Source organism: Nostoc sp. DedQUE08 (genome assembly GCF_034530895.1).
Lineage (GTDB): Bacteria > Cyanobacteriota > Cyanobacteriia > Cyanobacteriales > Nostocaceae > Nostoc.
The window spans coordinates 1-115,343 of record NZ_JAVRCD010000004.1; the positions used below are offsets into that span (position 1 = coordinate 1).

84 protein-coding genes and 2 tRNA genes (1 of these 86 running past the window's edge) are annotated in these 115,343 nt (G+C 41.8%); 29 read left to right on the forward strand and 57 right to left on the reverse strand.

Annotated features, from left to right (window positions below; translation table 11 throughout):
• Window positions 1–18: 18 nt before the first annotated feature.
• The 6 genes from RMY64_RS03755 to RMY64_RS03780 form a co-directional block, all read right to left on the reverse strand.
• Entirely contained in the window at window positions 19–4,047 is a 4,029-nt protein-coding gene (locus tag RMY64_RS03755; protein WP_322699342.1) for an NB-ARC domain-containing protein, read from the reverse strand.
• Between the two features lie 32 nt (window positions 4,048–4,079).
• A complete protein-coding gene (locus tag RMY64_RS03760; RefSeq protein WP_322699343.1) occupies window positions 4,080–4,529 on the reverse strand; it encodes a hypothetical protein in 450 nt (149 codons plus the stop codon).
• 620 nt (window positions 4,530–5,149) lie between these two features.
• Complete coding sequence (locus RMY64_RS03765; RefSeq protein ID WP_322699344.1) at window positions 5,150–5,821, reverse strand: SnoaL-like polyketide cyclase; 672 nt, start codon at window positions 5,819–5,821, stop codon at window positions 5,150–5,152.
• 248 nt (window positions 5,822–6,069) lie between these two features.
• A complete protein-coding gene (locus RMY64_RS03770; protein ID WP_322699345.1) occupies window positions 6,070–6,576 on the reverse strand; it encodes a GNAT family N-acetyltransferase in 507 nt (168 codons plus the stop codon).
• Between the two features lie 233 nt (window positions 6,577–6,809).
• The gene (locus tag RMY64_RS03775; protein ID WP_322699346.1) at window positions 6,810–8,414 is read right to left on the reverse strand and encodes a 2-isopropylmalate synthase; all 1,605 of its coding nucleotides are present in this window, start codon (window positions 8,412–8,414) and stop codon (window positions 6,810–6,812) included.
• Between the two features lie 102 nt (window positions 8,415–8,516).
• The gene (locus tag RMY64_RS03780) at window positions 8,517–9,038 is read right to left on the reverse strand and encodes an NYN domain-containing protein (RefSeq protein WP_041565194.1); all 522 of its coding nucleotides are present in this window, start codon (window positions 9,036–9,038) and stop codon (window positions 8,517–8,519) included.
• A 736-nt stretch (window positions 9,039–9,774) separates the two neighbouring features.
• Here RMY64_RS03780 and RMY64_RS03785 point away from each other — a divergent pair.
• Entirely contained in the window at window positions 9,775–12,147 is a 2,373-nt protein-coding gene (locus RMY64_RS03785) for a CHASE2 domain-containing serine/threonine-protein kinase (RefSeq protein WP_322699347.1), read from the forward strand.
• 297 nt (window positions 12,148–12,444) lie between these two features.
• Here the strand turns inward: RMY64_RS03785 and gorA are convergent, their stop codons facing one another.
• Complete coding sequence (gene gorA / locus RMY64_RS03790) at window positions 12,445–13,791, reverse strand: glutathione-disulfide reductase (RefSeq protein WP_322699348.1); 1,347 nt, start codon at window positions 13,789–13,791, stop codon at window positions 12,445–12,447.
• A 329-nt stretch (window positions 13,792–14,120) separates the two neighbouring features.
• Window positions 14,121–16,418: an NB-ARC domain-containing protein gene (locus RMY64_RS03795; RefSeq protein ID WP_322689757.1), complete on the reverse strand. Its 2,298-nt coding sequence runs from the start codon at window positions 16,416–16,418 to the stop codon at window positions 14,121–14,123.
• 256 nt (window positions 16,419–16,674) lie between these two features.
• Here RMY64_RS03795 and RMY64_RS03800 point away from each other — a divergent pair, with 256 nt between their 5' ends.
• The gene (locus RMY64_RS03800) at window positions 16,675–17,523 is read left to right on the forward strand and encodes a peptidoglycan-binding protein (protein WP_322683163.1); all 849 of its coding nucleotides are present in this window, start codon (window positions 16,675–16,677) and stop codon (window positions 17,521–17,523) included.
• A 102-nt stretch (window positions 17,524–17,625) separates the two neighbouring features.
• On the opposite strand, the gene RMY64_RS03805 is transcribed toward RMY64_RS03800, so the two are convergent.
• The 4 genes from RMY64_RS03805 to RMY64_RS03820 form a co-directional block, all read right to left on the reverse strand.
• The gene (locus RMY64_RS03805) at window positions 17,626–17,841 is read right to left on the reverse strand and encodes a hypothetical protein (protein WP_322699349.1); all 216 of its coding nucleotides are present in this window, start codon (window positions 17,839–17,841) and stop codon (window positions 17,626–17,628) included.
• A 20-nt stretch (window positions 17,842–17,861) separates the two neighbouring features.
• On the reverse strand, window positions 17,862–19,463 hold the full coding sequence (locus tag RMY64_RS03810; RefSeq protein ID WP_322699350.1) for a TROVE domain-containing protein: 1,602 nt from the start codon (window positions 19,461–19,463) through the stop codon (window positions 17,862–17,864).
• Between the two features lie 37 nt (window positions 19,464–19,500).
• A tRNA-OTHER gene (locus tag RMY64_RS03815) sits at window positions 19,501–19,624 on the reverse strand.
• 50 nt (window positions 19,625–19,674) lie between these two features.
• Window positions 19,675–19,804: transfer RNA gene (locus tag RMY64_RS03820), tRNA-OTHER, on the reverse strand.
• A gap of 553 nt (window positions 19,805–20,357) precedes the next feature.
• Between RMY64_RS03820 and RMY64_RS03825 the strand changes: the two genes are divergently transcribed.
• Window positions 20,358–21,083 (forward strand): hypothetical protein, encoded by a 726-nt coding sequence (locus RMY64_RS03825; protein ID WP_322699351.1) that lies wholly within the window; start codon window positions 20,358–20,360, stop codon window positions 21,081–21,083.
• 33 nt (window positions 21,084–21,116) lie between these two features.
• Here RMY64_RS03825 and RMY64_RS03830 read toward each other — a convergent pair whose 3' ends face one another.
• Both RMY64_RS03830 and RMY64_RS03835 read right to left on the reverse strand, forming a co-directional pair.
• The gene (locus RMY64_RS03830; protein WP_322699352.1) at window positions 21,117–22,250 is read right to left on the reverse strand and encodes a quinone-dependent dihydroorotate dehydrogenase; all 1,134 of its coding nucleotides are present in this window, start codon (window positions 22,248–22,250) and stop codon (window positions 21,117–21,119) included.
• A gap of 13 nt (window positions 22,251–22,263) precedes the next feature.
• A complete protein-coding gene (locus RMY64_RS03835) occupies window positions 22,264–22,638 on the reverse strand; it encodes a hypothetical protein (protein WP_322683159.1) in 375 nt (124 codons plus the stop codon).
• A 133-nt stretch (window positions 22,639–22,771) separates the two neighbouring features.
• On the opposite strand from RMY64_RS03835, the gene RMY64_RS03840 reads away from it, so the two are divergent.
• From RMY64_RS03840 to RMY64_RS03860, 5 genes are all read left to right on the forward strand, one after another.
• Complete coding sequence (locus tag RMY64_RS03840; RefSeq protein WP_322672551.1) at window positions 22,772–25,696, forward strand: GAF domain-containing protein; 2,925 nt, start codon at window positions 22,772–22,774, stop codon at window positions 25,694–25,696.
• Between the two features lie 811 nt (window positions 25,697–26,507).
• Window positions 26,508–28,340: a vWA domain-containing protein gene (locus tag RMY64_RS03845; protein ID WP_322672552.1), complete on the forward strand. Its 1,833-nt coding sequence runs from the start codon at window positions 26,508–26,510 to the stop codon at window positions 28,338–28,340.
• 20 nt (window positions 28,341–28,360) lie between these two features.
• A complete protein-coding gene (locus RMY64_RS03850) occupies window positions 28,361–31,108 on the forward strand; it encodes a tubulin-like doman-containing protein (protein WP_322672553.1) in 2,748 nt (915 codons plus the stop codon).
• 30 nt (window positions 31,109–31,138) lie between these two features.
• The gene (locus RMY64_RS03855; RefSeq protein WP_322699353.1) at window positions 31,139–34,195 is read left to right on the forward strand and encodes a hypothetical protein; all 3,057 of its coding nucleotides are present in this window, start codon (window positions 31,139–31,141) and stop codon (window positions 34,193–34,195) included.
• A 791-nt stretch (window positions 34,196–34,986) separates the two neighbouring features.
• Window positions 34,987–35,832: a PEP-CTERM sorting domain-containing protein gene (locus RMY64_RS03860; protein ID WP_322672555.1), complete on the forward strand. Its 846-nt coding sequence runs from the start codon at window positions 34,987–34,989 to the stop codon at window positions 35,830–35,832.
• Between the two features lie 187 nt (window positions 35,833–36,019).
• Here RMY64_RS03860 and RMY64_RS03865 read toward each other — a convergent pair whose 3' ends face one another.
• Genes RMY64_RS03865 through RMY64_RS03880 form a run of 4 tightly spaced genes read right to left on the reverse strand, consistent with a single transcriptional unit; the run spans window position 36,020 to window position 38,036 of the window.
• Window positions 36,020–36,931 (reverse strand): metallophosphoesterase family protein, encoded by a 912-nt coding sequence (locus RMY64_RS03865; RefSeq protein WP_322672556.1) that lies wholly within the window; start codon window positions 36,929–36,931, stop codon window positions 36,020–36,022.
• 14 nt (window positions 36,932–36,945) lie between these two features.
• Entirely contained in the window at window positions 36,946–37,365 is a 420-nt protein-coding gene (locus tag RMY64_RS03870; RefSeq protein WP_322672557.1) for a cupredoxin family copper-binding protein, read from the reverse strand.
• The gene (locus RMY64_RS03875) at window positions 37,365–37,655 is read right to left on the reverse strand and encodes a peptidase (protein ID WP_322699354.1); all 291 of its coding nucleotides are present in this window, start codon (window positions 37,653–37,655) and stop codon (window positions 37,365–37,367) included. The genes RMY64_RS03870 and RMY64_RS03875 overlap by 1 nt, the downstream gene beginning before the upstream one ends.
• A gap of 24 nt (window positions 37,656–37,679) precedes the next feature.
• Window positions 37,680–38,036 carry a hypothetical protein gene (locus RMY64_RS03880; RefSeq protein ID WP_322699355.1) on the reverse strand — a complete coding sequence of 119 codons (357 nt, stop codon included), beginning with the start codon at window positions 38,034–38,036 and terminating at the stop codon, window positions 37,680–37,682.
• A 480-nt stretch (window positions 38,037–38,516) separates the two neighbouring features.
• Here RMY64_RS03880 and RMY64_RS03885 point away from each other — a divergent pair, with 480 nt between their 5' ends.
• Together RMY64_RS03885 and RMY64_RS03890 are read left to right on the forward strand one after the other, a co-directional pair.
• Window positions 38,517–39,191, forward strand: coding sequence for a sigma-70 family RNA polymerase sigma factor (locus RMY64_RS03885; RefSeq protein WP_322699356.1), 675 nt, complete (start codon window positions 38,517–38,519; stop codon window positions 39,189–39,191).
• Between the two features lie 4 nt (window positions 39,192–39,195).
• Window positions 39,196–39,930, forward strand: coding sequence for an anti-sigma factor (locus RMY64_RS03890; RefSeq protein WP_322699357.1), 735 nt, complete (start codon window positions 39,196–39,198; stop codon window positions 39,928–39,930).
• Window positions 39,931–40,075: 145 nt separating this feature from the next.
• On the opposite strand, the gene RMY64_RS03895 is transcribed toward RMY64_RS03890, so the two are convergent.
• The 4 genes from RMY64_RS03895 to RMY64_RS03910 form a co-directional block, all read right to left on the reverse strand.
• Window positions 40,076–40,519 (reverse strand): hypothetical protein, encoded by a 444-nt coding sequence (locus RMY64_RS03895; RefSeq protein ID WP_322689769.1) that lies wholly within the window; start codon window positions 40,517–40,519, stop codon window positions 40,076–40,078.
• A 284-nt stretch (window positions 40,520–40,803) separates the two neighbouring features.
• Window positions 40,804–41,550: an ABC transporter permease gene (locus tag RMY64_RS03900; protein ID WP_322699358.1), complete on the reverse strand. Its 747-nt coding sequence runs from the start codon at window positions 41,548–41,550 to the stop codon at window positions 40,804–40,806.
• Between the two features lie 142 nt (window positions 41,551–41,692).
• Entirely contained in the window at window positions 41,693–42,511 is an 819-nt protein-coding gene (locus tag RMY64_RS03905) for an ABC transporter permease (protein ID WP_322699359.1), read from the reverse strand.
• Entirely contained in the window at window positions 42,508–43,500 is a 993-nt protein-coding gene (locus tag RMY64_RS03910) for an ABC transporter ATP-binding protein (protein ID WP_322699360.1), read from the reverse strand. The genes RMY64_RS03905 and RMY64_RS03910 overlap by 4 nt, the downstream gene beginning before the upstream one ends.
• Before the next feature lie 363 nt (window positions 43,501–43,863).
• Between RMY64_RS03910 and RMY64_RS03915 the strand changes: the two genes are divergently transcribed.
• On the forward strand, window positions 43,864–44,604 hold the full coding sequence (locus tag RMY64_RS03915) for an RNA methyltransferase (RefSeq protein WP_322683145.1): 741 nt from the start codon (window positions 43,864–43,866) through the stop codon (window positions 44,602–44,604).
• A 174-nt stretch (window positions 44,605–44,778) separates the two neighbouring features.
• Window positions 44,779–46,350, forward strand: a complete 1,572-nt coding sequence (locus RMY64_RS03920; protein WP_322699361.1) for a serine hydrolase — start codon at window positions 44,779–44,781, stop codon at window positions 46,348–46,350.
• Window positions 46,351–46,501: 151 nt separating this feature from the next.
• Here RMY64_RS03920 and RMY64_RS03925 read toward each other — a convergent pair whose 3' ends face one another.
• The gene (locus RMY64_RS03925; protein WP_322672569.1) at window positions 46,502–47,038 is read right to left on the reverse strand and encodes a peroxiredoxin; all 537 of its coding nucleotides are present in this window, start codon (window positions 47,036–47,038) and stop codon (window positions 46,502–46,504) included.
• Between the two features lie 157 nt (window positions 47,039–47,195).
• A complete protein-coding gene (locus RMY64_RS03930; RefSeq protein ID WP_322687605.1) occupies window positions 47,196–47,807 on the reverse strand; it encodes a peroxiredoxin in 612 nt (203 codons plus the stop codon).
• 131 nt (window positions 47,808–47,938) lie between these two features.
• Here RMY64_RS03930 and RMY64_RS03935 point away from each other — a divergent pair, with 131 nt between their 5' ends.
• The 3 genes from RMY64_RS03935 (at window position 47,939) to RMY64_RS03945 (ending at window position 53,171) form a co-directional block, all read left to right on the forward strand.
• The gene (locus RMY64_RS03935) at window positions 47,939–50,224 is read left to right on the forward strand and encodes an amylo-alpha-1,6-glucosidase (protein ID WP_322699362.1); all 2,286 of its coding nucleotides are present in this window, start codon (window positions 47,939–47,941) and stop codon (window positions 50,222–50,224) included.
• 465 nt (window positions 50,225–50,689) lie between these two features.
• Window positions 50,690–52,174, forward strand: a complete 1,485-nt coding sequence (locus tag RMY64_RS03940) for a galactose oxidase-like domain-containing protein (protein ID WP_322672571.1) — start codon at window positions 50,690–50,692, stop codon at window positions 52,172–52,174.
• Window positions 52,175–52,235: 61 nt separating this feature from the next.
• Window positions 52,236–53,171 carry a hypothetical protein gene (locus RMY64_RS03945; RefSeq protein ID WP_322672572.1) on the forward strand — a complete coding sequence of 312 codons (936 nt, stop codon included), beginning with the start codon at window positions 52,236–52,238 and terminating at the stop codon, window positions 53,169–53,171.
• 358 nt (window positions 53,172–53,529) lie between these two features.
• Here the strand turns inward: RMY64_RS03945 and rpsU are convergent, their stop codons facing one another.
• A complete protein-coding gene (gene rpsU, locus RMY64_RS03950; protein ID WP_322672573.1) occupies window positions 53,530–53,721 on the reverse strand; it encodes a 30S ribosomal protein S21 in 192 nt (63 codons plus the stop codon).
• A gap of 120 nt (window positions 53,722–53,841) precedes the next feature.
• Window positions 53,842–54,159, reverse strand: a complete 318-nt coding sequence (locus RMY64_RS03955; protein ID WP_322672574.1) for an RNA-binding protein — start codon at window positions 54,157–54,159, stop codon at window positions 53,842–53,844.
• Between the two features lie 360 nt (window positions 54,160–54,519).
• On the opposite strand from RMY64_RS03955, the gene RMY64_RS03960 reads away from it, so the two are divergent.
• The 4 genes from RMY64_RS03960 to RMY64_RS03975 all read left to right on the forward strand — a co-directional run bounded on the left by RMY64_RS03960 (window position 54,520) and on the right by RMY64_RS03975 (window position 60,275).
• On the forward strand, window positions 54,520–55,914 hold the full coding sequence (locus RMY64_RS03960) for a TldD/PmbA family protein (RefSeq protein ID WP_322699363.1): 1,395 nt from the start codon (window positions 54,520–54,522) through the stop codon (window positions 55,912–55,914).
• An 878-nt stretch (window positions 55,915–56,792) separates the two neighbouring features.
• Complete coding sequence (locus tag RMY64_RS03965) at window positions 56,793–57,329, forward strand: pentapeptide repeat-containing protein (RefSeq protein ID WP_322672576.1); 537 nt, start codon at window positions 56,793–56,795, stop codon at window positions 57,327–57,329.
• 406 nt (window positions 57,330–57,735) lie between these two features.
• On the forward strand, window positions 57,736–59,328 hold the full coding sequence (locus RMY64_RS03970) for a DUF1565 domain-containing protein (protein WP_322699364.1): 1,593 nt from the start codon (window positions 57,736–57,738) through the stop codon (window positions 59,326–59,328).
• 119 nt (window positions 59,329–59,447) lie between these two features.
• A complete protein-coding gene (locus tag RMY64_RS03975) occupies window positions 59,448–60,275 on the forward strand; it encodes a hypothetical protein (protein ID WP_322699365.1) in 828 nt (275 codons plus the stop codon).
• A 39-nt stretch (window positions 60,276–60,314) separates the two neighbouring features.
• On the opposite strand, the gene RMY64_RS03980 is transcribed toward RMY64_RS03975, so the two are convergent.
• Window positions 60,315–62,384: a tetratricopeptide repeat protein gene (locus tag RMY64_RS03980; protein ID WP_322699366.1), complete on the reverse strand. Its 2,070-nt coding sequence runs from the start codon at window positions 62,382–62,384 to the stop codon at window positions 60,315–60,317.
• A gap of 483 nt (window positions 62,385–62,867) precedes the next feature.
• Here RMY64_RS03980 and RMY64_RS03985 point away from each other — a divergent pair, with 483 nt between their 5' ends.
• Window positions 62,868–63,128: a hypothetical protein gene (locus RMY64_RS03985; RefSeq protein WP_322672580.1), complete on the forward strand. Its 261-nt coding sequence runs from the start codon at window positions 62,868–62,870 to the stop codon at window positions 63,126–63,128.
• Between the two features lie 478 nt (window positions 63,129–63,606).
• On the opposite strand, the gene RMY64_RS03990 is transcribed toward RMY64_RS03985, so the two are convergent.
• Entirely contained in the window at window positions 63,607–65,946 is a 2,340-nt protein-coding gene (locus RMY64_RS03990; RefSeq protein ID WP_322699367.1) for a PhoX family phosphatase, read from the reverse strand.
• Window positions 65,947–66,212: 266 nt separating this feature from the next.
• Between RMY64_RS03990 and RMY64_RS03995 the strand changes: the two genes are divergently transcribed.
• Window positions 66,213–67,166: a glycosyltransferase family 2 protein gene (locus RMY64_RS03995; protein WP_322699368.1), complete on the forward strand. Its 954-nt coding sequence runs from the start codon at window positions 66,213–66,215 to the stop codon at window positions 67,164–67,166.
• A gap of 436 nt (window positions 67,167–67,602) precedes the next feature.
• Here RMY64_RS03995 and recG read toward each other — a convergent pair whose 3' ends face one another.
• The 7 genes from recG to RMY64_RS04030 all read right to left on the reverse strand — a co-directional run bounded on the left by recG (window position 67,603) and on the right by RMY64_RS04030 (window position 75,622).
• A complete protein-coding gene (recG, locus tag RMY64_RS04000; protein WP_322699369.1) occupies window positions 67,603–70,098 on the reverse strand; it encodes an ATP-dependent DNA helicase RecG in 2,496 nt (831 codons plus the stop codon).
• A 98-nt stretch (window positions 70,099–70,196) separates the two neighbouring features.
• Complete coding sequence (locus RMY64_RS04005; protein WP_322687596.1) at window positions 70,197–71,057, reverse strand: hypothetical protein; 861 nt, start codon at window positions 71,055–71,057, stop codon at window positions 70,197–70,199.
• A 234-nt stretch (window positions 71,058–71,291) separates the two neighbouring features.
• Window positions 71,292–72,236 (reverse strand): translation elongation factor Ts, encoded by a 945-nt coding sequence (tsf, locus tag RMY64_RS04010; protein WP_322699370.1) that lies wholly within the window; start codon window positions 72,234–72,236, stop codon window positions 71,292–71,294.
• Window positions 72,237–72,474: 238 nt separating this feature from the next.
• Window positions 72,475–73,269, reverse strand: coding sequence for a 30S ribosomal protein S2 (rpsB, locus tag RMY64_RS04015; RefSeq protein ID WP_190913288.1), 795 nt, complete (start codon window positions 73,267–73,269; stop codon window positions 72,475–72,477).
• Window positions 73,270–73,484: 215 nt separating this feature from the next.
• On the reverse strand, window positions 73,485–73,652 hold the full coding sequence (locus RMY64_RS04020) for a hypothetical protein (protein WP_322699371.1): 168 nt from the start codon (window positions 73,650–73,652) through the stop codon (window positions 73,485–73,487).
• A gap of 360 nt (window positions 73,653–74,012) precedes the next feature.
• Window positions 74,013–74,774: a Uma2 family endonuclease gene (locus RMY64_RS04025; RefSeq protein WP_322699372.1), complete on the reverse strand. Its 762-nt coding sequence runs from the start codon at window positions 74,772–74,774 to the stop codon at window positions 74,013–74,015.
• Window positions 74,775–74,824: 50 nt separating this feature from the next.
• The gene (locus RMY64_RS04030) at window positions 74,825–75,622 is read right to left on the reverse strand and encodes an HAD family hydrolase (protein WP_322699373.1); all 798 of its coding nucleotides are present in this window, start codon (window positions 75,620–75,622) and stop codon (window positions 74,825–74,827) included.
• Window positions 75,623–75,726: 104 nt separating this feature from the next.
• Here RMY64_RS04030 and RMY64_RS04035 point away from each other — a divergent pair, with 104 nt between their 5' ends.
• On the forward strand, window positions 75,727–76,551 hold the full coding sequence (locus RMY64_RS04035; RefSeq protein WP_322699374.1) for a hypothetical protein: 825 nt from the start codon (window positions 75,727–75,729) through the stop codon (window positions 76,549–76,551).
• 73 nt (window positions 76,552–76,624) lie between these two features.
• Here RMY64_RS04035 and RMY64_RS04040 read toward each other — a convergent pair whose 3' ends face one another.
• From RMY64_RS04040 to RMY64_RS04055, 4 genes are all read right to left on the reverse strand, one after another.
• Window positions 76,625–77,332, reverse strand: a complete 708-nt coding sequence (locus RMY64_RS04040) for a DevA family ABC transporter ATP-binding protein (protein ID WP_322660100.1) — start codon at window positions 77,330–77,332, stop codon at window positions 76,625–76,627.
• A 128-nt stretch (window positions 77,333–77,460) separates the two neighbouring features.
• Window positions 77,461–78,615 carry an ABC transporter permease DevC gene (gene devC, locus RMY64_RS04045; protein WP_322699434.1) on the reverse strand — a complete coding sequence of 385 codons (1,155 nt, stop codon included), beginning with the start codon at window positions 78,613–78,615 and terminating at the stop codon, window positions 77,461–77,463.
• A 123-nt stretch (window positions 78,616–78,738) separates the two neighbouring features.
• Window positions 78,739–80,163: an HlyD family efflux transporter periplasmic adaptor subunit gene (locus RMY64_RS04050; protein WP_322673509.1), complete on the reverse strand. Its 1,425-nt coding sequence runs from the start codon at window positions 80,161–80,163 to the stop codon at window positions 78,739–78,741.
• 840 nt (window positions 80,164–81,003) lie between these two features.
• Window positions 81,004–81,741 carry a phycocyanobilin:ferredoxin oxidoreductase gene (locus RMY64_RS04055; protein ID WP_322673510.1) on the reverse strand — a complete coding sequence of 246 codons (738 nt, stop codon included), beginning with the start codon at window positions 81,739–81,741 and terminating at the stop codon, window positions 81,004–81,006.
• A gap of 201 nt (window positions 81,742–81,942) precedes the next feature.
• Between RMY64_RS04055 and RMY64_RS04060 the strand changes: the two genes are divergently transcribed.
• Window positions 81,943–82,170 carry a hypothetical protein gene (locus RMY64_RS04060; protein WP_322699375.1) on the forward strand — a complete coding sequence of 76 codons (228 nt, stop codon included), beginning with the start codon at window positions 81,943–81,945 and terminating at the stop codon, window positions 82,168–82,170.
• Window positions 82,171–82,268: 98 nt separating this feature from the next.
• Here RMY64_RS04060 and RMY64_RS04065 read toward each other — a convergent pair whose 3' ends face one another.
• The 5 genes from RMY64_RS04065 to RMY64_RS04085 all read right to left on the reverse strand — a co-directional run bounded on the left by RMY64_RS04065 (window position 82,269) and on the right by RMY64_RS04085 (window position 86,398).
• Window positions 82,269–82,865 (reverse strand): nucleoside triphosphate pyrophosphatase, encoded by a 597-nt coding sequence (locus tag RMY64_RS04065; protein WP_322699376.1) that lies wholly within the window; start codon window positions 82,863–82,865, stop codon window positions 82,269–82,271.
• A 108-nt stretch (window positions 82,866–82,973) separates the two neighbouring features.
• On the reverse strand, window positions 82,974–83,519 hold the full coding sequence (gene psbP / locus RMY64_RS04070; protein ID WP_322673513.1) for a photosystem II reaction center PsbP: 546 nt from the start codon (window positions 83,517–83,519) through the stop codon (window positions 82,974–82,976).
• Window positions 83,520–83,924: 405 nt separating this feature from the next.
• On the reverse strand, window positions 83,925–84,254 hold the full coding sequence (locus RMY64_RS04075; RefSeq protein WP_069072884.1) for a ribulose bisphosphate carboxylase small subunit: 330 nt from the start codon (window positions 84,252–84,254) through the stop codon (window positions 83,925–83,927).
• 45 nt (window positions 84,255–84,299) lie between these two features.
• A complete protein-coding gene (gene rcbX, locus RMY64_RS04080) occupies window positions 84,300–84,707 on the reverse strand; it encodes a RuBisCO chaperone RbcX (protein ID WP_322673514.1) in 408 nt (135 codons plus the stop codon).
• A gap of 260 nt (window positions 84,708–84,967) precedes the next feature.
• The gene (locus tag RMY64_RS04085) at window positions 84,968–86,398 is read right to left on the reverse strand and encodes a form I ribulose bisphosphate carboxylase large subunit (RefSeq protein ID WP_322673515.1); all 1,431 of its coding nucleotides are present in this window, start codon (window positions 86,396–86,398) and stop codon (window positions 84,968–84,970) included.
• Window positions 86,399–87,267: 869 nt separating this feature from the next.
• On the opposite strand from RMY64_RS04085, the gene RMY64_RS04090 reads away from it, so the two are divergent.
• The 5 genes from RMY64_RS04090 to RMY64_RS04110 all read left to right on the forward strand — a co-directional run bounded on the left by RMY64_RS04090 (window position 87,268) and on the right by RMY64_RS04110 (window position 92,007).
• Window positions 87,268–88,374 carry a ligand-binding sensor domain-containing protein gene (locus tag RMY64_RS04090; RefSeq protein ID WP_322673516.1) on the forward strand — a complete coding sequence of 369 codons (1,107 nt, stop codon included), beginning with the start codon at window positions 87,268–87,270 and terminating at the stop codon, window positions 88,372–88,374.
• Between the two features lie 94 nt (window positions 88,375–88,468).
• A complete protein-coding gene (gene panB / locus RMY64_RS04095) occupies window positions 88,469–89,239 on the forward strand; it encodes a 3-methyl-2-oxobutanoate hydroxymethyltransferase (protein ID WP_322673517.1) in 771 nt (256 codons plus the stop codon).
• Window positions 89,236–89,871, forward strand: coding sequence for a hypothetical protein (locus RMY64_RS04100; RefSeq protein ID WP_322673518.1), 636 nt, complete (start codon window positions 89,236–89,238; stop codon window positions 89,869–89,871). Before panB ends, RMY64_RS04100 begins: the two co-directional genes overlap by 4 nt.
• Before the next feature lie 580 nt (window positions 89,872–90,451).
• Window positions 90,452–91,288, forward strand: a complete 837-nt coding sequence (gene dapB / locus RMY64_RS04105) for a 4-hydroxy-tetrahydrodipicolinate reductase (RefSeq protein WP_322673519.1) — start codon at window positions 90,452–90,454, stop codon at window positions 91,286–91,288.
• Between the two features lie 32 nt (window positions 91,289–91,320).
• Window positions 91,321–92,007, forward strand: coding sequence for a phosphate ABC transporter permease (locus RMY64_RS04110; RefSeq protein WP_322673520.1), 687 nt, complete (start codon window positions 91,321–91,323; stop codon window positions 92,005–92,007).
• A 184-nt stretch (window positions 92,008–92,191) separates the two neighbouring features.
• Here RMY64_RS04110 and RMY64_RS04115 read toward each other — a convergent pair whose 3' ends face one another.
• The 6 genes from RMY64_RS04115 to RMY64_RS04140 all read right to left on the reverse strand — a co-directional run bounded on the left by RMY64_RS04115 (window position 92,192) and on the right by RMY64_RS04140 (window position 97,171).
• A complete protein-coding gene (locus RMY64_RS04115) occupies window positions 92,192–93,607 on the reverse strand; it encodes a right-handed parallel beta-helix repeat-containing protein (protein ID WP_322673521.1) in 1,416 nt (471 codons plus the stop codon).
• Between the two features lie 104 nt (window positions 93,608–93,711).
• Window positions 93,712–94,341 (reverse strand): precorrin-8X methylmutase, encoded by a 630-nt coding sequence (locus RMY64_RS04120; protein WP_322673522.1) that lies wholly within the window; start codon window positions 94,339–94,341, stop codon window positions 93,712–93,714.
• Between the two features lie 109 nt (window positions 94,342–94,450).
• Window positions 94,451–95,260 carry a TPM domain-containing protein gene (locus tag RMY64_RS04125; protein ID WP_322673523.1) on the reverse strand — a complete coding sequence of 270 codons (810 nt, stop codon included), beginning with the start codon at window positions 95,258–95,260 and terminating at the stop codon, window positions 94,451–94,453.
• Between the two features lie 349 nt (window positions 95,261–95,609).
• Entirely contained in the window at window positions 95,610–96,149 is a 540-nt protein-coding gene (locus RMY64_RS04130) for a DUF948 domain-containing protein (RefSeq protein WP_322673524.1), read from the reverse strand.
• 11 nt (window positions 96,150–96,160) lie between these two features.
• A complete protein-coding gene (locus RMY64_RS04135; RefSeq protein ID WP_099101749.1) occupies window positions 96,161–96,511 on the reverse strand; it encodes a YtxH domain-containing protein in 351 nt (116 codons plus the stop codon).
• Between the two features lie 324 nt (window positions 96,512–96,835).
• Window positions 96,836–97,171, reverse strand: a complete 336-nt coding sequence (locus RMY64_RS04140) for a hypothetical protein (RefSeq protein ID WP_322673525.1) — start codon at window positions 97,169–97,171, stop codon at window positions 96,836–96,838.
• A 772-nt stretch (window positions 97,172–97,943) separates the two neighbouring features.
• On the opposite strand from RMY64_RS04140, the gene RMY64_RS04145 reads away from it, so the two are divergent.
• Window positions 97,944–98,936, forward strand: coding sequence for a metal ABC transporter solute-binding protein, Zn/Mn family (locus RMY64_RS04145; protein WP_322673526.1), 993 nt, complete (start codon window positions 97,944–97,946; stop codon window positions 98,934–98,936).
• Between the two features lie 162 nt (window positions 98,937–99,098).
• On the opposite strand, the gene RMY64_RS04150 is transcribed toward RMY64_RS04145, so the two are convergent.
• From RMY64_RS04150 to RMY64_RS04180, 7 genes are all read right to left on the reverse strand, one after another.
• The gene (locus tag RMY64_RS04150) at window positions 99,099–99,596 is read right to left on the reverse strand and encodes a DUF427 domain-containing protein (RefSeq protein WP_322673553.1); all 498 of its coding nucleotides are present in this window, start codon (window positions 99,594–99,596) and stop codon (window positions 99,099–99,101) included.
• Between the two features lie 109 nt (window positions 99,597–99,705).
• Window positions 99,706–101,289, reverse strand: a complete 1,584-nt coding sequence (locus tag RMY64_RS04155) for an HlyD family efflux transporter periplasmic adaptor subunit (RefSeq protein WP_322673527.1) — start codon at window positions 101,287–101,289, stop codon at window positions 99,706–99,708.
• 87 nt (window positions 101,290–101,376) lie between these two features.
• Window positions 101,377–104,388: a peptidase domain-containing ABC transporter gene (locus RMY64_RS04160; protein WP_322699377.1), complete on the reverse strand. Its 3,012-nt coding sequence runs from the start codon at window positions 104,386–104,388 to the stop codon at window positions 101,377–101,379.
• A gap of 809 nt (window positions 104,389–105,197) precedes the next feature.
• The gene (locus RMY64_RS04165; RefSeq protein ID WP_322699378.1) at window positions 105,198–107,663 is read right to left on the reverse strand and encodes a putative Ig domain-containing protein; all 2,466 of its coding nucleotides are present in this window, start codon (window positions 107,661–107,663) and stop codon (window positions 105,198–105,200) included.
• A 542-nt stretch (window positions 107,664–108,205) separates the two neighbouring features.
• Entirely contained in the window at window positions 108,206–110,644 is a 2,439-nt protein-coding gene (locus RMY64_RS04170) for a beta-propeller fold lactonase family protein (RefSeq protein WP_322699379.1), read from the reverse strand.
• A gap of 268 nt (window positions 110,645–110,912) precedes the next feature.
• Complete coding sequence (locus tag RMY64_RS04175) at window positions 110,913–115,208, reverse strand: amino acid adenylation domain-containing protein (RefSeq protein ID WP_322673531.1); 4,296 nt, start codon at window positions 115,206–115,208, stop codon at window positions 110,913–110,915.
• On the reverse strand, window positions 115,205–115,343 hold the 3' end of the coding sequence (locus RMY64_RS04180; protein WP_322673532.1) for an amino acid adenylation domain-containing protein. 3,128 nt of this gene lie beyond the right edge of the window; only the last 139 of its 3,267 coding nucleotides appear in the window; its start codon lies off the right edge, out of view — the gene reads right to left on this strand; its stop codon occupies window positions 115,205–115,207. The genes RMY64_RS04175 and RMY64_RS04180 overlap by 4 nt, the downstream gene beginning before the upstream one ends.

Genomic DNA, 115,343 nt, shown 5'->3' on the forward strand with positions numbered 1-115,343 from the left:
GATAATTTCAGTTATTTACTACTTGCTTATGTCGGAAAGTGACAGAAGAGGGATATCTTGTAGCAAGTCAGGGCGAGCGCGAAGAGAGAGTTGATGAAGTGTATCTTGCCAGAGAGGGAAAAGTTTAGCAGATGGCATTTGTGACAAACCGAAAGCTAAGGCACTTAAAGCATTAGCGCGATCGCTATCATGCTGAATTGACCTGGCAACAACGAGGGCTTCTTGCAATAACTCTAGTGGTAGTTTATCCGCTAAGGCACTCAAAGCATTGGCGCGATCGCTATCATCCTGAATTGACCTGGCAGCAGCAAGGGCTTCTGGCAATAACTCTGGTAGTTCTTCAGCTAACGCATTCAAGGCATAAGCGCGCTCGCTCTCATGCTGAATCGACCTAGCAACAGCGAGGGCTTCTGGCAATAACCCTAGTAGTTTTTTAGCTAAAGCACTTAAAGCATTGGCGCGATACCTCTCATCCTTAATTTCCCTGACAGCAGCAAGGGCTTCTGACAATAACTCTGGTGGTAATTTCTCTACTAAGGCACTCAAAGCATTGGCGCGATTGCTCTCAAACTGAATTGACCTGGCAGTAGCGAGGGCTTCTGGCAATAACTCTGGCAGTTTTTCAGCTAAGGCACTCAAAGCATTGGCGCGATACTCCTCATCTTCAATTGACCTGGCAACAGCGAGGGCTTCTGGCAATAATTCTGGCGGCAGTTTCTTAGCTAAGGCACTCAAGGCATTGGCGCAATACTCCTCATCTTCGATTGACCTGACAGCAGCAAGAGCTTCTGGGAATAACTCTGGTGTCAGTTTCTCAGCTAAGGCACTCCAAGCATTGGCGCAAGTATCCTCATAGAACTGAATTGACCTGGTAGCAGCAAGGGCTTCTGGCAATAACTCTGGCAGTTTTTCAGCTAACGCACTCAAAGCATTGGCGCGATTGCTCTCAAACTGAATCGACCTGGCAGCAGCGAGGGCTTCTGGCAATAACTCTGGCAGTTTTTCAGCTAAGGCACTCAAAGCATTGGCGCGATACTCCTTATCCTGAATTGACCTGGTAGCAGCAAGGGCTTCTGGCAATAACTCTGGCGGCAGTTTTTCAGCTAAGGCACTCAAAGCAGGGGCACGATACCTCTCATCCTGAATTGCTCTAGCAGCAGCGAGGGCTTCTGGCAACAACTCTGGCAGTTTTTCAGCTAAGGCACTCAAAGTATTGGCGCGATTGCTCTCATCCTGAATTGACCTGGCAGCAGCGAGAGCTTCTGGCAATAACTCTGGCGGCAGTTTCTCAGCTAAGGCACTCAAGGCAGGGGCACGATACCTCTTATCCTGAATAGACCTGGTAGCAGCAAGGGCTTCTGGCAATAACTCTGGCAGTTTTTCAGCTAAGGCACTCAAAGCATTGGCGCGATCGCTCTTAAACTGAATTGACCTGGCAGCAGCAAGGGCTTCTGGCAATAACTCTGGCATTTTTTCAGCTAAGGCACTCAAAGCATTGGCGCGATTGCTCTCATCCTGAATTGACCTGGCAGCAGCGAGGGCTTCTGGGAATAATTCTGGTGGCAGTTTCTCAGCTAAGGCACTCCAAGCATTGGCGCTATAATCCTTATCGCCATACTCTCCATATTTAATTGACCTGGCAGCAGCAAGTGCTTCTGGCAACAACTCTGGCAGTTTCTCAGCTAAGGCACTCAAAAGCATGGCACGAGAATACTCATGCTGAATCAACCTGGCAGCAGCAAGGGCTTCTGGCAACAACTCTGGCAGTTTTTCAGCTAAGGCATTCAAGGCATTGGCACGATACTCCCCATTTGGCATCGACCTTGCAACAGCAAGGGCTTCTGGCAATAACTCTGGCAGCTTTTTAGCTAAGGCACTCAAAGCATTGACGCGATGCTCTTCATACTGAATTGACCTGGCAGCAGTGAGAGCTTCTGGGAATAATTCTGGTGTCAGTTTCTCAGCTAAAACACTCAAAGCATTGGCGCGAGAATACTCAGACTGAATTGACCTGGCAGCAGCAAGGGCTTCTGGTAATAACTCTGGCAGTTTCTCAGCTAAGACACTCAAGGCATTGGCGCGATCGCTCTCATCTTGAATTTCCCTGGCAGCAGCTAACGCTTTTTGCAGTGCTAGTTCTTTGAGATTTGATGGCAAATAGTTGACTAGTTCTTTCAGGGAGTTGACTTTCTGCTGTGGATTTGGGTTTTGCAAGGCGTAAGCTAATCCTTGTTCAGGAGTCCAGAAATTATTTTTGATCAATGCAACCAGCAGTTTTACTGGTAAATTACCTGCCAAACTATTCAGGGATGCAGTAATCAAAGCATAGCGACACTGCAAACCTACAACTTGGGGCAAAGTTGATTCAGTCCAATTGGCTTCTGCTAATTCCCAGGCACGAAAAAAATCTGTTATGTAATCCTCAGCTTGTCCTAATTTTTCTCGCGCTTCAAACCAGCCATTGCTTGATGTCTGCGACTCTTCCCGCAATAAGGAGTGAATTTCTTCAACTCGTTCAGCCTTCTCTAAATGCCAAACTAAATTTTGATGAATGTAACCATCATTAGGCAGGATATGCCAAAGATTTTTTTCAGTCTTTAGCCGATATCGTTCTAGCAGTTGGCTGTGAGCATTGAGTAAATTAAAACCCATTCCTGTAGGCGGAGATTTAATTAATCGACTACGAGCTACATCATGCAATAAGTCATGTATCTTGTAGCCTTTCCACTCAACACCACCAACAAATACAGGCGAATCAGACTGAAGTAAGGCATCATTCCAAAGTAGCTCTAAACACTCATTAGCTTCATCCTGGGATTCTATATCCCATAATGTAACTGCCATTGGTACGGCTATTGTTACATCCTCTGGCAAAATTCCCAACCAAATAAAATTTTCCCAAGCTTGTTCGTTAAAGTCCCTCAAAGCTTTCAGGCTTAAATTAAAGGTTGCTTCTAAAAAGTTTTCTTGACGCGGCCCGTATAATATTTTTAAGTTTGCAACCTCTTGTTTCAAAGCCGTTTCCAGCTTCACCCATGCAACTCCCCGTTTAACTCTTGCTGCTACCAAATTCAGTGCGATGGGTAGGTATCCCACAGCCTTGGCTACTCTCAAAGCCTCTTGTTTCTCTACTTCTTCTATTTCTCGTTCTAAAGACTTAGAAATTAATTCCAGAGATTCTTCTGGCGTCATCAAATTCAATTGTTGCAAATAAGCACTCACGGCATCAGCCACATCAGCCCGCCGCGAAGTGATTAATAGTTGGGATTGGGAACTTGCTACCAGAAAGGGTTTAACTTTATCTGGTTCCCAAGCATCATCAACTATCAGTAAAACTGCTTTATCATGTAGTAAACTTCGCAAATGGGCTTTAGCAGTCTCTATGTTAGTTGCGCTAATCTTATAGTCTCCTTCTAGAGCTTGTACCCACTTACTCAACTCAGAGAGAATATCTGGTTCCTGTCCCAAAGTTGCCCAAAGCACACCACCAGAAAAACGTTTTTGGATATCTTCATCATGGGCAAGGGCAGTAACTAAAGTTGTCTTGCCAATGCCACCTAAACCGTGAATAGCACTGATGAGCAAAGCACCAGCATTAGATGTATTTGCCAGTAGACGAGCTTTAATTTCTACAGTAACTTGTGGGCGATCGACAAAATGGGCAGGTAAACTCGGTGCTTGAAAAGGTCTGTCAGTTGGGCGATGATAATTAATAGTGAGGCTGCCTTCTACCTGACCTACAATAATGTTGTTGTCACCCTCAACGTTTTGACCAACATTTTTATTACCTGAAATTGTTTGTTTAAACTGAGATTTAATATCAGGATTTAAACTGGTTACAGAAGTTTCATTGTTTTCTACGTTACCTAAAATTGGTTTTTCAGCCTGAGACGGAATTTGTCTATCTAAATGAGTTTGAGCAACTTCATCTCTAAGTGGATGTCGCCGACGCTTTAATCTCCGACGATTCCCTCTCAAGAAGCCAGCTAAGTTAGATAAAAAAAGTATTATCTGCTTCCATAACCTTCTCAGGCTTCTTTTCTGCACAGTTTTAACTTCCTATTATTCTAGTTTTCTGACTAATTGATAGTTGCATCACCTCCCACTGTGCCAATCGCCTTATTACCATCACCCGCAATGTTTTGCACTACGTTGTCATCACCAGATATTGTTTGATTAAAACTATTAACAACTTTAGAGATTGCCTCTGAATCTTCTTGCATCAAACGGGCAATCTCAGCATATAAATTTTTATCTTCATCCAGAAATTTTTTGAGTTGCTTCTGGAGTGTTTCTTTGGCATCTGCATCATTAGGAGAATTAGCCAATTCTTCTGCTGCACCTTTTGCCATTGGCTTTGCCTCTACCTTTGGTTGCAACTTAGTCCACAAAGCCTTAGCTTTTTCCCAGGCATTAGCACCAAACCCTTCACCCAATTTCTTACCAGCTTCTTCAGCTGCTTTCTCTCCTGCCTTCAGTAAGTACGGTAAAAAAGGAGTCAAGAAAGTAGTTAAAGTTACTATATCCATTTGCTTACTCTAATTTTGTATTAACACCTGATAATAAGCGGTCAAATAAGCGGTCAAACTCAGGGTAATCACTTAATGTAATAATTTTTATAGAGATAATATATTTTAACTTTATACAAGCTTCAGTTTATTCACGATCGCTTTCATGTTGATGACTAATATTATAATGTTGGTGACTAATATTGTAATGTTTGATGACTAATGCGGTAATATTACTCACTAATATCGTAATGTTGGTGACTAATATTGTAATATTCGTCACTAATATCGTAATGTTTGATGACTAATGTGGTAAAATTACTCACTAATATCGTAATGTTGGTGACTAATATCGTAATGTTTTGGCAGTTGCTTAAGTCAGGTTGACAGTAATAGTCATCTGCCTTGGTAATTAATTCCTAATGTTCTTGAGGATAACACTGGATGGGTGGGCGATCGCTGCGATCGTGAGTTAGGCAAATCAGATTGCTGCAACGCACTGTCAACAATTCAAGGTGCGTTCTTGAATTATGATACAAATACGTTGGTAGGGGCACAACATGTTATACCCCTACGCGAAATCTATATGTATCAGGGTTATAGTGAAATGGTGTTAGCCTACGGCGTAACGCACACTATATCTACTGATTTTGGGAATGGAAAGGGCAACCACCTGCCGTTAATTTCTGAAGAAAGACATTATTATCAAAATAATGCTCTAGAGACTCAATCTTCAAATCATCAGTGACGCGAGCAATACTAACTCCTACAATTTCTATTGTTTCACCTGTGGGTACATAGTCCTTATAGGAACCATTAAATGTTCCCCAATGTCGCCACTTAAAGGTAACATTAGGCGGCCCCGAAAGAACTTCTGTTAATTCCCAAAGGAAGCCATTGGGAAAGGCTGTATGAAAAACTTGAAATGAAGATTCAAAGGTTTCTGTTTCAGAGTCATATTGCTCAGTTTTACCCAAAAAGAGGTTATAAGTACCTTCATCTGCAACATCCTGAGCAGTGAATTGTTGTCCGCCATTGGTACTCATTTTAAACTTATCGGTAACAATCGAAAGCCACTGTTGAGGATTAGATTTATTAGAAGCTTCCATCTCAAAAGTGCGGACTAAGTTTTGAGCGATCGCTTCTATTGAACCTTCTGGATGCTGAAATTTACTCTCTTGATGAAGAAATTCATTGGTGTATGAATAATCCGGGCGTTTTCCTTCTCGCCACTGTACTTCTTCATCACGAGCAATGACTATATCTCTATCTTGTACCCAGAGTGGCAATTCTGTTGTCTTTTCGCTACTCATACAAGCTGACTAATTATAAACATCGTTTCTCAGAATAAAGTTTTATGCATATAAGTAAATCTCAAAATCGAAAAAAGTAAAAAATATTCATAATTAACTCAATAAACTTGACTTATAGTAGAAATCAGAATAATAAATACATACATCTGAACACTTACAGTTATCCTATTTAACGTAAGTTTGACAAATATCTTCTTACATCAATTTAAGTTGATCGATCATCACTACAACGCAACAAATTGCTGTCCTTAAATCAAATCTAATTGCATTAAATTTCCTTCAGAAAAACCGAGACTGGAGTAAACTGGTTTACCTGATGGTGAGGCATTAAGAAGCACTCGCGTGCAAGCGATCGCTTTGAAATATTCAATTGCTCTATTAGTTAAAGATTTGGCAATTCCTTGTCTGCGGTAAGATTGTTCGACATAAACGCCCCAAATATATCCAAATTTGCGGTATTCATCTTTGAAAACATTCGGGTATAAACCTGCAAAAAGTTGACAACTTACAGAACCCACAACTGTATTATCAACCTCTGCAATAAAAGCCTTGTAAAACAAATCTCGATGCGCATCTTCTAGAAATTGGAGGGTAATATTCTGCCACTCCACAAGTAGATTACTCTCATCAACACCAATATCTAGCCACATTTGATAAAAGTGTTGTGCAATCACTGAATCTTCTTTGCTGGTGGCTTCTCTGATAGTTATATGTTTTTCTGTCAGCATAATTTCCAACAATTTTTTAGAAATCACAAATAACTCCTCCCCAAAGTTGGCTACCGTGTACACAGAAGTCGAATTACCCCCCTTGGCAAGGGGGGAAACAAGAAAATCTATCTAGTTCCCTCCCCTTTGCAAGGGGAGGATTAGGGTGGGGTAAAACCCTGATTAATCAGCTATTTCAGACTTGTGTGTACACCGTAGCTAAAGTTGGAGAAGAGTTTGTTAGCATCAGCTAAAAACTGGCAGTTTCACAGATTCCGATCTTAGACTTTCTGTGCAGTTACTTCCTCTGGCTTTTCTTGAGTTTGCAAAGATGCATACAACCTATTCAACGCATTTACATAAGCTTGCGCGGATGCCACGATGATATCTGTATTGGCTGCATGACCAGAAAACACTTTAGACTCATAACGTAAACGAATCGTCACTTCTCCAAGGGCATCAATACCACCTGTTACTGACTGCACGGAAAACTCAATCAACTGGTTGGGTACATTCACCACACGGTTGATAGCTTTGTAAACTGCATCCACTGGCCCAGTACCGATCGCAGCATCGGTTAATTCTTCACCTTCTGGGGTGCGCAGAGTAACTGTAGCGGTGGGACGGGCGTTGCTACCACAGGAAACTTGCACCAACTCTACCCGGAACAAATCGGGTGCTTGTTGGATTTCATCGTTAACGATCGCTTCCAAATCCCAATCAGAAATTTCTTTCTTTTTATCTGCTACGTCTTTGAATCTGACGAATGCTTTATTTAATTCAGTATCCGCCAGTTCAAAGCCCAATTCTTTTAACCGCGTGCGGAAAGCATTTCTACCTGAATGTTTGCCCAAAACTATTTGATTGTCTGTCAAACCAATCAATTGGGCATCCATAATTTCGTAGGTAAGTCTGTTTTTTAACACACCATCTTGGTGAATCCCAGACTCATGGGCAAAGGCATTCGCACCCACGATCGCTTTATTTGCTTGTACCAACATTCCCGTCAAATTAGAAACTAAGCGTGAGGTTTTGTAAATTTGTCGGGTGTCGATATTTGTCAGCGATTCTTGAGAATCTTCTGGTCTGCCGAGATAAGGGTTAAAATATTGCCGCCGCACGTGCAACGCCATTACCAATTCTTCGAGTGATGCATTTCCGGCGCGTTCGCCAATGCCATTGATCGTACATTCTAGTTGCCGTGCGCCATTTTTTACGGCTTCTAAAAAGTTAGCAACTGCCAAGCCTAAATCATTATGACCGTGAACGGAAATAATCGCTTGGTCGATGTTGGGGACATTTTCGATAATGCCTTTAATTATGGCTCCAAATTCGCTAGGGGTTGTGTAACCTACGGTATCGGGAATGTTAACTGTTGTTGCACCAGCTGCGATCGTTCGCTCTAACACTTGGTACAAAAATTCTGGATCGGAACGAGCCGCATCCATTGGCGAAAATTCCACATCTGTCATGAAAGATTTGGCATAAGCGACCATTTCTTCGGCGATCGCTAACACTTCTGCCCGTGACTTTCGCAATTGATACTCTAAATGAATATCAGAAGTCGAAATAAATGTGTGAATTCTGGCATTAACTGCTGGTTTTAATGCTTCCGCAGCCGCTTCAATATCAGCTTTAATCGCTCTTGCCAAACTACAAATGACCGGCCCATTTTCTGTCCCGACAATTTGAGCAATTTTCTTGACTGCTTCAAAATCTCCGGGACTCGCAAAGGCAAAGCCTGCTTCAATTACATCTACACCTAGACGCGCTAATTGCTTGGCAATAACTAGCTTTTCGTCTATATTCAAAGTCGCTCCCGGACACTGCTCTCCATCTCGCAATGTTGTATCAAAAATGATGATTCGATCTGTTTTGTTTCTCATTTGCCGTTTGTTGTTTAGTGTTTAGTGTTTACTTGTGGCTTAATATATCTTCAACCCTAGTTTTTCTTTTACTCTTATTTTTGTAAATAATTGTTAAAGCTACTAACCTTCAGTTTTTTCTATTTGATCTCTGATATCATTTAAATCTATATATCTATCTGTAGCATTGCGTAGTTCTCTAGCAATCATTCCTTCTGTTGATACTACCGTAATATGTGTATTTTTTGAGCGTAATAGTTCGATTGCTCTTTCAAAATCTCCATCACCACTGAATAATACTACTCGGTCATACTGGTCTACTGTATTAAACATATCTACAACAATTTCAATATCTAAATTCGCTTTTTGCGAGTAACGACCTGACGTATCATCATAATATTCTTTCAGAATTTTAGTTCGTACTGTATATCCTAGACTAATTAGAGCGTCTCTGAAACCTCGCTGGTCTTGTGGATCTTTTAAGCCAGTGTACCAGAAGGCATTAATTAATGTTGTTTCTGATTGCTCATGTTTGAAGTATTCTAAGACTCGTCGCGGGTCAAAAAACCAGCCATTTTTTTGTTGAGCATAGAACATATTGTTTCCATCTACAAAAATAGATAGACGATTCATTGGAGAACCCATACAAATTTACACCTAATAATATATATGAATTTAGATGGAACAATAGATTATAGCAATTTTCAAATGCCTTGTTTGCTAATATCTATAACGTAGTTCTTTATCTATAGCTTTTATCCTACCTCTTTCAAGACATAAAAACGCTTGCAATATTGGAGTTGAGATCCAGGATGTTAACCTGATTCACCCAGCACAGCAAGAGCCACGCGGCGATCAAAATCCACCCAGAAAATTGACCTAATAACAGCATTCATCGCTGCATAACCCTAAAGTTTACTCCTAAAGAGGTATCACATCGGCTTAAGGTAAGATATAAATTAAACCCTATATTTCGCTAAAGCTGTCAGTATCAGGACACGCTTTGTGGAGATTACCAACATTGCGCCAGAGACAGAAGACAGCCTTGGACTGCTTATGGTAAGGCACCCAGTTAGTAACGTACTTGTTGGTTAGGTTAGGGTAAAATCTTGCCAGAACCAAATGCACTGGTAGAGTATATCCGACTCCGATCTATGAGACAATCACTACTTGTAACTCATTCACCAGAAAAAGAATAAATTAAGTAGTGGTTGAGTAAGAATTTTTTGGGGGCTGGCTCTGCCAATAAAATTTTGTTGATGAATAGAAGATACTTTACAAATGTATAAGATTATCATTTAAGTCTTATTTCAATGTGCTTACACTAAAACGCGGTCTGAATAAATAAAAGTGTTGGACTAAAATCAATCAGTAACACGATATGGCAGAAGAACCTACATCTACCTTAACTAAAAACTATGTCTCTACTGCCAATAGACTGTCAAGTAAACCAACAAAAGTGACTTCAACAGCATCTGCTCGCCACTCTCGCTGGATGGTTCGCTTAGGTCATCTACTGGCAGGTACTTGGGCAATTGGGGGCGCACTATTGAGCGCTTCTGGTGGGGAATCGGTTCAATTGATGGAAAATCAGGTGCTTTCTGGCTTTTTTCAACTGCGCGGCCCGATCGCGCCTCCAGAAGACATCGTAATTTTAGCAATAGACGACCAGTCAATATCGGTTCCCGAACAGTACTATAAAACAGATCCGAAACAGTATGCCTACTTAGAAACACTGAAATCTTATCCTTATAAACGGGCTGCATACTCCCAGGTAATTACAAAATTAATCGAAGCAGGTGCCCGCGCTGTAGCATTAGATGTAGTTTTTGATACAGCAAGCAGCTATGGAGTTGCAGACGATCGCCAATTTCAGGCAGTACTGCAAAAATATGGCAATAAAGTTACCTTAGCAGCCGTTTACGAAAACTCCCAGACGCACCAAGGGTCTTTTACGCAACTGACAGACCCACAACAAATGTTTCGTACAAAGTTAGTATCCATTGGTTCAGTTAATTTTCCTTTAGAAGTAGATGGAAAAGTTCATCGATTAGCGAGTGAGTATCCCAAATTATTAGGTGAAGATAATTTATTTACCAAAAAGCGACTCTCTTTTGATGAAGCCGCGCTGAAGGCAGCGCAAATAAATTATCCCCGACCAAAAGGCGATCGCATTTATTTTTGGGGGCCTGCGGGTACATTTGAGCAAAAACCTTTTTGGCACGTACTCGATCCGCAAAACTGGAACAGCTATTTGCAGCAAGGAAAGGTGTTCAAAGACAAAATCGTGCTGATTGGTGCAACAGATCGGTTACATAATGATTATTATCCAGTTGCTGGTAGTAATAGTACTGACCCGATGTCGGGCGTAGAAATTCACGCCAATGCGATCGCAACTTTGATGACAGGAAAAGCGATCGCCCCAGGAATTAAGAGTCCACCATTGCAGGGTTTGTTTGTGCTGATGCTAGTTGGCAGTTCAGCCTTGATGATTAGCAGACGCAAACGTAGCATCCATAGATTTTTCTATAGCCTCGCTTTGTCTGGCGCTTGGGGAGGAATTAGCTATGGGTTATTTGTCTATGGTCAGTTAATTTTTCCCACTAGCGTACCAGCGATCGCGATCGCCATGACCGGAATTTCCTATTTGGCAACCTCAGTCATCAGAGAAAGCATCAGAAAACGCCAATTAGTAGACATTTTTCAGAAGTATAAAACTTCACCCGTTGTCCAAGAGATTATCAGCCAACAAGATGATTTCCAACACCTAATCCAACAACGAGATTTAGCCTTATCAGGGAAAGTCTTGGCGAGACGCTACAAAATTGTCAAAGTTCTCGGTTCCGGTGGATTTAGTGAAACCTACATTGCCGAAGATACCCAACGTCCTGGAAATCCGCGATGTGTTGTCAAACAACTAAAACCAGCCAACACCAAACCAGAAGGATTGCAACTTGCCAGACGTTTATTTCACTCAGAAGCACAAACACTAGAAAAATTGGGAAGGCACGCTCAAATTCCTCAACTTTTGGCCTATTTTGAAGAAGATGAAGAATTTTATTTAGTCCAAGAACAGATAATTGGTCATCCTTTAAATCAAGAACTTCCAGCAGGTAGAGCAATTGATGAAATTGCCGCGATCAAAATTATCAGGGACTTATTGCAAACATTAACATTTGTCCATGAAAACCACGTGATTCATCGGGATATTAAACCCAGCAATATCATCCGGCGACACTCAGACGGAAAACTGGTGTTGATTGACTTTGGAGCCGTTAAGGAAGTCGGCATCAAACAGCTCGATCCTCAAGAGTCCACCCCTTTCACCATTGGTATTGGTACTCAGGGTTACGCACCAAGCGAACAATGTTTTGGGCGTCCACAGTACAGTAGTGATATCTATGCAGTTGGCATGGTTGGGATTAAAGCCTTGACTGGTGTAGCACCCCGTGAGCTAGATAGAGACGCTAAGGGGGAAATCAAATGGAGAGATGCCTACGGCGATAAACTACGCACTCAGGTCAGCCACTCCCTAGCTCAGATTCTCAGTAAAATGGTGGTGGCTGACTTCAAAGAGCGATATCAGTCTGCATCAGAGGCTCTTAAGGATCTTGAAGCTATTAAAGCTCTTGATGATTTGGTAAATTTCCAACAGAGAGACTATATTCCAGAAAATGACTTATTAATGAATACTTTAGACGATTTAGACATACCCACAAAATCTTACTCAGAAGGACAAGAAACTTCCAAATAAAAAAATCTCCAATTACTCTGGAAGCTGTTCTTAAGTAGGCAAAGCCAAATCTGATAGTTGTATTGGATACAAAAATTTGAATATTTTATACCAGTTTGAAAAAATAATGCGACAAATAGACTACTTGTAGAGACGCGATGAATCGCGTCTTTACTCAAAGATGTGTTGCAATAATTAATTGAACTGGTATTAATTTTTGGAGTTGTCAAAGTATAATCGGGCACAAAAATATGGAGATGAGAAGAAGGATTTCCCCCTTCTCATTTGTGGCTTTTTCACTCAGTCCTGCACATGATTTTAATTTAACGACAGAAATTCTTCTCCTGTCGTGGGATGAATGCCTATTGTTTCATCCAAATCTTCCTTGGTAATGCCCTTGCGAATTGCCACACCTAAACTTTGAATGATATCTGCTGCATGTTCGCCCACCATGTGAGCGCCCAAAACTTGCCCAGAATCACTATTTAGCACTAACTTTATAGTGGTTGGCTCATCCTGTTCGATCATCTGATACAACAGTGGTTGGAACTCGGTGCAGTAGCATTCTACAGATTCACCAAATTTTTCTCGTGCTTTCGCCTCCGTCATCCCCACACTAGCCGCTTCTGGACGGCAAAAAACAGCAGTGGGCACATAATCATAATTTAGTTTTTGCGCCTTGTTCCCAAAAACTGTATCGGCAAAGACAATACCTTCTGCCTTAGCCACTGGAGTCAATTGCACGCGGCTGGTGCAGTCACCCACAGCAAAAATGTTTTCTTGACTGGTGCGACTGTATTCATCTACTTTGATTGCACCATCTTCGCCAAGTTCAACATGGGCATTTTCCAAACCAAGATTCTTGGTATTTGGAGCGTAACCTGTGGCAACTAAGATGGTATCTGCTGTAATTATTTCTTGGCTCTCACCAGTAATAGTTAACAACAAACCCTCTTCTGAGTATTTGATTTCTTGAACAGTGCTATTGGTGAAAAACTTAATTCCGCGTTTAATCAACCCTTGTTGTACAGCAGAGCAAATGCGATCGTCAAACCCCGATAAAATCATCTCGTCTTTTTCAATCACCGTCACCTCACAACCGAAAGCGTGCATCATACTGCAAAATTCCACACCAATGTAGCCGCCGCCAATAATTGCTAAACGTTTTGGCAGATAGGGTAGCTGAAACATCTCGCGGGATGTAATGGCGTATTCTATACCTGGGATTTTGGGCTTAAGGGGTTGTCCTCCCACAGCAATTAAAATTTTGTCGGCTGTAACTTTGCGTTCATCAATATCGATCGTATGGGTATCGATGAAAGTGACACGTTGAGAAATTAATTCAATTCCAGCTTTTTGCAATTGCTGAAAATAGGATTGGTTAACGCTGTCAATATGCTGATGTACTGACTTAATAAATAATGTCCAGTCAAAGTATGTTTGACAGTCACTCCACCCATAACTTTGTGCGATTTGATTTTTGAGGGCGAAGTCAGCAGCGTAGACAATCAGCTTTTTTGGAACGCAGCCGCGATTTACACAGGTGCCACCAATAGCTTCTTGTTCGGCAATGGCGACACGTACACCATAACTAGCGGCTTTTTTAGCTGCTGCCAATCCCCCAGGCCCAGCACCAATGACAAACAAATCGTAATCAAATGTCATAAAAATCTGTTCCTTTTTCACTTTTTGGAATGCAGAGCTATTTCATACCTTATAGTTATTCACACAAAACTTCATCTACTGTCTTTGGGTGGACAATTTGGGATGAAACCAGGCTAATATTTAGCAGATTGCCGCATTAATAGTATTAAATCGAAAAGAATAGCGATCGCCCAATGATTACTAAGTTATATTACACTTTATTGACAAATAAAGTATTTTATCATGAGCAAAACTTAGAAGTGCGATCGCTGGCGACAACGTGTAACCCATTGCCTAATTTGGGCAGCAGCCATGCTAGAAAAAACTGGAAATACCTTGTTTGCAGATAATTATGGACAATCTAGTAAAATTTGCATCTCCTGTGCATCCCTTGTCATTCCCAATTGCTCAAAACTATTAATAGCCTGAGTAGATAATTGGCAAGCTTTCTGGGCACTTCCCCACCTTCTCTCCCAACGCGCAAGAGAACGTTGATAACGAGCCAGACGCCGCTTATTATTGCTACTTTCGGCGACAGTTAAGCCTTTAATTAATAGCTTTTGAGCTTCATCGCGATCGCCTTGGTCGATGGCAATATCAGCAAGCCAATTTTGAGCAGAATTAATCACCCGATGCCAATTTATTTTTTCTGCACTTTTCATCACATCTTGAAATAGCTTCTTGGTTGAAAAATATTCCCCTTCTGAATAAAAGATTTCAGCCCGATGATAAAGAACCGGAATAAAATAGCGGATGTGCTGTCGCCCGTCTAGATTCGCCTCGATCGCTAATTTTTCTTCTACCGTTAGCCAGTGGCGTGCATCTATATAATTATTCTGTCTGATTCGCAGTCTAGCCATACTTTCGGCTAAGTCAGCTTGAACGCATGAATCTGCATGGTCGCGTAAAACCCATGCCCGCTGCAATATTTCGTCTGCTTGTGTGAGACTTTGAGGCGAACACTCCCGAATTAACAGCCAGGTTTTGCGGATCATGAACTTCACCAAAGATGACCATTCACCACGTAGTTCTGATTGTTCTATCAGCCATTGCAACCAATCAAGGCGATCGTCCCAATAAGCATAGAGATTGGCGTAGTGGTTCAAGAGCAACCACAAATCCCTAACTTCTGCATAATGGTCTTGGTTTTTACACCAATAAAGTACTGCCCGTAGATTTCCTTCCTCTTCCTTTAACCTGTCGTAATGTATCCAGTTCTCCCAATCTTCTCCGCCGTATCTGTAAGCAAAATTTAGATACCATTTCACCCACCGTTTCCGTGCTTCTTTCTCAAAATCTGGGTAAGCAGCTAATTGTGCTAAGGCATACTCACGAGTCAGAGACAGCATTTCGTATCGTTTAGTCTCTGAGTTCAGATTCACTAATGAGAGTTGCTGCAAACGTACCAGGCCATTATTGACAGAATCAGGAGCAGATGTCAGTCCAGCTACTTCAGCCACAGCTGCTTGGATGGGAGAGTCAGGAAAAATCGCCAATGACATTAGTAACTTGTGGGGTGGCTGTCCCTTGATATTTTGCACTGATTCATCAAAGCAAAAACGAGCCACATCGCCTGTAGCGGAGGCTAACTGCTCCAATACGAAGTTCAAAGAGTAGCCACTGGAGACTTGACCGAGTGCGTAGACAATAGCGAGGGGGATTCCTCCAGTGCGATCGTAGAGCAAGCTAGAGTCTGCATCTTGGATAGTTATACCTTTCTCTTCAGCTTGTTGCTGAATCAACTGCAAACCATCATTCAGAGGCAAGTTTCGCAGACTGATTGGTAGCAGGGCAATTCGTTCGCGGGTAGTAATTACTACTTTGACGCAAATGGGTAAATTATATAGGAATTCTATAACCTCATCCCTGTCTTCTATAGTCTCCATATTGTCAACAATTAGAAGCGTTCGTTGTTTACAAAGACATTGACGTACACGCTCAAATTGGTCATTGGGAGGAGATTGAATAATTGTAGAGTCGTTTAAGGCATTGGCAATTACCCGAAAAATCTCGCGTAGGTTACGCTGTCCTTGCTGCCGCTGCAAAATCATATCGGGAATCAGTTCTTGTTGTTTGGCTGAAGTGAAAATAATCGCATCAAATTTAGGTGCATCAGAACTATTTTCGTTACTAGCTTCTAAGCACAGGTAAGCAGCTGCTAACACCAGCGCCGTTTTCCCTACGCCACCAATGCCATGCACTGTAATCATGTGAGCGCCATGCTCTGGCGAAAGGCGTTCCAGTAGCTTTTTCATATCTGCCTCGCGCCCAATAAATTCTGTGTATGTTGGTGATGGCAGATTGTGGGGGACAGCAACACCTCTGCGATATCCATGTCTCTCTAGAATGCAAATAAGGTTGCTTGACCTAACGCTGTTGTCTGGTTCTCCTGTCAAAGTTTCAATATCTCGATAGATATTGCTCAATACCACTCTCACACTAGCGTTTTCTCTACATAAGTCTTTACTTATCTTTGTCAAGCTATACCCACACAGCAACCCAAGTAACAGGTCTTTCTTAGTATTTTGTCTGTATCGCTTTTGAATTCTAGACTCCAAGTCAGTCAATAAACGATCTATATCCCAGTCCTGTAAAACCTTTTGATACCAGGTTTCAGACAGATTCCCACCCTCTGGCTCATCTGACATAAATATCGCCCTATTAGTCTTTGATTAAATGTTGTATTACGAACATTTTAACGGACAAAATTTTCAGATATCGTATCAATCTATTTAACATTACAAAGCATTAACACGTTGTTAACTTTGCAACTGGCTATTAATAGTAAATCTTCCTATATTAGTATCTAAATTGATTTTTGTCTTTAGGTAGGTAGGGAGTTACTCCAGATAATGCCTGCTTCTAATCTTTAAAACTTCTCCAAACTGTTTACTCAACAAAACTATGAAAAATACAACACTTAGGTTCTTAAGTATCTTATTTGAACTAAAACGATCTCGGCGTTATTTCCCAGAAGAAAGACAAGTCTGTGTATTCAATAAACGTCCCATATTATACCGAGACTTTTCGCCAAACTCTGCACAGGAATCAATTGATGAACTACAAGAGCGATTACAAGCTCAGGGTTTTCTTTCAACTATTAGTGGTAAATTTGACATAGAAACAGAAGAGGCTGTAATAAATTTTCAGAAAGCCAATAATCTTCAGGTGGATGGAATCGTTGGCCCACTGAGTTGGGCTTGCCTTTTCTACCCAAAGCTTTATCGCAATCAAAAAAGTATGTCGCCAAAATTACAGGATGCTATTAAGGAACTGCAAACTATCCTTAATGAAGAAGGATTTTTCAAAAAAGAACCCGACGGGTATTTTAGTAGGGAAACTGAAAGAGGTGTTAAACGCTTTCAAAGAACTTATGGACTGAAAGATGATGGCGTAGTTGGGGCTGCGACTTGGGCTGTATTAATGGGAATGCGACAAAAAATAGATAACAAAAGCTTTCTCCAGTTAGTTTATTTTCTATCGCCCCAATCCTGGTTTTTTTGTAAGCAGTTTTTAATGATCTCTTTCATTCTACTGGGTATTTATTGTAGCCCCATACCAGCAGATGAACTGAAATGGAATATAGCCTTAGCAACTGCCTATGGACTCACTTGTATAGTGCCTTTTCTCTTAGAGTGTTTACCGCTGAAGCCCTCGAAGCACTCAAGTTTACCGCTTTTAGAATATGCTCCTTATGTGTTAACTGGTATCTTTTGGAAACCAATTATCGGTTTTTTGGGGACATTGATTTAATTAACATTGAGTCGGTGAATAGATGATAAGCGATCGTTGTGCTTCTAAAAATAGCGATGTCTACGACGGGCTGCGCCTACGCACATCGAAGACACCCTACTCTTACCCATCGCTGAAATAGAAAAACGACCATTCAAAAATTAAATCGCCTTCTTCTTTGCGTAAGGTAAAAATCAAACAAAGGCGGGTGCGGGGATTGAACCCGCTAATCCCCACAATGGTGGAGACGTAACCGATAACCCTAAATTCTTCGGCCCCGAAAGGCAAGTTGCGAACAAGGGTAACCCGCCATGAAGCATGAAGGATAAAGTGTTTCATCCTTTACCCTTCTGCAATATCTACAATTCACCCGTAGCTAGCATCTGAACGATCCGAGGTGTACCTGGGTCGAACCCTGCCAAATCCCAAGACAGCGAATCTTCAGGATCTACTAAAGTAATTTGGTACGGTGTCAAGGTGACATACACCGCCTTGACGTTGGGATTTATCTTTTTGCGGTACTCCTTCAGCGCTTGACTTGGATGCTTATACCCAGCCCAGCTTTCCGAGTCAGTCCAAAAGCAAACTACATCTGCTTTGAACTTATTCTTAATCATCCAGTCGTAAGCTACAGATGCATCCGTTCCACCAAAGTTTTGATTGCTAGCTTTGCGAACCGCAGAACTAAAACTATCTTTAGCGGTAATATCTAATTCACGGAATTCGGTAGCAAAGCCGCGAATCATGTAGTTTTTCTCTGCTTTTGCTGTCACCAGTGCCATTGTGGTGGCAATTTCACAACAAGTTAGTCCCATATCTGCAACCATGCTACCCATAGAACCAGAAACGTCTACGGCGTGCATGAAAACTTTACCTGTGGGTTGCACAACATCAAAAGACAGTTCAACCGCCTTCTCTAATATGTCTACAATCCGAGGAACTGGATTCCAAGTTTTCTTACTGCGTCCTAATGTCCCAGCAGATTGATATGTTTTGAGTGCTTTCAAAACATCAATTGGATGGATGCGACCTTTACGCAGATGTTCTTTGTTGTTAAGAACTGCTTCCACTCGCAGCAAGTTGGCGCTTTCATCAGCTTGTAACACACCTAGTTCAGTTAAAGAACCCAGGTTACGCAACATTGCACCTATTGGCATTTCCTGAAATAGCAGTTGCCAAGCAAGCTTATCCATTTTGCCCACAGGTGCAGCCATTTCGTGGGTTAAGCGTCCTTGGGAAATAGCTTCATGGGTTTGGGTAGGATTCCGCTTCAGCCACTCATACCACCAAATCTGCGCTAACGCTTCTGAGGGGATATCTGCTGGCAATTCTTCCCAGCCTCTAACTACCCACTCAAATAGTTGACGGTGATTTTCTGTAGGCGGTTTGACATGGAACAACCGCAACGCATCCCGGTGGGAGAAGCCTTGACGCTGTTGATATTTCAATAATTGATAAGCTAAACCCTTGACATCTTCCCTTGAGAGCCAAGTTTTACCAGCTTCCCGCACTACTTTGCCAAATCCCCGCAGAGATTTGGTGTAGTTCAGCCATTCGTAGAAGTGGCTGCCAGTGCGGACAACTTGCGGGAAAATTTCACCAAACGCCTGTTTTGCTGCTGGTGCTTCACCCATCGATAGCAACACTAAAGCCAAGATAGGCGCGCTGTTATTGATGGCGCGTCCATCGCTAGCATACAAAATTTCTTCTGCTACACGACCAGGATTTTCGGCAACAGCAAGTCTTACAACTGTCACAAAATCCTCAGTTAATTCCTGTTTACCAGCGTAATAAGTGCTTTTTGCTGTGCCAACTAAAAGACAACGGCGCAGCATTTTCCAAATACCAGCATCAAACATCCAGCCGCCGGAACGTCCCTGAACCATTTCTGCTTCTCGTCCGGGGATAGGTTGATTTTGGGGTGTAGTTGTCTTCTTTTTAGTGAAAAAATTGTAATTCATCGCTTCATCTCCCGCCCCTTGCGGGCAAAAATGAAAGGTGGCAGAGCAGGATTTGAACCTGCGACCTCTCGAACCCTAATCGATAACCCTAATTCGTCGGCCTTTGCAGGCAAGGGGTGAACAAGGATGTTTAGCGCTCTACCAAACTGAGCTACCCGCCACATAAAAATTCAAAATTCAAAATTCAAAATTCAAAATTCAGGACTAGATTTGGTGTAGTGGAGCGGGATTTGAACCCGCGACCTCCCGCTTGGCAGGCGATAACCCTCAATTCTTCGGCCTTTTCAGGCAAGGGGTGAATAAGGATATTTAGGCGCTCTATCCACTGAGCTACCCACCACATGAAAATTCAAAATTCAAAATTCAAAATTCAAAATTCAGCACTAAATTTGCTGTAGCGAAGTAGGATTTTTACCTACACCTCCAGAAGTTTGATCGAGGGTGTTTTAGTTATATGCGATAACCCTCGATACGTCGGCCCTTCCGGGCAAGGTGAGCGCTCTGCCATTTGAGCTATTCGCTACTCGTGAAAGCTAACTCCCTCATGAAAGTTGACTTGTATTATTACTGTAGTATATGTATTATCTGTTGTCAAGTGCTTTGTAAAGAAAAGTCTGAGGAGTATAAGCAAGCCATTGCTCAGAATTTCGGGAGCAGATTATCCGAGATGTATGGCGCTTGTTTTCTCTGGTAAAAAGTTTTGCGCGTAGTTTACCGCCGTAGGCATCGCAGACCAATCTTATATGAGCAAAAAGTTAATAAGCCTATAACACTTACTGAATAAAGCTTTTGCCGAAAATTTTGCCACGACTTTGCCAAACGATACAAAAAAGTGTCTCAATTTTTGCCAATATAATAATATTATTTCCCAAAATTCACTTGGCAAAAATCGGCATGAGTGAGAAACCTATAGAAGGTAACGGCAAGGCTTTTCTCGTTCTACTTTTGCCCATCTCGTTTTTGATTATTTTCCTAGTTACTACCTGGAGAATTTTACTGGCGGTAATTGTGCTAGTAATTGCCTTCAAGCTTTGGCAGGAATATCAATGGCAACAGTGGACTTATCGAGTTAACCCAATTTTTCATCAATTGGTTCGTGAAAATCAGGGCAGACTGACGCCAATGGACTTGGCAATCAGGGGCAATTTTCCTGGAACAACGGCAAAACGCTACTTGGATAGTAAAGCCTCGGAATTTGGAGCTAGTATAGTCAACTCTGAAGATGCAGGGCAGTCTTATTACTTTATAACTGCCAGCATTCTCGGCAATATTCTTGACAGTAGTGAGCCTGTTAAAGAATTTCCGGCTCAACCAGTTACTAAAACAGCGCGATCGCTATTAGCACCACCACCAACCCCGCAGGAGGAAGAACCAGAAACCGAATCACTTCCACAACAAACACATGAAGAAACTAAACGATCGCTGGAAAAACAGTTAATTTTTGGCTCTCTAATTCAATCTGAACTTGCGAAACGGCTCAATGTCTATTCCAGCACGGTTTATAAACGGCGAAACGATCCAGAGTTTCCTGAATGGAGCCGCAGCAAAGACCCTGATGGTATTGCCTGGTCATTCTCGGAAAAAACTAAAGAGTTTTTCCCAGTGGAGGAAGAAGGGTAAAACAATTCGTAATTCGTAATTCGTAATTCGTAATTAGAATTTTGGAATTTTTGTTTGTAAACCCACAGCTTCGTTGATGGAATTTAATCCGCTTTGTTCTAGCTTGGAAAGTAAACCAGCTAGAATTCGGCGTACCATCATTGGCCCTTCGTAAATCCAGCCTGTATAAACCTGAATCAAGCTAGCACCAGCAGTAATTTTTTCCCAAGCATCTTCAGCAGAAAAAATACCACCAACACCAATAATTGGGATTTGTCCTTGAGTTTGCTGCCAAATAAAACGAATTACCTCAGTGGAGCGATCGCGCAATGGTTCACCGCTAATTCCGCCTGCTTCATCCTGGGGTGATTTGCCTGTTTGGTCAATCGCCTGGGTTTTGAGTCGATCGCGGCTGATGGTTGTATTAGTGGCGATAATTCCCGCCAGTTGGTAAGTTTTAGCAAGAGTTATGATGTCAGCGATCGCAACCCAATCTAAATCTGGCGCTATCTTGACAAAAATTGGTTTATGTGCCCTATTTTCTTGTTGTAATAAATCTAAAATGGCACTGAGCATAGAAGCATCTTGGAGCGATCGTAACCCTGGTGTATTGGGAGAAGAGACATTAACAACAAAATAGTCTCCCAAATTCTTGAGTAAACGAAAACTATCGAGATAATCCTGTGCAGCTGCTTCTAGGGGAGTTATCTTAGATTTACCCAAATTTATCCCTATGGGTATCGATCGGGTAAGCTCATGCTTTTCTTGTGCCAAACGTGCCGCCATTGCTACTGCACCACTGTTATTAAAGCCCATCCGATTGAGAGCAGCTTTATCCAACGGTAGGCGAAACAAACGGGGACGCGGATTTCCTGGCTGTGCGTGAAAGGTTACAGTTCCTACTTCTGCAAAGCCAAAACCCAAGTTAGACCAAATGCCCGCAGCGACTCCATCCTTATCGAAGCCAGCCGCTAACCCTACGGGATTTGGGAAGTTTAGCCCAAACAAATTTTGTTCTAGACGCGAATCGTACAAACATAAAGATTTTTGTAAGCGTTGGTTTGCCCAACTAGCAGGGGTTTTTGATAGCCAGCTAAAACTGCGAATTGTCTGCTGGTGTAACCACTCCGAATCGGTTTTTACCACATTGAACAAAAGCGGACGAATAGCAAGTTGATAAATATCCATTTCAATCTTTACACTACGCGAATTCGATAGACTGCTGCGCTTCCTCTCTAGCTTGTCGGAGTTCCTCTCTAGCTTGCTGGAGTTCTTCTCTAGCTTGTCGGAGTTCCTCTTTATACTGCCGCGCTTCCTCTTTACTTTGTCGGAGTTCTTCTTTAGATCGCCGCATTTTTTCAGCAGTTTTCCTGACTTCTTCAGCAAGGGATCGGGTTTCTTCAGCAGAATTTCTCATTTCTTCAGCAAGCTGTCGCTGCTCCTCTTGTGATAACCTGACATCTTCAGCAGACTCTCGCTCCTTCTCTTGCAAGAGCCTGCTATCTTCAGCAGACTCTCGTTTTTCCTCTGAGACTTGTCGCTGCTCTTCTTGAGCATCGGACGCAGATTCACCCATTTCCTTCGCACTCCATAATGTAACTTTCAGCTACCTGTTAGCTATAACTTTCAGCAAACACCTGTGGCGATATTAGTCAAGGTGCTTTTCTGGGCATCTTATATATTACAAGTTATGTTAACCAAGAAATCAGATGGGGCAGCCACAAAAACCTATAGCCGCCGAACAGCAAATCCTCTCTTTGGGGCGCGTCCTCCAGAGTCTCAGAGAAGAAGATGATGTTGACGTTCTGATTGAAACTACTATTTCTTATCTCAAGGAAGAGTTTGACTACAAACTGATTTGGATTGCTCTTTACGATCGCCTGAATCACATATTATTTGGCAAAGGAGGCATCACACCCGATCGCGACATGAGCTTTTTACGCCAAAGAGTTGTTCTCAGTCCTGGGGATTTATTAGAGCAAGTAGTAATTGAACAGCATCCTTTAGGCGTAGCTGATTTGCAAACTGAAATCCGCGCCGCCGAATGGCGAAAAGTTGCCGAAAAATTCCACATCCAGGGAACGATTATTTTACCGGTTCGCTACAAAGACCGTTGCTTGGGCTTGGTATTACTGGGTTCAGAACGCTGGGGCTACCTACTGACAGCAGAAACAAAAGCACGTTTGATGATGGTTTTAGGTGAACTGGGGGCAGTGCTTTATCAAAATGAGATGCATAAGCACCAAAAGCAAACCAGGCGAACTGACGAGCCATTATTAGAATTGCTAGAAAATTTACGCACCCTCAGTAACCTGAATCAAAGACTTGAAACAGCGGTGCAAGCAACTCATAAATTTGTCTCCCCCAGCCGGACAAATGTTTACTGGTTTGAGCGCGAAGGGCGCTACTTTTGGTGTCGAATGAGCAATCAGCTGGTCAAAATGGATCGCAATTCTAGCAGTCAGCAAGCAGCGGGAATGACTGTACAGGACTTGAGCGATTTTTATTATGCTTTGGCAGTTAACCAAATAGTCTCCATTGGTGATGCCCGCAGTTCTTTAAAAAGCCATTTTACAGCAAAATTGTTGCAACGCTTGCAGGTGCGATCGCTTTTGGCAGCTCCGATTTTCTGGCAAAAGAACTTAGTCGGTTTTCTGGCGGTGGAAAGCAACGAACCTCGTATCTGGACAGACACAGACAAAAATTTTGTCCAGGGTGTTGCTGGTTTAATTTCTCTAGTTGTACCTACCGAAAGCATGGAAGGTACAATTAAACAGATTCAAGAAGATGCTCAACTGACTAGCCAAGTTGCTCAAGGTATCTATAGCGAACATGACCTTCAGGTAACTTTACACAGTTGTGCTAAAAGAGTTTTAGCTCGATTAGGTGCTACCCGCTTTTTGCTGTTGCAGTACGACGCCGAGCAGAAGAATTATCAATTTACTTACCAAAGTCAGCCCCAAAATCGTCGACCGTTGACATTTACTCTTCATACTCTCAAAGAATTAGATGGGCAGCTTTTGCAAGGTTTAACACAGGCGGTGGAAATTGAGAACTTAGATGAAGATTTACGCTTTTTTAACTGGCGACCCTTGTTATTAGAGAATAATGTGCGATCGCTGCTTGTTTGTAAATGTACTCACGAGCATATACCAGCAGCACTTTTGGTAATTACTCATGAAAGCCATCGTTCTTGGACAACTCTAGAAAAAGAATTGCTGTGGGCTGTCAGTCAACAGATTGGTGTAATTGTTCGTCAGTGGCAATTACATAACCGCACTACCCAGCAGCAAAAAACTTCCCAGGCTTTTGAGCAATGCTTACGCATCCTGACACAATCCCAGAACAGCATTGAGGTCGAAAAAAAGCATTTAGAACGTACAGCACTCGAACAAATAGCCTCAATTTTGGGCTGTCCCCTAGCGCTAATGCTATCTTGGGCACCTGGTGAAAGTCGCGCAGAAATTATTCCTGGAGTGATTGACAATAGCCAATTTGGGATTTTTTCTGATGTATCTATTTCTATCCAGGCTGAAGCCTTAATTCAGTGGGCACTTGTTACGGAGAATTATCTGACTTTGAAGGTGGATAATTTACCTCCAGAAACCCGGAAATGGTTGAATGTTCCAGAAAAAAGTCAAATTTTGGTAATGGCATTACGTACAACTGCTGATTATGAAACTACAGGTGTAGTATTGCTAGTAGACTATCAAGAGCGTCGCTGGTCAGAACAAAACCTCAGTGCAACAGCAACTCTGATTTATCAATTAGCTTGGTGGCGTCGTGAAAAGCAAATTACCCGACTTTTAGAATCCACAACCGAAGAATTACGACAACTCAACTGGTACAAACATCGTCGTCTAGAGGAAATTCAAAGAATAACGGCCCATTCCCTGAAACAAATACACGATTTGGGCATTCCTGCTAATGAGTTGACTCAGATGCGCTACCAGCTATTGCTGCGGCAGTTAGACCATACAGCCACCTCCATGAGTGGAATGCTAAAACTCGAACACTGGCAGCTACATATTAGTTGGGAAACTATGCCCATAGCCAGTTTACTGAAGCGATCGCTCGAACGGATTGAAAATTTACTCAAACAACAAAAGCTGTGGATTGGTGTACATGGTTTGGGACAACCAATTGACGAGCAAGAAGTACCCAAGAATTCTTCATTAGTTAGAGGCGTTCCTCCCTCCAGCGCTCAATCTGCAATGGCGATCGCTGGTGATATTGTCAAAATTGAATTAGTGATCCATGAATTATTGGTTACTGCCTGTAACCGTTCTCAAACCGGTAGCAGAATTGATATTTGGTGTCGCCGTTTAGATGCGTCAAAACCCTTAGATATAAAATATTCTTCTTCTACAACTGGAGGGGCTGAACATCAGACATCTTTAGAATTATCAATCACATATAACGGTGCGATCGAACCACAGCTACTCACGGAACTAGATGATAATACACCGAAAGATGTGCTTGTTCCTTCCAACCTCGACCAACCACCAGCTTTACATCTGGCGATCTGCCAAAACCTCATGCAAGAACTAGGAGGAGAGTTGAATTTCTATCAGTTACCAGATAATCGGGTAGTCAGTCGCTTGTTGTTGCCGTTAGCTATTCATGATTCTTAGTGCAGCTTTGCCTAAAATCGCGGCAAATTGAATGTTGAAATTTAAACGCAGATGCGCTTCACATTACCCCAGGGAAGAGTAGTACAAATGCACTGTGGTTAATTATTTTACTTGTACGAGAACTGCTATAACTACAAGCTTTAACAATTTGTCTTTGTCACTGTCAAGGCTAATTAAACGTAAATATAAAATTATATTGGCAATTATCTTAACTATTTTGTATAGATTTACTGAGTCTATCAAGAGTTAAACAGGTAGCTTTTAGTAACTTGAATATCTACGAAAAAACGTGACATTTTTGAAAATAGTGGTTAACATATAACTTGATAAAATGCCGATAAACACTATTATTAATTTTATTCAGAGAAAAATAATTATCTGGATAGCTTTTGCCAAATCAAGTTTGATATTAATTGTTTCTATTGGAAATATTATTAAACTGCAATTTTTTAAAAATTAATTTTTCAGGATTTAATTACTATCTGAGTATTCGAATAATCTTTAATATCTTGCATAAATGATTAAATATAAAATAAAACTTTGGAATTACATATTGCATTTGCAGATTTAATTTAATTTTTATGTTGATGTTGTAATACTAATACTAGCTTGAGTATACATTTTTTAGTTAATAAGATGGAATCAGTGTATCAAATTCTAACTGTCGGTTTATGGATTCTTAGTTTGCAAACAAGAGAATTCTATGGATGCTATAAAATATTTCTAATAATCAATAGGATTAAATGTCAACTCTTAAGTTACCGCTTTGAGGAAGACCAATATAGAATTTATATGCTTGGAGGAATCATCAATGAGCTTTAGATACTTCAAGCATTGGTTTAAATTTGGTTCAATCCGAAGCATTATTGTTTTGGCTCTAATATCAATTCCTAACTTATATACTGCATCTGCTCAGATTACTCCAAAAGGGGGAATTGACTGGATTTTAGTCGTAGATACTTCTGCTTCTATGCGTGGTGTAGGTGGAACAAAAAATATTTTTGAACCAGTCAAAAATTCTATTACTGAATTTGTTAATACGGCCAGATTAGGCGACACAGTGACTATTTATAGCTTTGATCGAGATGTCACTCTAAATGCTAATGATATCACTATTAACAGTAACCCAGACAGAGGTAAACTCAAGCAAATAATTAGCTCTCTTAAAGCCGAGGGTGTGCGTACTCATACAGGTAAGGCTGTGCAAAAGGCTTTGCAACATTCTGCTCTGTTAAATAAACGTGCTGACGCTCTTGGTCGTACTGTGAGTATCGTATTTATGACAGATGGATTAGAAGATGTGCGTGGTATTCCTAATCCTGATTCTATTCCTGGTAATACCCAATTTCTACGTGAACAACAATGCAAGCCTTACATATTTTTTGTGTCTTTAGGATTAAAAGAACACGAAAAGCAACTAAATGACTTTGCTAGTAATCCAGCGCTTTGTGGCAAGGGTAAAGTACTGCGAGATCCTGGAGGAGTTCAGCTAAATCAACTGGCTCAAAATATCAGACCAGTGCTGATTACACCCAAGCTTAATGTAAATTTACCTACTACAAATTTGCCGTCCGTATTACCGGGAACAACTACTGAACCACTCAATATTAATGGCATAAGTAATGTTAATGCTAAGGTAAGTTTGCAACTAGAAGACCCTCAGCAAAGTGGTATTCGCTTAATTTCACCCGATCGCACCATCGACTTAGCTGCTAATCAAGCAAAAGTAATTCCTGTGCGTTTACAGATACCACCGGAGGCAAAGGGGGGCGCTAGTAGCTTGCGCTTGGTGTTAATCAGCACAGATCAAGCGATCGCACCAATTAAAATTGACTTACCTGTAACCATTCAGTCACAACTACAAATACAACCGACAAAGATAGATTTTGGCTCAATAGAAGCAGGGAAAACTACTGAAACCCAAACTTTTGTAGTTCGCAGCAATATATCTGGAACAGCTAGCTTACAACTGCAAGGCAATTTCAAAGATATTTCTATCGCAGAACTTTCAGCAGCCATATCCTTACAACCAGGAGAAACTAAAATTCCTGTGCAGTTGCAGATTACTGATAGTAGTTTTGCAGGCGATCGCACTTTCACTTTAGTCCTAACCCCAGATAGCTCAATTGCTACTCCTGTCAGTGCGGAAGTCCGTCTGTATATTTTGATGCAATTATGGCGAAAAATAGTTATTTGGTTGCTCTTACTGCTATTGGTGTTGTTAATTGCCCTGATAGTAGTTTGTTTGATTCAACGCAAAACCCCCTTGGAATTAGTCGAAGATTTCCGCAACCGTAAACGCTTAGAAGGAGCGTTAGTAGTGCTAGAACCACTGCCACAATCATCGGAAGACGAAGAGATTAGTCTCACTCACCTACAAAAGGTTAGAGTATGCCTGAGTGATTTGGTACCAGCCATTGCTGCGACAAATTCTGATGCCGAGTTAGTCACAGTTTGGCGGTTAGGCAAAAAGAATATAGATTTACGGTGTTTGAAAGGTGTAATTTTTGTCAATACTAAAAATATAAATACAGATGAACTCTTCAACGAGGACATCATCCAGATTGGCAACGTTAAACTGCAATTTAACTGGATTGAACACCAAAGACCCTCTGAGCCAGGCAGTGGGCAGACAAACTTTTGAATAATATCACAGGAAAGTGAATGTTAAGTCCCACGGTTGTGCGTCCCACGGTTGTTTTTCGTCCTACCGTTGTTATCGGGCTAGGAGGAACGGGTTATGAAGTCGTACTCAAACTTAAAAAGCGATTTATAGATATTTACGGTTCAGTTCCAGAAGTTATTCGTTTTATTTCTATTGATACTACTGAAAATATCCAAGAACGAGAAAAATCACCTGATGGAACTAAGGTTATCTTAGAACCTAATGAACTTTATGCAATTTCTGTCGCAAATCCCCTACCGTTAACACGTAACGACCACATCGCTGAATGGTGGCCTAGGGATATTTCCGCAGCCAGCCTAATCAGTGGCGCTGGACAGATTCGGGCCCGGGGACGGCTCGCCTTATTTGCGAAAGTCGGCGATATTGACGCTTTAATTGCTCAAGCCATCAATACTGTCCGCGAAATTCGCACTAGTAAACAAGCATTTTCAGAGAACTTTCAAGTTTCCAGCCGGGATGGTGTCGAAGTTTTTATTGTTGGCAGTTTGGCTGGTGGGACGGGCAGTGGCACATTCTTAGATACGGCTTTTTTAACACGAGAACATCTGAATAATTTTTCTAATATTACAGGCGTATTTGTTTTACCCAGAGTGTTTGCCAATATTCCCCAAACTCACTTGGTGAAGTCTAATGCCTATGGCGCTCTCAAGGAAATCGAACACTTTTGGGGATTGTCACCCTCTAATAGCATTGAGATTGATTATGGCACCAAAAAAATCAAAGCCGATCGCCCTCCCTTTGATGCTGTATTTTTGATTGACGGGGTTAATAAAAATGGAACTGTAGTCGGTCGTCCAGACGATTTGCAAAATTTAGTTGCAGATGGTTTGTATATCCAAATTGGTTCTCAAATCGGTTTAGACGCTGCTAACGTTGCTGATAATATTCGCGCTTATCTGGCAACTGGTGAAAAAGTTCGAGGACGCAATATCAATTATTGTAGTTTCGGCTTTGCTACCCTAACTCTGCCAGTACAGCAATATGAGCGGATGAAATTAGAAGATGCTCAAAGTTTGCTGAAGAATGAGTTGATGGCATCTACCGCAACAATCGATTTAGAAAGCGACATCACCCGTTTTTTGGAAGATTGCAAGTTAGCAGAAGCGACTACTCTCCTGAATGCGTTGACTGAAAGCGATCGCGGCGGACAGATGAAACCCGAATTTAGAATTGGCGAAATCCGTCAGGATCGCACAGCTTTACCGACAATCAAAGAACTCTATAAACGGCAGCTGGATCAATTTGAACAACGGACGGCTCAAGAACTGGGATTGAGTTTTTATCGCTTAGAGCAGACTGCATCTGCTGCGATCGCAACTTTCTGGGAACGCGGTCTTAACCGTCCCAATGGGCTAGCTTATGTTTTGGAATTTTTGAGCAAACTTTCCCAAAAATTAGACGAATTACAGCAAAGTGTGCAGCAAAAATCGCAAGAGGCGCAATCCAGTTTCAATGCTTTGAAATTAGAAGCTCAGGAAGAAAAAATTAAAGAAGCCGCAGAAACTTGGTTCCCAAATAAAAACACGATCCAAGCAGCTTGTCAGAGATACAAAGAACGGGCTGACCAAAAGTGGAAAACTTATTTACATTGGAAACGGTGTGATAAAGCGGCTGAACTCTATGGTGTACTACGGGCTAAGGTAGAGCAAATCCAAGAAAAGTGTCAGCGTTTACACAGCAACTTAGATAAAGTTTACCGAGATATAGAACAGAGTTATCACGAGGTCAATCGTCAAGGAAGTAACGATAATCCCTTTATTCACACCATTCAGCGCATCAATATCCAATCGAAACGTCCCAAAGTTACTGGCGAAGATTTTATCCGTTGGCATCGAGAACAGTCTCAAACTTTAACGAATTGGTCTGAGAAAAAAGCTGAAGATGTCAAGAACGAAATTCTGAAATTTGTAAATGAAGCTTACTATCCTCTCACCAGTATGACTGTTGAGCAGGTTTTAGCAGATAGCAATCCCGAAGATGCGGGGCAAGATTTGCAACAACTTGGCAAACTTGCAGTTCCTCTGTGGCAGTATGAAGTCTCGGAAATTCCCATTCAACAGCAGCACTTAATCACAGAATTTTATTACTACGGAGTAGAGAGCAACAACACAATTTTTAGCGATCCACCTCTTTCTAATCGCTTGCCTAAAGGAAATAATAATCCTTCTTTTGTACCGACAGGCGAACCCCATAAAGTGATGCTGTTTCGGGTGGAAGTCGGTGTTCCCTTATTTGCTTTCAACGGAATGAGGGAACTGGAGTCAGCTTACCTAGATCCGAATAAAGTCTTCAAGCACTTACATCGCAATTGGACAAACTTAGCTAATTTAATTCCTCCAGAAGATGATGGTGGGGCGTTGCGTTGGTTTGCATTAGCGCTAGCACCCGATCCTTATAAATTGGTTGTCAATCAGAGTAAAAAATATTTTGTTTCTACAGAACAAGCGAAAAGATTAGAGGGCGGAGTTTTGCCATTGGGAGGCGATCGCAAATCAGCATTTAAAGCTTTCAAAAGTAACTTGCCTTTAGTCAAGGAAATTGCTAACAAAGTTGAGCAGATTACCCACGAAGACCAAGACAAAGCCAAATCTACTTTGCAAAACTACATCAATCACCTCAATCAGGTTTTAAAGGGAGGCAAGGTTGATGCCCAGATTCAAGAACAGGTAGAAATGGAAATCCAGGAAATTGAAGCTTACCTGGAAGATTTAGATGTGATTATTTAGCCCTATAGTTTGCACTCTGAGAGTGTCCCCATGCCAAAACCAACTATTTTACTTGCACTCGATCCTCACAGTGCCGCTTTTTGTACAGCCATTAAACGGCAACTGCAAAAATTTCCAGCCGATCAAACCTGTTTAATCCAAACTTATAATTTAACTTGGGATGGTCAAACTTTTGGCTTTAGTGGCGAGTTAGATCAGTTTGCTGACACGAGTTTTGAGCTGGCTCAAACTCATAGTAAACAAGCTTATGTTTCCAAAATTCGTACCCAGTTCAGTGAAGCGACTGGCGAACTGCAAACTGCACTGATCGAATTATTGAAAACGGCTAGTCAATCCAAAGAAGCGATCGCAGCGAAACGTCAAGGAGTAGAAATCAGCAGCAGTCATCGAGTATATCTGATGCTTTCAGGCAGCAATCAATTTGCTAGGGGAATAGTTTTTGACATAGTACGCTTGATTCGTTGGCTATTTTCTAAGTACTTTACAGATATTCCTTACAGCTTAGAAGCTTTATTGCTATTACCAGGGTTATTTACCCAAGCCACAACTGCTGATTACGGTGCTGCTTATGCCTTCCTGAAAGAATTAGATTACAAAATGATCAGTGGCGTTGTAATTACAGGTGCCCAAAAAGTACCACCTTTTGATAACTGCTGGCTGATGGACGAGCGAATTGGGGGACTGAAGGATAATTTGCCTAGCTATGCTGATGCTTTGGCAGGTTTTCTCACCGTGGAACCGGAAACCAACGGCTTATTGCTTGGCGCACAAAAAGTGCGGGGAAAAATACCCGCTTATAGTTCATTTGGTTATGGAGAATTGTTTTTCGCAGGAGAAACAACTATTAACCGTTTGAGTGCTGGCTTTGCTGCCGATATTATCATCGAGCAGTTTTTACCGAAGGCAGAATTCACTCCCGAAGCAAGTCGCAAATGCCTATTAGATGCTAAAGGATTTGTTCTCAGCGAAGATTTCAGTAATGCTTTTCTGCAATTAGAACGAGACAACGGCAAACCAGTTTGGCAAGATTTTAATCCGCGTATTGACATCCATGCTGGCATGGCGCGGGAATATGGGATGGAATTGCAACGTGCTTATCGGCAGTTTGAAAATAAAGAGCTACTTTCTTATAAGCGCACGTTAGAAAAATGTTGTAAACAACTACAAGGAAACCTCACCAGCTTTTTAGATCGCAGCATAAATAGCTATATTGATGCTACACCTAGAGGCTTACATGAAGGAGTTAGGCTATTAAACATATTGACCTTTTTGTATTTGGAACTGCAAACGGATGCCATTGGCGATCAATCCCAAAATCTGGTTACAGAACTACGTGCGGCTGAAGCATTTCTCGACTCAAGATTGCAGGTAACAATTGATCGAGAAGAGACTCAAAAGCTGCTCAACCAAGTTCTATCCTTAAAATTGCGGCAACAACAATTACAAGATGGTTTAGCTGAAAGAAAATCTGAAGAACAACTGCAAGAGTTACAAATAACTCAGAAACAGCTAGAAATAGCAGTTGCTGACTATCGTCAAGCGTTAAATGCCGAAATCGAAAAAGCTCGACAAATTCGCTTTATGGCGATCACTCGCGCTCGTGAACAAGCTGAAGCTGCGCTCGTTGTAGCTCAGAACCACTTAACAGCCATTGAAAATCAACTCGAAAAAGCCACAGATAACTTAGATGAACTGCTAACGGAAGAAAACCGTTTTCGTTCACAGTATTTGATCGTTTATCCTACCTTGGTTACTGGTGCTTTATTAGCCTTGCTGGTTCTGACCGGAATTTTCAGTCAATCAACACTATGGCTATTTTTACAAAAATTTTGGGCTAACTTAGTTAGTTATCTGCTTTGGACTGCGGTATCAATTTTGACTTACTTAGGTATAGTTTGGCTCAAGTACAGCACTAATATTCGCGATCGCATTCAGAAGGTTCAGAAACAAATTAAACGGTTAGAAAGCACTATTAAAGCAACCGCCGTCGAATTACGTCGCAGCTATAACGAACAATTAAAGTTAGAGTACGATTTATACGCCCAAAATCTCCGTGTCGAGGCGTTAAATTATTTGATTAAAACAGCTAAACAAAGAACTGAAACCTTACGTCAAAGTCTGTCCGATTTCTCTGAGATATACAATAATTTGGTTGCTCAACGCGATCGAGCTACCACAAAGTTCTCCGAAACTCGGCTCACGGTTCTAACTGATGCGGATATTGATACTTATTACCAAAGTTTTCTTTCCACATTACCAACTGAAAAGTTTACTCAGGAACAGGTTAGCCGTTCTCAATCGTGGAAAATTTCTGCTGAAGAATTTCAGAATAAACTTATACCCTTTGCTCGCCAGCAGTTTGAGCAATTGGGTAATTTGTCTATTGGCGAAGTATTAAAGCAATCAGATTTAATTGCCGCCAATACAGCTAATTTGCGTTTGAATCAACTTTATGATAGCGCTAATTTGTTACTACGAATTCAAGATATTGACACTAACTTAAACCCAACTTCTCAACGGGAGATTACCCTCTGGGTAGGAGCAAAAGATAAAGAACAAATTTTTGCGTTTTACAGCCGATTTAGTCGTAGTTTAACCGCTTTGGTAGCTGAAGATGAGCAACGGTTGTGTATTTTGACTCGTTCCTTGGGCTTTCCGGCTTATTTTCTCAGCCAAATTGAGTATTATCGAGACTGCTATGAACGGACTCAGAGCGAACAAATCGATGAAGACGAAAACATTCCTGATTTAATCCCAGAAGAAATTGGTTCTGGTAGAGAGTTAAAACTAGCTTATCAAACTTTGCTGTTAGCGATCGCTCTTCGGCTACTATCCCAGAATTCTCAAGGTGATTATCAATTTAACGGTCGGTCACTTGGTAAAGACCGAGAACAAATTACTTTAGCTTTAGCAACTGAGTTCACCTTTCAGGAACTCTATGGAGACTTAGAAGAACGTATCGAAACATTTGAAGGTGATTTTATTTACCATAAATTACAGGAATTCGGAACATCTGCCTCATCTTTAAATCCATACGAACGTAAGCTTTTAGATCGTCTGCTTTCAGACTATAACCCTCTGAATTAGGCATTCAATCACCTTTTTTACTTCTCTGGAAATTGAATATAGACTTAATCCCAGCCCCTAAAGGACTTCTAGTTAAAAAATATCCCATCCCTGCGGGGCACTCCGCTAACGTAGAGGCGCAAGGTCTTATACCTCCAGTCAGATATTGAGTCAGAGATTCAATCAATGCATTCCCAGTTTCGGACTGGGAAGGAGAAAAGTCTTATCAAGCTAGGTTTTTAGGACTTGCGTGTACACCGTAGCTTTTTAAGGGGGACTAAGGAGAATCTTGGGATTGTGCATCTTAAGCAAACCGCATTGATACCAATCCGACTTCGACAATTGGTACAGGCGATCGTTGCTTGATTTTACAGTGACTTGCTTGCTCATCAAAGGATGCTCTGGCACCAACATCACTTATATGAACTTATATGAACTCCTCTCTACTGAATTTGTGAACTTTTCCCTACGGAATCCTTACGTAAATTCCAATTAAAAAACGCTCTTTTTTACTTTAGCTTTACAAGAAACTAGTGGATGCACGATTAGTATAAATATGTAACCAATTGAACGCGCACTGAGCTTAATAACTAAATTATTTACACGGTTATTACTTATATAAAACTGCGCTGATGGTAAATAAAAATTAGTCCTGAAATAGAAGATTTCTTCTACATAAGACAAACATGGCTTAAAAAGTTCTTAAGCTGACCATCCTGCTTGCCTATAACTTGTTCTTACTTATCAGTAAGGCAGTAGAAAAGCATGACAAATTTGCAATCTTAACATTCTAAATCAAAACAAAAAATTGTATGAAAAGCTACACCAAAATTGTAAAGCGTTTTTTTGCATTGGCTACTCCAGCGATCGCTACTTCGATATTGGCAACCTTACCAAGCCAAGCTGCTACCATTGCATATTCTGAGTCAAAATTCAACATCAACAACTTTAGTACTAGCCCTTCAGATGTTAGGACTTTGACTGATAATGTAACCACAGCAATTAGCACAGGTGGTCAAGTAACTGCTGATGCTAACGCTGAGGCTAAGTTTAATATCGATACAAACAACTCTGCCTCCAATTTGTCCTTCAGCCAAGCTCAAGGTCAGGGTGATGGCTATACAGGGTCGGCGGAAAGCTTTGCTGGGATTATCGGTTATGATTTCATAGTTGACAAAGAGTTTTCTTTTGATTTCAGTGGCTTATTTAACCTGAAAACATCCATTGATGATGCCGTGACTGAACGTGCAAATGCTCGTGGAGAGTTCTTATATCAGTTATACGACAGCGATACTGGTAATCTTTTAGACTATTTCAAGATTTCTGGAAATTTATCAACTATAGGTAACAATGATGCTTTTGTATTTGAACCGAGTAGTAACATAACTCTTGATTCAAATCAGACTACTATTGATAAATCTTTTGGCGGAACACAGGAATATGCTTTGACTAGCTTTAAGGGTAAATATTCCCGTACTTTCGATAAGTTAACTCGTTTAACCTTAATAGAATCTAAAAGTAATCAGGTGAGCGTCTATACTGTCCCAGAACCCTCAACAATTGTAGGTTCGCTGTTTACTTGCACTATGTTTGGTGCTGTCTCGATACGCAAGCGTAAAAGAGCTTCTTCGCTCGCGTTGTTGGTTAATAAGGATTGATTTAAGGTCTGTAAAACTTTCTTTTGTCACTGCTCATATAACAATACGGTTCAGTTAAGCCCAAAAACCTGATGTGAGACGCGATAATCGCGTCTTCAAAGACCAATAATTCTTAACTGAATCGTATTGGACTATATCCGAAAGCGCCCAGAATGCGATCGCTCTTAGTATTTGTTGAATTATATTTCTAGCTTAGAGCATGTTGGTCAACTCTAGTATCCTTCCCGGAAATTACCTCAACTGTGCGGAATCCCAGCACTGCCAAAAGATTATTTTCGGGAAGCTTGACGGGAGCAGGTTGATCGCCGTCACCGGGAGCGGGGAGGGGATAGGCAGTCGCCGCAGCAGTGTGGAAGCGAATATTGCCTTCGCTATGCTCAATCACTTGATGGATGTGCCCCGTTAACACTGTTACCGATGCAAAGCGAGATAGCAGTGAAAGCAACTTAGCCGAATCAGCAGTTGCCCATCCCCATTTGGGATAAAGATCGTATAGAGGAATATGACTGAAAACAACTAAAGGTGTATCCTGTTTTTGGTTTGCCAAATCTTTGGAGAGCAAGTCCAGTTGCGCCTCACCTAGTTTGCCCGTACCGGTTATCCCAAAGTCCAGCACATTGGTCAAGGAGACAAAGTGTATTCCCCCCCGATCCCAAACCTGTAAGCCTTCTTTGACATCTTTGCGGTTAAAAGCTTCCTCGTAGGCTTTGCCGCGATCGCCAATCGTATCGTGTTCCCCTGGTAGGGTAAATAGTGGGACTTTCAATTGAGAAAGCAGTTGTTTGGCCAGATCGAATTCTTCTGGTTTAGACAAATGGGAGATATCTCCGGTGTGAATGACAAAGGCTGGTGGAGTAGGTAAGGCATTAATCGCATCGATCGCTTTCTGAAGTGTATCGGTCACGTGTTCATTTGCAGGTTTTTTGAAACCGATGTGCGTATCGCTAATTTGAACGAAGGAAAACGGTGAAGCCGTGGATGATTTTTGAGCATTTGGTTCTCCCACCTGACAGGCAGTTAATAAGCCATTTCCACCAACAGCCCAGACAATACCGAGTCCTGTCCAGCCTACGTGTTCAATAAATTTTCTGCGTTGCATTGGTATTCCTCTGGTTAGTTTTTCTTATTTGTTACCGTCAGCGTCCCTTTCATAAAGGGATGAACTGAGCAAATATAGGGATAGGTTCCGGGTTTAGTGGCGGTGTAGTTCCAGGTTTGATTGGTATCCAGTGCTTTAGAGTTGAAAGTACCATCCGTAGCCGTAGCCGTGTGGGGTTCTTCATCGACATTGATAAATTGAACAGTTTTACCAACAGCTAGAGCCAAATTCGCTGGCTCAAATTTGAAATTACGAATTTTGACCGTAGTATCGGCAGTTTGTTGAGTAGTTTGGGGTTGCTCCTTGGGTTGAGCTTTCATCGCCATTGGTTGGTTAGTCGTTGCCTTATGGTTTGGACTACAGGATGACAACGACAACAGGATGGCCAAGAAGGCACTGGCGATCGCTATGAAAAAATAAGAAATGTATTTCATCAGCGTTCTTCCATCCGTTTTGGTTGACGGCGTTTAGCAAACAGTCCAGTCATGCTCACTCCGGTAGCCACTAAGCCAATTAGACCTAGCCCATTTAAAACTGGCACAATGGCATCGAGTTTGAAGATTTGCAAGGTGTGAACAGTAATTAAAAATCCAGCCAGTTCTTCTTGATGCAACCATGTGTCGGCGATGGCAACGAAGCAGCCAGTCACAGCAGTAAAGAGTAACGGCAAACAAAAGACTATGGCAATCAGCCGATGATACTTGCGAAATGTGTTTTTCATCATAATTAGTTGAGCAACGTCAGTTTTTTAGTCTGCTGTAAATCCTTGCAATTGATTTTCAAGGTTATGGCGATAGCCTCGATCGCTTAACGCTTGCTCAGGTAGTCGATTCGCTTTGACAGCAGCTTGAATAATGTCTTGAGCCGCGATCGTTCCAGACGCGATCGCGGATATCAATGCACCATTGCTGGGAATGCCTTGGTCTTTTAAGTAGCCTTGATACGCAAGAGTTGCCAGATTAAACGAATTAAGCTGGTTTGTAGAAGGTTGCTTTGCCATGTAGGGATTGAAGCTGGTTGGTGCAGTTTGGGTCTGCGCCGCAGCAGGCAAAATGGCGGCAAACAGCAGCAATGTTGTTAACAGCACAGAAATAGAGCGTCGCATAGAATTACCTCTAAGATTGGTTGTTTGGCTACAGCGGTTTTACTGACCTTCAATGCTGGGATGCAGCACAAATTTTCAGGCAAATCGGTCGAATCCAAACTGCCAAAGAAGGGCGTTGCAAATTGACGATATAAATTTCGTCGGGACATTGCAGTGCAATGGCCAGTGTTAAAAGCTGTAGGAGTGGGTAGGTAAGCAATTAGCGCGATCTCAGGAATTTAGTTGCAACTTCTGCCTGAAAAGAATGCTAACTGGGTTACTTACTTGTCTCTACCTTTAAGACGACTGGCAACTAATTTTGGATTTAAACTTTTTAAATGTCCTTGCTAGACTGCTGTTTGCGGTTCGTTCGATTTGGGGTGCAAGTTAATCAGAACGAAATAACCGACTTCTAAAAAATTTCGACGCTAGACTCATCCAATTAGCTTCATCAATCGTTTTAGAGATAAGAGTAGGTTTGCTCTATGCTCAAAAGAAGTTATGAAATCAGGATTGGCACTCACGCTGCAAGATACATTAGGCATTTTTGCAGAGAAATTAGCCTCGGTCTATTCACCTGAATCTATGGATCTAAGTTCTCGCGATCGCCATTCATCAGAACCTTCATCGAAGAGCGATGCTGCACTTTTGGATGACCTGAAGGCACATCTGCCAACGGCGTTAAGGTGTCTCTACGAGCGCTACGGCAGCGTGGTGTATGGAATGGCGCTGAAAGTTTTGCAAAGCCAGCCGGAAGCCGAAGACCTAACCCAGGAAATTTTTCTGTCATTATGGCAGCGTCCGGTTGACCCGGCTCACCACGATCGTTTGATGCGCTACCTGATTGTCATGACTCGATCGCGGGCGATCGACAAACTGCGATCGCGCAGTCGCACCCTTAATTTGGTGCAACGTTGGGGGCAGAACGTTACTGCTGCACCCCCCGCGCCTACTCCGGTTGAGCAGGCTGTTTTCAATGAGCGATCGCAGCAAGTGCGGCAGGCATTGACTCAGCTTTCAGATCGGCAACGACAGGTGATTGAACTGGCGTATGATGCCGGACTGAGCCAATCAGAAATTGCCCAACAACTGCATAAACCCCTGGGAAGCGTGAAAAGCTGGACTCGCCAGGGACTCTTGAAACTGAAGCAACTTTTACAACACTCCATTGACTAAGGTTATGACTGAACCCCTTACTCCTCAAGCAATCGAAACCTTGGCAGCAGGCTATGTTGTGGGCGACCTCGATCGCGCCGAACTAGAAGTTTTCGAGCAACTGCTGGCAGAAAATCCAGCATTAGTGGCAGAAGTGAAGCGGCTTCAGGCAACTTTAGACCAGGTTGTTTACAGCTTAAATAGCGTTGAACCGCCTCCCCATCTCCAATCTGCCATTCTGGCTGCCGCTACCACGACTTTCCAATCCTCCCAGCCCAAACCATCTCGGCTTTTCTGGTACAACGTTATGGGTAGTGTCGCGGCACTCCTAATTCTGTATTTAGGAATGGATAACTATCGCTTGCGACAGGATTTCCGTATGGCTAGTGACATCAATACCCTACTGCAACAGTCCCAGACACAACTTTTCTCTCTCAAGGCTGTGAATGCGTCGGATACCGCTACGGGTAGCTTTGTGGTGAATCTAGGACAAAGACAGGGAATTCTAGCCGTGCAAAATCTGCCAGCTCCCCCCACAGGAAAAGTATATCGACTTTGGGCGATCGCTGATGGCGAAAAAATTCCCTGTGGCACTCTGAAAATTAATCCCCAGGGAAAGGTGCTAGATAAATTCTGGATGCCTGCCGACTTTTATGACACAGGTATCTCTGGATTATTCGTGACTTTGGAATTGTCTGAAACTAGTCGTTATCCAACCGGAACTATAGTGATGCAGAGTAACTCATTGACCAATATCTAACCTCAGTAACTCATGCTCTATCCCTCAAAATCAAAAATCTGCGTTAAGGTCAAGCCATTCGCACCTATTGGTCTGGAGTGGTAATTAATCCCATAGGATTACCTAATCCAGCACTGATAATTGCAGAGGTAGGAGCAAGAGTTGGTTATTTACCAGAGCAATAGCTATTAATTTCATTGACTATTGAACTTTCTTCGCTACTACTCTTTTGCAGAGATACCAAAAAGCCCTTTGCTGCTGGTAGATTCTTTTTATCTATGGCTGTTGCTGCATTATTCAATTGCTTGCTGATGTTCTGATAAAGTGTGATAAAGCGTCCTTGAAAACCTTGCAATTTTTCATCTTTAATTTCCAGTGCTTTCATCTCTTTGGCAAGTGGATCTATCTTACCAGAAAGTTCAGTTAGAGCTTTGGAACCTTTTGCGGGATTGGGATTTTTAGCGAATTCCTGACCTAGAGTAGATCCCTGATTAGCAACTTTTATGATTTTGTTACATTGAGCAACTTTACTTTCGCCACAACCTGCAAATAATAAAGCGATCGCAGTAGTGACTGAAAATATAAAACTTTGCTTAAATACGTGCTGCATAGGTTCTATGATCTCCAACTATGTTTCGTGAAAGTTGGGCAATCGAAATGGAGGATGGCGAAAATACTTTTTCTAAAAAGAATCTTTATTTTTGTTTTTAACTCTCTTTCTGCCCTGTTACTTTATACTTCATTTTTTCGATAATGCGTATGTAATTACACGTAAATCAGCATAAATATGGGGAATTCCCCATTTAAGTAAGTCGCTGCAATAAAACCAAACTGTGTCAACAAAAGTAAATCTGTCCATTTAAAATACGTCTGAGTACACACCTAAAATTTTGTTTAGCTCCCAGTAGAACAATAGTATCGCTCTCCTATTTTCCAAAGCTGGAGCGCAACTATTAGAAAGATAATGCCTGCGATTGGCGATATATAACAAAACCACAAAGGCACTAAAAAAGCATCTTCTTTTTCAAGTACTGCAAGCAAAGGAAAATAACTCACGCAAGCAAGCGGTATCAAGAAAGTAAAGAATCGCTGAAACCACTTGCTATAAATTGCAAGAGGGTACTGAGCCGTTTCGACTCCTCCATAAGTGAGGATATTCATAATTTCGAGAGATTCAATAGTCCAGAAGGTGATGGTTGCTTGCATAATAACAATGCCAACAAAGAGCGCGACTCCACCAAGAAATGAAGTGCCTAAAAGCCATAAAATTTTAAAATTTAAAGAAATGTGGAGAGATGAAAGTGACCACCACATAACAACAATTCCTTGAAAAAGTCTTCCGATTCGTTTTAAAGTAAACTCTTTACCTAACAGTTGAAGTGCTGTGGTGCGTGGACGAACAAGTAAACGGTCGAAGTCTCCACTTTTAATTATTGTTGTAAATGAGTCAAACCCTTTTCCAAGTGCATCAGCACAGGCGAAAGAAATATTAACTACTCCATAAAAGAGAGCAACTTCATTTAAAGTCCACGTACCAATACTATTAAAACGACTAAAAAGTGCCCAGATTCCAAAAAATTCAACAGCAGTGCCTAAAAACTGTCCTATAACTTGCAGCCAGAAAGAAACTTTGTACTGCATTTGCGAATTGAAAGATACAGAAATATATCGGAGGTAAAGCAAAAAATCATTCATAGTCGCGTTGCAATTTTTATCTAAAATAAACTATTTAACCTATTTTAATACTTAAAAAATTACTAATTACTAATTACGAATTATTGACTTATCCTCCCTGAATTACAAGCTTCCTGATGCCATATCTCACAAGAACACGCCCAAGGATAATAATGACAACTATCCAAAAAGCTTGATGCAGTAATATATAAAACAGGGAATTTGGTTGAAGGTTTCCAGTAAAAAGACGAAAAGGTTTGTCTATTAGTCCTGAAAAAGGAAGTGCATTTACAAAAGGCTTGCTCCACTCAGGAAAAAGTGGCAACGGAACAATCATGCCAGAGAAGATAGTAACAAGAGTAGGTAGAATACTATTAATTCCTTCGCCCGAAATTGTCCACATCATTGATACAGTCAGAAGCATAGTTAATGCAGATGAAAGTAAAATTGCGCCAATAAAAGAGAGAAAAAAGGCAACAAAAGAAGCAAAGGAGGGTGGAAAAGAAAGCGACCATTCATCAAGCCCAAAAATGCGAAAAATAAAAATTGTGACTCCAAGAAGCGGAATGCTACGAAGTATCAGGGGCGTTGTGCGAAGTGCCAAAGCGCGAGTAAACCAAAAATTATAAAGGTCTGTGGGTCGGAGAAGATCGTATCCTACAGCACCAGTTCGGATGAGTTCTTGAATATCTCTATCACCTCCCCAAGGGACAATTGCCATCAAAAACGCCTGTCCCAGCCACACATATCCTACAGCTTGTTGAAAAGTCATAGGTTGAGCAGAGGTTGTATGAGTAAAGAATGCCTGTAAAACCATTACTTTTACCAACCCCCAGAAAAGCTGAGTTCCAATGCCAGCCAAAGCAGCAGCACGGTATTGCAACAGCAGTGTAAATCTAGCAACAAACAGTGACCAATATGCTTTCATGGGAAAATTCCTGCTGAAATTGCATAAAGTTCCGCAATTATCTCTTCAATAGGTGGATTTTCTACAAAAAGATCCTCTACTTCATGTTGTGAGGTAACTTGGCTAATCAAAGATGCAGCAGAAAGCTTGGTAGGATCGAAGGCGAGAGTTACAGTGCGACCTTCTTTAGAGATAATACTGACTCCTTGTTGTTCAAAGAAGAAATCATCCTTTGCTAAGTCGATTCTTAAGTACCGACGCGAGGAAACTTGAGAACGCAATGCTGCTAAAGTTCCATCACAAAGGATTTCACCTCCACCAATAATAATTATGCGATCGCACAATGCCTCGATATCATCCATATCATGAGTAGTCAGGATGGTGGTCACTTGATGAGTTTTATTCAGGGTTTTAATAAATTTTCTGACTGCAAGCTTGGAAACTGCATCAAGCCCTATCGTCGGTTCATCAAGAAAAAGAATTTCCGGTCTGTGAAGCATTGCGGCTGCAAAGTCACATCGCATCCTTTGACCAAGGCTTAACTGCCTCACCGGAGTAAAGAGAAAGTTTCCAAGACCAAGCAAATCAATCATTTCTTCGCGTGTCTGACGATATTCTGATTGGGGAACGCGATAAATATCCCGCAGCAAATCGAAAGACTCAATTACTGGCAAATCCCACCAGAGTTGTGTTCTTTGACCAAACACTACACCGATACGATTAACGTGCTTAATTCGATCTTTCCAAGGAGTTCGTCCGCCAATTAGGCATTTTCCACTAGAAGGTACGAGAATGCCGCTTAAAATTTTAATCGTAGTCGATTTACCAGCCCCATTTGGGCCAATGTATCCTACAAGTTCTCCCCGTTCCAGGGAAAACGAAACTCCTTTGAGGGCATAAACTTCTTTAGTTTTTCGCTGCACAAGTCCTCGTATTGAACCGAAAAGCCCAGAGGAACGTTCAGACACAAAGAAAGTCTTCCTGAGATTTTCGACCAGAATGTGAGACATATTTTGTTAGTCTGTTATTGCCAAGAAAGGCAGGGTACAGGGGGCAGGAGGCAGAAGGCAATAAAATGTAAAATGGGCTTGGCTGGATTAGGAATTGTCTTGGTAGTAGCTGGGGTGAGTAATGTCGGAGCGATCGCTAGGCAAATGAAAAATTTCGAGATATATCATTTAATAATAAGTAAATTGCCAATGCAATCCCCACGTCTTTTTCCCTACACCCTACACCCTACCCCCTACACCCTTCTTCATGACGCAGGCATTCACTTACACCGCTAAAATGATTTCAAGGAAACTCTTCAGCAGAACCACAACGCTGAAAAATAACCTGTAAGTATTATCTGGTGCGATCGCAGGAGGCAAAAAATGGGCTTGGCTGGATTAAGAATTGTGTTGGTAGAACCAGCTGGGCCGATCAATATCGGCGCGATCGCCAGGGTAATGAAAAATTTCGGTCTATATAATTTAGTATTAGTGAACCCCCAATGCGATCCGCTATCGACGGAAGCTTTGATGATGGCTGTTCACGCTCAGGAAATTATAGAATCTGCGGTAATAGTGGCAACTTTACCAGAAGCATTGCATGGATGTGTACGGGCGATCGCTACTACTGGTCGCGTTCGCAGTTTAGAAACACCTTTAGAAAATCCCCGCACTGCACTACCCTGGTTACTGGAGGAGCCAGAAAAACCCACAGCCCTGATTTTTGGCAGAGAAGACCGGGGATTAAGCAATGAAGAATTAAATTATGCACAGAGGTTTGTTGGCATTCCCACAAGTCAAGATTATGTCGCCCTAAATTTGGCTACTGCTGTCGCAATTTGTTGTTATGAATTGTCACAATCTGCCCAAAAACTTGACACTCAAACCTTACCTCAAACTGAACTCGCACCCTTGGATGTTGTGGAAGGATACTACCAGCAATTAGAATCAGTATTACTGAAAATTGGTTATGTATATCCCCATACGGCAGCTAGTCGGATGGGAAAATTTCGCCAATTATATAATCGCGCTCACTTGAAAACTGGGGAGGTGGCCATGCTGCGAGGAATTTTGCAGCAGGTAGAATGGGCCCTGAAAAACCAGAAGAATAGTGAAAACTTGTAATTATTCGTTTAATATATACGCAATCATCTCCCCAAAATAATTAATATGGCTTAAACTAAACACAAAAATGCTACTTAGTGGCAAAGTGGAATTTGAGTATTAATATTGCTTAAAAATTAAGTTTGGGGTCAAGAGTCTGCAAGAAAACAGTCAAGTGGGTCACAAGGAGTAACGGTGTCAGAATCAAGTGGCGAACTAACAGCTTTCTCGCGGCGTCAACCCTTAAATCGCCGCCCGCAGCCACAAAAAGTTCAAAAAGTGGTAAAGAAAAGAGTTAAAGCTAACAGTCAGCAGCAAACTACAAATGGACAAGAAGGGGCACTAACACGCCCAAAAAATCAAATTAGTCCTCCCCCAATCCCTGGCGCTACACGTAGGGTAAAATCGGGGTTAGTTATGCCAACGGCAGTAAAACCAATACCTAGTGTTAAGGGAAAAATTCCTCCCTTTCGACCGGGTGCTGTGATGGTTAAAACAGTGCGGATGGAAAAGCCAAAAACAGGCAGACGCTCATCGCGAAAAACCCAGTTAAAGCCAATGGCCAAAACCGTATTGTATGTTTTGCGGTTATTGATTGTGGGTGTTGGGATGGGTGCAATTGTGGGCACTGTATTGTCAGTATTAGACCCAGCCAATCGCATCAGCACAAATTCGGCGTCGCAATCTAATAATAATGTTAGTAATGTGGCGCGATCGCAACCACAACCTACCCAAACTCCCCCAGCCGCAGCTTCGAGTCTCTACCTATCTCAAGAAATTACCTCTTTGAAAAATGCCGTGCAAAATTTGGCGGCCACCAACCCAAATCTTACACCGGGAATTTTCTTAGTAGATTTGGATACTGGTAATTATGTAGATATCAATGCCTCTACGAGTTTTCCGGCGGCTAGCACGATTAAAGTGCCGATTTTGATTGCCTTTTTCCAGGATGTAGACGCGGGGAAGATTCGCCTAGATGATATGCTGACCATGCAACAAGATATGGTCGCTGGCGGTTCAGGAAATCTGCAATACAAACCACCAGGAACTCAGTACGCCGCTTTGGAAGTAGTCACTAAAATGATTACAATCAGCGATAACACGGCGACAAATATGCTGATTGCCCGACTAGGAGGAATAGACGCTTTAAACCAGCGTTTCCGTAGTTGGGGATTGACAACCACAACAATTCGTAATCAACTCCCAGATTTACAAGGGACAAATACCACTAGTCCTAAGGAACTAGGAAATTTGATGGCGATTGTGAGTCAAGGAAATTTAGTTAGTATGCCATCACGCGATCTCATGCTTGATATCTTGCGTCGCACCCAAAAAGACACTCTGCTGCCAGCAGGTTTGGGAACAGGTGCCAGAGCATACCACAAAACGGGTGATATCGGTACAATGTTGGCAGATACAGGTTTAATTGTGGTTCCAACTGGCAAGCGCTACATAGCCTCTGTAATGGTACAACGTCCTGCAAACGATCCTCGCGCCGAAAAATTGATTAGCTCAATTTCTCGTGCAGCCTACCAAGAGTTTAGCCAGAATGCTGTCACGCCAAACACCACTACAAACATACCCACAAATGGTTATCAGCCCCAGGTTGCGAATCCTGCTTTACCTAACGCTACAACAGGCACTGCGCCCATGAGCATTTATCAGCCTCCTGTTGCCACTCCTGTACCTAACGGCATGGGAAGTACAATACCCACAAACGGTTATCAGCCCCAAGTTGCGAATCCTCAATATTATCCTCAAAGATAATTTGTAATTCGTAATACTTTTCAAACAAATGAAACTATTAAGATTTGATGATATTATGATTAGGGTCTAAATTACCATTCAAATCTTAAGAGTTCCAATTCCTAATAGCTAGTTTTCAACATTAAACGCAATTTATTTTGAATATTTATAGTCAATTAAATTGTTCTAACAATGTCTCAACACTAGCATTACGATCCAAAAAAGAAAATAAATGCCAGTAGCGCAGTTTTCCTTCTTTATCTAATACAAACTGTGCTGGTAAAGGCGCTCCCAGTGCCTGCCCTGCTTGATATGTACGAAATACTCGACAACTAGGATCGCTCAAAAGTGGCATTTTTAAGCCTAAATCTTTGACAACTATTTGACTTTGCCTTTCATCGGTACTAGTAATCATTAAAACTTCTATACCGCGATTTTTGAATTGCTCGTAGTTTTTATTCAAGGCTTTGATGTGAGGAAAACAAAGAGGGCAATATTGCTTTTCGGTAAAAATGCGAGTAAAAGCAAGTAAAACTGGTTGTTTGCCTTTATAATCAGACAACTTTACTAAAGTTCCGTTGGTAATATCTGGCAATTGAAAGTCAGGTGTTCCTACTCCCAATCTGAGTTGATTACTAGCTGGAACTGGTAAAAAATTACGGAAGAATCGCTCATTTAATAAGCCACTAAAGTCAGTTGAAGTCAACATATTTTTAACCTTGGTTATTTAAATACTATTTTAGAAAAAACCACAGATATTTACGGAGGTTGACATTGTTTAATGTGTATCTCTGTTTATCTGTGGTTTTCATTGATTTTGCTTTCAACTCCAAAAAGCTGGATTAGAGTTTTTTAGCTAGCGAAATTTAGACAGCAGAGAAGTAGACTTTAGACTTCACTGGGTCAGGATTCATGGTCTTATCACCAGGTTGCCAACCAGCTGGGCAAACTTCGTCAGGGTGAGACTGAACATACTGAATTGCTTGTAATGTCCGCAGGGTTTCATCAACGCTACGACCAAAAGCTAGATTGTTAATCGTGGCGTGCTGTATAATACCATCTTTATCGATGATGAACAGACCACGCAAGGCAATGCCTGCTGCTGGGTCAAGAACGTTGTAAGCGGCGCTGATCTCTTTCTTGATGTCGGAGACTAGAGGATAATTCAGGTCGCCAACGCCACCAGACTTACGATCTGTTTGAATCCAAGCGAGGTGAGAAAATTCACTGTCAACCGAAGCCCCAAGGACTTCAGTATTGATTTTCTTGAATTCTTCGTAGCGATCGCTAAATGCTGTAATTTCAGTAGGACAAACAAAGGTAAAGTCTAGTGGGTAGAAAAACAGGATGACATACTTACCGCGATAATCGGAAAGTTTGATTGTCTTAAATTCCTGATCTACCACAGCCGTTGCTGTGAAATCGGGAGCTTGTTGACCAACGCGGAGGCTTCCTTCGGTTCCATAATTAAGGGACATTAACCTAATTCTCCTTTATCGGTTTAGTAGCGTTGGAATTTGGGTCAAGTAAAATTTACCCATCCACGCTCTCACAGTTTAATTACGATCTGTTACGACTATATCATACTCATAACGATTTTGAGTAGCAAATGTCTGATTTAGATACAAGAGAATGGTTGCTTACCAACGGCTTAGGAAGTTTTGCCAGCGGTACAGTTTCTGATGTCCGCACGCGTACTTATCATGGTTGGCTGTTTGCCGCCACAAACCCACCTTCTGGAAGGACTCTGCTGTTTTCGCACCTAGAAGCTAGCTTGGAAATATTAGGGCGCGTTGTGGCACTGGGGACAAATGTTTGGGGTAACGCTCAGATTGAGCGAACAGGCTATGAACAGCTACGCTGTTTTGATATTAACCCAGTTCCTAAATGGACTTGGGGTCAAGATAACTGGCAATTAACCAGACAATTGGTGATGCCCTATGGTTTGGTGGGGAATGAAGGCTGGGGATTGGGGATTGGGGACGAAGGGACACAGGGGCAGGGGAGCAGGGGAGCAGGGGAGCAGGGGGCAGGGGAGCAGGGGCAGGGAAGAATAATTTATAACCAATGCCCAGTCCCCAGTCCCCAGTCCCCAGTCCCCAGTCCCCAGTCCCCAGTCCCCAATCCCCAATTTTGCCATCGAATTTTAATCCAGTATCGCTATGAGGGAACTGAAACAGCGATTTTACGGTTGCGACTGTTGATAGCAGAACGTGACTTTCATCACCAGCAGATTGCTAGTCAAGAATTACAGTTTTCACAATTGCTAGGGGAACAGCAAGTCTGTTTACAAGCAATCAATTCTGGGCGCTTCGGCATACCTTGGCACTTGCGCTGGACACAAGGAAATTATCAACCAGATGCAGTTTGGTATTGGGATTATAGATTGTCTGAGGAGACAAAACGGGGATTAGGCGACAAAGAAGACCTCCACAGTCCTGGTTACTTGATAGTCACACTTCAACCAGGAGATACGGTAACTTTAGAAGCACGAGTAGGTTTTCCCGACTCAGTACCAGATGTTCTCACCGTCAAAACCTTCGCAGAAGCTGTGGAGGCAGAGCAAGAAAGGCTCTCACAGATTTTTGGATGGAGAGAGGGAGGTAGAGGGGCAGGGGAGCAGGGGGGTAGAGGGGCAGGGGAGCAGGGGGGCAGAGGGGCAAAGGAGCAGGGGAGAAGTTGCAGTAAGTTTTTCCCCTCTGCCCCTTTTCCCCTTGGCACCTCTGCCTCTTATGCCCAATTTCCAATCTGGCAACAACTACTCAAAGCAAGCGATCGCTTTATCGTCTATCGAGCCTCAATTGCAGGCCCTACGGTTATTGCTGGTTATCACTGGTTTAATGACTGGGGACGCGATACATTAATCGCTTTACCGGGGTTGGCATTAGTTCCACAGCGTTTTGACCTCGCAAAAGGAGTATTGCGAACTTTTGGGCATTATTGTCGCCACGGTTTGATTGCGAATGCATTTCCCGATCTCAATGGCGAACCAATTTATAACAGTATTGATGCGGCATTGTGGTGGATTGAAACTTTAGGACTTTATTTAGAAGCTACCCAAGACTGGGATTTTTTGGCAGAGCAATTCCCTGTAGTACAGCAAATCTATAAAGCGTTTGTCGGTGGTACACATTTCAATATCCAGGTCGATGCTACCGACGGACTAGTTAGTTGGGATGCTCGTGGTGTAGCTCTCACCTGGATGGATGTGGTAATTGGGACACACCCCGTCACACCCCGTTATGGGAAGCCAGTGGAAATCAATGCACTGTGGTATTCTGCTTTATGTTGGCTGAGTCAATGGGCAGAGCGCTTGAGCCAAATGGAATATGGCTCACCAGTGCGTCTCACTAAGCAAGCACAGCGTTATGCTAACCAAGCACAACATATGAAAACCTCACTGCAAAAATTCTGGAATCCTCAGCTAGGTTATCTGTACGATACTATTGAACCAGACGATCGCCGGAATTTTCAAATTCGTCCCAATGCCGTTTTGGCACTGTCGTTACACCATTGTGGGTTTTCCGAACAGCAAGGGTGTCAGATATTAGATTTGGCAACTACCAGCTTGCTCACTCCTTATGGTCTTCGCAGTCTCGATCCAGGAGATCCAGAATATAAAGGAAAATATGAGGGCAATCAACAGCAACGCGATCGCGCTTATCATCAAGGCACTGTTTGGACTTGGCTAATTGGGCCGTATATTCGGGCTTGGCAACGTTTTTATCCACAACAATCGTTGCCTTTTGATTGGCAACCCTTGCTCGATCACTTTTTCTTTGATGCTTGTCTTGGTTCTATTTCTGAGATTTTTGATGGCGATTCACCTCACACACCCAGAGGAGCGATCGCTCAAGCTTGGTCAGTTGCTGAAGTAATCCGCTACATAAAATAGTTGTAGGATAAAGATGGTCTTGGATAATTATTCTTGATTAATATACATTCACAAATTAATATTGCTAGTTGGAACCTACAAAACCCTTACTATACAAGCTTTTTAGTAATTTATTTAATTATTTAAAAGTGACTAGAGATTTTCGTTTATTTCACCAATTTAGGCCGCAAAACCAAAGATATTTATTTTCTCTTGTGAGAAAATATCCTATAAGAAAACTTCGTGGATGAGATGTAGTATTATTGAGAGTAGGAATGTAATTAAGGCTTAATATACATACTCTAAAGGATGTATGATTAATAGCACAATTACTATTGATAACAGCTGAATTTACATTTCCTGATTATGAAAAACATCATATATTAAGGCTAAATAAGCCTAAAGAAGTATAGATATAAATCAAGAAATCAATTAATAAAATAAAGTACGAAAAATGAAGTTTACGTAGGAATTTTTGTAAATAAAGTGACTCAACCTAATAACAACACTAACCTCCAAGAGGCAACAGATTTAGGGGCTTCCATTGCTCTAGCTACTACTACAGATAAATGGCAAGTATTGTCGTACAAGGCTCCAATCCTACCTATACATGCGGCTCTACTTCGTACTGGTAAAATATTCTTTTTCTGTGGCTCAGGTAACGATCCCAATCGGTTAAATACTCCCTATGACAGTGTGGTCTGGGATATAAACAAGGGAACCTTTTCCCGTCAAGCGCCTCCATTGGATAGTAACAATCAACCTATGGATCTTTTTTGCGCTGGTCACTCCTTCCGGCCTGATGGTCAGTTATTAGTTGCAGGTGGAACTTTGCGCTATGACCCATTTTATGGTTCACCCTATGCTCTGATGTTCGATCCCATTGCTGAGAAATGGGTCAAGATATTATCAATGAATAATGGTCGCTGGTATCCTACTGTGTTAACACTAGGCAGCGGTCGAGTCTTAGCAGTGTCTGGGCCGGATAAAGATGGCAAGCTCAATAGACAACCAGAAATTTATTCTGCTTTCTTTCCAAATGGTTGGAACGCTTTTCCAACAACTAGTGCCTTACCGGCATACGCACATCTGTTTTTACTAAGTAGTGGTAAAATCTTTTATTCAGGTGCTCAGATGGGTGTTACTGGAGTGACACCAAGGATATTAACCCTGCCAGAGACATTTACACAATCCATTACAGAAAAAGTGGTGACAGGGCTGCAAGACATAGCTTTTGGCGATCAAGCTGCCAGTGTGCTTTTACCACCTGCACAAGATCAAAAGGTGATGATTCTTGGTGGAGGTAGTGGTAAAACAGCAACCAAGAGGGTAAATATTGTCGATTTAAAAGCTAGTAATCCAACTTACGTAGCAGCAAAGCCGTTAAACTATGCCAGGATGCATCACAGTGCAGTTTTGTTGCCCGATCGCACAGTGTTTGTTTGCAATGGTAGCAAAATGAATGAGGACACAACACAAGCAATGCTGCCAGCAGAAATCTACAATCCAGCGACAAATACCTGGACAGTAGTAGCTAAACAAACTGTTCCCCGCGTATATCACTCGGTGGCCTTGCTGCTACCAGATGGTAGGGTCGCAGCAGCTGGAGGGAACCCTCAACGGACGGTCAATGAACTGCGATTAGAAATCTACAGTCCTGCGTATATGTCGCGATCGCGTCCAGTTATTCGGAGCGCTCCTCAAACAGTGACCTACGGGCAGCAATTTACGATTCAGACACCCCAAGCTGCGAATATTAAATGGGTTAGTTTTATTAGACCAATGGCAACTACCCATTCTTGCGATACAGAACAAAGGTTAGTCGATGCACCCATTATTTCTAGAAACGCTACTTCTGTTAAGGTCACGGTCATAAACAATCGAAATATCGCACCACCGGGCTGGTACATGCTTTTTATTAGTGACAACAATGGAACACCCTCAGTAGCAACCTGGACGCAAATATATTAGCCTTATCTGTTTATGTTCGCACCGCTACCTAATAAAAGTCATTAATTCTAGGAAGGAAAATATGAATTACAAGCTATCACGTCGACGGTTTGGACAGTTGGCACTTGCTGGAACTGTAGTATCTGGACTGAGTTATCTAACCAAGAAAGCCTTGGCAGAAACACCAAGTGTAAATATTGTCGGTATAGGTTCTAGCCCGATCGTTACTATTGACCAAACGGCTATTACAGAGGTAAACACCACTGAATTAGTAGAGAACACTGCCCTAAACAGTGTAAGCACAGATATTAAGCCTGTAGGACTAGTTTTGCAATCCTTAATGACAGGAAAGGCTCAGGTACTTACGGATAAAAGTACACCTCTATTAGAGCCTAATGAGATATTGAGTGGTTTTACCTCTTTAAGCGATGGCACACTTGTTGTAGCCATTACTCCGGTTGCGATTAGTCGGAGACAGGCGACATTTACTCGTATTACATTTTTGGGTACGCCTGTAAGAACTTTGATACTCTCAGGACTTAAACCAAATCAACAGCTTGGAAGCTTGCTAGGTACTAACGATGGGCGGCTCATTGGTTTAGTAGGTAAGAAGAACGGGACACCACCAATCAAATTGGTAGATATTGACCTTCAAACAGGAGAGATAAGTTTTATTAGTAAGGTTAAATTCCTGGAGGATGAGCGGATCAGCAATCTAGCTGAGTGTCCAGATGGAATACTTTATAGCTCTGTAGTTGGTGAGTATGGTGAGACAACTCTGGTACAGGTAGATCCAAATCAAAAAAAGCCTATCAGACTAGGACAATTGAAACTTAATGGTCAAGCATGGAATAATGGCTTACAAAGCTTAGTTTGCTCTGCAACAGGTCAACTCCTCGCCTTTGGAGCTATGAGATATGAGACTCCTAATGCTGTGTTTATTGTTGATAAGAACAGTGGAACTATGACTCGGCTACAAGACTTTGATAGTGCTCAGATTACACGTGCTCGTGCTTAGAAGAAATTGATGTCTGGTTTTGGGGGAAAGGGAAAGGGTTAAAAGGGAAAAAACCTTATATATCTTGCCTTCCACTCCTTTTCCCTTTAACCAAGCAGTATTGGGTACAGCTTATTATTAAGAATATTTTTGACTGATTTTCTAATTAGTTAACCCTGGAAATTCTGATTAATATAAAACAGCAGTAACTCCAACAAATTTATAATGATTTTGATAGATAGCTGATATCAGGAAAGGTTGCCGAAGTTCAAAACTTGCTCATTAGATTCTCCTTTGGAGTACAGCGATCGCCTTTTCGACAGCTAAGAATCTAATGAGAGAGTGGGTTAGCTACGCTAACCGGAGGTATCGCTAATTATTAATTAGGACGGAAATTTCTCTTGCGTTGTTTGTGTCTTGCGACTTCTTTGCGTTTGTGTTTTTCCAAAGGTGTTTCAAAGTGACGATTCTTTCTCATGTCTGGAAAAATGCCTGCTTTGGAGACTTCCCTCTTAAATCGACGTAAAGCTGACTCAATTCCTTCATTTTCGCCCACAAATACTTGGGTCATTTATCATCTCCTACTTAATTGGTACTGGGCAATTAAAGCCATCCAGTAGACCGGAGCGCAAAAAGGGCAGATAATGATTCTGCCCTTTAGACGTTAAAACTTAATTTTTGATCTTAAAGCTTAGTAGCGCGATCTATTGTATCCACCGCCACCGCCACCGCGACGATCGCCACCACCAAAAGAACCACCTCTATCTTCCTTTGGTTTCGCTTTATTCACTTTGAGATCGCGTCCCATCCATTCAGCTCCATCAAGAGCATCAATGGCAGCTGTTTCTTCTGCTTCTGTGCCCATCTCTACAAAGGCAAAGCCGCGTGGCCGTCCTGTTTCACGGTCAGTAGGTAACTGAACCCGTTTTACAGTACCGTGTTCGGCAAAAACAGAATTGAGGTCTTCTTGTGTGACCTCGTAGGATAGATTACCTACATAAATTGACATGCATTATCTCCAAAATCATAGGTGTGTAGAGATTTAGATTTCGGAGGCAAGTTTGTTAAGACCAAAAGGAAAAAGCCTGTCAATACTAAAAACAAAGAATGTAACCGAATTTTATTCTCACTTGATTATCTTAGCACATCATTGAGTTCTTACCCACCGTAACTCAAGATTGGGGATTGGAGATTAGGCACAAGAAGCAGAGGTGCAAAGGGGTACGGAGGAAAAACTTACTGCAATTTCTTTTCTGCTTTTCCACTGCCTCATCTCCCTCAGTACCCAGTCTCCTCATAATAATTGATTAGCAGAAATTCCCCAAATAATTGCAAAATAAATGCAGTTCGTCATTGTTACTAATTGGAAATGCCGACTACACTTACTGACGCACAAAATTTACTTTCTGACCTGATCGCCCGCTACTCTAAGCGTGTAGATTATCTAATGATTCGCCTTGAAGAAGCAGAAGGGACTGATATCTTGTTGCGTGGCGACAAGGTAGAAACTCTCAGTGAAGGCATCTCCATTGGTGGACATATTCGCGCTTGTTATAAAGGCGGATGGGGGTTGAGCTGCTTTAACCAACTGGCAACAATCGAAGATCGCATAGAAGAAGCGATCGCAGCTGCGCGGATGGTTGGTAATGAAGAAACTTTACTTGCACCCATTGACCCAGTGCAAGCAGTATGCACTCTACCCCTAAAAGGTACCGATCCCCGAAATATCCCACTCTCGCAGAAAAAACAATTGTGCGATCGCTATGCGCAATTGCTTAAAAGCGTCGATCGCCGAATTACCACTACCTCGGTGCGTTACGGTGATAGTGCCCAAAAAGTAATCATTGCTACTTCTGAAGGTACTTCGATCGAGCAATCTTGGGTGGATATGGAAATGCGCTTTGCCGCCACCGCCAGAAATGGCGAAACCGTACAAACTGGACGGGAAACTACTGGCTCTCGCAAAGCTTACGAAGATTTAACTAGTTTGGATGAACAGGTAAAAGATGCTGCTCAAAGAGCGATCGCCGCTTTATCTCTACCACCGGTCAAAGGCAATACTTACACTGTAGTCATTGACCCAATTCTCACGGGTTTATTTGTCCACGAAGCCTTCGGACATCTTTCTGAGGCTGATATGGCTTACGAAAACCCCGATCTGCTGGAAGTTATGACCATCGGACGGCGGTTTGGCCCAGAAGAACTGCAAATTTTTGATGGTGCGGCTCCAGAGGGACATCGCGGTAGCTATTTTTACGACGATGAAGGCACACCAGCTACTACTACTCAACTAATTAAAGATGGAGTTTTAGTGGGACGTTTACATTCTCGTGAAACTGCTGGCAAATTGGAGGAAGCGCCTACGGGTAACGCCCGGTGTCTCAACTATCACTTTACTCCCATTGTGCGGATGACAAATACTTGGATTGAACGGGGTAAAACACCAGTTGCAGACTTATTCACCGATATCAAAGAAGGAGTTTATGCCCGTAATTGGTTGGGTGGGATGACAAATGGGGAAATGTTCACCTTTAGTGCTGGGGAAGCGTGGATGATTAGGAACGGCAAAATTGCTGAACCTGTGCGAGATGTGACGCTTTCGGGAAATGTATTCCAAACTTTAGCGGATATTGAGGGACTTGGTGATGATTTTTATTGGGATGAATCTGGCGGTTGTGGTAAGGGAGGACAAAATGGCTTATCAGTGGGTTGTGGTGGCCCTAGCCTCCGAATTCGAGATGTAGTGGTTGGTGGGGAAACATGAACTATCTGCTTCAGTCGTAAGAATTATAATCTGCAAAATAATAGGAATTGGTTTTGCCATAACCTTTAGCAGACGAACACCACAATTGAGTATAGCGATCGCTTTGCACTAATGCTTAACGTGAGTTCGACAGACCTCTCCCGGACAACCTCCCTCTCCTAAAAGGCGAACGCGTTGCGTCTGGGTAAGGAGAGGGAGGAGTAACGAGTAAGGAGGGTTTTTTGCTCCCCTCTCCTGGTAGGAGCTTCTGTGTACACACATCTTGGTAATGAAGCGCAAACCTCGGATTTACCCCCCTTAATCCCCCCTTGCAAAGGGGGGAGATTAAAGATCCGGTTCCCTCCCCTTTGCAAGGGGAGGGTTAGGGTGGGGTAAAAGTGACGCAAAAACCCAGATGAGTAAGCTATTTCAGACTTGTGTGTACACTGTAGCCTGGTAGGAGAGGGGCTGGGGGAGAGGTCAAAATAGCACTCGTCGAACTCACGTTAATGCTTAAACTTTTAAGGTGAGCAACATCCCTCCCAAGTATGAAATTAATTCACAACTCTAGGTAGTAGCGGTAGTAGTTAAAAATAGCTAGTCTAGACAAAGTTGATTCAATATCCACTCTAGTTTGATTCATCACACTAATCCTCCGTAGCGCGTGCTGGGGATTTAGTGTTAGTCTGGATAGTCCAAAATTATTCATAATCGATTTCTTGCAGACTAGCTACTACTGCGCTAACGTAATTCGTAATTAAAGACTATTTCAGACACTTATTTAAACACCCAAACTGAAATAAAGCCACGTATATATAAAAGCTAATTACATTCAAAAATTACGAATTACGAATTACGAATTACGAATTAGTTAAACGTTCCTTAGCACAGCGACAGATATGAAAGCAGATCAACTCCTGAAAAACTATGCCGCAGGTGTCAGAGACTTTACTGGCGTCAACTTGAGCGAGGCCAATTTAAGAGAAGCCAATCTCAGTGGCGTAATTTTAGATCGAGCAATTTTAGATGGAGCTAATCTGAGTCACGCTAATTTAACCAACGCTAGTTTGATTGAAGCAGATTTAAATGGAGCAGATTTGAGCAATGCGGATCTCAGTAATAGCAACTTAAGCAAAGCTATTTTGGATGGAGCGATTTTGGATGGAGCGATTTTGGATGGAGCTAATTTGAGTCACGCTGATTTGACGGTTGCTAAATTGATTGAAACTAAATTGAGTGAGGCGGATTTGCAAGAAGCAAACTTGATAGCAGCAAATCTAGATGGAGCGGATTTAAGTGGTGCAGATTTAACTGTAGCTGACTTATCCCAGGCAAATCTCACTCAAGCAGATTTAAACCAGACAAATTTGAGCGGAGCAAATTTGTCTGGAGCCAATATAGAAGGAACTATTCTGGATGATAATGTCATCCCTTAATCTTCTCTGCACAGGCGCTACAGTTTACACACCAGTCTTTTTGAGTTGCAAAGGCATTGTTTTAACTGACAATGCCTTTGTTGCAGCTGACAATACCATCGAGATGAGAACTTGGAATATTGCATAAAAGTCTATAAGGGACTTCCAAGAAATAAATTATCCAATCTTGTGGGGCGGGCATCTTGCACGCCTTTGGTTACTGGGCGGGCGAGACGCCCACCCCACAATAAATAGTTGGATATTTTTTTATTTGGAAGTCTATAACTTGTGTGTACACACGATCTGCTTGCCAGAAAAAGTCAGATGGATATATTTTTTATACACAAGGATATTACTGTGAAAAAGTTTGCTACAAGTAGTGTTATTTACGATTGTCATAATTAAAACAATTGACTCTCAACTATCAATGGTGAACTCTACCCTCATCGTCACACTCTATGTCAACCCTATGACAGGGAATGATAGCAATACTGGTTCACGGTTGAGTCCATTTAAAAGCCTCACCCGTGCTTTAAAAGTAACCAAAATCCCGACAATAATTTATCTGGAGTCGGGGACTTACAACGCCGCTAGTGGTGAGGTGTTTCCACTAATCATACCTGGAGGAGTGACAGTGGTAGGTAATGAAGCTAACAAAGGTGTAGGGATTGTAATTTCCGGGAGTGGTGAGTATCAAAGTCCCAGTTTTGGTATACAAAATATTACGCTGCTCTTGGTAGATAATGCCAGTCTTTTAGGTGTAACTGTCACCAATCCCTCAGTTAAAGGTACTGGTATCTGGATTGAATCGGCTGCACCTACTTTAAGTAACAATACTTTGAGCAACTGTGGGCGGGAAGGTGTGTTTACCACTGGTACTGCCAAACCCGCAATTTTAGATAACATATTTGTACAAAATACTGCTAGCGGGTTAGTAATGGCAGGTCATAGCCAGGGAGAAGTACAACAGAATGTATTTCAAAGAAACCTTTTAGGTATAGCAATTAGTGACTTTGCCGTTCCAACGATCGCCAATAACAAGTTATCAGAAAATCGCACAGCGATCGCACTTTCTCGTAATGCCCAACCTGTGCTGCGTCAAAATCTGATTACTAAAAATACCCAAGGTGGTTTATTAGTCAATGGCAATGCAGTCCCAGATTTAGGTAATAGCGAAGATCCAGGTGATAATATTTTTCGGGATCATAGGGAATTTGATTTATATAATGCCACTACACAAAAGCTAATTTCCGTAGGTAATCAATTAAATCCTGCTCTAGTTAAGGGCATGGTAGAATTACTCCCAACCAATCGAGTAACGGTTAACACCAGTTTCTCTGATACCTCGACAGAATCCCCACCTCAAAAACTCCCCTTGCCCCCTTGTCCCCTTGTCCCCTTGTCTCCCCCTCCCCCCTTCCCCGCCTCTCCCGAACTAAACGGACATTGGGCAGAACCATTTATTCAGGCATTAGCGAGGATGGATTTAACTCATGCTTTTGCCGATGATAGTTATCAGCCAGATAAACCCATGACTCGCGCCCAGTATGCAGCAATGGTTGCGATCGCTTTTAACCCATTTCCCAAAATCCCCGCACCTGATTTTACGGATGTACCCAAGGATTTTTGGGCTTATAGCGCTATCCAAATCGCGGCTAGCGGTGGCTTTGTTGGCGGATTTAGCGATCGCACTTTCCGCCCCGATCGAGGTGTGCAGCGGCTACAGGTGATTGTCTCCTTAGTAAACGGACTGGGATTACCAGCTATTGATAGCGGTGTTGTAGAAGTATATAGCGATCGTCATACCATTCCCGACTACGCCCGGACAGCCGTTGCTAGTGCTACACAACGGGGAATAGTTGTCAACTATCCAGATCCGAAAGTACTTGCACCTTTACGTTTTGCAACACGCGCTGAAGTTGCAGCGATGGTTTATCAGGCATTAGTCGCTATTGGGCGAACATCTGCGATTAAATCAGTCTATGTGGGGTTGCATTCTAGAAGTTGGCAAGTAGAATAAGGAACACTGCCTATCGGCTCGGCAACTCTTGGAAAAATAAACCATGTAGTTAAAAGCACGCTAGGCTAATATGCGGTGGGTGACAAATCTTAGACCTATTGCCTAAAGCTAATAGCCTCATGTTAACAACACTTCCAGACACCTCTGCCAACTTGGCGATCGCTTTATTAATTAACTATAGTTTCGATCTCGGTGGGTATAGTGCCAATGAGCTAGTTGAGCGTTGGCAAACGCAATACCCCCTTAATTGGCTACACTTGGCAGTGATTGAGGCACTATATCAAGGTCGTTATAAAGCGGTTTCTGTGCAGCAAATTTTAGTATTTTGGCAGCGCCGGGATCAGGCTACATATCATTTCAACATGGAATTTGAACGGATGATTTGTAGCAAGTTTCCTCAAAACTTAACGTCATCGGCTGCGCCAGCTTTACCGCCAGCCAAGAGAAAACCCACTGTAGAGCAAGTGACAAGTCCTCAATTACCACCAGCTAAGATTCGCAACGGCTATCAACACAGCAATACTGCAATTCTCCAACTGAAAAGTTATCAACCAAAGACATCTTTGAGTGAAGAAGAAGGAAAGCAGGAAGATAGAGACAATAAAACTGTCTTGAAGTCTCCGCTTTCTGGGAAATTTACCTCTTCGGCAACCCTTGAGCGATTATCTGCTGTCAGCCAGAGGCAAACTTCACAAGAAAGTCCAGTGCCTTTCCCGTCACCAAACCATCATCAACGACAGCCAAAACTGCTCCCGCCTGCTCCTATTCATGCCCCAATCGGGCAATTTACCCCCGAAACAAGCGATCGCTCTGATTCTTTTACATCTAAACTCAAGGCCATGTCTAGCGAACATAACCCAGGTGTGGAGAGCAGGGGAGCAGAGGAGCACGGGAGCAGGGGAGCAGAGGAGCACGGGAGCAAAGAGCAGGGAGCAGGGAGAGAATAACTAATGACAAATGACAAATGACAATTGACAATTGACATTCTATTCTGCAACTAACAACTTAAAGCGTTCATCGTCGGCAATATCATCAAAATCTAGGTCACTTGCTGCGTCTTCTTTATACCTGGGATTAAGTTCAATCGCTTGTTGTAAAGTTAACAGAGATCGGTCAATTTGTCTTTGCAGTGCGTAACAGGCTGCTTTGTTGTAATAAGCACTGGCATAATCTGGCTTAATTTCTAAGGCTTTGTTAAAACTAGCGATCGCTTCATCATCGCGTCCTAATCTTACTAATGTATAACCATGTTTATCCCAGATTTTGGGAGAATTGGGTTGGAATTCTAGCGCTTTATCAAAAGAGACGATTGCCTCTTCGTATTGTTCTAATGCTACTAGAGAAAGACCGCGATTAAACCAGGCAACGGCATCATCGGGTTTAATTTGTGTAGCTTTATCAAATGAGTCAAAGGCTTGCTGATGCTGTTGTAAGTTACCAAAAGCAACGCCGCGATCGCACCAAGCTTGATGATAATCTGGCTGAATCGCAATCGCTCGTTCGTAAGATGCGATCGCATCTTGGTAGCGTTTTAATCTTCCCAGAGTTAGACCACGTTTTAACCAACTCACAGGTTCATCAGGTTGGATTTTAACTGCTTGGTTGTAAGCTGCGATCGCATCTTCATAGCGTCTTTGAGAAAACAGATCGTCTCCCTGTTTTACATACTCATCAGCAGTGAATTCTGATTGTTGCGGCTGTTCCTGTATTTCTTCTTCAACTTCAGAATTTACCACCTCTAGAATGGATTCCGGCGTAATTTCAGATAGTTCTTGAAGAATCAGATCCTTTCTTTCTTCGGCATCTAATTGTAACTCAGAGAGTTGAGAGTCAAATTCAGTTTCTAATCTTTCTAACTTCTCTAAAATGAGAATTTTTTGTTGTTGGGCATTCCATTGTAATTCTGAGAATTGCGAACTAAACTCAGAACCAGATTTTTCTAAATTCTCAATGAGTAGCTCTTTGGATTTTTGAGCATCTACATGTAATTCCGATAATTGAAATTTAAATTCTGACTGCAATACTTCTAAATTTGTAATAATTTTATTTTTTTGTTCTTGAGCATCTACCTGTAATTCCGATAATTGAGATTTAAGTTCCCGCTCAAATATAGTTAAACTGTCAAAGGCAATCTCTTTTTGCTTTTGAGCATCTACCTGTAATTCGGATAACTTTTCTACAAACTCTGACTGTAATTGTGTTAAGCTTTCAAAAATTATATCTTTTTGCTGTTGAGCATCAGACTGCCATCCAGAAAGTTGAGATATGAACTCAGACTTTGATATTTCTAAATCAGTAACGGCTAGTTCTTGCTGTTGATGCACACCTAACTTTAACTTAGACAGTTCTTCTGCGATCGTAGATGCTAATTTTCTTAAATTCTCCAGTGCTATATCTTTTTGTTGTTGAGCATCAAACTCTAATTTAGATAACCCCGAAGCAAATTTAGACTCTAAATTTTTTATATTTTCTTGAGATTTTTTTAGTTCCGCTTCTAATCTACTTAATACCTGCGCTTTAGCTAAATCTAGATCGGATATCAGAATAGATACATTTTCTTGTTCATTTTTAATTTTTTGTTGTAAAGCAGTCGTTTCCTGTTCTAACTCATAATTTATTTTTTTTGCTTCTTGAATAACATTTTCAGCTTCTTGTTTAACGGTGGTTAGCTGATTTTGTAATTTTTCCATTCCCTGGACTTGTTGCATTGCCCTATCAACAATTTCCCGGATTATCACCCGTCGCAACAGCCATAACAAAGCAATGACTGCGACTGGAAAGAGACTTAGTATAACTAGCCAAACATCGAGTAAAATAGTTGTGCGGTTAAAAGTGCTTTTAAAATCAGACTGGACTTGCTGTTGAATTCGTTTTTCTGCTCGTAGTCGTGCTAACTCTTCCCGTTCTGAATTCGATAACACCGGAGTCGGAGTTAGTGCTGGGTTGGGTGATGGTGCAGATTGTCCACTGGCGATTCCAACGAATAACAATAAGGGTAAAAATACAATCGTACTTTTTACAATTAAAGCGAAAACAGCTTGATTTTTGCTCTGCATAACAACTATCTGCGTCTGTTGGTCAGTTTTTGAAGCGGCGTGCCTCTTTCCAATCTATAACAGAATTAAGTAGTTAAATGTTGTAAAGGCAGTGTAAAATTCTGAGCAATGCTTCACTAATCCGTTTCCTCGTCCTTAGTGTACGTACAACTTTAGTAGTAGAGTGCAGTTAAGTTTGTGACAATTTTTTTGAGGTACTATTATAACATTATTAAGTTGTAACTGCTGCTAAAGATGGTGAAAATCAAGCAGTACAAATAGTAATTTCTCAACTAGTGGAAGACAAATTGCAAAATGATAGACGCTTTCTTAGATCATCCACCAAAGAAGGTTCGGACTTTGTTCTTACAGATAACAAGGTGTTGAAACTGTAAGTTATACCTATATGGTAAGTGTCAGATGTGGTTACTTCGCATTAACATTAGATTATCTCCGGTAAGCAGATTACTTGTCCTCAAATTAACTTAACAAAGGCGGTAGAAAATGGGTCGCATAAATCCTTACACACTACAATTGCAGATTACCCGAATGTTTGAGCAAGGGCAATCATTATTTGCCACAACCAAGGTACAGGAATGGTTGAAAGAACGTAAACACAATCCAGAAGATTATGACATTATTTTCCATAAAAAACCTGCACCTCCTGGTTCCAAAGAAGTGATGGTTGTGGAAATTGAATTACGCCGCAAAGATGGACAACCTGTAGATCCGTGGTTGCAGGAACAAGCAAATCTCCATGCCTGATCGCAACTATAGCAATCCTAAATTAGATGTGAAATCTTCTTTTTCTTTTCTTGGCATTTTGCAGAAAAGGTGATTTGTTCATTTTCACAGCTTAGAGGATATTTGAAAAGTCATGATTGATGTATTAAATATTATTACCCCACCCTAACCCTCCCCTTATAAAGGGGAGCCACTGCGTTGGGCGGCTCTGCCGACTTGAAGCAAGTGGCGTGAGGGGACCGGATTTTTTTGTTTCCCGCATTTATAAGGGGGGATTAAGGGGGGTAATAATTCGATTAAAATCACAACATACCACTTTTAAACAACCTCTTAGATAGAATTGCTATGTGTGAGGGCTACGCCTACACCCCAACTCAAAACATAACTTACTGTAAATATTGAAATAAGTTTACAAAAATTTTATACAAGTTACGTTGCATCTTTTAGAGATGCAACGTGTAACTTTTTAGTTCAAAACTTAATTCAAAATGCTGTCTTGTTAAATAAACTTACTGCGAGAATTTTTCGGGCGGATACCAATTACAGATGGTCGGGGAATACCTGTAGCTTCCTCCTTACCACCATCATTTTTTGAGATATTACTTGGCCAACTACTGCCACGAGGTAAACTTCGAGTTTGATTAAATGTACTACCATTCAAATCTAGTAATTCAATGCTGCGACTTAGCATTGTGCCATCGTTAATTGGACAATCTTCACCAGGATGTTGTACTGAAATAATCAGTGTATTTCCAACAAAACTTGGCCCAGTCATCTCGCAACGCACTGGCCCGTGAGCAAATGGTATTACCTGTCCGGCATTTGCACCACTGGTCGGGATATAAAACAGCCAGTTATTACCGAATACTCCGGTAAAATCAGAAACATTACCACTAACTGTATGATCGATTTTGGTTTGCTTACCTTCAGCACCTACATCAAAACCGTTGTGAGTGCCGGTAGACATATCTGTGACACCCCAAACATTTCTCTGATTGTCAAAAACTAGATTATCAACGTTGGCAAAACCAGCACCATTAACTGAACCGGCTTCGCCGCCTTGGGCAAATCTCTGCCACCGGAAAGTTAAACCTGTGGCATCAGCACTATCTTCAATAATTTTGTACAGTCCTCCTGATTGCTGCGTCGCCTTGGCATCTGTACTTAACTTAGCAACTTGAAAAATCCGCGAATCAGGATAACCATCGCTTCCCGGCGCACCATCAGTATAGGCAATGAATACTTCTTTGGTGGTTGGATGCACTTCTATATCTTCGGGACGCGCTGTGGGAGTTCCCCCAACTAAGTTTGCAGCTAAAAAGGCATCACTCAGAACAGCACCTTGGCTAGAGTAGAAGTCAGAGAGTTTCTTATTTTGATAATCAGGTAGTGCTTTTGCTTCGTTGGTGCGATCGCATTTAAATGTACCACCATCTTTGGTTTCACCTGCAATGCCATTACGTCTTGGTAGTGGTAAAAGACCTTCTTTTTGTACTTTCTGCAACGCAGCAAATTCTACAGAAGATAGAACTGTCGGCGTAATTGGATTGGTAGCAGTAGTTAAAAGTAACGGTATCCATTTACCTGTACCGTCTGGATTGTAACGGGCAACATACAAAGTCCCATTTTCCCATAAACTACTGTTAGTTTTACTCGTTGGTGAAGAAATAGTGTTTGCACTGACAAATTTCCAAGTGTGTCCCCCCCGTCTGTCATCACCCAAGTAAGCAACCAATTTTTTGCCTTTTTCAACACGCAGGGCAACATTTTCATGGCGAAAACGACCCAAGGAAGTGTGTTTGCGGGGGCGAAATTTCGGATTTTTGGGGTCAATTTCGACAATCCAGCCGTATTTTTCGCCAACTAATCCAAAAGTCTTGCCGATAGTTTTCTCTGTATAATCTGTCTGAGTACCATTAGCTTTGACTCCTTCTGTAACGCTATTTTGGAAGTTCTCTTCCGCAGATAAAATTGTTCCCCAAGGAGTTTTACCGCCAGAACAGTTGAAAGCTGTACCAATCATTTTGTTGCCCAATTCATCAGAAGAAAGATTAAAAACTTGGGTTGCAGCCGGGCCAGTTCCAATTAAATAATTTTTGTCACCTTTTTGGTGGTTGCGGCTTCCCCAAGCTGTGATACTTTTGTAATCATCATTGCGTTGGCTATTGATTCCTAACCCAGAAAGACCATGAATGCGGCGATTTTTGGCATCTTTGACTACAGCAAAACGTTTATTCTTATTCTGGCGAGAGATACGAACAATTGAACCGCCTTGATTATATAAAAATTCACCTTCAACTTCAATATTTTTGCTAGAGGGTAAAGTCCAACCAATTACCTTTTCAAAGGCGTCGGGCAGTCCTTTCAGCTCGGATGAATCTTCTACTACTAAACTAGAAAATGGAAAACTAATGTATTCATGATTCACCCATAAATACCCGACATTATCAGTTTTACCAAGGGGAATAAACCCAGTAAAATCGTTATTATAACCGAAATAATCATCTTTGTTGGGAAAGACGCGATCGCCCCAACTGACAATTACATAACGTTCGTACTCTGGCGGTACTACCACATCATCAATAACGTTATAGCTACTTAACTTAATATCCGCAGATGCATTAACTACTTCTCCCTGACCAATTCCTGTTGGCAAGAAATTTTTCTGTTGTTCATAAATTGGTAGGGGATGTGGTAGGCGTACAGGTGTAAAGCTGATACTGGGCGTTTTTGCTTCTGCAACTCTAGCAAAAGTATTTAGGAGTTTGTCTCCCAAAATAGCAGCACCAGTACTGCCAGCAAAAAATATTAAAAGTTCTCTCCGACTTAATTTAGACATCCAACTTTCCTCTGTGTGACAGGAAAAAATAGTAGAAATAAACTCTAATTTTTAAGAATTTTTGGTATTTTAAATACCTAATAAATTATTAATAATAAAAGGATTATTATTTTATTATTTACTTTAGTTGAAAATGATTAAGCTGAGGTTATAAATGAATTAACTAAAAATTATCACCTCTTACTATTTCCTTAGCCCAAATCAAGTAAGGAACAGTGTCAGCGCCCCATCTGTCCTATCCTGGAGATGGATAAATCAATAGTGTTGTGGGTGAGACTGTGTTTTTCAGCGTTGTGATACCGACTTATAATCGCCAACCGATTTTAGAAAAGTGCCTCCGCGCCTTGGAGTTGCAGGAGTTAAGTCAGCCAAATTCAGTTACTGATTACGAGATTGTCTTGGTAGATGATGGTTCTACTGATGGCACATTGGAGTGGTTGGCAGCACACAAAGAAGAGTTTCCCCATGTGCGATGGTTTCAACAAGATCATGCTGGCCCAGCTGCGGCTCGAAATTTGGGAGTAGAACAGGCGCAGGGAGACACAATTATCTTTATTGATAGCGATTTAGTAGTGCTGAAGAATTTCCTGCAAGCTCATGCTGAAGCACTAGTAAAGGGGAAAGAGAAATTGGCGAGCGATCGCTTTTTTACTTACGGTGCAGTTATTAATACTTGCAATTTCAACAACCCAACTGCTGAACCTTACAAAGTCACAGATTTTTCAGCAGCTTTTTTTGCTACGGGAAATGTAGCAATTTCTAAACATTGGCTAGATAAAGCGGGACTTTTTGATACTAGTTTTCAACTCTATGGCTGGGAAGATTTAGAATTAGGTGTGCGGCTGAAAAAACTAGGTTTGACACTAATTAAATGTCCAGAAGCCGTAGGATATCACTGGCATCCAGCATTTAACTTAGAGCAAATTCCCCGATTAATTGACCAAGAAATTCAACGCGGACGTATGGGAGTTTTGTTTTATCAAAAGCATCCCACATGGGAAGTGCGAATGATGATTCAAATGACTTGGCTGCACCGGTTACTTTGGGGGATTTTGTCACTTAATGGTGCGCTGAATGAACGCACAATGGCTCCGTTGTTGCAATGGCTAATTAATTTAGGCAAACCTCAATTGGCTTTAGAAATTGCCCGAATTTTTCTCAACTGGTATAACGTTAAGGGTGTCTATGAAGCCTATGCTCAAATGCAGCAACCATCGTGATTAAAAATAGAGAATAGGTGATAGGGAACAGGGAATCAGAGAAAACGCATCTTATTTCTTTTATCTATTATTCCTATTCATTATTTCTTTGATTGCCTTAGAAGTTATAAGGGAAATGAAGCTATAAATACAACCTAAGATGAAACAAAATATTATCGGCCCAGTTTCGTAAGTTTCACTGTTACAAAATTGTTGAGTTTTTAGACAATTCAAAAAAGCATCAAGTATCACTCCAACAGGAAAACATATTCCTCCTAATAAAATTGCAAGCCGCTTGAAATTGATAAAATTAACAAGAAGTATAGGAGTAAGAAAAATTATAGATAAAAATATAATGTCTAATAATGGTTCTATAACAAGAAGATAATTAATAAAATTTTTAATCTTCATTTTTTAATTCTTTGATTTTTTATCTGCTTATAGATATTAAAATATATTATGTCAAAATCGCTCCACCCATCAATCGCTCATATCGATACTTCAACTCTTCTTTCATCAAATACCAACGCTCTAAAGTAACATCCATCTCTATTATTTTTTCCGCTGCTTGGCGCGCTAAAAGTAAAACTTCCTCATCATCAACCAAACTCGCTAAAGTAAAATCTGGCACTCCAGATTGACGAGTTCCTAGCACTTGCCCTGGCCCGCGAAAACGCATATCCATCTCGGAGATGAAAAAGCCATCCTGAGATTGTTCCAATACCTTCAGCCGTTGTTGAGCATCAGGACTTCTGGAACTGCTCATCAACAGACAGTAAGATTGAGCCGCGCCACGACCGACACGCCCCCGCAGTTGGTGCAGTTGCGATAGTCCAAATCGCTCTGCATTTTCAATGAGCATTACTGTAGCATTAGGTACGTCTACACCAACCTCAACGACAGTAGTAGAAACCAAAATTTGCGTTTGGTTATCGCGGAATTTGGTTATTGATTCATCCTTTTCGGCTGAACTCATACGACCGTGCAGCAGCCCCACTTGAAAGTCGGGAAAAACACTTTCCTGTAGCTTTTGATGCTCGTCAACAGCCGATCGCAAATCTAATTTTTCTGATTCTTCCACCAAGGGCAAAACCACATAAACTTGTCTACCTTGGACAATTTCTCGGCGGATCAGGTCGTAAGCATGGTTGCGTTGCTGACCTGACAATACTGTTGTCTGAATCTTTTGCCGTCCCGGTGGTAACTCATCAATTTGACTCACATCCAAATCCCCGTGTATCGTCAGTGCTAAGGTTCGAGGAATAGGAGTTGCTGTCATAGTTAACACATGAGGTTGATTGCCTTTTTGCTGCAAACGTGCCCGTTGTTCTACCCCAAAGCGATGCTGTTCATCTATCACTACTAACCCTAATTGCTGAAAGTTTACAGGGTCTTGAATCAAGGCATGGGTTCCTACTAACAAAGGTAATTCACCAGTTCCTAACTGAGAATGTATTTGTCTTCGTTTAGCAGCTTTAGTCGAACCTGTAAGTAATTCCACTGGTAAATGCAAGAGGTTAAACCAACTAACCAACTTGCGATAATGTTGTTCTGCCAAAACTTCTGTGGGAGCCATCAGCGCCGCTTGGTAGCCAGATTGAATTGCTGCAAGGATAGCCAACACAGCGACGACTGTTTTACCAGAACCGACATCACCTTGCACCAAACGATTCATTGGTACAGGTTTTTGTAAATCGTTGAGAATGTCGTTGAGAACTCGTTGCTGTGCGCCTGTGAGTTGAAAAGGCAGTATTTCGTGAAATTTCTCTACAAGTTGACCGCGCGGGACAAGAATAGCGCTGGTTTGAATCGCTCTTGCTTGCTGTTGACGTTGCAGCAACCCAAGTTGCAGGTAGAAAAATTCGTCAAAAACTAGGCGACGACGGGCAACTTGTAGGGCGGCGCTATCACTGGGAAAATGAATATTAGCGATCGCATCTTTCAATTCCATCAAACCATACTTCTGCCGCAAACCACTTGGCAAAGGGTCTTTCAGGTTAGCCGCAGCAGGCAAAGCAGCAATTACCGCCTGTCGCACTGTATTCGCCACTACGCCCTCAGTTAGTCCATAAATTGGTACTACCCGCCCAATATTTAGCGACTCAATCGTATCTCCTGGACTTGCCAAAACCTCTAATTCTGGATTATCCAGTGTCAAGCCATATTTACTTTCTTTCACTAATCCACAGGCCGCCAGAATGCTACCTACTGGATAACGGCGTTTTAAACTTTCTTGCCAAGCGCGACTGCTAAAGCGCGTACCTGCGTAAAAACGACCAATTTTGATTTGACCGCTGTTATCTTTTACTACCAATTCTAAAATTGATAATTTCTGATTTTTAGGGCTAGTAAAGCAGTTGCAACGCTTCACTGTAGCCACTATTGTCACCGTTTCACCCGCCTGTAACTCGCGGATATTCACCTGACGCGCATAATCAATATGGTCACGAGGATAGTAGAAAAGCAAGTCGCGGACGGTATGTAAACCAAGCCGTGCCAAATTATCAGCTTTTTTAAAACCTATTTCTGGTAAATCACTGAGTTTTTGCTCAATTTTCGGTGCAAGTCTCCGACTCACCTCAGAGATAATTTTAGATTTTGGATTTTGGATTTTGGATTGATAAGTTTTCCCTTGCTCCCCTGCTCCCCTGCTCCCCTGCTTCCCCTGCTCCCCCTGATCCTCTTGCTGTAGTTGGGAAAGATACCTACGAGTCTCTGCTACTAAATGCTGCCTTTCTTCCAGTGCTAGATGTGGATAACTAGCAAATTGCACCGCTAATCCTTGCCAACGGCGGCGTTCAGTGTGGGGTAAGCCTGTTGGGAATTTGCCCAAAGTTAAGCTTAGAAATTCACTGAAACGGTATTCTCTGCCCATCAAGTCTGTAAAGCCACGTTCAGCTTCTATTGCCAAGGCTTTGTGCAATCGTATCCAATCTGGTTTTTCATTAGTCATTGGTCAGCAGAGTTAGGAGTGAGGAGTTAGGAGTGAGGAGTTAGGAGTTAGGAGTTAAGAATAAATAACTCATAACTCATAATTCATAACTCATAACTTTATTCAAACCAACTAGCGCGCCATGCAGCTTCAGCTTCAGCGATCGCTTTTTCTTTATACCTTTTTTTATACTCTCGTCCTAGTTTGTTTAGCTGAACTAAAATACTGCGGATTCGCTTGCGATCGGAGGAAAGTGTCACATCAGCAAATTCAATTTCTCCTAGCCGCAGGTTAATAGCCATAATTTGAGTCAGTCCAGAATCTTCTGACTGTTGCTCATTTTCAATTTCAATTACTAAGTTTAATAAATTGGGTGGCCCTGGCATGACCTCAGCAGATGCTTCTGATGCTGCCGCCGCTGCTGCTAAAATCGGTTCTGGTAATTTTTTCGGCAATACTCCAGCTTTTTGTAACAAAAGATTAGCATCATGCGAAAGTTTTTTCAGTATATCTTGCGCAACCTCTTCTAATTTCTGTTGCCATCTTGCCAGTTCTATAGGATCGGAGGTGTTGGCAGTGAGATACTGAGAATTAGAAGTGTCAAGAAATAGTGAAGATGAAGAGGGTGTTACTTCCTCATCCATATCGTCTCCCTCATCTTCCTCATCCATCTCATCTCCCTCATCTTCCCCTGATTCTTCACTTGTAAGATAAATGAGCAATTGTTCAGCTGCGAGTTCACCCAACTTGCGGATGGCTTGTTGCAATTGTTGGCGCTGATTCAATGACAAATGCAAAAAGTTTTCGGGATATCCTTGGGTACAGAGGTGGTAACTCGCGAGAATCAACTGTTTGCGTACAGCTAGCCCCAAGGTATTTAGATAACTAGCATAAGCGCTTTGTAGTTCGATCGCGATCGCCCGGATCGCTTCTTGGAGTGCTGCAATATCCTGCTCAATTCGCTCGATTGCTCTTGCCATATTTTTTCGCTCTTGCCCATCTGAACCATTACATAGTACAAATGTACAAACTTATTTTAGGAGAACTTTTCAGAGAATTTTATATTTTAAATTAAATGCGATATTTCACGTCTTTTACTAAATAAAAGACAGGCCAAGCAAATAACCTGACCTGCTTTTTAAAGAATCATTAGTCATTCGTCATTTGTCCTTGGTAAAGACTAATAACTAATGACCAATGAGCAATGACTAATATTACTTGGTGCCCATTTGTGCAGCGACTTCATCAGCAAAGCTGATTTCTTGCTTTTCAATGCCTTCGCCCAATATATAACGGACAAAGCGAGTCACTTGAATCTCTTCGCCTAATTGTGCCTTCACTTGCTTTATCAAGTCTTCCACGGAAATACTCTGATCGCGAATGTAAGGCTGATCGAGCAAAGTCAATTCTTTCAGGCGTTTTTCAATCCGTCCCTGAACAATCTTTTCTTTGATGTTTTCAGGCTTGTTCGCCAAATCATCCTTGCCCATTTCAATGTCTTTTTCCTTTTGGGCAATTTCGGCGGGGATTTGGTCTACGCTCACATACTCGACATTGGGACAAGCCGCAACTTGCATTGCAGTGTTCCGTGCCAAGGTTTGGAACTCTGAATTAGTAGCCACTGATTCAGTTTGGGAACCCAGTTCTACTAATACACCAACTCGACCGCCAGTGTGAATGTAGCTGTCTACTACACCTTGTGTGCCTTCTGCTATTGCAAAATTAACAAAGCGGCGCACTTGGATGTTTTCACCAAGGGTGGCAATGGTTTGCTTGATAAATTCTTCTACAGTCGCACTTTCATTATCAATATAGGGTTGAGCCAGCAAAGACTCAACACTATCAGCTGTCGCTGCTTGCTTTGCTAGATTCTTAACTAAAGCTTTAAAAGCCTCGTTACGAGCAACAAAGTCGGTTTGGCAGTTGACTTCTATGAGTACACCCACTCGACCTTCGGGCTGAATGTAAGTGTCTACTAGACCTTCCGCCGCAATGCGATCGCTTTTTCCCCCCGCTTTAGAGATGCCCTTTTTCCGTAGCCAGTCTATGGCTTCTTCTATATTGCCATCAGTCTCTATCAGCGCCTTTTTGCAGTCCATCATGCCAGCACCAGTTTTTTGGCGTAGCTCTTGGACGAGTTTTGCAGATATTTCCGCCATGTTCCCTCAATTCCTAACTTGACCTCGAGTTGTAATCACTCACCTAATTTAGTACTGAGTACTGAGTTTTGTTAGCGTTAGCTCGGCGTTTAGCCCGTGCTGAGTTTTGAGTGTTCAGTTATCAATTTTATTCTTCATTGACAAATCACAACTTACAACTTCAAAAATCAAGACTCAGCACTATTCAATTTGCTGAGTCTTTCTATCTTACTCAGGACTTAGCACTCTTGACTCAGCACTATTCTTCTGTTTCCTCGTCGGGAATTACGGCATCAGTATATTCGGTTTCTTCGTAGTCATCGTCATACTCACTACCGTCGTAATCTTCGTAATCATCTTCAACATCCAGCTGACCATGACGACCTTCATAAATGGCATCTGCCAATTTTCCGACTATCAGTTTAATTGACCTGATAGCATCGTCGTTTGCTGGGATGGGGATATCTACTACATCGGGGTCACAGTTTGTATCCAACATGGACACAATGGGAATATTCAGCTTTTGGCATTCTTGAACTGCGTTATATTCCCGGCGTTGGTCTACGATTACCACAATATCGGGCACTTTCCGCATTGTTTTAATGCCGCCTAAGTATTTCTGAAGCTTCGTCATTTCCCGACGTAGCATTGATGCTTCTTTTTTCGGCAATAAATCTAGTGCGCCAGTTTCTTCACGGCGTTCTAAATCTTTCAAACGGTCAACCCGTGTTTTAATGGTTGCCCAGTTGGTCAACATTCCGCCCAACCAGCGTTGGTTAATGTAGTGAGAACCACAACGGCTAGCTTCTTGGGCAATAATTCCAGCTGCTTGACGCTTGGTGCCGACAAAAAGAAATTTCTTCCCTTGTTCTGCGTGCGATCGCATGTAGTTGTAAGCATTATCCATCAACTGGGCAGTTTGCACCAAGTCGATAATATGCACGCCATTGCGGGAAGTATAAATGTAAGGAGACATTTTTGGGTTCCAACGCCGGGTCTGATGCCCAAAGTGAACCCCTGACTCCATCATTTGAGCCAATGAAACTACTGGCATATAATTTTCAACTCCGATTCGGGTTAAACCTCCATCCAAGTGTATTTCCCAATCGGGAAACACCCGAATTCTTAGATGTGCGAGATTAGTTAACCATACTAGGTTAACATATTCTGAAGAGTTGTAGTTGCTTGACCGAGTGAGGTCAAGGAAATAGTGCTGCTTACTCAACAATCGGGCAGCACTATCAATGAAAATCTTGCTATTTTAAAGGTCTACTCGCGGTCTTCTCGATCTTCGGGTTTAGGTTTTTGCCGCCGTTGTTCAATCTGGTCGTCGATAGTTTCTCTCATTTTGCGATCGGCAGCGTCCATCGCAGAATACTTAAAGCGGTTGATTATGCCACTGAACAAGTTGCCAAAGAATCTTTCAATTTCTTGCATAATTTTATACCTCAGTATTTAAAGGTAAATTCTTATTGATCTTGGACTTTCTAGTGGAAGTAGGAAATAAAACGCTAACCTGTGCTTGAAGTATCTGTTAATCTCTTAGCGTCTCTGGGTGCTTAGAGGGCTGGCGGTTTATTTATCCTTTGATTCAGTTTTGCTTGGGAATGACTGTATAAAACAGTCTTCTCAATAAAATCAGTATTGTTGAGACTTACTAGATTGAAACGCGTTAGAGATTCATCTATTGTATTCTGTCTCAGGTAATAAATGTGGCAAAGACACAGGTAACAAATTGTCTACTTGTTTGTAACAAGTCCTGTAGCTACAGCAACTTCTAGAATTACACCCTGTATATTACTGAATAGTATCGGAGTCTATATTGAGCGATCGCAACCTTGCCTTTAACTGTTCTATCTGCAATTCTGCTTGTTCTGCTCGTTGGCGTTCTTGTTCTGCTCGTTGGCGTTCTTGTTCTGCTCGTTGGCGTTCCTGTTCTACCAGTTCTTCTGCCTGCTGCCTTGCTAAAACTTCCTGCCCCAAAGCCTCTGCCAGTTCATTAGGGATGAGTAATTTTTCCCCAGTATCTTCTCGATAAAACCCAATTAGCCTTCCCTCAATCACCAAACGCAGTTGTAATGGTTCACTGCGTCCATCCTCTATAGGTTCGTAGATTTCTCCCCGCAGACGATAACCACGTAGCTGTTGTTCCACCCACTCGCCTTTAGGATCAAATAGCCAGTATTCCTTGACACCCAACTGCTCATAGAGGGTCTTTTTGAAGATTTCGTCTTGTCCCTTAGTACCAAAGGATGTCATTTCAAAAATAACTCTGGGTACTTGACCCTCTTCCCAAATTTTATAGTTGTCTCGACCACCGGGTGCAACATCAAAAATCACCATCACATCTGGGGCTACCCGCAACTTAGGAAAGCCCTGTGCATAGTAAAGGAATTGATTTCCTAATACTGTTGCCTGACGATTTGCCAAATACTGTTTCAGGACTTCTAAGGTAGTTAGTAAGGCATAAAGGTGGTCGTAAGTTTCTGCCACTGGTTGACCATCAGCACTGGGGTAGAAGATTTCTGATTCGACACTAGCAGGTAAAGTAGCCGTCATGGTTGTAAAATCAGTGCTACAAGATTATTGTAGAACAACTCTACTTCTCTCTAAGTTGAGATGTGCAAGCTTTTCAAAATATAACTAGATAACTCACAAAATCCTTCCCCTTCGGCAGCTGCGGTCATATAAGCCGGCTGATGTTGCAATTTATCTGCATATTCCAACACGTTTGCCACGCCTACAGAAACAGGAAAATAACGTCGATCGAATAAACTTTCATCATTAGGACTATCGCCGACAGTGACAATTTGTTCTGATGAATACTGGGGCAAATATTCGCGCAATACTTGCAACAATCCCACAGCTTTATCTTGTCCTTGGGGTTTAATGTGACACTGCACGTTGCTATAGGTAAATCCCCAACCCATTTGTTGACAGAGATTATCTAGGGTTTGTAGTTCGTCTTCACGCAAACCAGCTACATCAAAAGTCCAGTCGGTGATGCGAAAGCGATTATCAGCAGATTCTTGGATTTGGGGAAATTTAGTTTGTAAATTCTCAAAAGTCATAGCCAAGTGCTGGCGATGTTGAGCTAAATCAGGAATGGGTGTTAAGACTATTGGTTTCTGATTTCCAGGTGGAAAGTACAAACCGCCATTTTCTGCCATCGCACCTGCCACTGGCATCAAACTACTCAATCCACTTACCCACCCAGCAGAACGTCCGGTGACAATTAGCACTTGAATGTCAGCTGCGGCTAAATCCTCTAAAGCTTGTAGCAGTACGGGAGTAAATTTTCCTCGTCTAGTCAGGGTGCCATCCATATCTGTGGCTATCAGACGAATCTTGCTCAAGCTTGTAGATGAAACCTCAGATAGGGGAGCGAGGCTCAAATGTCTGGACATATACGGTTTGTAAAATGCTGTAAAAAATATTAATCATACAGCAAGATGACCTTGAAGATTTGGGCATCCTAAACATCAGGAGTCAAGTTTTTCAGTTTCCCACCATGTCCACTTCAATGTTTCTTGCCCAATCCTCTGGGAAAAAGGCTACTAAAAAGGCATCCCAGGAAGTACCAGCAAGTAATCCTCAAATACCACCATTATTGTTGGTAACTTCTGGAGGACTGGCTTTAGTGGTGATTGCTTTGATTGTGTATATTAAACTCCAGAAGGATAGGCTGGAGAAAAAACTTAAGTTTGAACAATTCCGCGCGCGAGAACTAGAGAAAAAGTTTAAGCTGGCGCTGGAAACAATTCGCAAAATGGAAACTAATCCCGATTTGGTGAACTCACGGGATTTTAACCTGGATTATCTGCGAATGCGGATGTCAGAGGAGGTGTTTCATTTTGCAATTCTTAATCAAATAAAGATTCAGATCAAAGAAAAAATTTCTCAAGCCCTGCGTCCAAGTCAAGCCCAACAAGGATCGGTTGGAATTGCTAATAGTGCTGGACGGCAAGTAGATGAAATTTTTGATGTCGAGTATGAGACTGGTAGTCCGGGGAATTCTGCTAAACGGGTGCTGTTTCGGATTCAAATCAAGTTAATGAAGTTACCGACGCAAGCAACTTCTGCGACTATTAGTCAAATTATTGATTGTATAGAAACTTACCTAAGCCCGATAGAAGACGAAGATAGTTGGCAACCAATAATTCAAGGTCGGATTGCTACTATGCATTGGGATCAAAAGGCTAAACCTACGCCTCTACTAGTGCTAGAACAATCGAATGAAGGGGTGAATGTGACTTTCCGTACTAGTCGCCAACCAAATACTCCAACTCCACCAAAGTCACCCGGAATTAAAAAATCAGGCTCGGCTAGACAATAAATTATGGCTGTCATTAGTCATTGGTCATTAGTCATTGGTCATTCACAAAGGACAAATGACTAATGACTAAAAATCATGACTGAATAACTGTATTGGGGGAATTACGGGTTAAAAGACCATCTTCCATTTCGACGATGCGATCGGCTATGTCTAAAATGCGGTTGTCGTGCGTAACTAACAAGATTGTAGTTCCCTGATTTTTGGCTAGACTCTGCATTATTTCCACGACATCGCGTCCTGATTGTTTGTCTAATGCTGCTGTTGGTTCGTCTGCTAGCACCAAGGGAGGACGATTCACCAAGGCGCGGGCGATCGCAATTCTTTGTTTTTGTCCACCAGAAAGATTGTCTGGGTAGTAATCAACTCGTTCTTCTAGACCGACAGACCCCAGCATAGCTTTTGATTTAGCCACTGCTTCTGTTTGAGAAATATTATCGTTCAATTCCACTGCCATTTGCACATTTTGCTTGGCTGTCAAGAACCCTAGTAAATTGTGAGCTTGGAAAATATAACCAATGTTGCGTCGCATCTGCACTAATTTGTTTTGACTGACGCCAATAAGTTCTTCACCTAAAAATTTTAAACTTCCTTCTTGTACAGACCGCAAACCACCAATTAAGCTCAGTAATGTTGTTTTACCTGAACCCGATGGCCCGGTCATAATCACAATCTCACCTGGATAAATGTCTAGGTTGATATCAAATAATATCTGTTTTCTCAGTGCGCCTTTGCCATAGAAGTGATTAAGATTTTTAATGGCGATTACAGGTTCTTTTTCCATGATATTTTTGTTATTTATAAATTAGTAGTTCCAAACTTTAACTGTAGGGACTTTCAGAAATTAAATTTGCTTGTTTTTTATCATAAGCCAAAATTATTATTCATATTTTTTAATTAACATTGTATTAATTAAAAGATATCTGCTGGATCGGCAGAGCGTAATTTTCTAACTGCGATCGCACCAGAAATAATGCACATCAGCATAGTCAAAATCAATACCATTACAGCTCGCTCAAAACTCATAAAAACTGGTAAAAGTGTTGCATTTCTGGCGCTGCTATACATAAATAAGGCAAAAACTATTCCAGGAAAATAGCCTAGAACTGCTAATAATAAAGCTTCTTGAAGAATTACTGTCAATAAATAGTTTTGTGTGTAACCTATTGCCTTGAGGGTAGCGTACTCAGCTAAGTGATCTGCAACTTCTGTGTAAAGAATTTGATAAACAATCACAGTCCCCACAATGAAACCCATGACAGTCCCTAATGTGAAAATAAAGCCAATAGCTGTACTATTCGCCCAGTAACTCCGCTCAAAATCAATAAATTCTTGTTTAGTTAAAACATTCACTTCATTAGGTAAATACTTTCGTAATTGTTGGGCAACAACATTAGCATCGGCTCCCGGTTTTAATCTAATTAGCCCAATATCAATTAATCCTTTTTGACGATTGCTGAATATTCGGAAAAAGTTGAGATCGCTTGTAATTAAATTACCATCTGCACCAAATGATGCACCTAACGTAAATAGCCCTTCTACTTTAATTCGCCGCCTTCGTACTTCTGCTATTACAGTCTTTCCTTGGTCATAATTAGCAGCGATCGGCCCATACTCTACCCTAGAAGAACGGTCAAAGAGAACTACATCAGGTAGTTTAAGTTTATCTAAATTTTCCTGAACTCCAGGTAAATTAACTAGGTTAGTTTCTGGGTTCATTCCAAAAATTAGGATACTCCGAGGACGCCCGGTTACAGGATTTTTCCAGATTGTAAAGTCCAAATAGATCGGATGTACAGATTGAACTGCGGGTAATTCTAAAGCTTTATATAACCGTCGCTGAGAAAAGCTTCTCATCGCCAATATAGCGTTAGATTGACTATTAATTAAAACAATATCGCCTTGCAAACTGTTATGGAATCTAACGTTACTATAATACAGAGCATCTCGAAAGCCGAGTTGCATAAACATTAAAATATCGGCAAAAGCAATTCCTGCTAACGCCACAGCTAGACGAGTTTTTTCCCTTGTCAGTTGTAGCCATGACAGAGGTATTTTTTGATTCATTTTATAGGCATCCAAGCAGAGTTCAGATAATTCGTAATTCGTAATTCGTAATTCGTAATTAAGAGCATTTTCAATCCAAAATATCAAGTTGTACATTGGTATTGCTGCTCACCTATAACTTAATTAGTTATTAATATCCACAAGAACTTTGGCGTAAGTTAAACCAGAAACTTTTTGGCTATCTTCTGGAGACAGAGCAATTTTAACTTCTACTACTCTGGCATCCACATCTGCGGCTGGATCTGTATTCAGTACATCTTTTTTACCAATTTTTCTGCCAATTTCAGTGACAGTTCCTTTTAATTCACCGTTAAATGCGCCGTTATCACTGGTGATAGTAGCATTTTGACCAAGACGCACTTTACCAATGCTGTCTTCAGCGACTTCAGCAATTACAAACATTTGGTTAGTTTGGCCAAGTTCAGCAATGCCATTTGCGCCGATCGCTTCGCCTGATTTGGCGTAAACCTTTAAAATTTCTCCAGCGATTGGTGCTTGAACGTAGCTTAACCTCAGTTCTGCTTCAGCTTTTCTGACATTTGCGATCGCATTGCTAACTTGGGCTTGCGCTACTTGCACATCGGTAGGACTAACATCTAAAATTCTGCTTAGTTTGGCCTTTTCTTCATCGATTTGTCTTTGCAAAGTTGCTAAAGTTTTATCACGATTAACTCTGGCTTCGATTAACTGCTGTTGCAAAGTTGCTAAATTTTGTATTTGGGTAGCTCTGGCTTCGGCAAGTTGCTGTCGCAAAGTTGCCAATGTCTGCTTTAGGGTAGCTTGGCTTTCAGCCACCTGTTGATTAGAAGTTACTGCACTCAAGCGTCTTCTGTCCCGCTCTTGCTGAGAAATAGCACCTTCTTTGTATAAATAATCATAGCGTCCGGCATCGACTTGAGCATTGCGCTGTTCGGCTTGAATACGTGCAAGCGTTGCTCTGAGAGCATCTCTTTGCCCACTGAGTTCAGCTTCTAGGCGATTCACGGTTGCTTGTTGGACAAGTTTATCACCACTTAACTGAGCTGCAATCCGCGCGATCGTTGCTTGCCCTGCATTCCTTTCCCCAATTAACTGCGCTTGTAGGCGAGCAATAACTGCTCTTTGAGCTTGAATATCTCTTGGAGAGCCAGCCCTGACTTGCGCTAAATTCGCACTGGCTTCTTGGACTTTCGCTTTTGCCTCTTGTAGTCCGGCTACTTGGGTATCGCGGTTGTCCAAAATTGCCACAATTTGACCTTGCTTTACCCGTTCGCCCTCTCTCACTAGAAGTTGCTGAATTCGTGACGATGGCGCTAATCCTGATGATGGGGCGGACAATTTAACAACTTCGCCTCGCGGTTCCAAACGCCCTACAGCACTAATGCTATTGGTAGATGGCATTACGGGTGCGGATGTAGTTAGTTTTCTTAACTGCTCGATTTTGGCCGTACCTAGTATCCCAGCAGCGATTACTACTGGCACGGCTACAGCGATACCCCACCAAATCTTAGGTTGTTCATGATTTAGTGTCTGTTCACTTGGTTTCGGCTTTTCAGTCACCCTTGACATAGTATGTTGCCCATTTACCTGAATTGTGCTGATGGAAGTAAAAATAAAAAGGTTTTTAATCAACAGCCAGCTGTTAGGACAAACAACAGTGGTTTCAAGCTGGGTATGGCTTAAAAATCCATTGTGTGATGAACGTTCAACACTATGGCTTTACAAAATGGTGTTTTCTATAGCCGCTCATTATGTATGCAATACACTTTGCTCTCTCCAAACCTCTCTTTTAAAACGAGAGAGGCTTGGAGGCGCTTACTAGGGCGCGGGGTTAGGTCTGTATTGAAACTGAGAAACGCTATAGTAGCTGACTATTTAATAACTTTGAGTATTATTGAGACATGAGTGCAATGGAAGTTAGCTGAATTCACAAGCAGTATGAATTTAGATATAGAGACGCGATATATCAGGTCTCTATAAAAAATTCTAAATTGGTATGATGCGCTACTTTACTGCTACATTTACTACGGCTATAGTTGGTCACAAAATTGAAAAGAAATATCAAAAATAGACTGTTGCCTTTGTTGGACACAATCTTGCTAAAAAAGTTAGTCTTCCTTAAGTCAATCAACGATTAACTAACTAAAAAATGTCTGTCAATTTGAGCATTCCTAACATCACATCAGAGTTTCCTTAACTTTCTGGTCAATGAGTTAGCTGTCTCTAGTTGTTTGCACCTACCAAGACAACAAACCATTTTGTGATATTCGCTTCAAAGACCTTACTATTCTCCTTGTTGCTGTTTTGGAACTCCATAAAACTCTCGTTGAATGAATTCTACATTTATCCATTAGCTGAAAACGTAGCAGAGCCTACAGATGGGAGAGATGAGGGTGATGGAGGAGATGATTAAGTTGGCAGGTCGAATAAAACTGTGGTCATATAATTTTCTGCCCAAGCTGGGCCAAAGGCTTTTTCAAGTACGCGGCGGGTTTTATCGTTTTGCTGCTGTTTAGTGCAGTAGTTGTGTTGTCCGGCAAGATTTTGGGTGACTTGTTCAACTGAAACAGGATGTGACGCGATCGCTTGGATGCAATGAATGTCTAAAAATTCTCGCACCCGCGAGAGAAACATTGTTTCTTCTTCAGGGGAACTGGGGCGGACAAAGATGCAAAAATCAGAAAAAATATTTCCCCATTCTGGTAATTCACGGGGTTGGGAAAAGTTAAGCACTGTTAGCTGTGTCAGCGCCGAAGTATAAGATTCTGGTAAGGTGCGTTCTGCTTGAATAGGAGAAAGGTCTGCGATCGCTGCACTAATTTGACCTCTACCCCCAACTAAATCACAACCAAACATCGGCAGGTTGTATTCTGGGCGAGGAAACATGACGCAGTGCAAAATATCCAGCATATTTCCGATTTTTGCCAGTTCCAAGTGCATTTTCCGAAACTGGGGCGTTTGATAGCAACGGTTTTCAATCGTCAGTTTTTCGCCTTCTAGTCTACCTTCCACATACCCCAACTCATTAGGCAAATGGTAAGGGGATAAATCCAGGTGCTGATGCCAAGCTGCCTCAATACAATCAGCTAGCTGACGAATTAGGGGATGTTGTTGCTCACGCAGCGAGGGCATAGAAGTAAATGACATATTCTAGTTGGGAATGCGATCTAGTGGCCAGTCTACAACCTGTCGTGCCATACCTGTTGTGGTCTGCAATATAAGCAAACACTTACACCCAGCCAACGTAAATTTATAAGACAGATACTTTTCAGAAGGATTATTTATTTTGTAGTCTAGGTTACAGAATTAATTTTGGATTAGCCCATTCGTAAAGGCTAATAGAAAGCTATGAAACTAGATTCTCGTAGACCAGATTTTGCTGTGCAACCAAAAAGACAGAATCTGGAAGGTTTGCAGCAGTTAAGAGCTTCTACTTGGGTAAACCTTTTGCAACTTCCCAACCCCTTTAGTTTTGACGAAGCACTTTTATTGTGTCCGGTTTCAGCAGATGAATGGCTAGTCTGGATTCCAGATCATGGCGAAGCAATACTCAATATCAGGCAATTTAGTTATTAGTTATAGGTCATTGGGCATTGGGCACAGGGCATTGGATACTGGGTATTGGTTATTCACTTTGGACAAATGACAAATGACAAATGACAAATGACAAATGACTATTGCTGCCAGAAATCAGTGACATCGTATCCCAATTCACTTAGCATCTGCCGCAGCAGGGGTAAACTAAGTCCAATTACATTGCTGTGGCAGCCTTCAATTTTTTCCACGAAGAAACTTCCAAAACCTTCAATGGCAAAAGCACCAGCACACTTGAGCGGTTCACCTGTAGCAACATAAGCTTTAATTGCCTTCTCGCTCATTTGAGCAAAGTAAACTCTTGTAACTTGTGACTTGACTAAAGTACGGTTTTGCTGATTGTCAATTAAGGCGTGACCTGTGTACAAGTCGCCAAAGTTACCTTGCATTATCTGCCAACGAGCGATCGCTTCAGAGAAGTCTGCCGGTTTGCCGTAAATTTCACCATTGATGGACAAAACTGAATCACAACCAATAACCAAAGCTGATTGAAACTGTGGGGCTACAGTTTCCGCTTTATACTGGGCAAGAGTTTTGACCAATTCTGCTGGTTCACTTAGTTCAATTTGCGACTCATCAAAGTCACTAGGTTGAACTATTGGTTCAATACCAACAGTTTGCAGTAAGCGGCGTCGGGCTGGAGAAGCTGAAGCAAGTACAAAAGGTGGAATTTTCATGAGATTTTAGAAAAATTATTAATTGGGCATTGGGCATTGGGCATTGTAATTAAGTTTCTTTCTTATTCCCCATTCCCAATTCCCCATTCCCTATTTCCTACTCCCTAATTAATAAACAGAAAAAGAATTAACAACCTCATCAATCATTCGTTTAACTTTTTGCCAGCGTTTTTCAGGAATTGAGGCGTTGAAGGTAAAAAGTTTACCACGGCTCACAGCAACGCTGGCGATGTTGTGTCGTTCCTGTTGATTGGGGAGTTTAACCTCATACTCTAAAAGGTAGTATGTTTTACCGTCTACTTCTCGCTGGGCAGCATTGACTAATTCAGCCGAACGACCAGAATCAGGAGGCGCAAGAGCTGCTTTTCCTAATTTGTATCCTACTTCTGTTGGGGTTCCCAATTCTGACAAAGTTTTGCCTTCAGGAACTGGGCTAATCACAACCGAAACATTTTCAGACACCTCAATCAAATCGTGGAAAACCACATCTGGCCCATCGGCAACTTTAACTGGCAGCCAGCCGTTAGGATATAAAAACTGATAGCCATCACCACTGTCTACAAAGCTTTTGAGTCCAGCCGCAGCCGCAACATCCGAATTACTCAGACTGAAGCTCAACACCAATAGCAAAATTAATACAATTCGTTTCCACATTTCTACAGATTCCTTTGGGCTGGAGATAACACAAGGCTTGCATCATTTCTCGTCTTTATTCTCCCACCAACCGGGACGCTTCGGATAATGTATTAGATGGTGAAGTATAAATGCTTATGTTCCCTAACGTCTAATTTTGAAGAAGAATTCAAAAGTCAAAATTCAGTAGTCATCAAGACGCTTCTGGTAGAAAAGCATCTCCGACAGGAGAAGGCTTTACGCTACGCTATCCGTCAGTTTACAGAATTCCCAACTGAATCCTGGCTCACCTTGACTGCGCTTCGCGGATCGCCTGACTCCTGAATTCTGTTTGAAAAAAAAGGAGAGGCAGATAATTCTACCTCTCCTATACAGGGACAAACAAATGACTTGAACTATCCCATGATTAATTCCAACTGACTAGACTTAGTATCTGTTGGGTTTGTGAACAAGAAAGCTGAGAACTTGGCACTGCTTGATGTTGTCAAAACCCACAACACGGATATAGCTGTTGTTAAATTGAGAACGGCATCCTTGAACTTCGCTCAATACTTCTTGAGTAGATTTAGCACCGAACAAAGGCAACTTCCACATTGTCCAATATAATTCTGTTGGCTCAGAAGTTTCGTTAAACTCGATCGCAGGAATGTAACCTTGATTCAAGATGTACTGGACTTGTTTAGCGATTTGAGCATCAGACAGAGGGGGAAGATAAGAAAGGGTTTCGTAACGACGCTCTTTTGGTAAAGTTTGCATAGCTTTTGATAATGGGTTGCGATTTTTACTAGTAGATTGACCGAACTAATTGGATAAGTTATCCAAATCCCGATCTGAAGGTGTTTGCTGTTCTGGTTGCAGACTGGGGTTAGATGTGTCTATTAGTGTGATGCGTTCTAAATGCTGGCGACGCTGCTCCATATTGGCTTGCTGAATGCCAGTGCGAACCATTTCCGGTAAAAATTCTGCAATTTCTTCCGCAATATGTTCTCTGACAGTCATGATTCGCAAAGCCAAATCTGGTTTTTCTCGCAACAGTTGCTCAATGAATGACTCACCATTTTGAATTTTGCCAGACGAAAAGTTATGCAACCAAAGTTCTAATGGCGGATTAGTTTCACCTAGCTGTGCCAATACTGTCCTTAGAGCCTGATAAGTCAGATAGCTTTGGAGAGTTTTGGCTGTGTCCTTCGCAATTTGCTTAAGATTCATGCTTGACCCCAGCCCTGAAGAGTTATGAGTTATGAGTTACGAGTTATGAATTAATGCAAATCCTAACTCTTGTACAGACGCGATTAATGAGCCAGCGCGTTGCGGTGAATCCAGCGCTGTAGGCAACTGGTGACATCCAAAAGAGGGTTTCCAAGGCAGCCGCTCATGGGGGAAGCCCCCAAAACCGCGCTGCCTTACCGTTGTAGCGACTGGCGTCGCGTCTTTACTTCTAACTCTTAACTCTTAACTGTTAACCCAGATCAGACGGTATCCATTGCTTCAAACTCGAACTTGATTTCTTTCCACAGTTCGCAAGCAGCAGCCAGTTCAGGAGACCACTTGGCAGCTTCGCGGATGATATCGTTACCTTCACGAGCCAAGTTGCGGCCTTCGTTACGAGCTTGAACAACGGCTTCTAAGGCGACGCGGTTAGCGGTTGCACCAGGAGCGTTACCCCAAGGGTGTCCCAGAGTACCACCACCGAATTGTAGTACGGAGTCATCACCAAAGATTTCTACTAGCGCGGGCATGTGCCATACGTGGATACCACCAGAAGCAACTGCCATTACACCAGGTAGAGAAGCCCAGTCTTGGGTAAAGTAAATACCACGAGACTTGTCTTGCTCAATGTAGTTTTCACGCAACAGGTCAACGAAGCCCATTGTGATGCCGCGTTCACCTTCTAATTTACCAACTACTGTACCAGTGTGGATGTGGTCACCACCAGACAAACGTAGAGCTTTAGCCAATACACGGAAGTGAATACCGTGGTTCTTTTGACGGTCAATTACAGCGTGCATAGCACGGTGAATGTGCAGCAAGATACCGTTATCGCGGCACCAACGAGCCAATGTAGTGTTGGCGGTGAAACCTGCGGTGAGGTAGTCATGCATGATGATGGGCATTTTGAGTTCTTTAGCGTACTCAGCCCGCTTCAGCATTTCTTCACAGGTAGGAGCGGTGACGTTTAGGTAGTGACCTTTAATTTCACCGGTTTCTGCTTGAGATTTGTTGATAGCTTCAGCGACGAACAAGAAGCGATCGCGCCATCTTTGGAATGGTGCGGAGTTAATGTTTTCGTCGTCTTTGGTGAAGTCCAAACCACCGCGTAAGCACTCGTATACAGCGCGTCCGTAGTTCTTAGCGGAAAGACCCAATTTGGGCTTAATGGTACAACCCAACAAAGGACGACCGTATTTGTTTAACTTATCGCGCTCAACTTGGATACCGTGAGGAGGCCCTTGGAAGGTCTTGATGTAAGCTACTGGGAAACGGATGTCTTCTAGACGCAGTGCCCGTAGCGCTTTGAAACCAAATACGTTACCGACAATTGAGGTTAATACGTTGGTTACAGAGCCTTCTTCAAATAAGTCCAAAGGATAGGCAACGTAACAAATGTACTGGTTGTCTTCGCCCCGAACTGGTTCGATGTCGTAGCAACGACCTTTGTAGCGATCGAGGTCGGTGAGCAAATCTGTCCACACAGTTGTCCAAGTACCTGTGGAGGATTCAGCCGCAACAGCCGCACCTGCTTCTTCGGGAGGAACACCAGGCTGAGGTGTCATACGGAACGCAGCTAGAAGATCGGTATCTTTTGGTGTGTAATCCGGTGTGTAATAAGTTAGTCTGTAATCTTTAACCCCGGCTTGATACCCAGATTTGCTCTGAGTCTTCGTTTGAGCGTAAGACATAATTTTATCCTTCCCTGAAATCACTCTTTTTAATTATCAAATCACGTTTTGTGCAACTTCCCCTCACCCCGCTCTTGCCCCCCTTGAGCGAGGGGAAGATCGGAAAAATTTTTTGTTAGGAGTTGCCTTTGGCAAAGGTTAGCAGTTTTTTTGCGGCGGACACAATGGATAGCGGTGGTAGCCCTCCTCACCAGTGTTTTCCCCTTCTAGGGGTACACGACCTAGCGCTTCTACTGTTCCCTCTTGCTAAAAATCAAAATTCTTTTTTACCTCTTCTTCGCACCCAACTAAACCTTCTCTTCTCAATTTCACCAAAACTTCCGCACTTTGCGGCTTGATTTAGATAATTCCCCCATAAATTCGGGTATTTAGGGGATTGGGCTGGCTGGCACACATTCCCGCCTTTACACTCCTTATATCTTTCCCTTTGATGGAAAAGACACCAGAAAAGAATTTACTTGACAGAGATTTAGCAGAGTGGTGAGCAAAAGATAAAAGAATTGCACACCACGTAATTTGTAACTTGTTTCACAATATATCAAGAATTCGATAAGTTATTCTTTGAAAGTTTTTAACTTATCTATTTAATTTTGTTATTACATAAAAATTTAAACTTTTTGTTACAAATACTTTACAAAATGTCATTAATGATATCCGGGGACTGGGTATTGGGTAATGAGAAAGTATTCCTAAATATTTATTTCCTAGTTCCCAGTCCCCAGTCCCCAATCCCCAATCCCCAGTCCCCAATCCCCAGTCCCCAGTCCCCAGTCCCCAGTCCCCAATCCCCAATCCCCAATCCCCAATGTTTAAAAAATCCCAGCTAGGGGAACACTGAAATTAACCCAAAGCCAGTTTAGGTAAATGCTATGGGTACTGTCTCCAAAGGAAATGTCACCGTGGTATTGTTTTACAAGCGTACTAGTTTATTAATTACTTCTATCTTGCTGGGGTTGATAGCTTTGCCAAATATGGGATGGGCGCAAAAAACCCCTGACATTAATTCATCTGATGTAACCCCCGCTTACCCAGCTTCCGCACCGCCACCGCGAGTAGAATCTTTGCCTAATGAGCGGGGAGTTGAAGAAAATTCGCCAAAAACTGATTATCGTGTTGGTAATTTATTGGGAGATGTTACAGGTAATCTTTGGGTAGGTTCTTGGCGGGGATTATCGCGGATCGATCCTAAAACCGGCAAGATTATTTCTCGTGTTAGCTTACCGAATGTTGCCATTGGTGCTTTAGCCCAAGACAAAGTAGGACGTTTGTGGGTAGGAAGTTATGAGGGACTAGTTCGAGTTGACCCCCGCACTAACGAAATCACCGCGCAAAATTTATTTTTGCCTTCTAAACGCGTGTTGTCACTGTTACTTGACAAACGGGGTTATTTGTGGACTGGAACCGATAGCGGTTTAGCTCTCATTAGTCCCGACCAAGGCTTGATTATGACAACATTAAAAAATCTGCCTGGTGTCAGTGCTAATGCCCTGACTTTAGATGCTGAAGGTCAATTGTGGGTTGGTACTCTGGATGGATTGGTACGGGTAAATACTGCTAGTGCTGTGGTTATGAAGCGAATAGCCGATTTACCAGGGACAACTGTACAAGCTTTAGCTATTAGTCCAGAAGGGTTAATTTGGGCGGGAATGCCGAATAATTTGCTAGTTATTAACCCAAAAACTGGTGCAGTGTTGCGGTCTGTAACTCGTCTGCGTGGGCGTGACGTGACAGCAGTACGTTTTGCGAAAGATGGTAGTGTCTGGGTCGGGACTAATAATGGTTTGTTACGATTAAATCCAAATACAGGAGCTGTATTAGACTCAGAAGTTGCTGGACTTCCTTCTAGTCGGGTTCTTACCCTTGCACCTGACATCGGCAATAAATTATGGATTGGTACTAGTGAAGGTCTAGCGTGGTTAATGCCCAAAACGGACAGTGCAAAACCCCATATTGCTTTCAGTCGCGCCGTTAAATGATTAGTCATTTGTCCTTTGTCATTAGTCATTTGCTAAGGACAGAAGACAAAGGACAAAAAATCCAAAATCTAAAATCTAAAATCTAAAATTGGCAATGGCAATCACTACCCAGCAATTAATTCAATGGAAACAACAGGGACGTTCAATTGTGGCGTTGACTGCCTGGGATTATGCGATCGCTCAACTCCTGGACGCAGCTGGTGTAGACTTAATCCTTGTGGGTGATTCTATGGCAGTAGTTCTTGGGTATGAAACAACACTGCCGATAACTTTGGATGAGATTATATATCACGCCAAAGCTGTGCGTCGTGGGGTTAAACGGGCATTAGTAGTTGTAGATTTACCTTTTTTGACGTATCAAGAAAGTCTCCAACAAGCGATGCACTCAGCTGGGCGGGTACTAAAGGAAACGGGCGCTCAAGCGGTAAAATTAGAAGGTGGCTATCCAGCAATGGCCGAAACTGTGGCTCGTTTAGTAGAAGCCGGAATTCCGGTAATGGGTCATGTGGGTTTGACACCACAATCGATACATCAACTGGGTTTGCGACAACAAGGTAAAACACAAGAAGCCAGTGAGAGGATTTTACTTGAAGCGATCGCTCTGGAACAAGCAGGTGTATTTTCTTTAGTGTTGGAGCATATCCCCGCAGATTTAGCAATGCAGATTTCACAAAAATTAAGTATTCCCACAATTGGTATCGGTGCGGGAATTCACTGTGATGGACAAGTTTTAGTTACTTCAGATGTCCTTGGACTTGCCCAAAAGCATCCACCATTCGCCAAAGTTTACACGAATTTGCGCGAGACGATTACCAAAGCCGTGCAAGATTATGCCGCAGAAGTGCGAGAGCGGAAGTTTCCTTGACTTCATCATTAACTATGGCTGAAACTGAAGCAACAAATTTCTTAAGAGTTCTACTTCAACAAGATGCAGAGCATATACAAACTTGGTTGAGAATGGTTTGGGCAGAGCAACAGCAATTACCAGAAAAATTTAACTGGCTTGGTTTGGCTCAAATCTCTACTTTCAATGCTCAAGAACTAGCCGATGAACAATCTAATGAATCTCATTCAAAGAGCCTTGCTTGGGCAGAGATAGCAACTTCAGTTTACGAATTTTTAGCTGAAAATAATCCTAGTTTTTCTGAACGATATCTAGATTCTTTAATGCTATTACGAGCTTACATGATCCTAAAATTTGGTGCTATTCCAGGAAATCCAGTTCTCGATATACATTTAATTATTAATTGGTTTTTCGATAATTTACACATTTCCTACCAAGAAGCATTAATTAAAGCAGCAGATTGGAGAAAAGCTTTAGCAGCCAATAATCCAGAAGAAACTCAAAAAAAGTTTGATAGCGAACTGGAAGATTTCAGAAAATTAAGGTTGATTAAGAGTCGTTTAAGAATCATTAAATATTTATCTAATAGTAAAGATTTTTTTCCAAACGAGGAACTCAATATTTGGATTTCACTTTGGGAGAAATTGCCCTGAGTCTTGCTGCCTAAGTACTTTTAAATCCTTTAATATGCGCAGTAGTACCGCAACCTAAATGATTAAATCAACAATAACTAATAAATAAAAGTTAAACAAAGGGCTATCGAGAACATAAAAAACCCCGACTTGATAGCCGAGGTAAATGGGAGAAGTCCAAATGTCGATGGGATATTGCAAAACCGAAGTCTGTTTTTCTTAGTTAACACCCAATGCAACCAAAACTATATAGGTAATAGACAAGGTGCAATTTTAGCTATGCAGCTTACTCTAGGGCTTTACTAAGCTATGTAAATAAATATAACAATAATATTACAAATGGTCAATTAGACTTGACAAACAAAGGCTAATATAATTTATAAGGAATACTTATCAAAACAGTACGATCGGCAAATAAAACGGGTTACTGGGTGGATAGTGCAATGAAAGCGAGAACCGATGTTTTGGGGAGTAGAAAAACTAAGCGATTAGTTGCACAATTCAGGGTAGGTGGAATTAAGCCAGAGATTTGAGAAGCTAGCTACTAGATCGCGAAAGTCTTTACAATTCCTTTGTTGACTCAAAAAGTATTTCTCGACCTATGACGAATCAAGCTCCTATCCCGGTTATTGTCAACGGTGCTGCTGGCAAAATGGGCCGTGAAGTGGTTAAGGCGGTGGCACAAGCGCCTGATTTAAACCTAGTGGGTGCAATTGACTACAGTTTAGAACATCAAGATAAAGATGCCGGGGAGTTGGCGGGTTTAAGCGAACCTCTGGAAGTGCCAATTACCAATCAATTAGAACCGATGTTGGGATATGTGGCTGGTGACAGACAGTCTCCTCCAGGGGTGATTGTAGACTTTACCCATCCCGATTCAGTTTATGACAATATTCGCAGTGCGATCGCTTACGGTATTCGTCCTGTAGTCGGCACTACTGGGTTAAGTCCAGAACAAATTCAAGACTTGGCAGATTTTGCCGACAAAGCTAGCACTGGTTGTCTAATTATTCCTAATTTTTCCATTGGCATGGTACTGTTGCAACAAGCTGCGATCGCAGCCTCAAAATATTTTGACCATGTGGAAATTATCGAACTGCATCACAACCAAAAAGCTGATGCTCCGAGCGGTACTGCCATTCAAACAGCGCAGTTATTAGGAGAATTGGGTAAAACTTTTAATTCTGCTGTTGTAGAAGAAACGGAGAAATTACCAGGAGCCAGGGGTAGTATCGCAGATGAAGGAATTAGAATTCATAGCGTCCGCTTGCCGGGATTGATTGCCCACCAGGAGGTGATTTTTGGCGCAGCAGGACAGATTTATACTTTACGACATGATACGAGCGATCGCGCTTGTTATATGCCAGGAGTGCTACTAGCGATTCGCAAAGTCTTAGCGCTAAAGTCGTTAGTATATGGATTAGAAAAGATACTTTAAACTCACTATTGGGCATTCATTACTTAGCACTCATGTTAGTACCACTGACTCGCCAGAAATTTGAACAAGTTGTCCCCCTAATTGCCACTGGTTTGCAGTACAAGTACTACTGGGGGAAATTCTCAAATTTTTTGCAACGGCTGTTAATTTCTGTAGTTGCGGTAGTTGTTATTTTGCTTGTAACAGTTATTTTCAAGCTTGAGTTTGCTTCAATAGTATTTGTACTAGGGGTAATTAGCGCTTTTTTTTGGCTGTGGTATCCAGTGTTTCAAGCAAGTATGCGGAATTTACAATGCCGTCGTTATAAGTACGGCGGCTTTTTCCGTGGTCGAGTCCTAGATTGGTGGATTACAGACCAGTTGATAGGTAAAACCGAAACAGTCAACAACAAAGGCGAATTGGTGATTGTAGAAAACCGAGAAAAACAGATAAATTTAGAGGTAGGTGATGACACAGGATTTAGCATTGAGTTTGTAGCGCCATTACGTCCTGCCCACAAAGTTATTACTCGCGGTCAAATTGCAGAAATGGTAGTGATGTCAAATCGCCCAGATTTGAGCAGTATTGATGAATTTAGCGATATATACTTTCCCAATCGTGACCTGTGGGTTAGCGATTATCCTTATCTGCGTCGGGATTTCTTTAACGAAGTCGGTCGTCGCTTGCGTGAAGACCAACAACAAAAGCCGCGTCGGCGGCGTCGTAGAGTAGAGGATTGAAGAAGTGATTACTAGACGACCTACACCTTGCATCTATGTAGGGTTCAAATCATTTAATAATTACGAGATTACGAGCTAAATATCGCCAATATCTCGGCAGGTTGCTCTCAACCGCAAAAATTCTCAATGGTTGTCCAAGAGGTTAGAGCATTTAAATTCGGGATAAATCTTTCCTGCCTGATTGCTAACGAGAGCATCCCACTTTGATGAGTTTTCCTTGCAAGCGATAAGTCACTGTCCCACAGGCAAAACCTGCCGACTTAGATTCTACATAAGGCCGTGTCGGCGGATTTTGTCTATCTAACCGCGATTTCCAATTGCCAGATATTTTTTTTAGAGTGGGATACTTGCTTAAAAATTGTGAGCCTGCAACAATATCGTGAGGCCCTTTAACATTTATTTTAGAGCTATTCATGTAAATATTATAATCATAAACAGCGTTTTTATTTTTAGTCTTATTATTAATATTTTTTCCAGGGAAAGCATAAAGAATGTTCCTAAGAATTCTGACATCAGATGATGTATAAGCAAATATTTGCCCGCCATTAAGTTCTGGACTTTGATTATTTAAAACAGCTGTGTTATTTACAATATCAACATGCTCGCTTAAAAATGCATGAATACCCGATCCACCATTATTAAATGCAAGATTATTTTGAACTAAAGTGTATCCTTTATATGCATCCAATTTGGAGTTATTTTGATCGTTTCTAGAACTATCGATAATAATACCATTACCGTCTGTGATCTTTCCGACTGCAATCCAAGGGATGTACATACGATTGTTGTAGGTTTTGTTGTTAGTAACAAACATCTTGTATCCCCGCTTATTGTCAGAGTTCCAACTATTCAAAATTGAAATGCCACTGTTACCATAAACGCTATACCAGGCATTATCGAACACTTCGTTATTATCTATTGTCACATAGTCCGATTGAATAGCGGAAATGCCTGCTCCTCCACACTTATGTACTTTGTTGTTGACAATACGTATATGGTGACTATGACCATTTGTTCGTCCATCCACACTGATGCAGTTTCCATTTGTTAGCGGGTTTTGTTTGTTAGTCTTCTGACTCATCGCATAATCAAGGGTTATATTGGCATTATTTCCTATTACCTCCAGCCCATTTATCTCGATATATGAAGCTCCATTTGAAATCGAGATACCGTTCCATGTATTGTGCTGAATTTTTGGGAAATGACCGGGATATGCTTTATACTTAATCCATGCATTTGCAGTTCCAGAACGTCTAATACTTACTGCACTACCAGCTTTTCTTAAATTTGTGTACACTCCGTTCATAATCAATACTGTATCGCCAGGGTTAGTCAGATTTGCTGCCTTTTGAATTGTTCTAAAGGCGGATGAAATAGAGAGTCCGCTATTTGTGTCATTTCCAACACCACTAACATAGTATGTTTTTGGAGTTGCCCTAATACTGATTAGCTGACGGTTGGATAAAATAATTTCCTTGTTAGTAGATACCTGACGAACGTTTTTAACTAAAGATACTTTTATTCCCTCTCCATCAGCCAAAAGACTTAATACCACAGGAATTGTAAGATATGCACTTAAATTGAAACCTTGAATTACCACAAGAAAAGGCTCCTTGAACGGCACGACTTCAGAAAAATATCAGGATATTCAATGATTGATGAATACTCTTTTGGATACAAAATATAATAATAGAGTCGACTTTCCTAGCTCCCCCGATTTCCATCTTGTCCATAAGCTTGCCAAGCTAAGTCTACCAACCCATCAACGATCGCAGCTGCTACAACTGCATTTCCTTTGCGGCCGTCAATTATAATGTGAGGTACTAGAGAGTCTTGTAAACGCTCCTTAGCTTCATCAACATTTACAAATCCCACTGGAGTTGCGATCGTTAAAGCAGGTCTAATTTCCTCAAGTTCAATTAAATCCAGCAGTGCAGTCAGGGCCGTTTGTGCTTGACCCACCACAAAAATTCCCTCTGGATAACGCTTTGCTAAGGTTTCTATTCCCCACGCTGCGCGAGTCTTTTCTTTTTGAGGGCGTGTGAGAGCTTCCATGCTGCAATACACTGGATTCGCAAAGGTATTTTGAATATCGTAGGCAATACCTACTTGTACCATCGGGACATCTACCACAATCGTGGTACGTGCGGCTAGCGCTGCTGCTCCAGCTTGCAAGGCACGCTCAGAAAAGCGAATCAAAGACTTATACTCAAAGTCAGCCGTGGCGTAGATTACCCGACGCACAATCTCATACTCTGCGGGTGAAAAGACATGATCGCCAATTTCACTATCAATGATTGCTAAACTTTGAGCATCAGTTACGTGCCATTCCATTTTTGTTGAGCTTCTCAAATATTAGCTTTCAGCTTATCAGCTTCAGAGAGTTAAGAGTTAGGAGTTAAGAGTTATAAGTTAATTAAACTACTCATTCCTAACTACTCACTCATAACTCATTACTAGAAGAAGACCGGCTGAAAATAGGAGATAGGTAGGCAACCAAGACGCCAATGAGAAACCCAGAGATATTGCGAACTAAAGGCAACCAGTCGCTTGTACGTGTCACAACTGGCCCAATGCCGAAGGCAATAAACAAGATTCCCCATAAAGGTGAGAAAATTAAAGCCCATTGCCAAGCAAAAACTTGTCCTTTTTGGCGGGGTTGAGCTGCAAACCCACAAATCACCCCACCAATAACTGAGGTAATCAAGGTGAGAATCCACTGCTCTCGTGGTAATCCGGGGACAACATTGCAACCCCCTTTGAGCAAACAGCCTTTAACCGATTCTAAGGCTTGGAGAATGGCTTGGTCTTCGCCTTGCTCGCGGACAAAATACAAATTACCGAAGCGAGTTTGCAGTTCTATCCAAAAAGTCCGGGGTAAAAGTTTATAAACAGCATCGCCGACGCTAAAACTGAGGATGTTACCGCCGCGAGAATCGGCAACGAGTAGAATACTTTTGTCATCCAAACCCCAATATTTGATCACCGCGCGACCTGGGGTGCGGTCATATTGGGTTAAGACTCGCAATTTCCAGCCCGTGTCGGCTTCAAACTGCTCTAAATCTTTGACAAGCTTTTCTTCTTGCAGTACAGGCAGAGATTTAGCTAAATCTACAACTGGGGTAAAGGTGTCAGGAAGTAACTCAGGATTGTCATAAGCCAATGCTGGGGGAGAATGCATCACCCAAATTGACCCAGCCAGGAAAAATACTGCAATAGATACTAGAATTCGTCGCCAAAAACAAGATTGCATGGACGTTTTTATACAAATATTAACGGTAAAAGCGAACAAGTTGTTTTAAAAGAGTACTAGAAAAATGATAGTCCTTTACACTTGTTTACTTTACTCTAATCTAGGGGATCAAAGCAAAAGGTTTTTGAGTATTGGGCATGGGGCAGGAAACGTAGATTCGGTTAACCGTTCGCGTAGTGTCCCTGTAGGGAAGAGCAACCCAACAAAACAATGTCAATGTTGGGTTGAGGAACAAAACCCAACCTACAATTAAGTCTAATTTGGGGTTTGAAAACACGCTCTAGGGACTAGGAAAAAGTTTTCAAATACCAATGCCCAATGCCCTATGCCCTATGCCCTATGCCCTAATTCAATCTTCGTCATCAAAATTGTTTTCCCAGCTAGTGGCATCGTTATAACCGTCATTAGCGCGGTACACTTCTGCTTTGATTCGGCGATTTTCTTGCCTTAACACTTCTCGTTCTCGCAACGTTAGAGGTGGTTTTTCATTGGTTGGTAAGCGATCGCTCGTCCGCCTTACGGGTTTTTGGCGCGTGAAGTTTTTCCAAGCAGCTTTCGCGCCAATAAAAATGCTGCGCGTACCTACTTGCAGATTTTGAGCCTGTTTTCTTGCAGTATCAAGACTTTGGTCAACTTGCTTCGCGACTTGACTAGCACTTTTTACGCCCTCACTGACATCATCAGTTAAGTCAGTGATTTCTAAGCCAGTCACGCGGATAGCTTCTAGAGTGGGTGGTAACTCCCGCGAGAGAGTATCAAATAGCTTTTCTGCACTGCGAGCCGCGCGTGCTAACTCCTGCAAAGCCGGTATCGCCGCCACTAAAACCGCAGTCAAGCTTGTAGCGACTAAAAGTAAGGAAAGTCCCAACCAAAACAGGGGTTCAATCACGGTTATGTCATTTATGAGCGTTCTAATGGCTGGGGAAGCGAATCTGAGTCTTCAACAGATGTTTGTCGCTTCAAGACTTGGCTTTCTCGCTGGCTGGCATCTACACCTGCTGCGATCGCTTCCCGTAATCGATCTAAAGTCTCATCCCAGTTTCGCAGTGCACTAGCAGAGAGACGATCTGCCTGAATTTGCACACTCATTGATAAATCTTCTGCCAATTCTGGGATAGCATTAGCAGATTTTTTCAAAATTTTACGCGTTTCGCGCCCTGTGCGTGGAGCCACGAGTAAACCAGTCAAAGCACCGATTGTAGCTCCCAGCATCAAACCGCCAAAAAATACTCCAGAACGGTTATTAGACATGTTATTGTTTCTCTCCTTACACCCATTTTAGGTGGGTTTTCTCTCCTTGTAAGACTCAACCGATTTTATTCAGTTAATCTATGGTGACAAAATATCAGCCAGAAATGTTGCTTTTATTCATTAATATCAAAACTATTAATTACTTATAATTTAAAACTCCACACCACTTGCGGGATGGAGTTTTTGGGCATGGGGCATGGGGAAGAGTCTTCAATGCCCAATGCCCAATGCCCCAAGCGGCGGGGCGGCTATCCCTCTCCACGCCACTTGCGGGATAGAGTTTCCCGCCGCTTTCAATAAATGTTCGTGTGAACCTGACATAACTCATTTTGCAACTGTTCTTTTCCGAGATATTAACTCTAGCTTCAGAAAATAACGCTGCCAGATTTGCCGTCCTAGCAAAAGTAGACTGATAATTTGCCGCACTTGTTGAATTTGTATTTGTAGTGCTTGATTTCTCTGCCGTAAGTTATAAATATTCTGTTGGCTGAGATAAATATTTTCGGGTGCTTTATTCAGTGCTGCATTGGTACAACTTTCATAGGCGGTTAACCTATCTGCTATATATGCTAACTGCTGCTTAAGTTGCCACACCCGCCAAGCCACATAGAGTAGTACCAGTGAAATCAGGGTGTTAATTATGACAACTAAAATTACCATTGTTTATCTTGACCAATATTAGCTTTGAGGAATTGTTCTATATACTTGATTTCGCTCTTATTTAATGATGAAGAAACTAAAGGATAAAATTTATGGCACCAAGTACATCCTGAATTCTGGCAATAAAAAGTAGTTAGATGATGCTCTAAGCGATATTGAAAGACTTGACTACGTGAAAATTAGTGTAACAAAGGCTGATAGCTAAAAAATCGCCAATTTGCCAATTTTGTAACAATGATATGTCCACACCTCGCAAAACCACAGCTACAATTGCCTTAGATTCACAACTCGGTTTGCGAAATCAACCCGTATGCTCCATAAGCCCCATCATTACTACTTCCCACTCCTTAACCTGATAATCCTAGTCAATTTGCGAGCTTTGTGGGATGTAAGCACAATGGTATAGACCCTTCAACAGATGGTGAGAGAACTACACTACACTCCTTGGAGACTCCCCAGCATTGCCTTTATTATTGTGCTCCTACCTTTACCAGTTTTCCAGTCTGTCGTGTGCAGTTAACTAATATTTTGCCTGTAAAAACCTCACTAGTGGATCGCCAACCAAAAATTGCTGGGTGTGGACTTGGGAAACAGATAAGTGATAAAGGAGAAAGTCTATTAATTCCTCTTCCCTTAACCTTTACCCCTTTCTTTGCCGAAGGCTTTCCCCTCAGCCCTTAATCTCTTCCCCGCTGAAGACTTTCCCTTGGTATTTTACTAATACTTTACCAATAATGATTATCTTTTTTTATACATCCAGTAGGAGTTGAGGATGTCAAAAAAATCACCATTGAATAATTTCTTCCCAACTATTCTTGCTGCTTTGACAATTGGATTTGTTGGGTGTGGAAATCAAGCTGTAAGAACTACATTCACTCAGACTAACACCCAGATAAATGAGAATCTTCCCCAAGTTGTAGCGACTACAAGCGTACTGTGTGACTTAACCAGGCAGGTTGCTGGAAATACAGTTAACCTCACCTGCTTAATTTCCCCTTCTACCAACCCCCAATTTTATAAACCAAAACCGGAAGATCGTAAAGCCATTGAACAAGCTAATCTTATTCTTTATAATGGTTACAATTTGGAACCAAATCTGATCGAGTTAATTAAAGCGACTAAAAACCCTACACCAAAAATAGCCGTCGCTCAACTGGCAGTACCTAAGCCACAAAAATTTCAGGTAGATGGTAAGAATGTAAGCGATCCTCATATTTGGCACAATACCAAAAATGCTATCAGAATGGTGGAGGTAATTAATAGTAATTTGAGAAAATTACAATCTAGTGATGCAGAGGCTTATAGCAGTAATACTAAAAAAATTACCAATGAACTCACTCAACTAGATAGCTGGATTAAGTCAAGAATTGCCAGTATTCCTACCAAAGAACGTAAGTTGGTTACAACCTCTGATGCACTGAGTTATTACGCCAAAGCATACCGTATTTCATTGACAGGAGGATTGCAAAGTATTAGTACTAAAGAAAAGCTGACAACCGAACGAGTCAATAAGTTAGCTACAAACATCAAACGGGCTAAAGTATCAACAATTTTTGCTGAAGTGGAAATTAATCCTAATTTGATTCAATCTGTAGCCACAGAAGCTGAAGTGAACATTTCTGACAGAAAGCTGTATGCTGAGGGACTTGGTGAACCAGGAAGCGACGCAGACACTTATCAGAAAATGATGATTGCCAATACACGCACAATTGTGGAAGGATTAGGAGGCACGTATTTGATGTTTGAAAGAAAAGCTTCTAGGTAGCCAGAACATCAATTTAGTAATCCGAAAAACTCAGTTTATTAGTAGTAAGTTGGGTTGAACTGCCGTTCAACCCAACCTACATTGATAGATTTTATTATTTAAAATTTAAAATCGTTAGACTGAACCTCACGACAAGTCCAAAATCCAAAATCCAAAATTGACTCACCATCCCCAAGTACCAGGAGCGCCTTTAAATGGCCCAACAATATCACTGGTTATCCAACCGCCATAGAAGTTACCTGGTTGTGGTTGAACCTCTTCGTCATTAACGTAGCATTTATCCATTAAATGAGCATAAAAAGCTACATAGTCCTTCATAGATTCAAAGGCTGGTGTGGGTTTGGGGTAGAACCAAGCAGCATTATGGACTTGTTTATCACCAACTCGGATTGTGTAGTAACCAGCACTTCCTTTCCACTCACAAAAGCTAGATTGCGGAGTCATCTGTAGATATTCCATTTTGATATCCGCTGGGGGAATGTAGTAAGAAGGAGGATGACTAGTTTCTAAAACACGTTTGGCGCTGTGAGTATCTACAATTACTACTCCATTAAAGATTATTTGGATATGTTTGGTTGTGTCCTCCAAAAGAGGAGGACGGGGGTAATCCCAAACTGATTCTTGTCCGGGAGCGGGTTCGATGCGTTGAAAATTAACCATCATCAAGAGTATTGAGTGCTGAGAGAGGAAAAATTACTTAGTACTAATGTAGTTAGTAAAGCAGCAACTCTCCTTGTGAAGTCACTGCGATTTTTTAACTCAACCCTCTTCATCGTACCTGTTTAAGAGCATCAACTTGCTTGGTAAACATTTCAGTGAATAAACTAAGCACAGTCCGTTCTTCGCGCACTTTTATATTGGCACTGATAGACATACCTGATTGCAAGTTAACTTTTTTATCCTTAATCACTAGGGATTGTTTGTCTAATGAGACTTTTGCCGGAAACCTGTAAAACTGATGGGTTTGGTCTGGCGGTAATGCGTCTGAAGCTATCTCAGTCACTTTTCCCTTAATATCGCCAAACTCGCTGTAAGGAAAGGAGTCAATTCTGACATCTACTTTCATACCTTTTCGCACAAATCCAATATCTTTGTTAGTGATAAAAACTTCAGCAATATAGTTTTCTTTGGGGACAATTTGCAACAGTTTTGTAGTTGGAGTTGCGACAAATCCGGGATTTTTTGCTTGCAAATCGAAAATTGTTCCAGCTACAGGTGCGCGGAGTTCTTGATATTTAACGTTTAACTGTGATTGAGATATTTTACTATTGACATCTGCCAAACGCTGCTCATTTTCCAGCACAACTTTCATGAATTGGCTATCGATTGTAGCAATCTGCTGTTTGTTCTGGGCTATCTTATCCAAAATGTTTTTATCAGAAACAGCCACCGTATTGCTTAACTCTTGTTGTCCTTTTTCTATATCAAACTGAAGGCGTTTTAGTTCTTCACCTAGTTGCGCTACTTCTGCCGTGCGGTTTTGAACTTCTTGTTGCTGATTGAGATACTGAAGTTGAGAAATTCCACCTTCTTCTGCTAATATCTTCAGCTTATTTAAAATCCCCTCTTGAATGGCTAAACTTGATTTACTATCTTCCAGCTTAATTTGATTTTGAAGCAGTTGTTTTTTTGTCTTTTCTACTTCTAATCGCGCTGCGGAAGACCGAGAGTCTAATTCTTGTTTGGCAACTCGTAGAAGTTGTTGTTCATCAATCCCTACTCTAGAATCTTGACCAGAATTTTTTAATTGAGTGCGGAATAATTCATTTTCTGCTACTAATGCTGCCCGACTTTTCAACAGAAAAGCAGTTTCTTGTGGCAAGTTACTGCGCAAATATAACATTTCCGAGCCATTGGCAGTACTTGCATTCATCAATCGCCGATAAATTTGATTTTCTTTCATTAATGCAAGGCGAATTTTATTCAAAGAATTTAATTCGGCAACAGAGGCTATGGAATCAAAAGTTAGCAGTAAATCACCTGGCTTCACTTCTTGTCCATCTTTTACATTAACTGTTTTCACCACTCCACTCACAGGAGCTTGAACTTCTTTGACTGTTCCTTGGGGTTTTAATTGCCCGGTTGCTGGCACTACTTGCTCAATTTTTGCAAAATAAGTCCAACCAATACCAAAGCAGGCTAGCCCCACTAGTGTAATCATGATTGTACGCGACCAAATGGGAGATTGGCGCAAGACAATAGATTGCTCAAATTCCAGATTGTTTAAGCTAGTTAAAGACTCTTGAGCAGCTTTTTGTTGTTTTGTCAGTATCTGTGAATCGTGCTTCACTCCATTTTTGTGATTGCCGTTTTTGTGATTGCCGTTGAGGTGATTCCCATTAAGTTGAGTCATAACGATTTTGGGTTTTGGATTTTGAATTTTTTGTGGGTTGGGCAATGTTTCCCGATGCCAAAAACCTTTGCCCTCAAGAATGACTAATTACAAGTTTACATCTTGTTGCTGATACAGGTAATAATAATGACCCTTAGTAGCCATTAATTCTTGATGGCTACCTTGTTCTATAACTCTGCTATTATCCATCACAACAATCATATCTGCATTACTGACAGTATTCAGTCGGTGGGTAATAAAAAATACTGTATCACCCTTGAATGCTTTGGCTAAGTTGAGACATATTTGCCGTTCTGTGGGATAATCTAATGCACTAGTTGCCTCATCTAAAACTAATAATTTTGGTCGTTGTAAAACTGAACGAGCGATCGCAATTCTTTGTCGTTGTCCACCTGAAAGTGCAGAACCCCGTTCTCCCACCCGCGTGTTGTAACCGTTTGGTAAGTTCATGATAAACTCGTGGGCGCACGCAACCTGAGCCGCTTCGATAATTTCTTCGGTTGTGGCATCGGGATTAGTTAGGGCAATATTTTCCTGAACGCTGCCGTCAAACAATAATGTCTCTTGAGGAACTACACCAATTTGTCGTCGCAACGAATAAAGTTCCACTTTGGCGATATCATAACCATCAATCAAAATTCTGCCGGACTCCGTTTCGTAAAGTCTCAGCAGTAATTTCATCATCGTACTTTTACCAGACCCACTTTGCCCGACAATGCCGATAAATTTACCTGGCTCAAATTCCAGGTTGACGTTAGAAAGTTGTAGAGGGCCGCTTGTGCCAAACCGGAAGGAAACATTTTCATATTTCACTGCTCCCTTAATCGTAGGTAAGGGTATATTGTAGCGGTCTGTTTCTCCTTCTTGTGGGGTATCGACAATATCGCTTAAACGCTCTAGAGACAAGGCTGTTTCTTGGAAGCTTTGCCAGAGTTGAGCTAAACGTAATATTGGGCTGGTGACATAACCCGATATAATCCTAAAGGCAATTAATTCGCCTAAAGTTAATTCTTGTTGCAGTACTAAATAAGCTCCTACCCACAAAACTAGTAAGCTGCTGAGTTTGTTGAGAAAGTTGCTGGTAGAGTTAGCGAGGGTAGAAGTAACAACGGTTTTAAAACCAGCAGCGACAAACCGGGCGTAACGTTCTTGCCAGGAAAAGCGCGATCGCAATTCGATATTTTGTGCTTTTACTGTTTGAATTCCTGACATCACCTCCACTAGATAAGATTGAGTTTCGGCGTTGCGTTCGGCTTTACCACGTAACTGTCTGCTAATGGTGGGAGAAGCAACTAAAGTGATAATCACAAATATTGGAATTGTGCTTAAGCCTACTAAGGTGAGTTGCCAACTGTAAATCAGCATTACACCGATATAGACCAGCGAAAACAAAGCATCTAATCCGACTGTTAAAGCAGTACCAGTCAAGAATTGGCGGATATTTTCTAGTTCGTTGATGCGAGTGGAAAGTTCACCCACCGGTCGGCGTTCAAAGTAGCGCAGTGGTAAACGTAGTAAGTGGTCAATAATTTGCGACCCTAAACCCATATCGATCCGGTTAGTGGTATCGACAAATAAGTAGGTTCGTAAGGTAGTCAATACTGCTTCAAATAGCCCGACAACTAAGAGCAAAACCCCCAAAATATGTAGTGTACCAATACTATTTTGAGTGATAACTTTGTCGATAATTAACTGAACGACTAAAGGATTTGCCAACGCTGCCAACTGCACGAAAAAAGAAGCGATAAAGACCTCTATTAGGACTCGACGGTGCTTTGACAAGTAGGGTAGAAACCACCGTAAACTAAAACGTTCTTGGGGTGTTTGGTTGGTCGCAGTCAGCAGTAATACCCGAACTTTGGGCGGAAAGTCAGTTGGATCGACATCTAATTGTTCAACCAATTGAGCGGGTTTGCAGCGCACAATTCCTTTGGATGGAACACCCACAACCACGGTATTGGCATCTACTTGATATAAAACGGCAAAATTATCACCGTAGCGAATCAGCGCAGGTGTCGGAATGCGCGTGACTGAAGCGACTGGTAACTCTATCAACTGCGCCTTCAGTCCAATTAACTCTGCCAGGTAAGCAGTAACTTGAAACGATATAGTCCCTTGACGTTTGATTTGCTCAGTTAAGATGCGGCGAACCACCTCTCGACGAAACGGCATTTCTAGGTGCTTCGCGATCATTTGGAAGCAGGCGAAGGCTGAATTTAGTTCTCCTTTACCGCCAAAAAATGGATATTTTTGTTTTGACGCATTCTTTGAGTTTTGGGGGGCTGGCTGTGGAACTATTTCGTCTGATGCGTAGGGAATAATATCTAAGTCGTCAGCGCTATCTCTATCTACTCTGGTTTCAGTTATTGCAAGTTCTATCTCATGACTATCTTCTAAGATCAAATCTGACGGATGTATACCAAGCAAGCGTGCGGGGTTTTGACCGATGACCTGAATTTTGTCTCTGTCATCGTCTGGTTCTAGGCGATCGCTAGGTGAAAAATTCGTGACTGTACCACCGCCACTCACAAACCAAACGCTTTTGCTATCCAGTTGGTTAAATGGAGTTTTTCCTGAAGGTAGATAATATATTTTCGCTTGGGGTAAGGCTTTTTCTGCCAATTCTCTGAAATTTAAAGTGGCGATCGCTTGCTTTTGCCAATAGGAAGCGAGAATATCGAAAACTTCTACCAAATAAATGCGGTTCTTCCGAGCTTCGGCAAAAGCTGGGTATGAAGCCAGAAAGCTAAAATATGCTGATGCACTCAAGGTTAAACATACTACTTCGGTAGAAGCGATCGCTGTTTCACAGGCGACATCGCGTAACAAACCAATTTCACCGATAATTTCCCCCGGTTGTAGTAATTTTAGGGTGATTGGCAATTGCGTCTGGGGATCGTATCCCAACAGCCGCACTTGTCCCTCATAAATGATGGTGATGTTTTCCGGGAGACTTTCTTTACCGATGATTTTCTGGCCTATGCGATAGCGCCAGGCTTGCAGTTGTTCTGATAAATTAGCGATCGCTCCATCTGGCAATTTCTCAAACCCTTCTAGGGTGGTGAGAAATTCGGGAAAAGTGTTCTTAATATAAGTCATATAAAACAAGTTAAAGTGAGGAATTAAGTCGAAAATATTAGGGAGTATCTCTTTTACTAACAGTGGCAGTGTTTGGTTTTATGCCAGCAGTGACAAGACTTCTGTGGAATTCAGGTGTTTAAATGTGTAAAAGCACAGAGGGCAAGTTCGTCTAATTGCAGACCTGTATTTATATCAGACGGGGACGATTGTTATGCGTTTTTCAAAATAAAGCATACTATAAATAGATCGAGGACAAGTTATCACTTGGTTAACGCTACATAATTTATACAAATAAAATCAATCTTTATTGCAACTATGCAAGATGGATACTTATCATCAAATCAAAATACATAAACGTGGTTGTTAAATTTAGCGCTGTATATTTCACTTTATGATAGTCAACATGAAAATATCACAGATGCTTTTCTAAGTAAATACCCTAATTAAGAATTATGTAATAAAAAAAACTTTAAATTTCTGAATTATTTTTTACAAATTCTCGAATACAGGGATTGACAATATCATTTATGGCGAAAAAACAGGAGTTTTCCTTGTTAAACATCACCTATACCTAATTATGAAATAATTCTCCATCACTTTTTTGCTAGCTTAATTTAATAAAAATTAACTTGAAAAGTAAAGCGGAAGATTTTTTCACCCTAGAGGAATCAACTATTAAATTTATGAAGGAAAGACAATAACTGCCTTCAGTAAATTTACTAGTTTAATTAATAGCGAGTCCATTTAATCACCATGCATAAAACAACCTTATCCCGGTTGCGGCATGAGGTTGTTTTATTTTTCTAAGTAATTACTCGCCTTCAATACTAAGCAAGATTGGCACTCAAATTGACCTGCACAATCACATCGTTGTAATCTTTGTCACCACCATTTGGTAAATCCTCAAAACCAAAGGTGTTATTTCCCAATAGTCGAATGTGATCTACCCGATCTGAATTAGCACCTAAAAATGTGAAGTAAACATTCTTATTGCCATTGCCACTGAGAATCGCATCGGGTCTGCCATCCACAATAATAAATGGTGCAAACAAAGAATTCGGCTCGAAAGTGCCAGTGTAATTTGCACTGCCTTGGTTGCCTACCGTCAAGTCAATGCCTGCAACACGCCCACGCACAGCAGCTTCGGCGTAGCCAGCCTGGCCAACGAGAATATCTGCCGTGCCATCGCCATTGGTGTCAATACCACCATTTTCATCAGCCACCTGATAAAAGCCGACAAAGTTATTGTAAGATGCCTCTCTGTTGACTTGAAACTCAGCTGTTACCGATTGTGTCACACTCCGTAAATCAATCAGTTCGCCTTGATATTCGCCTTGCAGATCAGTACCTAAAGATACCTCTTGATTGGTTGGCTGAATATCCACTACCAAATTCTGAAAATTAAGAGAAAATCCTTGAGCTTCTATGTTGTTATTTGTACCTGAGGAAAAAAGCACACTTGAGAAGGGGGTTTTTCCAGACACTACAGCTTGAGTAGTACTGTTGGATACTAGATAAAATCTGAGTTTAGTATCAGAGTTGAATTCTAATATGTTTTTCAGGTCGGCGGGATTAAAACCATTAGGCAAATTGGCAAGAGTGGAGAAAACCACCTTTGAACGCAAAAGAGCCGCTTGTGTATAGCCTTCTGCACCAGGGGCTATGCCGTTAATCCTACCTTCTTCATCGTCAACAGTAAATACATTTAGTTCATTCACCTCTTTAGAGGTGTTGTTTTTAATCTTGACTGAGAGTTTTGCTTTATCATCTTTAATGTTCAGCTTAGTCTTGACACTAAAGATATCGCCTGTAATTGTCACTAGAGGAGTATCGTCAGCAACCGTAAGTTGAAACACATCACTGGCTTGCTCTCCTACAACATCCTTAGCTGTGATTTTGATATTCAAACTACCTACGTCCTCATTCTCAGGAGTACCACTGAAGGTAAAGGTAGTAGGATTGAAGTTCAACCAAGTGGGTAGTAGCTCATCATTTTCCAGGGTTGCAGTGTAGGTGAGGATGTCTCCAGCATCCACATCGCTAAAGGTGTCAGCTGGGACAGTAAAGTTAAAGAGTGTGTCTTCAGTGACTTGCTGATCTGCAATTTCTTTTACTAAGACTGGAGGATCGTTGACATTATTAATCGTGATTTTAAACACATCACTGGCTTGCTCTCCTGCAAAATCTTGAGCGGTAACTTTGATGTTTATACTACCTACGTCTTGATTTTCAGGAGTGCCACTGAAAGTCCTGGTAGCAGCATCGAACTTCAACCCTGTCGGCAAAGGCGTATCATCGGGCAGAGTTGCAGTGTAGGTAAGGGTATCTCCGACATTTGGGTCAGTGAAAGTGTCATCTGGTACAGTGAAGGTGAAGAGAATACCTTGAGTGGCTTGTTGGTCTGCGATCGCCTTGGACAAGACTGGAGGAGTATCAACAGTGAGTTTAAACACATCACTGGCTGTTTCTCCACCAACATCCTTAGCGGTAACTTTGATGTTTAGACTACCTACGTCCCCATTATCGGGAGTACCACTGAAAGTCTTGGTAGCAGCATTGAAATTCAACCCTGTCGGCAAAGGCGTATCGTTGTCCAGAGTTGCAGTGTAGGTAAGGCTATCTCCGACATCTGGATCGGTGAAAATGTCATCTGGTACAGTGAAGCTGAAGAGAATACCTGGGGTGGCTTTTTGGTCTACGATCGCCTTGGACAAGAGTGGAGCAGTTAGTACTGAAGCGTAAACTGCCATTACTTCTGGCTGAAACGCCAGAGTAGGAACAATTGCTCCCGTAGAAACTTCCAGTTCCCAGTCACCACCTAATGCAGTACTCCCCGTTAAGTTATCAGACGCCGCTACTACTGCACCTGTGAATTCACTCAGGCGCTGTACAAATGCTTTACCTTGCTCTGTTTGCCCAACTTCGCAACCATACAACAGCAGTTGTGCATCTGCACTCAAAACATTTGCCCAGTCCATGAGTTGCCGAGCATAATGGTTAAGGGTTTGGTAGCTGAGTTGACTGTTCCCCAGATAAACTTGCCCTGGTGCGCCGTGAGAAACAATGTGTAGGGTATTGATTTCCCGATGAGTTGCCAGCACTTGGCTAATTTGTTCAATGCCATTCTGGTCAGGATCTAAGACTACAACAGAGGTGTTCGGCAATACACCTGCTACCAGACTTTGGTAGTTCTCAACCTGTGAGTCGATGAAAACTAAGTGAGTAGCAGGTATTTGCTCATACAAGTCTTGAGTTGGCTCTTTTGCGATCGCCATCGAAATGGTGTCTGACATAATTACTCTTATTAATTAATAGTTTTTTCGTTGCAGCCGTTGTGTGCTATATCCTGGAAATCACGTAGAAGCAGGATTTTTTTGGCATAGCCAAGGAGTCAATTATTAAACTGATATAAGAATCATATTTGATATCTGAACAAGATTTTAGATAAAATCCTGATAAAACCGGCTTTTCAGTCTCAGGATGTTTTCAAAAATTAAATTGGAATCTTAATATAAATATAAAAAGCTAATGGTAAACTTCAGTAAATATACTGCCTAAACTTTCGGCTCGATATTACCATACCATCAATAATAATAAATGGCGCAAACAGAGAATCAGCTTTGAAAGTCGCGGTGTAATTAACTGTCTTTTGGTTATTCACCGTCAAAAAATGCCTGTAACACGCTGATGCACAGGTTTAGGACTGATGCAAAGGTTTTATTGGCGATCGCATTTATACATAGATGAGTCCATATAATCGCCATACAGAAAAAAACCTCACCCCGCAACCGGGATGAGGTTGTATGATTTTTCTAAGTAATTACTCGCCTTGGCTCTAGGCAAGATTGACACTCAAATCGATCTGCACAATCATATCGTTGTAATCTTTATCACCACCATTGGCTAAATCTTCAAAACCAAAGGTGTTATTTCCCAACAGTCGAATGTGATCTACCTTATCTGAGTTAGCACCCAAAAATGAAAAGTAAATCTTTGGATCGTTATTGGCATTCTTATCGAGAAACTTATCCGCTTTACCATTGATAATAATAAAGGGTGCAAATAGCGAATCAGTTCCGAAAGTGCTGGTAGATGTTGCCGAACCTTGATTGCTCACCGTCAAGTCAACGCCTGTAACACGCCCACGCACAGCGGCTTCGGCATAACCTGCTTGTCCAACGAGAATATCTGCTTTACCATCGCTATTGGTGTCAATGCCACCATTCTCATCAGCCACCTGATAAAAACCGACAAAGTTATTCAATGCAGCTTCTCTATAAACCTTAAAGTCAGCCTTTACCGATTGTCCTACACCCCGTAAATCAATCAGTTCGCCTTCCTTTTTGCCTTGCAAATTTGTACCCAAAGATATTTCTTGATTTGTTGCCTGAACCGTTACAGCGAAATCTTGGAAGTTGAGAGAAAACCCTTCCTCTTGTGTGTTGGTATTTGTGGCTGAGGAAAAAACGACACTTGAAAAAGAGGCTTTTCCAGACAGTACAGCCTGAGTAGTACTGTTGGATACGCTATAGAATCGGAGTTTGGTATCAGAGTCAAATTCTAAGACGTTATTCACATCGTCATGCTTGAAACCCTTGGGCATATTAGCAAGGGAGAAGAAAATCACCTTGGAGCGTAAAAGAGCAGCTTGTGTATAGCCTTCTGCACCAGGAGCTATGCCATCAATCTTACCTTCATCATCATCAACATTAAATACACACAGTTCATTCACCTGTTTAAAAGTGCTGGTTTTAATTTTGATGGAGATTTTTGCTTTATTGCCTTTAGTCTTCAGCTTAGTCTTGACACTAAAGATATCGCCTGTAATTAATGTGAATAGAGTAGTAGGAGTATTTTTATCGGCAACTCCAAGTGTAAATATATCACTAGCTTCCTCTCCAGCAATATCTTTAGCAGTGACTTTGATGTTTAGATTACCTACATCCTTTTTTGTCGGAGTCCCACTGAAGGTAAGGGTAGCAGGATCGAACTTTAACCAAGTAGGCAGTAGGTCATCATTTTCTAGAGTTGCAGTGTAAGTCAGGGTATCTTCAACATCTGCATCGCTAAAGGTGTCAACTGGAAGGGTGAAATTGAAGACACTATCTTCAGTGGTTTCTTGGTCAAGAATTTCATTTGCCACCTCTGGCGCATGATTGAAAGGCGTACTAAACAGCGCCACCGCCGAGTCATCATATCCAGCAGTATAAAGGTATTTGCCATCGGAGCTGAGAGTTACAGAAGCCGCACCACCAAGTCCATCGACACCATCTGTATCATCTTTTTGAACTTCAACAAAACTTAGTTTGCCTGTGGTTGTATTCCGTTCAAACACAGCTACAGCCGAGTCATCATATCCAGCAGCATAGAGGTATTTTCCATCGGGGCTGACTGTGACAGAATAGATACCACCAAGCCCATCGACACTACTGATACCATCTTTTTGAACTTCCACAAAACTCAGTTTGCCTGTGGTTGTATCCCGCTCAAACACAGCTACAGCAGAGTCATCATATCCAGCAGCATAGAGGTATTTTCCATCGGGGCTGACTGTGAGAGATTTAGCACCAGCAAGTCCATCGACGCCATTTGTATCATCTTTTTGAACTTCTACAAAACTCAGCGCGCCTGTGGTTGTATCTCGCTCAAACACAGCTACAGCCGAGTCATCATATCCAGCAGCATAGAGGAATTTTCCATCGGGGCTGACTGTGAGGAATTCAGCACCACCAAGTCCATCGACACCATTTGTATCATCTTGTTGAACTTCTACAAAACTTAGTGCGCCTGTGGTTGTATCCCGCTCAAACACAGCTACAGCCGAGTCATCATATCCAGCAGCATAGAGGAATTTTCCATCGGGACTGACGGTGAGGGATTCAGCACCAGCAAGTCCATCGACACCATTTGTATTATCTTGTTGAACTTCTACAAAACTTAGTGCGCCTGTGGTTGTATCTCGCTCAAACACAGCTACAGCCGAGTCATCATATCCAGCAGCATAGAGGAATTTTCCATCGGGGCTGACGGTGAGGGATTTAGCACCACCAAGCCCATCGACACCATTTGTATTATCTTTTTGAACTTCCACAAAACTTAGTTTGCCTGTGGTTGTATCCCGTTCAAATACCGCTACAGCCGAGCCACTATATCCAGATGCATAGAGGAATTTTCCATCGGGGCTGACGGTGAGGGATTTAGCACCACCAAGCCCATCGACACCATTTGTATTATCTTTTTGAACTTCTACAAAATTCAAGATTTTCTGCGTCATATTTCCCTTGAGATTGCAAAATAGTTTGTAAAAGTAATATTCTTTTCTAGTAAAAGAGAAGAATGTACTATATAGCTTATTGTCTGATTTTTATTCAAGCCTCAGTAGATATACTAAGTATTTTTCAGATTGCGACTGATGTCAGGGCTTGAGTGGCGATTGAATTTATACATATATAGTTAAAGTTATTCCCCACAAATAAAACAACCCCATCCCGGAAGCGAGATGAGGTTGAAAGTTATAACTATTTCTGCAAATTAGATGAATTTCAGATGTCTACAATAGCTCGATCTATACAAGCCCTCATCTTTTCAGCTAGAGTTCGGGCATGGGGTTCTCTAAAAATAGAGTCGTGGTTTCCTGGGACATTTTGAATATCCAAATCTCCTAAGACCATTTCACTCCAACCCATTTTGGGGTCAACCTCCCGTTTTTCCAATGCATTGCGCTCATCTGCTCGGAATACAGTGACTCGACCTGGATAAGCTTTTAGAACGTATTCTCTGGCTGCCTGTTTATTGGCCTCTTCGATTGTTAATTTCCGGTAGTTATAAGGTACAGTCCGCCAGATTCTTAAGGAAAATTTAAAGATAAATTTTCGGAACTTCTCTTGAAGTTTATACTTCAGCCAAGAACTTTTATTTCTTATTTGCTCAAGTACGTAATTAGTCCCAAGTTTTGTCAGGTTGTCCCAATGCTGAGAAACTCGCTTTTCTAATGGCGCTTGTTTAATATAATTTGGGCCAGTGGTATCAAATAAAGCTAACAAAGCTACTTTTTGACCTTGCTTTACGAGTTGTTGAGCCATTTCCCAAGCTACTAGTCCGCCAAAGGAGGAGCCACCCAAAAAATAAGGGCCTTCAGGTTGAATAGTTTGTATTTCTTTGATGTAATGAGCCGCCATTTGTGCAAGCTTGGTAAAGGGAGCTTCTTTGCCGTTTAATCCTCGTGCTTGTAGTGCATAAAATGGCTGATTTTCACCTAAATGAAGTGATAAATCTCGGTAGTAGAGAACACTTAAACCAATTGCATGGATGCAAAACAGAGGTGGCTTAGAACCGTTGGGCTGCATTGGTACTAGTGATGACCAAGGCATCGGTTTTTCTGAGTTGATACTAGTATTACTCTCAACCTGATTATGGCTTTCTGGCAAAAACCCTTGCTGGCGAATAAAATTAGTTAATTGCTCAATGGTTGAAGATTGCAAGAGAATAGCTAAGGGCAGATTTAAACCAAATGTCTTTTCAATCTGAGAAAACAGGTGTACTGCAAGTAGTGAGTTTCCACCCAAATCAAAAAAGTTGTCTTTTATGCCAATAGGATGAATACCTAAAAGATTTTCCCAGATTTTAGTTAACTGAAGTTGTAATGGATCTTCTGCTGTGGCAAATATTTTTTCTATTTTAGAATTAGTTAGATTCAGCGCAGATAAGGCTTTGCGATTGACTTGGTTATTAGCATTCAATGGCAGAGAATCAACTATGAAAAAGGCAGAAGGCAACAAATGTTCAGGTAACTTTTGCTGGAGAAAACTCCGCAGTTGCTCACTTCCAAAAGTCTCTCCTTGTTCGGGGACAACATAAGCAACTAAACTTTTATCTCCAAGAACATCTTCTTTGGCAATCACCACAGTTTTTTGTACGCCTGGATATTGACCCAAAATTGTTTCAATTTCAGCCAACTCAATGCGAAAGCCGCGAATTTTTACCTGATTGTCTAAGCGGCCTAAAAACTCAATATTGCCGTCACTTAAGTAGCGTCCTAAATCACCAGTTCTGTAAAGGTATGCTCCAGATTCGCTGCTAAAGGGATTGGGGATAAATTTCTCAGATGTTAATTCGGGACGCTTAAAGTAGCCTTGGGTAACACCGATACTGCTGATGTAGATTTCACCAGTTACACCAATAGGGAGGAATTGCGATCGCCGATCGAGGATGTAGATTTGGGTATTGGCGATCGCTTTTCCTATGGGAATTTCTGACCGAGTGTTACTGGCTTCGGTGGCAGTTTCCGGATCGTAAACCGTGGCTGTTAAAGTTGTTTCTAGCGCTCCATAAGCATTCAGCCAGCGTACTTGCTTGCCAACTTTTTCTACCCAAGTTAGATAAGCATGGCGTGAGACTTTTTCACCACCAACCATAACTAAGCGCAAGCTGGCTGGTAAGCTTTGGGGAGACACAGATAGCTCCTTGACTAACTCATACCAAAAAGACGTGGCTAGATTAACAACAGTAATTTGTTGTTGAGCAATGAATGGGAAAAACTGCGTCGTCGATTGCATCTCCTGAGATTGGAGAATTGCAGTAGCACCAGTAATCCAAGTGGGAAAGAGTGATTCAATGAAAGTATCGCAACTGATATTAGGTATGAGTAGTAGGCGATCGCTCTGGGTCAACTCCCAAGTTTCGCTAATTGCTAAGCTGTGGCTGACAAGATTATCGTGGGTAATAGCTATACCGTTGGGTTTTCCATTGGAGCCGGACACATACATTACACAAGCGAGAGTCCGATCTGTGCCATAACTTTCTGGATTTTCAGTCACGTGTACGGCAATAACTTCCCAATCACTATCCAAACAGATAGCTTGTGCTTGATGCTCAGAGAGCTTCTTAACTAATGAGCTTTGGGTTAACACCAAAGATATTTGGGCATCTTCTAAAATGACAGTCAGACCATCTTGCCCAGATGTTGGAGCGATCGGTACGTAAGTTCCACCGACTTTCAAAATACCCAACAGCCCCACAATCATCTCCAGGGAAGGCTCTAGATAAAGACCAATGAGTACCCCCGATTCTACCCCTAAAGTTTGCAAATAGTAGGCTAGTTGATTTGCCCGGTGGTTAAGTTCCTGATAAGTTAATTGCTGATTTTTAAAACTGACTGCAATATTATTTGGAGTTCTTTTAGCTTGAGTTTCAAACCACTGATGTATACAAGTATGCTGGGGATAATCAGCTAGTTTGCTATTCCACTCAACTAACAATTGATGTTGTTCGGGTGCTGTCAACAGGGGTAATTCAGCAATCGGGCGATCGGGATTAGCAACAATACCTTCGAGTAAAGTTTTGAAGTGTCCCAACATCCGCTCTATGGTACTGGCATCAAACATCTCGGCATTGTAATCAAATACCATGCCTAGACCATTATCCTGTTCCCGCAAGACCAATGTTAAATCGTATTTGGTTTTGCCATGATAGATGTAGCCAAATAAAGAAGTGATAGTCAAATCAGGTAGTTGCACTGATGCCATGCCACGACCATTCGACCAAGGAGGATTGAGGGAGAATTTTACTTGAAACAGTGGCGAACTATTGCGACTTCGCTGTTCTGGTTTAAGTTCTTCAATTAGCTTCTCAAAGGGTAGGTCTTGATGGGTATAAGCTTCTAAACAATCCTTACGCACTCGCTCTAATAATTCTCGGAAAGTTGGATTTCCTGCAAAGTTACTCCGCAGTACAAGAGTATTAGAAAAAAATCCAATCAGCCCCTCGGTTTCAACTTGTCCTCGACCTGCACTTGCAAAGTTAATTAGTAGGTCTTCTTGTCCAGAATAACGGTAGAGCAATAGCTCGAATGCTGCCAATAGAGTCATGAACAGGGTGACACTCCATTTTTGACTCAGGTCTGTCAGGGCATGGTTCAGCGCCTTTGATAGCAGCAAGGCAGCGCGATCGCCTCGATAGGTTTGCACTCCTTGAGGACGGGGGCGATCGTAAGGTAAATCAATGATCGGTAAATTGCCTTCTAGCTTTTGCTTCCAGTAATTTACCTGTGACTCTAAAACCTCTCCCTGGAGCCATTGATATTGCCAATTGGTAAAATCAGCATACTGCACTGGTAAGGGAGTTAAAGGAGAAACCTTTCCTGCTGATAATGCTTTATAGATGGTAGTGAGGTCTTGATAGAACAGATCGGACGAAGCTCCATCACAAACTATGCAGTGCATATTCCAAATTAGCAGATGTTCGCGATCGCTCAATCGCAGCAGTAACACCCGCAAAATTGGCCCATTGGCTAAATCAAAAGGTTGATGAGCTTCTTTAGTTGCCAGTAGGTGAGCTTCCGCCTCTCGTTGTTCATCTGGTACTTGCCGCAAGTCAATTATTGGCAGTGTCAAGGAAACATCGGTGGCGATGACTTGAGTGGGTTTTCCATTCACTGCTGGAAAAGTTGTCCGCAGAACTTCATGGCGACGGACGACTTCTCTTAAACTTTTCTCTAAGACAGCAACATTCAGATTCCCCGTAAAACGCACCACAACTGGCATATTATTTGAGGAACTATCAGGTTCAAACTGATGGAGGAACCATATCCGTTGCTGACCAAAGGAAAGCGGCAAGTTGCCATTCCGTTCACAAGCGACAATTGGGGGAATCTGTGAACTGGCGGCTGTGTTAATTTGTCGGAGAAAGTTGATGATTTCGGCTTTTTGAGTTTTTAACTCGGTTAGCAATTCTGGTGTGAGACTATCTTTTGCCGCCCGATAGCGTAAGCGTTCGCCCTCTAGCCAAAGTTTGACATCGCGCTGACGTAGCTCAGATAGTAGTTCATCTAATGTTTTCATAGCTCACCTTCCTCGTAATCATCAGCTGTTTCACTCTCAGCAGCCTGAACACCTTGGGCTGCCCACCGCAGAGTTTCCACTCGTTCAGCCAAATCTGCTACCGTTGGTAATTCAAATAAATTGGACATCAAAATT

Bases quoted from the DNA above. Each gene is read 5' to 3' on its own strand.
- RMY64_RS04055 (WP_322673510.1), bottom strand. From the start codon at position 81,741: ATGTCATTTACTTCTATGCCCTCGCTGCGTGAGCAACAACATCCCCTA.
- RMY64_RS03895 (WP_322689769.1), bottom strand. From the start codon at position 40,519: ATGCAGCACGTATTTAAGCAAAGTTTTATATTTTCAGTCACTACTGCG.
- RMY64_RS03945 (WP_322672572.1), top strand. From the start codon at position 52,236: ATGAATTACAAGCTATCACGTCGACGGTTTGGACAGTTGGCACTTGCT.
- RMY64_RS03865 (WP_322672556.1), bottom strand. From the start codon at position 36,931: ATGCAACGCAGAAAATTTATTGAACACGTAGGCTGGACAGGACTCGGT.
- RMY64_RS03825 (WP_322699351.1), top strand. From the start codon at position 20,358: ATGAGTGAGAAACCTATAGAAGGTAACGGCAAGGCTTTTCTCGTTCTA.
- RMY64_RS04160 (WP_322699377.1), bottom strand. From the start codon at position 104,388: ATGACTTATATTAAGAACACTTTTCCCGAATTTCTCACCACCCTAGAA.
- RMY64_RS03835 (WP_322683159.1), bottom strand. From the start codon at position 22,638: ATGGGTGAATCTGCGTCCGATGCTCAAGAAGAGCAGCGACAAGTCTCA.
- RMY64_RS03840 (WP_322672551.1), top strand. From the start codon at position 22,772: ATGGGGCAGCCACAAAAACCTATAGCCGCCGAACAGCAAATCCTCTCT.
- RMY64_RS03795 (WP_322689757.1), bottom strand. From the start codon at position 16,418: ATGTCAGATGAGCCAGAGGGTGGGAATCTGTCTGAAACCTGGTATCAA.
- RMY64_RS03785 (WP_322699347.1), top strand. From the start codon at position 9,775: ATGGCAGAAGAACCTACATCTACCTTAACTAAAAACTATGTCTCTACT.
- RMY64_RS04005 (WP_322687596.1), bottom strand. From the start codon at position 71,057: ATGGCAAGAGCAATCGAGCGAATTGAGCAGGATATTGCAGCACTCCAA.
- RMY64_RS03870 (WP_322672557.1), bottom strand. From the start codon at position 37,365: ATGAAATACATTTCTTATTTTTTCATAGCGATCGCCAGTGCCTTCTTG.
- RMY64_RS03875 (WP_322699354.1), bottom strand. From the start codon at position 37,655: ATGATGAAAAACACATTTCGCAAGTATCATCGGCTGATTGCCATAGTC.
- RMY64_RS04140 (WP_322673525.1), bottom strand. From the start codon at position 97,171: ATGGTAATTTTAGTTGTCATAATTAACACCCTGATTTCACTGGTACTA.
- RMY64_RS03890 (WP_322699357.1), top strand. From the start codon at position 39,196: ATGACTGAACCCCTTACTCCTCAAGCAATCGAAACCTTGGCAGCAGGC.
- RMY64_RS04155 (WP_322673527.1), bottom strand. From the start codon at position 101,289: ATGACTCAACTTAATGGGAATCACCTCAACGGCAATCACAAAAACGGC.
- RMY64_RS04135 (WP_099101749.1), bottom strand. From the start codon at position 96,511: ATGTCTAATAACCGTTCTGGAGTATTTTTTGGCGGTTTGATGCTGGGA.
- panB (WP_322673517.1), top strand. From the start codon at position 88,469: ATGGCAATCACTACCCAGCAATTAATTCAATGGAAACAACAGGGACGT.
- RMY64_RS04050 (WP_322673509.1), bottom strand. From the start codon at position 80,163: ATGTCAAGGGTGACTGAAAAGCCGAAACCAAGTGAACAGACACTAAAT.
- gorA (WP_322699348.1), bottom strand. From the start codon at position 13,791: ATGACATTTGATTACGATTTGTTTGTCATTGGTGCTGGGCCTGGGGGA.
- RMY64_RS04085 (WP_322673515.1), bottom strand. From the start codon at position 86,398: ATGTCTTACGCTCAAACGAAGACTCAGAGCAAATCTGGGTATCAAGCC.
- RMY64_RS03805 (WP_322699349.1), bottom strand. From the start codon at position 17,841: ATGAAACACTTTATCCTTCATGCTTCATGGCGGGTTACCCTTGTTCGC.
- RMY64_RS03900 (WP_322699358.1), bottom strand. From the start codon at position 41,550: ATGCAGTACAAAGTTTCTTTCTGGCTGCAAGTTATAGGACAGTTTTTA.
- RMY64_RS03975 (WP_322699365.1), top strand. From the start codon at position 59,448: ATGTTAACAACACTTCCAGACACCTCTGCCAACTTGGCGATCGCTTTA.
- RMY64_RS04170 (WP_322699379.1), bottom strand. From the start codon at position 110,644: ATGACGCAGAAAATCTTGAATTTTGTAGAAGTTCAAAAAGATAATACA.
- recG (WP_322699369.1), bottom strand. From the start codon at position 70,098: ATGACTAATGAAAAACCAGATTGGATACGATTGCACAAAGCCTTGGCA.
- RMY64_RS03970 (WP_322699364.1), top strand. From the start codon at position 57,736: ATGGTGAACTCTACCCTCATCGTCACACTCTATGTCAACCCTATGACA.
- RMY64_RS03905 (WP_322699359.1), bottom strand. From the start codon at position 42,511: ATGAAAGCATATTGGTCACTGTTTGTTGCTAGATTTACACTGCTGTTG.
- RMY64_RS04065 (WP_322699376.1), bottom strand. From the start codon at position 82,865: ATGAAAATTCCACCTTTTGTACTTGCTTCAGCTTCTCCAGCCCGACGC.
- RMY64_RS03980 (WP_322699366.1), bottom strand. From the start codon at position 62,384: ATGCAGAGCAAAAATCAAGCTGTTTTCGCTTTAATTGTAAAAAGTACG.
- RMY64_RS03810 (WP_322699350.1), bottom strand. From the start codon at position 19,463: ATGAATTACAATTTTTTCACTAAAAAGAAGACAACTACACCCCAAAAT.
- RMY64_RS03910 (WP_322699360.1), bottom strand. From the start codon at position 43,500: ATGTCTCACATTCTGGTCGAAAATCTCAGGAAGACTTTCTTTGTGTCT.
- RMY64_RS03960 (WP_322699363.1), top strand. From the start codon at position 54,520: ATGCCGACTACACTTACTGACGCACAAAATTTACTTTCTGACCTGATC.
- rpsB (WP_190913288.1), bottom strand. From the start codon at position 73,269: ATGCCAGTAGTTTCATTGGCTCAAATGATGGAGTCAGGGGTTCACTTT.
- RMY64_RS03845 (WP_322672552.1), top strand. From the start codon at position 26,508: ATGAGCTTTAGATACTTCAAGCATTGGTTTAAATTTGGTTCAATCCGA.
- RMY64_RS03990 (WP_322699367.1), bottom strand. From the start codon at position 65,946: ATGTCTAAATTAAGTCGGAGAGAACTTTTAATATTTTTTGCTGGCAGT.
- RMY64_RS03800 (WP_322683163.1), top strand. From the start codon at position 16,675: ATGAAAAATACAACACTTAGGTTCTTAAGTATCTTATTTGAACTAAAA.
- RMY64_RS03765 (WP_322699344.1), bottom strand. From the start codon at position 5,821: ATGAGTAGCGAAAAGACAACAGAATTGCCACTCTGGGTACAAGATAGA.
- RMY64_RS04035 (WP_322699374.1), top strand. From the start codon at position 75,727: ATGTCCACTTCAATGTTTCTTGCCCAATCCTCTGGGAAAAAGGCTACT.
- RMY64_RS03955 (WP_322672574.1), bottom strand. From the start codon at position 54,159: ATGTCAATTTATGTAGGTAATCTATCCTACGAGGTCACACAAGAAGAC.
- RMY64_RS04120 (WP_322673522.1), bottom strand. From the start codon at position 94,341: ATGGAATGGCACGTAACTGATGCTCAAAGTTTAGCAATCATTGATAGT.
- RMY64_RS04020 (WP_322699371.1), bottom strand. From the start codon at position 73,652: ATGCAAGAAATTGAAAGATTCTTTGGCAACTTGTTCAGTGGCATAATC.
- RMY64_RS03925 (WP_322672569.1), bottom strand. From the start codon at position 47,038: ATGTTGACTTCAACTGACTTTAGTGGCTTATTAAATGAGCGATTCTTC.
- RMY64_RS03775 (WP_322699346.1), bottom strand. From the start codon at position 8,414: ATGAGAAACAAAACAGATCGAATCATCATTTTTGATACAACATTGCGA.
- RMY64_RS04145 (WP_322673526.1), top strand. From the start codon at position 97,944: ATGTCAAAAAAATCACCATTGAATAATTTCTTCCCAACTATTCTTGCT.
- RMY64_RS03860 (WP_322672555.1), top strand. From the start codon at position 34,987: ATGAAAAGCTACACCAAAATTGTAAAGCGTTTTTTTGCATTGGCTACT.
- rpsU (WP_322672573.1), bottom strand. From the start codon at position 53,721: ATGACCCAAGTATTTGTGGGCGAAAATGAAGGAATTGAGTCAGCTTTA.
- RMY64_RS04150 (WP_322673553.1), bottom strand. From the start codon at position 99,596: ATGGTTAATTTTCAACGCATCGAACCCGCTCCCGGACAAGAATCAGTT.
- RMY64_RS04125 (WP_322673523.1), bottom strand. From the start codon at position 95,260: ATGCAATCTTGTTTTTGGCGACGAATTCTAGTATCTATTGCAGTATTT.
- RMY64_RS03915 (WP_322683145.1), top strand. From the start codon at position 43,864: ATGGGCTTGGCTGGATTAAGAATTGTGTTGGTAGAACCAGCTGGGCCG.
- tsf (WP_322699370.1), bottom strand. From the start codon at position 72,236: ATGGCGGAAATATCTGCAAAACTCGTCCAAGAGCTACGCCAAAAAACT.
- RMY64_RS04060 (WP_322699375.1), top strand. From the start codon at position 81,943: ATGAAACTAGATTCTCGTAGACCAGATTTTGCTGTGCAACCAAAAAGA.
- psbP (WP_322673513.1), bottom strand. From the start codon at position 83,519: ATGTGGAAACGAATTGTATTAATTTTGCTATTGGTGTTGAGCTTCAGT.
- RMY64_RS03780 (WP_041565194.1), bottom strand. From the start codon at position 9,038: ATGGGTTCTCCAATGAATCGTCTATCTATTTTTGTAGATGGAAACAAT.
- rcbX (WP_322673514.1), bottom strand. From the start codon at position 84,707: ATGAATCTTAAGCAAATTGCGAAGGACACAGCCAAAACTCTCCAAAGC.
- dapB (WP_322673519.1), top strand. From the start codon at position 90,452: ATGACGAATCAAGCTCCTATCCCGGTTATTGTCAACGGTGCTGCTGGC.
- RMY64_RS03850 (WP_322672553.1), top strand. From the start codon at position 28,361: ATGTTAAGTCCCACGGTTGTGCGTCCCACGGTTGTTTTTCGTCCTACC.
- RMY64_RS03830 (WP_322699352.1), bottom strand. From the start codon at position 22,250: ATGGATATTTATCAACTTGCTATTCGTCCGCTTTTGTTCAATGTGGTA.
- RMY64_RS03880 (WP_322699355.1), bottom strand. From the start codon at position 38,036: ATGCGACGCTCTATTTCTGTGCTGTTAACAACATTGCTGCTGTTTGCC.
- RMY64_RS04040 (WP_322660100.1), bottom strand. From the start codon at position 77,332: ATGGAAAAAGAACCTGTAATCGCCATTAAAAATCTTAATCACTTCTAT.
- RMY64_RS03760 (WP_322699343.1), bottom strand. From the start codon at position 4,529: ATGGATATAGTAACTTTAACTACTTTCTTGACTCCTTTTTTACCGTAC.
- RMY64_RS04075 (WP_069072884.1), bottom strand. From the start codon at position 84,254: ATGCAAACTTTACCAAAAGAGCGTCGTTACGAAACCCTTTCTTATCTT.
- RMY64_RS03930 (WP_322687605.1), bottom strand. From the start codon at position 47,807: ATGTCCCTTAATTATGGAACCGAAGGAAGCCTCCGCGTTGGTCAACAA.
- RMY64_RS03985 (WP_322672580.1), top strand. From the start codon at position 62,868: ATGGGTCGCATAAATCCTTACACACTACAATTGCAGATTACCCGAATG.
- RMY64_RS04025 (WP_322699372.1), bottom strand. From the start codon at position 74,774: ATGACGGCTACTTTACCTGCTAGTGTCGAATCAGAAATCTTCTACCCC.
- devC (WP_322699434.1), bottom strand. From the start codon at position 78,615: ATGAATCAAAAAATACCTCTGTCATGGCTACAACTGACAAGGGAAAAA.
- RMY64_RS04110 (WP_322673520.1), top strand. From the start codon at position 91,321: ATGTTAGTACCACTGACTCGCCAGAAATTTGAACAAGTTGTCCCCCTA.
- RMY64_RS04030 (WP_322699373.1), bottom strand. From the start codon at position 75,622: ATGTCCAGACATTTGAGCCTCGCTCCCCTATCTGAGGTTTCATCTACA.
- RMY64_RS04175 (WP_322673531.1), bottom strand. From the start codon at position 115,208: ATGAAAACATTAGATGAACTACTATCTGAGCTACGTCAGCGCGATGTC.
- RMY64_RS04090 (WP_322673516.1), top strand. From the start codon at position 87,268: ATGGGTACTGTCTCCAAAGGAAATGTCACCGTGGTATTGTTTTACAAG.
- RMY64_RS04165 (WP_322699378.1), bottom strand. From the start codon at position 107,663: ATGTCAGACACCATTTCGATGGCGATCGCAAAAGAGCCAACTCAAGAC.
- RMY64_RS03855 (WP_322699353.1), top strand. From the start codon at position 31,139: ATGCCAAAACCAACTATTTTACTTGCACTCGATCCTCACAGTGCCGCT.
- RMY64_RS03935 (WP_322699362.1), top strand. From the start codon at position 47,939: ATGTCTGATTTAGATACAAGAGAATGGTTGCTTACCAACGGCTTAGGA.
- RMY64_RS03885 (WP_322699356.1), top strand. From the start codon at position 38,517: ATGAAATCAGGATTGGCACTCACGCTGCAAGATACATTAGGCATTTTT.
- RMY64_RS03965 (WP_322672576.1), top strand. From the start codon at position 56,793: ATGAAAGCAGATCAACTCCTGAAAAACTATGCCGCAGGTGTCAGAGAC.